The organism is Isoptericola sp. NPDC057559, assembly GCF_042801555.1.
GTDB lineage: Bacteria > Actinomycetota > Actinomycetes > Actinomycetales > Cellulomonadaceae > Isoptericola.
The window spans coordinates 1-111,307 of the sequence record NZ_JBHVFQ010000013.1 but is presented as its reverse complement, the minus strand read 5'-3'; the positions used below and the strand labels follow the sequence as shown (position 1 = coordinate 111,307).

Annotated in this window: 107 protein-coding genes, 1 tRNA gene and 1 pseudogene (1 of these 109 cut by a window edge); 69 read left to right on the top strand and 40 right to left on the bottom strand. The window is 72.2% G+C overall.

The window, feature by feature from the left end; genetic code table 11:
• Window positions 1–104 carry the 3' portion of a DUF5063 domain-containing protein gene (locus ACFU5J_RS13840; protein WP_430576776.1) on the top strand. It extends 466 nt beyond the left edge of the window, so 104 of the gene's 570 nt are visible here — the last part of the coding sequence; the start codon falls outside the window, past its left edge; it ends in the stop codon at window positions 102–104.
• 10 nt (window positions 105–114) lie between these two features.
• Here ACFU5J_RS13840 and ACFU5J_RS13835 read toward each other — a convergent pair whose 3' ends face one another.
• Entirely contained in the window at window positions 115–639 is a 525-nt protein-coding gene (locus ACFU5J_RS13835; RefSeq protein ID WP_430576775.1) for an SRPBCC family protein, read from the bottom strand.
• Between the two features lie 74 nt (window positions 640–713).
• On the opposite strand from ACFU5J_RS13835, the gene ACFU5J_RS13830 reads away from it, so the two are divergent.
• A complete protein-coding gene (locus ACFU5J_RS13830; protein WP_430576774.1) occupies window positions 714–1,505 on the top strand; it encodes a sulfite exporter TauE/SafE family protein in 792 nt (263 codons plus the stop codon).
• A gap of 36 nt (window positions 1,506–1,541) precedes the next feature.
• On the opposite strand, the gene ACFU5J_RS13825 is transcribed toward ACFU5J_RS13830, so the two are convergent.
• Complete coding sequence (locus tag ACFU5J_RS13825) at window positions 1,542–1,997, bottom strand: MarR family winged helix-turn-helix transcriptional regulator (RefSeq protein ID WP_430576773.1); 456 nt, start codon at window positions 1,995–1,997, stop codon at window positions 1,542–1,544.
• A gap of 77 nt (window positions 1,998–2,074) precedes the next feature.
• On the opposite strand from ACFU5J_RS13825, the gene ACFU5J_RS13820 reads away from it, so the two are divergent.
• Window positions 2,075–2,455: a VOC family protein gene (locus ACFU5J_RS13820; protein WP_430579084.1), complete on the top strand. Its 381-nt coding sequence runs from the start codon at window positions 2,075–2,077 to the stop codon at window positions 2,453–2,455.
• Window positions 2,456–2,498: 43 nt separating this feature from the next.
• Here the strand turns inward: ACFU5J_RS13820 and ACFU5J_RS13815 are convergent, their stop codons facing one another.
• On the bottom strand, window positions 2,499–3,392 hold the full coding sequence (locus ACFU5J_RS13815) for an alpha/beta fold hydrolase (protein WP_430576771.1): 894 nt from the start codon (window positions 3,390–3,392) through the stop codon (window positions 2,499–2,501).
• A 71-nt stretch (window positions 3,393–3,463) separates the two neighbouring features.
• Here ACFU5J_RS13815 and ACFU5J_RS13810 point away from each other — a divergent pair, with 71 nt between their 5' ends.
• The 3 genes from ACFU5J_RS13810 to ACFU5J_RS13800 all read left to right on the top strand — a co-directional run bounded on the left by ACFU5J_RS13810 (window position 3,464) and on the right by ACFU5J_RS13800 (window position 8,005).
• Window positions 3,464–5,464, top strand: coding sequence for a BTAD domain-containing putative transcriptional regulator (locus ACFU5J_RS13810; RefSeq protein ID WP_430579083.1), 2,001 nt, complete (start codon window positions 3,464–3,466; stop codon window positions 5,462–5,464).
• Window positions 5,465–5,571: 107 nt separating this feature from the next.
• Window positions 5,572–6,876: an aspartate kinase gene (locus ACFU5J_RS13805; RefSeq protein ID WP_430576769.1), complete on the top strand. Its 1,305-nt coding sequence runs from the start codon at window positions 5,572–5,574 to the stop codon at window positions 6,874–6,876.
• Window positions 6,877–6,883: 7 nt separating this feature from the next.
• Window positions 6,884–8,005: an aspartate-semialdehyde dehydrogenase gene (locus ACFU5J_RS13800; protein ID WP_430576768.1), complete on the top strand. Its 1,122-nt coding sequence runs from the start codon at window positions 6,884–6,886 to the stop codon at window positions 8,003–8,005.
• A 78-nt stretch (window positions 8,006–8,083) separates the two neighbouring features.
• On the opposite strand, the gene ACFU5J_RS13795 is transcribed toward ACFU5J_RS13800, so the two are convergent.
• Window positions 8,084–8,890: an alpha/beta fold hydrolase gene (locus ACFU5J_RS13795; RefSeq protein ID WP_430579082.1), complete on the bottom strand. Its 807-nt coding sequence runs from the start codon at window positions 8,888–8,890 to the stop codon at window positions 8,084–8,086.
• Window positions 8,891–9,042: 152 nt separating this feature from the next.
• Between ACFU5J_RS13795 and ACFU5J_RS13790 the strand changes: the two genes are divergently transcribed.
• From ACFU5J_RS13790 to ACFU5J_RS13755, 8 genes are all read left to right on the top strand, one after another.
• Window positions 9,043–9,432: a GntR family transcriptional regulator gene (locus ACFU5J_RS13790; RefSeq protein ID WP_430576766.1), complete on the top strand. Its 390-nt coding sequence runs from the start codon at window positions 9,043–9,045 to the stop codon at window positions 9,430–9,432.
• Window positions 9,429–10,433, top strand: a complete 1,005-nt coding sequence (locus ACFU5J_RS13785; protein WP_430579081.1) for an ATP-binding cassette domain-containing protein — start codon at window positions 9,429–9,431, stop codon at window positions 10,431–10,433. The genes ACFU5J_RS13790 and ACFU5J_RS13785 overlap by 4 nt, the downstream gene beginning before the upstream one ends.
• On the top strand, window positions 10,430–11,206 hold the full coding sequence (locus ACFU5J_RS13780; RefSeq protein WP_430579080.1) for a hypothetical protein: 777 nt from the start codon (window positions 10,430–10,432) through the stop codon (window positions 11,204–11,206). Before ACFU5J_RS13785 ends, ACFU5J_RS13780 begins: the two co-directional genes overlap by 4 nt.
• Window positions 11,207–11,211: 5 nt before the next feature.
• Window positions 11,212–11,976 (top strand): hypothetical protein, encoded by a 765-nt coding sequence (locus tag ACFU5J_RS13775; protein WP_430579079.1) that lies wholly within the window; start codon window positions 11,212–11,214, stop codon window positions 11,974–11,976.
• A 37-nt stretch (window positions 11,977–12,013) separates the two neighbouring features.
• Complete coding sequence (locus ACFU5J_RS13770; protein ID WP_430576762.1) at window positions 12,014–12,997, top strand: ABC transporter ATP-binding protein; 984 nt, start codon at window positions 12,014–12,016, stop codon at window positions 12,995–12,997.
• Window positions 12,994–13,803 carry an ABC transporter permease gene (locus ACFU5J_RS13765; RefSeq protein WP_430579078.1) on the top strand — a complete coding sequence of 270 codons (810 nt, stop codon included), beginning with the start codon at window positions 12,994–12,996 and terminating at the stop codon, window positions 13,801–13,803. Before ACFU5J_RS13770 ends, ACFU5J_RS13765 begins: the two co-directional genes overlap by 4 nt.
• A gap of 117 nt (window positions 13,804–13,920) precedes the next feature.
• On the top strand, window positions 13,921–14,889 hold the full coding sequence (locus tag ACFU5J_RS13760; protein ID WP_430576760.1) for a bile acid:sodium symporter family protein: 969 nt from the start codon (window positions 13,921–13,923) through the stop codon (window positions 14,887–14,889).
• Window positions 14,886–15,617 carry a glutamine amidotransferase gene (locus tag ACFU5J_RS13755; protein ID WP_430579077.1) on the top strand — a complete coding sequence of 244 codons (732 nt, stop codon included), beginning with the start codon at window positions 14,886–14,888 and terminating at the stop codon, window positions 15,615–15,617. Before ACFU5J_RS13760 ends, ACFU5J_RS13755 begins: the two co-directional genes overlap by 4 nt.
• 66 nt (window positions 15,618–15,683) lie before the next feature.
• Here the strand turns inward: ACFU5J_RS13755 and ACFU5J_RS13750 are convergent, their stop codons facing one another.
• Window positions 15,684–17,993 (bottom strand): immune inhibitor A domain-containing protein, encoded by a 2,310-nt coding sequence (locus tag ACFU5J_RS13750; protein WP_430576758.1) that lies wholly within the window; start codon window positions 17,991–17,993, stop codon window positions 15,684–15,686.
• A gap of 552 nt (window positions 17,994–18,545) precedes the next feature.
• On the opposite strand from ACFU5J_RS13750, the gene ACFU5J_RS13745 reads away from it, so the two are divergent.
• The 4 genes from ACFU5J_RS13745 (at window position 18,546) to ACFU5J_RS13730 (ending at window position 22,012) form a co-directional block, all read left to right on the top strand.
• Window positions 18,546–19,613: a 3-deoxy-7-phosphoheptulonate synthase gene (locus ACFU5J_RS13745; protein WP_430579076.1), complete on the top strand. Its 1,068-nt coding sequence runs from the start codon at window positions 18,546–18,548 to the stop codon at window positions 19,611–19,613.
• A gap of 138 nt (window positions 19,614–19,751) precedes the next feature.
• Entirely contained in the window at window positions 19,752–20,327 is a 576-nt protein-coding gene (locus ACFU5J_RS13740; RefSeq protein ID WP_430579075.1) for a hypothetical protein, read from the top strand.
• 34 nt (window positions 20,328–20,361) lie between these two features.
• Window positions 20,362–21,270, top strand: coding sequence for a sigma-70 family RNA polymerase sigma factor (locus tag ACFU5J_RS13735; protein WP_430579074.1), 909 nt, complete (start codon window positions 20,362–20,364; stop codon window positions 21,268–21,270).
• Window positions 21,263–22,012 carry an anti-sigma factor domain-containing protein gene (locus tag ACFU5J_RS13730; protein WP_430579073.1) on the top strand — a complete coding sequence of 250 codons (750 nt, stop codon included), beginning with the start codon at window positions 21,263–21,265 and terminating at the stop codon, window positions 22,010–22,012. The genes ACFU5J_RS13735 and ACFU5J_RS13730 overlap by 8 nt, the downstream gene beginning before the upstream one ends.
• A 166-nt stretch (window positions 22,013–22,178) precedes the next feature.
• On the opposite strand, the gene ACFU5J_RS13725 is transcribed toward ACFU5J_RS13730, so the two are convergent.
• Window positions 22,179–22,853 carry a fasciclin domain-containing protein gene (locus ACFU5J_RS13725; protein ID WP_430579072.1) on the bottom strand — a complete coding sequence of 225 codons (675 nt, stop codon included), beginning with the start codon at window positions 22,851–22,853 and terminating at the stop codon, window positions 22,179–22,181.
• 128 nt (window positions 22,854–22,981) lie between these two features.
• On the opposite strand from ACFU5J_RS13725, the gene ACFU5J_RS13720 reads away from it, so the two are divergent.
• A complete protein-coding gene (locus ACFU5J_RS13720) occupies window positions 22,982–24,979 on the top strand; it encodes a cytochrome c biogenesis protein DipZ (RefSeq protein WP_430579071.1) in 1,998 nt (665 codons plus the stop codon).
• A 37-nt stretch (window positions 24,980–25,016) separates the two neighbouring features.
• Here the strand turns inward: ACFU5J_RS13720 and ACFU5J_RS13715 are convergent, their stop codons facing one another.
• From ACFU5J_RS13715 to ACFU5J_RS13680, 8 genes are all read right to left on the bottom strand, one after another.
• Window positions 25,017–26,453 (bottom strand): sulfatase-like hydrolase/transferase, encoded by a 1,437-nt coding sequence (locus ACFU5J_RS13715; RefSeq protein WP_430576752.1) that lies wholly within the window; start codon window positions 26,451–26,453, stop codon window positions 25,017–25,019.
• A gap of 69 nt (window positions 26,454–26,522) precedes the next feature.
• On the bottom strand, window positions 26,523–27,431 hold the full coding sequence (locus ACFU5J_RS13710; protein ID WP_430576751.1) for a carbohydrate ABC transporter permease: 909 nt from the start codon (window positions 27,429–27,431) through the stop codon (window positions 26,523–26,525).
• Window positions 27,428–28,387, bottom strand: coding sequence for a carbohydrate ABC transporter permease (locus tag ACFU5J_RS13705; protein WP_430579070.1), 960 nt, complete (start codon window positions 28,385–28,387; stop codon window positions 27,428–27,430). The genes ACFU5J_RS13710 and ACFU5J_RS13705 overlap by 4 nt, the downstream gene beginning before the upstream one ends.
• Window positions 28,384–29,841 (bottom strand): ABC transporter substrate-binding protein, encoded by a 1,458-nt coding sequence (locus ACFU5J_RS13700; protein WP_430579069.1) that lies wholly within the window; start codon window positions 29,839–29,841, stop codon window positions 28,384–28,386. Before ACFU5J_RS13700 ends, ACFU5J_RS13705 begins: the two co-directional genes overlap by 4 nt.
• 132 nt (window positions 29,842–29,973) lie before the next feature.
• Window positions 29,974–31,041: a LacI family DNA-binding transcriptional regulator gene (locus ACFU5J_RS13695; protein ID WP_430579068.1), complete on the bottom strand. Its 1,068-nt coding sequence runs from the start codon at window positions 31,039–31,041 to the stop codon at window positions 29,974–29,976.
• Between the two features lie 18 nt (window positions 31,042–31,059).
• Window positions 31,060–32,439, bottom strand: coding sequence for a DUF4232 domain-containing protein (locus ACFU5J_RS13690; protein ID WP_430579067.1), 1,380 nt, complete (start codon window positions 32,437–32,439; stop codon window positions 31,060–31,062).
• A 76-nt stretch (window positions 32,440–32,515) separates the two neighbouring features.
• Window positions 32,516–33,763, bottom strand: a complete 1,248-nt coding sequence (locus ACFU5J_RS13685) for an NAD(P)/FAD-dependent oxidoreductase (protein ID WP_430579066.1) — start codon at window positions 33,761–33,763, stop codon at window positions 32,516–32,518.
• An 87-nt stretch (window positions 33,764–33,850) separates the two neighbouring features.
• Entirely contained in the window at window positions 33,851–34,981 is a 1,131-nt protein-coding gene (locus ACFU5J_RS13680) for an FAD-dependent monooxygenase (protein WP_430579065.1), read from the bottom strand.
• Window positions 34,982–35,151: 170 nt separating this feature from the next.
• On the opposite strand from ACFU5J_RS13680, the gene ACFU5J_RS13675 reads away from it, so the two are divergent.
• The gene (locus tag ACFU5J_RS13675) at window positions 35,152–36,636 is read left to right on the top strand and encodes a mannitol dehydrogenase family protein (protein ID WP_430579064.1); all 1,485 of its coding nucleotides are present in this window, start codon (window positions 35,152–35,154) and stop codon (window positions 36,634–36,636) included.
• A 73-nt stretch (window positions 36,637–36,709) separates the two neighbouring features.
• On the opposite strand, the gene ACFU5J_RS13670 is transcribed toward ACFU5J_RS13675, so the two are convergent.
• The 4 genes from ACFU5J_RS13670 to ACFU5J_RS13655 form a co-directional block, all read right to left on the bottom strand.
• Window positions 36,710–37,657 (bottom strand): sugar-binding transcriptional regulator, encoded by a 948-nt coding sequence (locus ACFU5J_RS13670; protein ID WP_430576743.1) that lies wholly within the window; start codon window positions 37,655–37,657, stop codon window positions 36,710–36,712.
• A 174-nt stretch (window positions 37,658–37,831) separates the two neighbouring features.
• Complete coding sequence (locus ACFU5J_RS13665) at window positions 37,832–38,836, bottom strand: NAD(P)-dependent alcohol dehydrogenase (RefSeq protein ID WP_430579063.1); 1,005 nt, start codon at window positions 38,834–38,836, stop codon at window positions 37,832–37,834.
• A gap of 49 nt (window positions 38,837–38,885) precedes the next feature.
• Complete coding sequence (locus tag ACFU5J_RS13660) at window positions 38,886–39,752, bottom strand: sugar phosphate isomerase/epimerase family protein (protein ID WP_430579062.1); 867 nt, start codon at window positions 39,750–39,752, stop codon at window positions 38,886–38,888.
• Between the two features lie 40 nt (window positions 39,753–39,792).
• Complete coding sequence (locus tag ACFU5J_RS13655) at window positions 39,793–40,500, bottom strand: HAD-IA family hydrolase (protein ID WP_430579061.1); 708 nt, start codon at window positions 40,498–40,500, stop codon at window positions 39,793–39,795.
• Window positions 40,501–40,620: 120 nt separating this feature from the next.
• On the opposite strand from ACFU5J_RS13655, the gene ACFU5J_RS13650 reads away from it, so the two are divergent.
• Window positions 40,621–41,556 carry a sugar-binding transcriptional regulator gene (locus ACFU5J_RS13650; RefSeq protein ID WP_430576739.1) on the top strand — a complete coding sequence of 312 codons (936 nt, stop codon included), beginning with the start codon at window positions 40,621–40,623 and terminating at the stop codon, window positions 41,554–41,556.
• 52 nt (window positions 41,557–41,608) lie between these two features.
• Here the strand turns inward: ACFU5J_RS13650 and ACFU5J_RS13645 are convergent, their stop codons facing one another.
• From ACFU5J_RS13645 to ACFU5J_RS13630, 4 genes are all read right to left on the bottom strand, one after another.
• The gene (locus ACFU5J_RS13645) at window positions 41,609–42,319 is read right to left on the bottom strand and encodes a glycerophosphodiester phosphodiesterase (RefSeq protein ID WP_430579060.1); all 711 of its coding nucleotides are present in this window, start codon (window positions 42,317–42,319) and stop codon (window positions 41,609–41,611) included.
• A 34-nt stretch (window positions 42,320–42,353) separates the two neighbouring features.
• Window positions 42,354–43,655, bottom strand: coding sequence for an ABC transporter substrate-binding protein (locus tag ACFU5J_RS13640; RefSeq protein ID WP_430576737.1), 1,302 nt, complete (start codon window positions 43,653–43,655; stop codon window positions 42,354–42,356).
• A gap of 127 nt (window positions 43,656–43,782) precedes the next feature.
• Window positions 43,783–44,703 (bottom strand): carbohydrate ABC transporter permease, encoded by a 921-nt coding sequence (locus tag ACFU5J_RS13635; RefSeq protein WP_430579059.1) that lies wholly within the window; start codon window positions 44,701–44,703, stop codon window positions 43,783–43,785.
• Window positions 44,703–45,659, bottom strand: a complete 957-nt coding sequence (locus ACFU5J_RS13630; protein ID WP_430579058.1) for a carbohydrate ABC transporter permease — start codon at window positions 45,657–45,659, stop codon at window positions 44,703–44,705. The genes ACFU5J_RS13635 and ACFU5J_RS13630 overlap by 1 nt, the downstream gene beginning before the upstream one ends.
• Before the next feature lie 188 nt (window positions 45,660–45,847).
• Between ACFU5J_RS13630 and ACFU5J_RS13625 the strand changes: the two genes are divergently transcribed.
• Window positions 45,848–46,579 carry an MgtC/SapB family protein gene (locus ACFU5J_RS13625; RefSeq protein ID WP_430579057.1) on the top strand — a complete coding sequence of 244 codons (732 nt, stop codon included), beginning with the start codon at window positions 45,848–45,850 and terminating at the stop codon, window positions 46,577–46,579.
• 48 nt (window positions 46,580–46,627) lie between these two features.
• Here ACFU5J_RS13625 and ACFU5J_RS13620 read toward each other — a convergent pair whose 3' ends face one another.
• On the bottom strand, window positions 46,628–47,263 hold the full coding sequence (locus ACFU5J_RS13620; RefSeq protein WP_430579056.1) for a TetR family transcriptional regulator: 636 nt from the start codon (window positions 47,261–47,263) through the stop codon (window positions 46,628–46,630).
• 113 nt (window positions 47,264–47,376) lie between these two features.
• Between ACFU5J_RS13620 and ACFU5J_RS13615 the strand changes: the two genes are divergently transcribed.
• Together ACFU5J_RS13615 and ACFU5J_RS13610 are read left to right on the top strand one after the other, a co-directional pair.
• Window positions 47,377–48,498 (top strand): hypothetical protein, encoded by a 1,122-nt coding sequence (locus ACFU5J_RS13615; RefSeq protein ID WP_430579055.1) that lies wholly within the window; start codon window positions 47,377–47,379, stop codon window positions 48,496–48,498.
• 200 nt (window positions 48,499–48,698) lie between these two features.
• Window positions 48,699–48,959, top strand: coding sequence for a hypothetical protein (locus ACFU5J_RS13610; protein ID WP_430579054.1), 261 nt, complete (start codon window positions 48,699–48,701; stop codon window positions 48,957–48,959).
• A gap of 121 nt (window positions 48,960–49,080) precedes the next feature.
• On the opposite strand, the gene ACFU5J_RS13605 is transcribed toward ACFU5J_RS13610, so the two are convergent.
• The 4 genes from ACFU5J_RS13605 to ACFU5J_RS13590 all read right to left on the bottom strand — a co-directional run bounded on the left by ACFU5J_RS13605 (window position 49,081) and on the right by ACFU5J_RS13590 (window position 53,420).
• Complete coding sequence (locus tag ACFU5J_RS13605; RefSeq protein WP_430576730.1) at window positions 49,081–49,347, bottom strand: GlsB/YeaQ/YmgE family stress response membrane protein; 267 nt, start codon at window positions 49,345–49,347, stop codon at window positions 49,081–49,083.
• Between the two features lie 238 nt (window positions 49,348–49,585).
• Window positions 49,586–50,077, bottom strand: a complete 492-nt coding sequence (locus tag ACFU5J_RS13600) for a DUF3054 domain-containing protein (RefSeq protein ID WP_430579053.1) — start codon at window positions 50,075–50,077, stop codon at window positions 49,586–49,588.
• 1,331 nt (window positions 50,078–51,408) lie between these two features.
• Window positions 51,409–52,725, bottom strand: a complete 1,317-nt coding sequence (locus ACFU5J_RS13595) for an ABC transporter permease (protein WP_430579052.1) — start codon at window positions 52,723–52,725, stop codon at window positions 51,409–51,411.
• Entirely contained in the window at window positions 52,722–53,420 is a 699-nt protein-coding gene (locus ACFU5J_RS13590) for an ABC transporter ATP-binding protein (RefSeq protein ID WP_430579051.1), read from the bottom strand. Before ACFU5J_RS13590 ends, ACFU5J_RS13595 begins: the two co-directional genes overlap by 4 nt.
• A 262-nt stretch (window positions 53,421–53,682) precedes the next feature.
• Here ACFU5J_RS13590 and ACFU5J_RS13585 point away from each other — a divergent pair, with 262 nt between their 5' ends.
• From ACFU5J_RS13585 to ACFU5J_RS13495, 19 genes are all read left to right on the top strand, one after another.
• Complete coding sequence (locus tag ACFU5J_RS13585; RefSeq protein WP_430579050.1) at window positions 53,683–54,804, top strand: sensor histidine kinase; 1,122 nt, start codon at window positions 53,683–53,685, stop codon at window positions 54,802–54,804.
• Window positions 54,801–55,466, top strand: a complete 666-nt coding sequence (locus tag ACFU5J_RS13580) for a response regulator (RefSeq protein ID WP_430579049.1) — start codon at window positions 54,801–54,803, stop codon at window positions 55,464–55,466. The genes ACFU5J_RS13585 and ACFU5J_RS13580 overlap by 4 nt, the downstream gene beginning before the upstream one ends.
• A 267-nt stretch (window positions 55,467–55,733) precedes the next feature.
• Entirely contained in the window at window positions 55,734–57,395 is a 1,662-nt protein-coding gene (locus ACFU5J_RS13575) for an MDR family MFS transporter (RefSeq protein ID WP_430579048.1), read from the top strand.
• Window positions 57,396–57,500: 105 nt separating this feature from the next.
• Window positions 57,501–58,175 (top strand): TetR/AcrR family transcriptional regulator, encoded by a 675-nt coding sequence (locus ACFU5J_RS13570; protein WP_430579047.1) that lies wholly within the window; start codon window positions 57,501–57,503, stop codon window positions 58,173–58,175.
• 762 nt (window positions 58,176–58,937) lie between these two features.
• On the top strand, window positions 58,938–59,945 hold the full coding sequence (locus ACFU5J_RS13565; protein ID WP_430579046.1) for a polyphosphate polymerase domain-containing protein: 1,008 nt from the start codon (window positions 58,938–58,940) through the stop codon (window positions 59,943–59,945).
• Window positions 59,942–60,613, top strand: coding sequence for a DUF4956 domain-containing protein (locus ACFU5J_RS13560; protein ID WP_430579045.1), 672 nt, complete (start codon window positions 59,942–59,944; stop codon window positions 60,611–60,613). Before ACFU5J_RS13565 ends, ACFU5J_RS13560 begins: the two co-directional genes overlap by 4 nt.
• An 11-nt stretch (window positions 60,614–60,624) precedes the next feature.
• On the top strand, window positions 60,625–62,277 hold the full coding sequence (locus ACFU5J_RS13555) for a CotH kinase family protein (RefSeq protein WP_430579044.1): 1,653 nt from the start codon (window positions 60,625–60,627) through the stop codon (window positions 62,275–62,277).
• A gap of 598 nt (window positions 62,278–62,875) precedes the next feature.
• On the top strand, window positions 62,876–64,363 hold the full coding sequence (locus ACFU5J_RS13550; RefSeq protein ID WP_430579043.1) for an alpha-amylase family protein: 1,488 nt from the start codon (window positions 62,876–62,878) through the stop codon (window positions 64,361–64,363).
• 370 nt (window positions 64,364–64,733) lie between these two features.
• Window positions 64,734–65,759, top strand: a complete 1,026-nt coding sequence (locus tag ACFU5J_RS13545; RefSeq protein WP_430579042.1) for a hypothetical protein — start codon at window positions 64,734–64,736, stop codon at window positions 65,757–65,759.
• A gap of 234 nt (window positions 65,760–65,993) precedes the next feature.
• Complete coding sequence (locus tag ACFU5J_RS13540; protein ID WP_430579041.1) at window positions 65,994–66,272, top strand: hypothetical protein; 279 nt, start codon at window positions 65,994–65,996, stop codon at window positions 66,270–66,272.
• A 295-nt stretch (window positions 66,273–66,567) separates the two neighbouring features.
• Window positions 66,568–66,795: a hypothetical protein gene (locus ACFU5J_RS13535; RefSeq protein WP_430579040.1), complete on the top strand. Its 228-nt coding sequence runs from the start codon at window positions 66,568–66,570 to the stop codon at window positions 66,793–66,795.
• A gap of 2 nt (window positions 66,796–66,797) precedes the next feature.
• Window positions 66,798–67,247 (top strand): hypothetical protein, encoded by a 450-nt coding sequence (locus ACFU5J_RS13530; RefSeq protein WP_430579039.1) that lies wholly within the window; start codon window positions 66,798–66,800, stop codon window positions 67,245–67,247.
• Complete coding sequence (locus ACFU5J_RS13525) at window positions 67,247–69,952, top strand: ATP-binding protein (protein ID WP_430579038.1); 2,706 nt, start codon at window positions 67,247–67,249, stop codon at window positions 69,950–69,952. The genes ACFU5J_RS13530 and ACFU5J_RS13525 overlap by 1 nt, the downstream gene beginning before the upstream one ends.
• Window positions 69,949–72,117: a hypothetical protein gene (locus ACFU5J_RS13520; RefSeq protein WP_430579037.1), complete on the top strand. Its 2,169-nt coding sequence runs from the start codon at window positions 69,949–69,951 to the stop codon at window positions 72,115–72,117. Before ACFU5J_RS13525 ends, ACFU5J_RS13520 begins: the two co-directional genes overlap by 4 nt.
• 8 nt (window positions 72,118–72,125) lie before the next feature.
• Window positions 72,126–72,716, top strand: coding sequence for a hypothetical protein (locus tag ACFU5J_RS13515; protein WP_430579036.1), 591 nt, complete (start codon window positions 72,126–72,128; stop codon window positions 72,714–72,716).
• A gap of 16 nt (window positions 72,717–72,732) precedes the next feature.
• A complete protein-coding gene (locus ACFU5J_RS13510; protein ID WP_430579035.1) occupies window positions 72,733–74,055 on the top strand; it encodes a M23 family metallopeptidase in 1,323 nt (440 codons plus the stop codon).
• The gene (locus tag ACFU5J_RS13505; protein WP_430579034.1) at window positions 74,055–74,723 is read left to right on the top strand and encodes a hypothetical protein; all 669 of its coding nucleotides are present in this window, start codon (window positions 74,055–74,057) and stop codon (window positions 74,721–74,723) included. The genes ACFU5J_RS13510 and ACFU5J_RS13505 overlap by 1 nt, the downstream gene beginning before the upstream one ends.
• 9 nt (window positions 74,724–74,732) lie before the next feature.
• The gene (locus tag ACFU5J_RS13500; protein WP_430579033.1) at window positions 74,733–75,068 is read left to right on the top strand and encodes a hypothetical protein; all 336 of its coding nucleotides are present in this window, start codon (window positions 74,733–74,735) and stop codon (window positions 75,066–75,068) included.
• A 67-nt stretch (window positions 75,069–75,135) separates the two neighbouring features.
• The gene (locus ACFU5J_RS13495) at window positions 75,136–75,714 is read left to right on the top strand and encodes an HD domain-containing protein (RefSeq protein WP_430579032.1); all 579 of its coding nucleotides are present in this window, start codon (window positions 75,136–75,138) and stop codon (window positions 75,712–75,714) included.
• Here ACFU5J_RS13495 and ACFU5J_RS13490 read toward each other — a convergent pair.
• Window positions 75,664–76,134, bottom strand: a complete 471-nt coding sequence (locus ACFU5J_RS13490; RefSeq protein WP_430579031.1) for an NUDIX hydrolase — start codon at window positions 76,132–76,134, stop codon at window positions 75,664–75,666. The two genes, ACFU5J_RS13495 and ACFU5J_RS13490, sit on opposite strands and share 51 nt — an antisense overlap.
• A 607-nt stretch (window positions 76,135–76,741) precedes the next feature.
• Here ACFU5J_RS13490 and ACFU5J_RS13485 point away from each other — a divergent pair.
• Window positions 76,742–77,629, top strand: a complete 888-nt coding sequence (locus ACFU5J_RS13485; protein WP_430579030.1) for a hypothetical protein — start codon at window positions 76,742–76,744, stop codon at window positions 77,627–77,629.
• Here the strand turns inward: ACFU5J_RS13485 and ACFU5J_RS13480 are convergent.
• The gene (locus ACFU5J_RS13480) at window positions 77,626–78,411 is read right to left on the bottom strand and encodes an XRE family transcriptional regulator (protein ID WP_430579029.1); all 786 of its coding nucleotides are present in this window, start codon (window positions 78,409–78,411) and stop codon (window positions 77,626–77,628) included. The genes ACFU5J_RS13485 and ACFU5J_RS13480 overlap by 4 nt on opposite strands.
• 182 nt (window positions 78,412–78,593) lie before the next feature.
• Here ACFU5J_RS13480 and ACFU5J_RS13475 point away from each other — a divergent pair, with 182 nt between their 5' ends.
• Genes ACFU5J_RS13475 through xerC form a run of 6 tightly spaced genes read left to right on the top strand, consistent with a single transcriptional unit; the run spans window position 78,594 to window position 83,872 of the window.
• Window positions 78,594–79,022: a plasmid replication, integration and excision activator gene (locus ACFU5J_RS13475; RefSeq protein WP_430579028.1), complete on the top strand. Its 429-nt coding sequence runs from the start codon at window positions 78,594–78,596 to the stop codon at window positions 79,020–79,022.
• On the top strand, window positions 79,022–79,411 hold the full coding sequence (locus tag ACFU5J_RS13470) for a hypothetical protein (RefSeq protein WP_430579027.1): 390 nt from the start codon (window positions 79,022–79,024) through the stop codon (window positions 79,409–79,411). Before ACFU5J_RS13475 ends, ACFU5J_RS13470 begins: the two co-directional genes overlap by 1 nt.
• Window positions 79,411–80,889 carry an FtsK/SpoIIIE domain-containing protein gene (locus ACFU5J_RS13465; RefSeq protein ID WP_430579094.1) on the top strand — a complete coding sequence of 493 codons (1,479 nt, stop codon included), beginning with the start codon at window positions 79,411–79,413 and terminating at the stop codon, window positions 80,887–80,889. The genes ACFU5J_RS13470 and ACFU5J_RS13465 overlap by 1 nt, the downstream gene beginning before the upstream one ends.
• Window positions 80,889–82,409, top strand: coding sequence for a replication initiator (locus tag ACFU5J_RS13460; RefSeq protein WP_430579093.1), 1,521 nt, complete (start codon window positions 80,889–80,891; stop codon window positions 82,407–82,409). Before ACFU5J_RS13465 ends, ACFU5J_RS13460 begins: the two co-directional genes overlap by 1 nt.
• Before the next feature lie 30 nt (window positions 82,410–82,439).
• Window positions 82,440–82,661 carry a helix-turn-helix domain-containing protein gene (locus ACFU5J_RS13455; RefSeq protein ID WP_430579026.1) on the top strand — a complete coding sequence of 74 codons (222 nt, stop codon included), beginning with the start codon at window positions 82,440–82,442 and terminating at the stop codon, window positions 82,659–82,661.
• Entirely contained in the window at window positions 82,658–83,872 is a 1,215-nt protein-coding gene (gene xerC, locus ACFU5J_RS13450) for a tyrosine recombinase XerC (protein WP_430579025.1), read from the top strand. The genes ACFU5J_RS13455 and xerC overlap by 4 nt, the downstream gene beginning before the upstream one ends.
• A gap of 97 nt (window positions 83,873–83,969) precedes the next feature.
• On the opposite strand, the gene ACFU5J_RS13445 is transcribed toward xerC, so the two are convergent.
• From ACFU5J_RS13445 to ACFU5J_RS13435, 3 genes are all read right to left on the bottom strand, one after another.
• Window positions 83,970–84,046, bottom strand: a tRNA-Pro gene (locus tag ACFU5J_RS13445).
• Window positions 84,047–84,138: 92 nt separating this feature from the next.
• Window positions 84,139–85,053: a metallophosphoesterase gene (locus ACFU5J_RS13440; RefSeq protein WP_430579024.1), complete on the bottom strand. Its 915-nt coding sequence runs from the start codon at window positions 85,051–85,053 to the stop codon at window positions 84,139–84,141.
• A 5-nt stretch (window positions 85,054–85,058) separates the two neighbouring features.
• Window positions 85,059–87,437 (bottom strand): transglycosylase domain-containing protein, encoded by a 2,379-nt coding sequence (locus tag ACFU5J_RS13435; RefSeq protein ID WP_430579023.1) that lies wholly within the window; start codon window positions 87,435–87,437, stop codon window positions 85,059–85,061.
• A 131-nt stretch (window positions 87,438–87,568) separates the two neighbouring features.
• Here ACFU5J_RS13435 and ACFU5J_RS13430 point away from each other — a divergent pair, with 131 nt between their 5' ends.
• Both ACFU5J_RS13430 and ACFU5J_RS13425 read left to right on the top strand, forming a co-directional pair.
• Window positions 87,569–87,733 (top strand): DUF4177 domain-containing protein, encoded by a 165-nt coding sequence (locus ACFU5J_RS13430; RefSeq protein ID WP_139820690.1) that lies wholly within the window; start codon window positions 87,569–87,571, stop codon window positions 87,731–87,733.
• Entirely contained in the window at window positions 87,733–88,200 is a 468-nt protein-coding gene (locus ACFU5J_RS13425; protein ID WP_430579022.1) for a RidA family protein, read from the top strand. The genes ACFU5J_RS13430 and ACFU5J_RS13425 overlap by 1 nt, the downstream gene beginning before the upstream one ends.
• Window positions 88,201–88,350: 150 nt before the next feature.
• Here the strand turns inward: ACFU5J_RS13425 and ACFU5J_RS13420 are convergent, their stop codons facing one another.
• Window positions 88,351–89,028, bottom strand: a complete 678-nt coding sequence (locus tag ACFU5J_RS13420; protein ID WP_430576722.1) for a Crp/Fnr family transcriptional regulator — start codon at window positions 89,026–89,028, stop codon at window positions 88,351–88,353.
• Between the two features lie 164 nt (window positions 89,029–89,192).
• Here ACFU5J_RS13420 and nth point away from each other — a divergent pair, with 164 nt between their 5' ends.
• Window positions 89,193–89,927 carry an endonuclease III gene (nth, locus tag ACFU5J_RS13415; protein ID WP_430576721.1) on the top strand — a complete coding sequence of 245 codons (735 nt, stop codon included), beginning with the start codon at window positions 89,193–89,195 and terminating at the stop codon, window positions 89,925–89,927.
• 15 nt (window positions 89,928–89,942) lie between these two features.
• On the opposite strand, the gene ACFU5J_RS13410 is transcribed toward nth, so the two are convergent.
• Both ACFU5J_RS13410 and ACFU5J_RS13405 read right to left on the bottom strand, forming a co-directional pair.
• Complete coding sequence (locus tag ACFU5J_RS13410) at window positions 89,943–90,878, bottom strand: alpha/beta fold hydrolase (protein ID WP_430576977.1); 936 nt, start codon at window positions 90,876–90,878, stop codon at window positions 89,943–89,945.
• A 74-nt stretch (window positions 90,879–90,952) separates the two neighbouring features.
• Complete coding sequence (locus ACFU5J_RS13405; protein ID WP_430576720.1) at window positions 90,953–91,708, bottom strand: winged-helix domain-containing protein; 756 nt, start codon at window positions 91,706–91,708, stop codon at window positions 90,953–90,955.
• A 241-nt stretch (window positions 91,709–91,949) separates the two neighbouring features.
• Here ACFU5J_RS13405 and ACFU5J_RS13400 point away from each other — a divergent pair, with 241 nt between their 5' ends.
• Window positions 91,950–92,702, top strand: a complete 753-nt coding sequence (locus ACFU5J_RS13400; protein WP_430576719.1) for a hypothetical protein — start codon at window positions 91,950–91,952, stop codon at window positions 92,700–92,702.
• 34 nt (window positions 92,703–92,736) lie between these two features.
• Here the strand turns inward: ACFU5J_RS13400 and ACFU5J_RS13395 are convergent, their stop codons facing one another.
• Both ACFU5J_RS13395 and ACFU5J_RS13390 read right to left on the bottom strand, forming a co-directional pair.
• Window positions 92,737–93,411: a YceI family protein gene (locus ACFU5J_RS13395; RefSeq protein ID WP_430576718.1), complete on the bottom strand. Its 675-nt coding sequence runs from the start codon at window positions 93,409–93,411 to the stop codon at window positions 92,737–92,739.
• Window positions 93,412–93,626: 215 nt separating this feature from the next.
• The gene (locus ACFU5J_RS13390; protein ID WP_430576717.1) at window positions 93,627–94,013 is read right to left on the bottom strand and encodes a DsrE family protein; all 387 of its coding nucleotides are present in this window, start codon (window positions 94,011–94,013) and stop codon (window positions 93,627–93,629) included.
• Window positions 94,014–94,227: 214 nt separating this feature from the next.
• Here ACFU5J_RS13390 and ACFU5J_RS13385 point away from each other — a divergent pair, with 214 nt between their 5' ends.
• The 3 genes from ACFU5J_RS13385 to ACFU5J_RS13375 are packed head-to-tail and all read left to right on the top strand — an operon-like array spanning window position 94,228 to window position 97,236.
• Window positions 94,228–94,791 carry an FABP family protein gene (locus ACFU5J_RS13385; RefSeq protein ID WP_430576716.1) on the top strand — a complete coding sequence of 188 codons (564 nt, stop codon included), beginning with the start codon at window positions 94,228–94,230 and terminating at the stop codon, window positions 94,789–94,791.
• A gap of 11 nt (window positions 94,792–94,802) precedes the next feature.
• On the top strand, window positions 94,803–95,954 hold the full coding sequence (locus ACFU5J_RS13380) for a YgfZ/GcvT domain-containing protein (RefSeq protein ID WP_430579021.1): 1,152 nt from the start codon (window positions 94,803–94,805) through the stop codon (window positions 95,952–95,954).
• A 49-nt stretch (window positions 95,955–96,003) separates the two neighbouring features.
• On the top strand, window positions 96,004–97,236 hold the full coding sequence (locus ACFU5J_RS13375) for an aromatic acid exporter family protein (protein ID WP_430576714.1): 1,233 nt from the start codon (window positions 96,004–96,006) through the stop codon (window positions 97,234–97,236).
• An 18-nt stretch (window positions 97,237–97,254) separates the two neighbouring features.
• On the opposite strand, the gene ACFU5J_RS13370 is transcribed toward ACFU5J_RS13375, so the two are convergent.
• Window positions 97,255–99,273 carry a DHA2 family efflux MFS transporter permease subunit gene (locus ACFU5J_RS13370; protein WP_430576713.1) on the bottom strand — a complete coding sequence of 673 codons (2,019 nt, stop codon included), beginning with the start codon at window positions 99,271–99,273 and terminating at the stop codon, window positions 97,255–97,257.
• 174 nt (window positions 99,274–99,447) lie between these two features.
• Between ACFU5J_RS13370 and ACFU5J_RS13365 the strand changes: the two genes are divergently transcribed.
• From ACFU5J_RS13365 to ACFU5J_RS13320, 10 genes are all read left to right on the top strand, one after another.
• Entirely contained in the window at window positions 99,448–99,831 is a 384-nt protein-coding gene (locus tag ACFU5J_RS13365) for a PadR family transcriptional regulator (RefSeq protein WP_430576976.1), read from the top strand.
• On the top strand, window positions 99,828–100,760 hold the full coding sequence (locus tag ACFU5J_RS13360) for a permease prefix domain 1-containing protein (RefSeq protein WP_430579020.1): 933 nt from the start codon (window positions 99,828–99,830) through the stop codon (window positions 100,758–100,760). Before ACFU5J_RS13365 ends, ACFU5J_RS13360 begins: the two co-directional genes overlap by 4 nt.
• Before the next feature lie 140 nt (window positions 100,761–100,900).
• Window positions 100,901–101,959 carry an ABC transporter ATP-binding protein gene (locus ACFU5J_RS13355; protein WP_430579019.1) on the top strand — a complete coding sequence of 353 codons (1,059 nt, stop codon included), beginning with the start codon at window positions 100,901–100,903 and terminating at the stop codon, window positions 101,957–101,959.
• Window positions 101,956–102,798, top strand: coding sequence for an ABC transporter permease (locus ACFU5J_RS13350; RefSeq protein ID WP_430579018.1), 843 nt, complete (start codon window positions 101,956–101,958; stop codon window positions 102,796–102,798). Before ACFU5J_RS13355 ends, ACFU5J_RS13350 begins: the two co-directional genes overlap by 4 nt.
• 219 nt (window positions 102,799–103,017) lie before the next feature.
• On the top strand, window positions 103,018–103,341 hold the full coding sequence (locus tag ACFU5J_RS13345; protein ID WP_430579017.1) for a type II toxin-antitoxin system Phd/YefM family antitoxin: 324 nt from the start codon (window positions 103,018–103,020) through the stop codon (window positions 103,339–103,341).
• 66 nt (window positions 103,342–103,407) lie between these two features.
• On the top strand, window positions 103,408–103,833 hold the full coding sequence (locus ACFU5J_RS13340) for a type II toxin-antitoxin system VapC family toxin (protein WP_430576708.1): 426 nt from the start codon (window positions 103,408–103,410) through the stop codon (window positions 103,831–103,833).
• Between the two features lie 9 nt (window positions 103,834–103,842).
• Window positions 103,843–104,187, top strand: a complete 345-nt coding sequence (locus ACFU5J_RS13335; RefSeq protein ID WP_430576707.1) for a DUF2516 family protein — start codon at window positions 103,843–103,845, stop codon at window positions 104,185–104,187.
• Between the two features lies 1 nt (window position 104,188).
• Window positions 104,189–105,226 (top strand): asparaginase, encoded by a 1,038-nt coding sequence (locus ACFU5J_RS13330; protein ID WP_430579016.1) that lies wholly within the window; start codon window positions 104,189–104,191, stop codon window positions 105,224–105,226.
• Window positions 105,223–105,648, top strand: coding sequence for a D-aminoacyl-tRNA deacylase (gene dtd / locus ACFU5J_RS13325; RefSeq protein ID WP_430576705.1), 426 nt, complete (start codon window positions 105,223–105,225; stop codon window positions 105,646–105,648). The genes ACFU5J_RS13330 and dtd overlap by 4 nt, the downstream gene beginning before the upstream one ends.
• 94 nt (window positions 105,649–105,742) lie before the next feature.
• Window positions 105,743–107,341 carry a LuxR C-terminal-related transcriptional regulator gene (locus ACFU5J_RS13320; RefSeq protein WP_430579015.1) on the top strand — a complete coding sequence of 533 codons (1,599 nt, stop codon included), beginning with the start codon at window positions 105,743–105,745 and terminating at the stop codon, window positions 107,339–107,341.
• Between the two features lie 114 nt (window positions 107,342–107,455).
• Here ACFU5J_RS13320 and ACFU5J_RS13315 read toward each other — a convergent pair whose 3' ends face one another.
• Entirely contained in the window at window positions 107,456–108,172 is a 717-nt protein-coding gene (locus tag ACFU5J_RS13315) for an LPXTG cell wall anchor domain-containing protein (RefSeq protein WP_430579014.1), read from the bottom strand.
• Between the two features lie 128 nt (window positions 108,173–108,300).
• Window positions 108,301–110,208 carry a DUF4012 domain-containing protein gene (locus ACFU5J_RS13310; RefSeq protein WP_430579013.1) on the bottom strand — a complete coding sequence of 636 codons (1,908 nt, stop codon included), beginning with the start codon at window positions 110,206–110,208 and terminating at the stop codon, window positions 108,301–108,303.
• A 149-nt stretch (window positions 110,209–110,357) separates the two neighbouring features.
• Here ACFU5J_RS13310 and ACFU5J_RS13305 point away from each other — a divergent pair, with 149 nt between their 5' ends.
• Together ACFU5J_RS13305 and ACFU5J_RS13300 are read left to right on the top strand one after the other, a co-directional pair.
• A complete protein-coding gene (locus tag ACFU5J_RS13305) occupies window positions 110,358–110,927 on the top strand; it encodes an RNA polymerase sigma factor (protein WP_430579012.1) in 570 nt (189 codons plus the stop codon).
• Between the two features lie 61 nt (window positions 110,928–110,988).
• Window positions 110,989–111,307 (top strand): annotated as a pseudogene (locus ACFU5J_RS13300) (hypothetical protein); the annotation flags it as partial.

Here is a 111,307-nt window from a genome sequence, read left to right as displayed (position 1 = left end):
CGTCGTCGGCGCTGCGCGTCCTCCAGGGGGTGCTCGCGCACCTGCGGCTGGACGTCGCGGACGACGTCGCCGCCGAGGCGGAGTACGACGCCCTGCACTCCTGAGCGTGCGGCGTCAGGCCCTCTCCGCCGCCCGCGCGTAGTGCTCGCGCTGGGCGGGGTAGTACGACTCCCAGGCCACGTCGCCCGCGGGGCGTCCTGACCGCACCGCGACGAGCCGGTCGAGGTAGTACTCCCACCCGGGGCCGATCGACGCGGCGTCGTCGTCCGCACCGAGGCGCTGGCGGAACGTCAGCGTCGTCACCCCGCCGGACTCCGCGAGCTCGAGCGCCAGGTGCCAGACCCCGCCCGGCGCCGCCGTGTCGACGGCGTACCGGTGCGGCGGCTCGCACCGGGTGATGACGCACTCCGCGGCCTCGGCGTCCGGGCTCTCGGAGGTCATGAAGAACCGGACCCGGCCGCTCGTCGGGTCGCCCTCCCAGCGGCCGACCCACCGGTCGAGCAGGTGCGGCTCGGTCACGCTCGCCCAGACGTCGGGCGCGGTGGCGTCGAAGCTCCGGGTGAGGACGAGCTCCGGCCCGGCGGCCCCGTGCTCGACGGTGCCGGTCGCCGCGACGGTGGGGCGGTCTCCGTCGGTCATGCTCCCAGGGTGGCACGGCGCCGCCGGCGGCGGGAGGCGGGACGGTCCGTGACGGCGCCCGGCCACGTGACATCATGCGGCGGGTGCCCGACCTCGATGTCCTCACGATCGTCCTGCTCGTCCTCGCCGGGCTCACCGCCGGCTGGGTCGACGCCGTCGTGGGCGGCGGCGGGCTGATCCAGCTCCCCGCGCTGCTGCTGGTGCCGGGCATCTCGCCGGTGCAGGCGCTGGCCACCAACAAGCTCGGCTCGATCATGGGCACGTCCACCAGCGCGATCACGTACTACCGCCGGGTGGGCCCGGACCTCACGACGGCGGGTCCGATGGCGGTCGCCGCGCTGGTCGGGGCGTTCGGCGGCGCCGCGCTGGCGAGCCGCATCCCGGCCGAGCTGTTCAAGCCGATCATCCTCGTCGTGCTGATCGGCGTCGCCACCTACACGGTGCTGAAGCCGAAGCTCGGCGCGCACGACAACCTGCGCTGGGAGGGCAACCGGCACCGCTGGACGGCGGCCGGCATCGGGCTCGTCATCGGCGCGTACGACGGGCTGCTCGGCCCGGGCACGGGCACGTTCCTCGTCATCGCGCTGGTGAGCGTGCTGGGCTACGCGTTCCTGCCCGCGTCGGCGCTGGCGAAGATCACCAACTTCGCCACCAACCTGGGTGCGCTGCTGTTCTTCGTGCCGCACGGCGCGGTGCTGTGGGGCCTGGGCCTGATGATCGGCGCCGCCAACCTCGTGGGCGCCTACATCGGGGCGCGGATGGCGGTGGCGAAGGGCAGCGCGTTCGTGCGCGTCATCTTCGTCGTGGTCGTGGGCGCCCTCATCCTCAAGCTCGGCTACGACGTCTGGCAGGACTGGCGGTCCTGAGGCCCCGCGCCGCGGCACGCGGGCGCCCGATCGGCGTCACGCGTCGAGGGCGCGGACGATCCGGTCGAGGTCGTCCAGCAGCGCGGCCAGGCGCGTCCCGGGGATGCCGGCCACCATGCGGGCCTCGACGGCGTACACGGCGTCCTGGGCGGACCTCAGGCGGCGCTCGCCGGCGGCGGTGAGGCGCACCGGGCGGGCCCGGCCGTGGTCGACCACGTCGGGGCGCGTCGTCAGGCCCGCCTCCTGGAGCCCCCGGAGCACGAGGTTCATCGACTGCCGGGTGACGAAGGTGGCGCGGGCGAGCTCGGCGTTCGACTGCCCCGGGTGCAGCGCGAGGACCTCGAGGCACGAGTACTGGGGCACGGTCAGGTCGTGCTCGCGCAGCGCGGCGTCGAGGGCGCCCCGCAGGGCGGAGTGCGCGCGCTTCAGGCGGTAGCCGACGTGCTCGGTGACGTCGGCGGCGGGGTGCGGCGGGACCGGCGGCGTGGTCATGTCAACATGTTGACACATCGTCGCCCGCGAGCCTAGCCTCGAAGATGTCAATGTCCTGACATCAAACGAGGAGCACCATGTCCGCCACCGAGCCCGCCACCGTGACCGGCCCCGACTTCCTGGCCCTGCAGGTCCGCGACGGCGCCGCGGCCGCCGCGTTCTTCGAGGAGCGCCTCGGCCTGCGCCGCAGCCCCGCGTCCCCGCCCGGCGCCGTCGTCTTCGCGACCGAGCCCGTCCCCTTCGCCGTCCGCGGCCCGCTGCCCGGCACCGACCTCGACGCCGGCCGCCCCGGCCTCGGCGTCGCGCTCTGGTTCGCCACCACCGACGCCGTCGCGCTGCACGACAGCCTCGGTGCCGTGGGCGTCGAGGTGCTCGGCCCGGTCGTCGGCTCGCCCTTCGGCCCCACGTTCTCCTTCGTCGGGCCGGAGGGCTACGTCCTCACCGTCCACGGGGCGTGAGGGCGTCGGCCGGGCCGGGCGCGCCCGCCCGGCCGACGAGGCGTCAGCGGACCAGCAGGTCGCGCAGCGCGGTCACGACCTCCTGGGGCGCGCTCTCGGCCATGAAGTGGCCGGCGGCGGTGGAGCGGTGGTCGAGGTCGGGCGCCCACGCGCGCCACAGGCCGGCGGCGTCGTAGCCGAGCATCGAGCCCCAGTCCTGCTGCACCACCGTCACCGGCATGGCCAGCCGGCGCCCGGCGTCCCGGTCGGCGCGGTCGTGCTCGACGTCGACGCCGGCCGACGCGCGGTAGTCGGCGACGATCGACGGCACGGCCTCCCGGGACCGGCGGAGGTACTCGGCGCGCACGTCCGCGTCGAAGGGGGCGGCCGTACCCGGCGGGGTCCACGCGTCGAGGAAGTGGCCGAAGAACGCGTCGGCGGTCGCCTCGATCATGGCCTCCGGCAGCCCCGCGGGCTGGGCCATGAGGTACAGGTGGAACGCGACGGCGGCGTCCGCGCCGTGCAGCACGTCCCACATGTCGAGGGTGGGCAGCACGTCGAGCGACGCGAGGTGCGTCACTGCCTCGGGGTGGTCGAGCCCGGCCCGGACGGCGACCAGCGCACCACGGTCGTGGCCCGCCAGCGCGAACCGGTCGAACCCGAGCTCCGCCGCGAGGCGCACCACGTCGCGGGCCATGGTGCGCTTGGAGTACGTGTCGGGCGAGGTCTCGGCGGGCTTGTCGCTCGCGCCGTAGCCGCGCAGGTCGGGCACGATCACGGTGTGGTCGGCGGCGAGCGCGGGGGCGACGTGGCGCCAGCACAGGTGCGTCTGGGGGAAGCCGTGCAGCAGCACCACGGCGCGGTCGCCGCTGCCGCCCACGGCGGCGTGCAGCGCGACGCCGTCGTCCACCGTGACGCGCACGTCGCGGAAGCCGGGGATGGTGGGGGAGTCGGTCATCGGTGTTCTCCTGGTCGTGGTCGGATGGGTCGTCGGGACGACACGCTCAGCCTCGGCGGCACCGATGAGCGATGGATGAGCAGGAGGGGCGGCGGATGGTGACGGTCGGCGTCCTCGGGCCGGTCGTGGCCTGGGGCGAGGACGGCGCCGAGCTGGCCCTGCGCGGGCCGCGGCACCGGGAGCTGCTCGCGCGCCTCGTCGCCGCGCGCGGGCGGGTCGTGGGGGTGACCGACCTGGTCGACGACCTCTGGGAGGACCCGCCGGACGGCGCCGTGGCCGCGGTGCGCACCTTCGTCGCGGCGCTGCGGCGGGCCCTGGAGCCGGACCGGCCGCCGCGCGCGGCGCCGCGGGTGCTGGTGACCCAGGGGCCGGGCTACGCGCTGCGCCTCCCGGACGACGCGGTGGACGCGCGGGCGGCCGAGCGGCTGGTGTCGGCCGCGGCCGCGGCCCCGGCGGCGACGGCCCTGCGGGGGCTGGACGCCGCGCTCGCGCTGTGGCGCGGCGAGCCGTACGCGGGCATCGACGCGGCGTGGGCGGCGGCCGAGCGCGCCCGGCTGGAGGACCTGCGGCTCGGAGCCGTCGAGCGACGCGCGGAGGCCTTGCTCGTGCTGGACAGCCCCGCCGACGCCGTCGCCGGCCTGGAGCGGCACGTGGCGACGCAGCCGTGGCGCGAGGAGGGCTGGCGCCTGCTGGCCCTCGCCCTGCGCGCCGCGGGCCGGCAGGCCGACGCGCTGGCCGTGGTCCGCCGCGCGCGGCGCACGCTCGTGGACGAGCTCGGCCTCGACCCGGGGCCCCGCCTGGCGGAGGCCGAGGCCCGGATCCTGCGCCAGGAGGACGGCGCGGGAGCGGACCTCTGGGCGCGGGCCGCCGACACCTTCGCCCGGACGGCGTCCCAGGGACCGGCCCGGCTCGAGCAGTCGGCCACGCTGCTCGGCTCGGCGGCGGTGACGGGCGGGCTCGCGGAGGCCCGCGACCAGCGGTCCGCGGTGGTGCGGGCGGCGGACCGCCGTGGCGACCCGCGCCTGACGGCCCGCGTGCTGGACGCGGTCCACGTGCCGAGCGTGTGGCCCGTGCCCGACGACCCGGCCGAGGCGGCGGTGCTCGCGCAGGTGGCGGAGCGGACCCTGCGGGAGCTCGGGCCCGACGCCCCCGACCGCACCCGGGCGCGCCTGCTGGCGGGGCTGGCCACGGAGCTGCGCGGGGCGCGCGGGGGCCGCGGCCCGGAGGCGGCCCGCGAGGCGGTCGCCCTCGCGCGCCGTACGGGCGACCCGGCGACCCTCGCGCGCGCCCTCGGGGCCCAGGTGCTGCACACCGTGGGGCGGGCCGGGCTGGCCCCCGCCCGGGACGCGCTGGGCGCCGAGCTCGTGGACGTGGCCGCCCGCGCCGGCCTGGCGACGGACGAGATCGTCGGCCGGCTGGTGCGTGTGCAGGCCCGGACCGCCCTCGGCGACGTCGCGGGCGCGGCCGGCCACGCGGAGGCGGCCCGCCTCCTCGCCGCCGACCACGAGCGGCCCCTCGTCGAGGTGCTCGTCACGTGGGCCGCCGTCGTGCGCGAGGCGGTCGAGGGCGCGCCGGACGCCGGCGTCGTCCGTGCCGTGCACGAGGCGGCCGCCCGGCTGCCGGGCGCGGGGATGGAGGGGCTGGAGGCCGGGCTGGAACCGCTCGCCGTCCTGAGCCTGCGCGTCGGGCGGGGGTGCACGGACGCCGGCGCCCTCGCGAGGGCCACGGGCGACCCGGCCGACCCCGACGCGGTCGCCGCCTGGGGCCCGTACCGCCCGTGGGTCCGGCCGTGGGCGCTGCGCGCCGCCGGGAGGGGCGCGGACGCGGCCCGCGCGCTCGCGGGCGTCCCCGACCCGCCGCCCGGCCTGCTGGCGGAGGTGCTGTGGGTGCTGGCGGGGCAGGCGGCGGTGCTGGTCGGCGACCGGACGGTCGCCGGGCGTGCGCGGGCGGCGCTGGCGCCCGCCGCGGACGAGCTGGCGGCGGGCAGCGCGCTGGTCTCGGCGGGGAGCGTCGCCGTCCACCTCGGGGCGCTGGACGCCTTCCTCGCGGGCGACCCGCCGGTCACCACCTGAGACGGTCCTCGTCCGAGGGGCGGTCCCCGTCTACCATCGACGGGCAAGCACTCGCACCCGGCGGACCGTTGAGAGAGACGGAGGCCGGTAGAGCAGAAGGTTGTGACATGGCACTAGTCGTGCAGAAATACGGCGGATCGTCCGTCTCCGACGCCCACAGCATCAAGCGCGTGGCGAAGCGGATCGCGGCGACCAAGCGGGCGGGGAACGACGTCGTCGTCGTGGTGAGCGCCATGGGCGACACCACGGACGAGCTCCTCGACCTCGCCGGGCAGATCACCCCGCTGCCCCCGCAGCGCGAGCTCGACATCCTCCTCACCTCCGGTGAGCGCATCTCGATGTCCCTGCTCGCGATGGCGATCACGAACCTCGGGGTGAAGGCGAAGTCCTTCACCGGCCAGCAGGCCGGCCTCATCACCGACGCCGTGCACGGGCGCGCCCGGCTCGTCGACGTCGTGCCGCACCGCGTCCGCGAGACGGTGGAGCGCGGGCAGGTCGCGATCGTCGCGGGCTTCCAGGGCGTGAGCTCGTCGAACGACGTGACGACGCTCGGCCGCGGCGGCTCGGACACGACCGCCGTCGCGCTCGCCGCCGGCCTCGACGCCGACGTCTGCGAGATCTACACCGACGTGGACGGCGTGTTCACGGCCGACCCGCGCATCGTCCCCGCCGCGCGGAAGATCGACCGCGTCACCTACGAGGAGATGCTCGAGCTCGCCGCGTCGGGGGCCAAGGTCCTGGCCCTGCGCGCGGTGGAGTACGCGCGCCGCTACGACGTGCCCGTGCACGTGCGCAGCTCGTTCTCCAACACCACCGGCACCCTCGTCACCGGCACGTACGGCGACGCGATCGACCCGAACGCCCCCACGGGCGACCAGCAGGAGGCAGTGATGGAAGCCCCGATCATCTCCGGCGTCGCGCACGACCGCAGCGAAGCCAAGATCACCGTCGTCGGCGTGCCGGACAAGCCCGGCACCGCGGCCCGCATCTTCGAGGTCGTGGCCGGCGCGGGCGCGAACATCGACATGATCGTGCAGAACGTCTCGGCGGCCCACACCGGCCTCACGGACATCTCGTTCACGCTGCCGCACGCGGACAGCCCGTCCACGCTGGCCGCGCTGAACGCGCTCCAGGAGGAGATCGGGTTCGCGTCGCTGCAGTACGACGACCAGATCGGCAAGCTGTCGCTGGTCGGGGCGGGCATGAAGTCCCACCCGGGCGTCTCGGCGCGGCTGTTCGGCGCGCTGCGCGACGCCGGGATCAACATCGAGATGATCTCCACCTCGGAGATCCGCATCTCGGTCGTGACCCGCGAGGACGCCCTGGACGACGCCGTGCGCGCCATCCACTCGGCGTTCGACCTGGACTCCGCCGACGGCGAGGCCGTCGTCTACGCCGGCTCGGGGCGGTGACGCGCTGATGGCACAGATCACCACCACCGGCGTGAACGTCGCCGTCGTCGGCGCCACCGGCCAGGTCGGCGGCGTGCTGCGCCGCCTCCTCGCGGAGCGCGCCTTCCCGGTCAAGGAGCTGCGGTTCTTCGCGTCCGCGCGCTCGGCGGGCAGCACCCTCCCGTTCGAGGGCGTGGACGTCGTCGTCGAGGACGTCGCGGCCACCGCCACCGACGACCTCGCGGACGTCGACGTCGCGATCTTCTCGGCCGGCGGCGGCACGTCGCGCGAGCACGCGCCCCGGTTCGCCGAGGCGGGCGCCGTCGTCATCGACAACTCCTCCGCCTGGCGCCTCGACCCCGAGGTGCCGCTGGTGGTCTCCGAGGTGAACCCGGAGGCGATCGGCGACGCCGTGAAGGGCATCGTCGCGAACCCGAACTGCACCACGATGGCCGCGATGCCGGTGCTCAAGCCGCTGGCCGACGAGGCCGGGCTGGAGCGCCTGCGGGTCGCGACCTACCAGGCGGTGTCGGGCTCGGGCGTCGGCGGGGTCAAGGAGCTGGCCGACCAGGCGCGCGCCGCCGTGGCCGGCGACCTCGAGGGCCTCGCGCACTCGGGCGGGGCCGTGACGTTCCCGGAGCCGGACAAGTACGTGGCGCCGATCGCGTTCGACGTGCTGCCGCTGGCGGGCAACCTCGTGGACGACGGCTCGGGCGAGACCGACGAGGAGCAGAAGCTCCGCAACGAGTCGCGCAAGATCCTCGGCCTGCCCGACCTCGCGGTGGCCGGCACCTGCGTGCGGGTCCCGGTCTTCACCGGTCACTCGCTGGCGATCCACGCCGAGTTCGGCTCGGCGATCACCCCCGAGCGGGCGCGCGAGCTGCTGGCCGCCGCGCCGGGCGTGGAGCTCGCGGACGTCCCGACGCCGCTGGCCGCGGCGGGCGCCGACCCGTCGTTCGTCGGGCGCATCCGCACCGACCAGTCCGTGCCCGGCGGGCGCGGCCTCGTGCTGTTCGTGTCCAACGACAACCTGCGCAAGGGCGCGGCGCTCAACGCCGTGCAGATCGCGGAGATCGTCGCGGCGGACCTGGCCGAGCTGGCCGCGTTCGACGACGTCGACGCCGCCGAGGCGGAGTCCGCCACGGCCTGACCGGCCCGGCCCGCGGTTCACGGGGCCCGGCGACGAGCGATCGTCGCCGGGCCCCGTCGCGTCTCCGGCGGTGGAACGTCAGGCCGCGCCGGCGAGGAGCAGCCGGGTGAGGCCCTCGGGGTCCTCGAGCATGGCGACGTGCCCGACGCCGGGCAGGTACTCCAGCCGGGCGCCCGGGACGGCGGCGTACCGCCGGGCCGACGCGGGGTCCCACCGCGGGTCCGCGTCGCCGAAGACCACGAGCAGCCGGACGCCGAGCGCGGCGACCCGCTCCGGCACCGGCCGGTCGGCGAGGTAGGCGGCGTAGCCCGCCATGACCCGGCGGAAGTCCGCGTACCGCGTGCGGCGCACGTCGGCGAGGAAGCCGTCGGGCACGTCGACCGGCCGCGCGGTCACCGACCGGATCCCTCGTCGCAGCATCCCGGTGGTGCGCAGCGGCCACACGAGAGGCCCGAACGGGCGCCCCATGAGGACGCGCACCGCCGCCGCCTCCGGGAGCATCGCGTCCGGCGCCGGGCCGGTGCTGACCAGCACCAGCCCGCCCACCAGGTCCGGCCTCCGTTCGGCGAGCGCCGTCGCGACGTAGCCGCCGCTGGAGTGCCCCACGACGGTCGGCCGCGCGACGCCCAGCTCGTCCAGCAGCGCCGCGACGCGGTCGGCCTGCGCGGGGACGTCGTAGGCCGGGGCCCGCGGGGAGCGGCCGCAGCCGGGCAGGTCCACCGCGACGACCCGGTGCGCGGCGGCGAGCCCGGGCAGCACCGGGGACCAGGACGCCGCGGTGGCCCCCGAGCCGTGGACCAGCAGCATCGGCGGGGCGTCGGGCGGGCCGTCGACGACGACGTGGATGCCGGCGACGACTGCGTCGCGGCGGCGGGTTCCGGTCATGGTCCGAGCGTCCCCCGGTTCGGCCGGGCATGCCGGTCCTCCGCCCCGCGCGGGGGAACTCGTCCTGGAGGGGTTGCGCGCACCGGAGGACCTATGGTTCATTAGTCGAGTAATGAACCCCTGAACCACTGAACCTGTGTGAGGAGGTCCGCGTGTTCGACGGACCCGAACCCATCTACGTGCAGATCGCCCAGATGATCCGCGCGCAGGTGCTCGCCGGTGAGCTCGCGGAGGAGGAGCAGGTCATGTCGACCACCCAGTTCGCCACGACGTTCCGCATCAACCCCGCCACCGCCGCCAAGGCCTTCGCCGGCCTGGTCGACGAGGGCGTCCTGTACAAGCGCCGCGGCCTGGGCATGTTCGTCGCCCCCGGGGCGCGCGAGCGGCTGCTGGAGCACCACCGCACCGCCTACTTCGACGAGGTGCTCGCCCCCGCGCTCGCGCAGGCCGACATCCTCGGCATCTCGACCGACGAGCTCGTCGCCTACGTGCTCGGCACCAACGGCCACCGCAAGCCCACGACCACCACGGAGGAGTCATGACCCCCGCACCCTTCGGCGCCCGTCTCGACGACGTCGTCGTCCGGTTCGGAGCCCAGCGCCGCATGACCGCGGAGGGCACGACCGTCAAGAACGACGCCGGCACCGCGCTGGACGGCGTCACCCTGGACCTGCGACCCGGCGTCATCACCGGGATCCTCGGCCGCAACGGCGCGGGCAAGTCCACGCTGCTGTCGCTGCTCGCGGCGTTCAACCGGCCCACCTCGGGCACGGTCCGCGTGGGCCCCGGCGAGCTCATGGAGGACCCGTGGGAGAACCCGTGGGCCACCGCCAACGTCCAGCTGGTGCGCGAGAGCGGCGACCTCATGGAGGAGGAGCGCGTCGCGACCACGCTGACGTACTACGCCGACCTGCGCCCCTACTGGGACGCCGACCTGGCCGGCCGGCTGCTCGACCTGTTCGAGGTGGACCCCCGCAAGAAGCCGACCGCCCTGTCGCGCGGCAAGCGGTCCGCCGTCGGCGCCACCATCGGCCTCGCGGCCCGCGCGCCGCTGACCATCCTCGACGAGGTCTACCTCGGCATGGACGCCCCCACGCGGTACGCGTTCTATGACGAGATCCTCGCCGACTACGCCGAGCACCCCCGCACCATCCTGCTGTCGAGCCACCTGGTCGAGGAGGTCGAGCGTCTCTTCGAGGACGTCGTCGTGCTGCACCGCGGCCGCGTGCTCCTCGCCGAGCCGGCGGAGGACATGCAGGCGCGCGGGTTCAGCCTCACCGGCCCCGTCGCGGCGGTCGAGGAGCTGGCCGCGGGCCGCCGCGAGCTGCACCGCCAGCGCCTCGGCGCCACCGTGCAGGTGACGATCGAGGGCGCGCCCGACGAGGGGGCCGCCGCCGCGGCCCGCGCCGTGGGCGTCGAGATCGGGTCGCTGCCGCTGCAGGACCTGTTCGTGCGCCTCACCCAGCCGCGGGACGACGACGGCCACGCCGCGCCCGCCGCCACGACCCGAACCACCCAGAGCCGGACGGGGGAGCCCCGATGAGCGCCGCCACCGTCACGCGCGCCGAGCGCGACGCCTTCGTGGCGCGAGCGCAGTCCCGCGGCACGCGCCGCGTCGCCCGGTCCGTCGGGTCGGCGTCGCTCCTGCTGGGCTCCGGCTTCTGGGGCCTCTTCCTCGTCGTCTCCGTGGCCGTGCCCCTGGTGGTCCGCCAGGCCGGCGGGGTCATGGGCGGGGGAGTGATGACGGGCGCGGAGTACGCGGCGTCGTGGTTCGCCCTCTCCCTGGGCATGATCGCCCTCTCGGGGCTCACCGTGCCGCACCTGGCCGCGGGTGGCACCCGCCGCTCGATGTACGGCGGGGCGCTGGCCGCCGCGCTCGTCGCGGGGGTCGCCTTCGGCCTGGCGTACGCGGTGCTGCTGCTCGTCGAGCGCGGCCTCTTCGGCGCGCTCGGCTGGTCGTGGGACCAGCTCGGCAGCGGGCTGGACGCCGGCGGCGCGTGGGTGGTCGTGACCGGCGTGGCCGAGGCGATCGGCGTCGTCGTGTACATGCTCGTCGGGATGGCGGCCCAGGCCGCCTACCGCACGCACGGCGTCTGGACGGGCACCGCGCTCCTCGTGCCCGGCTTCGTCCTCGTCGTCCTGGTCGACCACGCCACCCGCCTGGGGACCTTCTCCGACGCGTTCGGCACCCTCGGGCTCGGCGGCGACCAGGCCCCGGTCGCCCTCGGCCTCGTCCAGGCGCTCGTCGTGCTGGCCCTGGCCGTCGGCTGGTTCTGGTGGCAGGTGCGCGCCGTGCGCCTGCGGCCGGCGGGGTGAGCGCCATGACCACCACCACGACCCCCGCCGCCGAGGCGCCCGCCAGCGCCCTGCACCGCCACGCCGTGCGAGCGACCCGTCGCCGGTACCTGCGCACGCTCGCCTTCGCCGGCGTGGGGTTCTGGGCCGGCTGGGCCGCCCTGGTGCTCACCCTGCCGGTGATCGTCGAGCGCTGGGGCGGCGAGGCGGACGGCCTCGTCCACGACGCCGCCGGCGGACCCGTGCGGTGGGTGGCGCTCGGCGTCGGCGTCCTCACGACGGCGACCACGCTCACCCTGCACGTCGCGGCCGGCGGCACCCGCCGGTCGGTCGTCGAGGGCGGCCTCCGCGCAGCGCTGATCGCAGGCCCCGTGCTCGGCGTCCTCGCGGCGGCCCTCGCCCTGGCCGAGAGGGCCGTCTACGCCGACCTCGGCCGGTACTGGCAGGGCACCGCCGCGCCGCTGGGCGTCGACACGGTCACGGGCGTCGTCGTCCTGGTGGTCGGCGAGTCGCTGGTCGTCGTCACCTACCTCCTCGTCGGGACGGCCGTCATCGCCGGCTTCCGCCGGGCGGGCGTGTGGCGCGGTGCCCTGCTCGTCCTGCCGCTCCTCGTCCCGGCCGCCCTGGCGGACCTCGCCACCCGCACCGGCCTGTTCGGCCTCCCGCTGCGCGGCGGCTACGACTCCGTCGCCGTCGGCGTCGTCGCCACCGTCGGCGGCACCCTGCTCGCCGCGGCCCTCGCCGCCGTCGTCGCGGCACGGATGCTCCACGCCGTCCCGCTCCGCCCCTGACCAGCCCACCGACCGATCACAACGAAGGAGGCCCGACATGGCCGCTCCCGTGGTGGAGGTGCAGCACCTCCGCAAGACGTACGGACCGAAGGTCGCCGTCGACGACGTGTCGTTCAGCGTCGCGGAAGGCGAGATCTTCGGGATCCTCGGCCCCAACGGGGCCGGGAAGACCACCACCGTCGAGACGCTCGCCGGCCTGCGTGACGCCGACGGCGGCACCGTGCGCGTGCACGGCATCGACACGCAGCGCGACCCCGCCGGCGTGCGGGACATCCTGGGCGTGCAGCTCCAGGAGGCCACGCTGCACGACAAGATCACCGTGGGCGAGGCGCTCGAGCTGTTCGCCGGGTTCTACGAGGACCCCGCCGACCCGGCCGAGCTCCTGCGCCTGCTCGACCTCACCGAGCACGCCGGCAAGCAGTTCGCCCGGCTCTCCGGCGGGCAGAAGCAGCGGCTGTCGATCGCGCTCGCCCTCGTGGGCAACCCGCGCATCGCCATCCTGGACGAGCTCACCACCGGCCTCGACCCGCAGGCGCGGCGCGCCACCTGGGACCTCGTGGAACGCGTGCGGGCCACCGGCGTCACCATCCTGCTCGTCACGCACTTCATGGAGGAGGCCGAGCGGCTCTGCGACCGCCTCGTCGTCATCGACGCCGGTCGCGTCGTCGCCGAGGGCACGCCCACCGAGCTCATCGACGGGCTCGAGGGCGGCCGCACCGTCGTCGTGCGCTTCGCTACCCACGACGTCGACCGCGGTCGCGCCGCCCTCGAGTCCCTCGCCGAGCGCGACCCCGACGTGCACCGCGTCGAGGGCGTGGACGGCGCGCCCGCCGAGGTGGCCGTCTCCGGCAGCCGCCGCGTGCTGTTCTCCCTCGTCCCCGCCCTCGCCGCGGCCGACCTCGTCCCCGACGACGTCCGCACCGTCACGCGCTCGCTGGAGGACGTCTTCCTCGCCGTCACCGGGCGCACCTACGACCCCGAGGCCGCGCCCGCCCTCGCCACCGAAGGAGCCCCGTCATGACCACCGCCGTCCCCACCGCACCCGCCCGGCCCGCCGGCCGCGCCTGGCGCGGGTTCGGTCGCCTGCTCACCACCGAGACCCGGGTGTGGCTCCGCGACTTCGCCGCGCCGTTCTTCGGGATCCTCTTCCCGACCCTCATCCTCGTCGGCGTCGGCTTCGCCATCCCCGGCATGCGCGACCCCATCACCGACGCCCCGCCGTCGTCCGTCTGGTACGGGCTCACCCCGATCGCCACGTACCTGCCCACCGTCATCGCCATGGCCGTCGGCACCGCGTCCCTCACCGTCATGCCGGTGACCATCGCGACCTACCGCGAGAAGGGCGTGCTGCGCCGGCTCTCGACGACGCCGATGCGGCCGCAGGGGATCGTCGCGAGCCACCTGCTCATCAACGTCGGCACCACGGTCGTGGGTGTCGCGCTCGCGCTCGTCGTCGCGCAGCTCGCGTTCGGCGTCGCCGTCCCGCAGCACCTCGGCGTCGTGCTCCTCGCGTTCGTCCTCGGGCTGTGCGCCATGTTCTCGCTCGGGATGCTCGTCGCCGCGCTCGCGCCCCGCGCGTCCGCCGCGAACGCCGTCGCCATGTCGCTCTACTTCCCGATGCTCCTGCTCGCCGGCCTGTGGACCCCCGGGCCGATCATGCCCGAGGTGCTGCGCCAGATCGGGCAGTTCACGCCGCTGGGCGCCGCCGCGCAGGCCATGACCACCGGGTGGTTCGAGTCCGGATTCCCCCTGCTGCAGTGCCTCGTCATGGTGGTGTGGACGGCGGTGCTGCTGCCCGTCGCGGTGCGGGTGTTCCGCTGGACGTGAGTTCTCGTCGGGTTCTCGTCGGGCTCGTGGCCGGGGTCGGGCGGGAGGGTGGTTCGTGCCGCCGTCGACGACGGAGGAGCGGGCAGGGCGGTGCCGCGGGCGGGTAACGTGCGGCGGATGCGCAGAGTGGCAGAGCTGGCCGGCAGATGGTTCGCGGTGCTCGTGGTGCTGGGCGGGGTCGCGGGGCTGCTCGCCCCGACGGCGCTCGCGCCCATCGCCGCACAGACGCCGCTGTTCCTCGGGATCATCATGTTCGGCATGGGGCTCACGCTGCGGGGCTCCGACTTCGGCCTCGTCGCCCGGCGGCCGTGGGCGGTGCTGCTGGGCGTGGTCGCGCAGTTCACGATCATGCCGTCGCTGGCGTGGGCGATCGGGCACCTGTTCGGCCTCGAGGGCGACGCAATGATCGGCATGATCCTCGTCGGCGCCGCGCCCGGCGGGACGGCGTCCAACGTCATCGTCTACCTGGCGAAGGGCGACACCGCCCTGTCCGTCGCGCTGACGTCCGTGTCGACGCTGCTCGCCCCCGTGCTCACGCCGGCGCTGGTGCTGTGGCTCGCCGGCTCCGCGCTCGACGTCACCTACGGCTCGCTGGTCACGTCGATCCTGCAGATCGTGCTCTTCCCGGTGCTCGCCGGGCTGCTGGTGCGGACGTTCGCCGGCGGGCTGGTGGAGCGCTACATGCTGCCGTACCTGCCGCTCGTGTCCGTCGCGGGGATCGTCGTCGTGGTGGCCGGCATCGTCGCCGCCAACGCCGACGCCGTCCTCGGGACCGGCGTCCTCGTGGCGCTCGCCGTCATCCTGCACAACGGCCTCGGTCTGCTGCTCGGGTACGGCGCCGCCCGCCTCGCCCGCCTGGACGAGGCGTCGCGGCGGGCCGTCAGCGTCGAGGTCGGGATGCAGAACTCCGGCCTCGCGGCCAGCCTCGCCACCCAGTACTTCACGCCCGCGGCGGCGCTGCCCGCGGCCCTGTTCTCCGTGTGGCACAACGTCTCCGGGTCGGCGCTCGCGTCGTTCTGGGCGCGCCGCCCCGTGGCGGCGGACGACCGGCGCGCCGCCGCGCGACCGTCGGGCGTGCGGCCGTGAGGCCGTTCCTGTTCCTCGGCACCCGCGCCGAGGACGTGGCCGCGGACGGGGAGTTCGACGCCGTGCTCCGGTACTCCGGCCTGGACGCCAGGTCCCTGCGCCGCGTGCGCCTCGAGCGCGACCCCCTGCCGCAGGTCGACCTCGACGAGCTGTCGGGGGTGATCGTCGGCGGCGGCCCGTTCAACTCTTCCGACCCTGAGGCCGAGAAGTCGGGCACCCAGCGCCGCGTCGAGCGGGAGATGGCCGCGCTGCTCGACGAGCTCGTGGAGCACGACTTCCCGTTCCTCGGCGCCTGCTACGGCGTCGGGACCCTCGGCACGCACCAGGGCGGCGTCGTCGACGGCACCTACCCCGAGCCCGTCGGCCCGGCGGAGATCGAGCTGACCCCGGAGGGGCTCGCGGACCCCCTCCTCGCCGGCCTGCCCGCCCGGTTCACCGCCTACCTGGGCCACAAGGAGGCCGTGAGCGTCCTGCCGCCGTCGGCCACGCTGCTCGCCCGGTCCGCCGACGCGCCCGTGCAGATGTTCCGCGTGCGCCGGAACCTCTACGCCACGCAGTTCCACCCCGAGCTCGACCTCGCCGGCATCGAGCAGCGGGTCGAGGTGTACCGGTCGTACGGGTACTTCCCGCCCGACGAGGGCGACCGGATCGTGGCGCGCTCCCGGCAGCACCAGGTCACCGAGCCGATGCGCATCCTGCGGAACTTCGTGTCCCGCTACGCCCGCTGACCCCCGCCGACCCCGGACGCGTCGGAGCCACGTCGGGCCGCGGCCCGACGTGGCTCCGACAGGTTCCTACTTGTGCGAACGGGGCGTGGTGACGTTCAGGGTCATCACGCCGTTGTTCTTGTTCACGGACTTCACCGTGATCTTGGTGCCCGTGCCGCCCACGACGACCGAGCCCCAGGGGTTCGACGCGTCGTAGTAGGCGTTCGGGTCCGTGTCGTCGAAGACGTTCTCGGCCGTCTTCGACCAGGTGCGCAGCGTCGTCATGCCCGCCGGGGTCTCCCGGTGCAGGGTGAACGCGTCGGACTTGCCGAGGCCGAAGGTCGCGTCGAACGCCTGGATGCGGTTGCGGGCGACCGTGCCGTCCGACCACCGCAGCGCCTGCGCGTTCGCGTCGACCGGCAGGGCCTGCCCGCCGCCCGGGTGCTGCGACGTGTTGTTGTCGCCGTAGAAGCTGTTGACGTACCAGACGAGCATGCCGTCCTGGTACGGGAAGTGCTCCACGGTGTTCGGCTTCGTGAGGGTCCAGCCGAAGTTGTACGGGCCCTCCTTCAGGGTCGTGTCGTAGCCGACGTACTGCCGGTTCTCCGCCACGTAGTAGTGCGAGAAGTCGACGTCGTACGTGCCGTCGGCCTTGATCGCGCTGAACCCGTCGTTCGTCCAGCCGGCGAGCCCGTCGGAGAAGTCCTCCGTCAGCGCGCTCCCCACGGCCACGTCGTCGACCAGCAGGCCCAGCAGGTTGAGGCCGCCGTCGCTCTGGTAGCGGAACCGGACCTGGGCGCTCTGCCCGGCGTAGGCGCCGAGGTCGGCGGTGAGGTCCACCCACGCCTTGCCCGAGTCGCCCGAGATGCCGCCGTTGGCGTCGGCGTCGGACAGGTTCGTCTGCAGCGACTTCCACGTGCCGCCGCCGTCGGTCGAGACCTCGGCGAAGGCGTGGTCGTAGCCCTCCTCGATCTCGTACTGCACCTTGGCGGTCAGCGACGCCCCGGCGGGCACGGTGAAGGACGGCGAGGCCAGCGTGTAGTTCGCGTTGCTGCCCGTGCCGGAGTAGGCGAACTGGCCGTCGTAGGGATCGACGCCGAGGTCGACGCTCCTCGTGCCGTCCGGCAGGTTCACCACCACGGCCTGCGGCTTCGTCGTCGCGTGGTACGACGGGCCGAGCTTGACGGTGGCGCGCTCGCCCTGGTCGACGGTCGCGTAGTCCAGCCAGCCGAGGAACATCTTCTCGGTGGCGCCCATGTGGTTCGGCGTCGTGCCGATGGTGCCGTCCCCGTGGCCGAGCCAGGAGCCCGAGCTCATGAGGTTCCAGAACGCCGTGCCGTTGTCCCCGCCCTCGGTGTCGTAGTAGTCCGGCAGGCCGAGGTCGTGGCCGAACTCGTGCGCGAAGACGCCGAGCCCGCCGTTCTCCGGCTCCGTGGTGTAGTCACGGATCCAGACGTCGGAGTCGCCGATCTTGATGCCGCCGATCTTCGGGAACTCGGCCGGGCCGTTCGTGCCCAGCGGGTTGACCGCCCAGCGGTGGGACCAGATGGCCGACTCGGGTGCGCCGGCCTCCTCGCCCTCGCCGGCGTGGATCGCCTGGAAGTGGTCGATGTAGCCGTCGGGCTCGTCGAAGACGCCGTCGCCGTCGACGTCGTAGCGGTCCCAGACGTCGAACGACTGCAGATAGGCGTCGATCTGGTCCTTCGTCTTGCCCTTCGCGATCTGGTCGGCGTACCAGGCGTCCGCGGCGTCCTGCACGAACCGGGTCATGTCCTGGTTGGACTCGGTCTGCCCGTACGACGCCGAGTTGTTGGGCACGGTCACCCAGTCGGAGACGTCGCCCTTCAGGTCGAACCGGCCCGACGACATCTCGTCGTAGACGCCGGCGAACGACTCGCCGCCCTGGTCCTCCAGCCCGGTGAAGAACATCTCCTTGTAGTGCTCCTGGGAGAAGTCGTCCTCCCAATAGGTGGAGTTGTCGCTGCGGGTGGGCTCGGGGATCTCGTTGTGCTTCGGGCCGGTCGCCGGGGCGTCGGGGAAGCGGGGGTCTGCCTTGTCGCCGAAGTCGACGAGGAAGGTGAGCAGCTGAGCGGTCTGCTCGGTCTGGTACTCGACCCACTGGTTCTTGCCGACCTTGACCGACTTCGACGTGTTGGCTCCCTTGCCACGCGTCTGGACCACGGCGTCGCCCTGGGCGACGCGGTCGACGGCCTCCTGCTTGAGCGCGGTGCGCTTCTCGGCGAGCGGGTCCGGGCGGTTGTCCTCCTTGACGTGCGCCGCGGGGTCGGACGGTGGGGCGTCGGCCGCGGGTGCCGCGACGGCCAGGCCGGGCGCGAGGACGGCGGCGGTCAGCAGTGCTCCCGCGGCGCCGAACGCGCTGGTGGTGCGTGCTCTCACGGTGTTTCCTCCAGGGGTGTCGGAGCGACCCGGCCGTCGTGGCCGGGCACCGTCACGCCCGGGCGCTCCTGTGCGCCCGGGTGAACTGTGGCGAAGCACAGGTAACCAGAATCACGTTTCACCCGCTCGACGAACGTGTGGCGTGTCGAGGCGCGGGATTCCGGGCCTCCGGGCTCGCGCCCGGATGCTGGACGCGAGTGGACGACGCGGCGGGGGCCGTCGTACCGTCGTCGTCGTGAACACCCGTTGGTATTGGCGCTTTACGCCGGCTCCGGTAGGAGCTCGGCGGGCTGACGCCTGACCGACACCCACTCCGGAGCCAGCACAGGGCCTGGGACGCATCGCGCGTCCGGGGCCCTTCGTCGTCAGACGGGCCGCTCCGGTCGGGCATGGACCCACGGTTCGAGCAGATGTCGCGACGACGACGCCGAGCCCCCACCCCCGACCGCCGCGCCGCCGACACCACCCTCCAGGAGCCCCGCGATGAGCACCACCACCCCCGCCTCCGCCCGCACCGCACCGTCCGATACCGGCCGGCCGCATACTGACCTGATGGCAGAGACCTCCGACCTGCGGGTCCGCGCGCTCGACCCGCTGCCCGCGCCCGGCGTGATGCGCCGCGAGCTGCCGCTCGGCACCCCCCGCAGCGACCTCGTCACGACGTCCCGCCGCGAGGTGCGCGACGTGCTGCGCGGCGAGGACGACCGCCTCCTCGTCATCGTCGGGCCCTGCTCCGTGCACGACCCGGCGGCGGCGCTGGACTACGCCCGCCGGCTGGCCCCGGTGGCGCGCGAGCTGTCCGAGGACCTGGTCGTCGTGATGCGCGTGTACTTCGAGAAGCCGCGCACCACGGTGGGCTGGAAGGGCCTCATCAACGACCCGCACCTGGACGGGTCCCACGACGTGCACCACGGCCTGCGCCTGGCGCGCGAGGTGCTGCTGGGCGTGCTCGACGCGGGCGTGCCCGCCGCGTGCGAGTTCCTGGAGCCCACCAGCCCGCAGTACATCGCGGACGCGGTGACGTGGGGCGCGATCGGCGCGCGCAACGCGGAGTCGCAGGTGCACCGCCAGCTGGCGTCCGGCCTGTCGATGCCGGTCGGGTTCAAGAACGCGACGGACGGCGACGTGCAGATCGCCGTCGACGGCTGCATCACGGCGGCGAGCGAGCACACCTTCTTCGGGGCGGACGCCGAGGGGCGCGCGGCGGCGGTCGAGACCACGGGCAACCCGGACTGCCACGTCATCCTGCGGGGCGGGCGCGGCGGCCCGAACTACGGCGCGAAGGACGTGGCGGACGCGCTGGCGGTGGCGCGCACGTCCGGCCTCGGCGGGGCCGTGGAGGCGGGCGTCGTGGTGGACGCGTCGCACGGCAACTCCGGCAAGGACCACGTGCGGCAGGCGGAGGTCGTGCGCGAGATCGCCGCGCGCCTGGCCGAGGGGGACCGCGACGTCACGGGCCTGATGATGGAGAGCTTCCTGGTGGCGGGGGCGCAGAAGCCCGGCCCGCTCGAGGGGCTCGTCTACGGCCAGTCCGTGACGGACTCGTGCCTCGACTGGGACACCACCGCCGACCTGCTCGGCACCCTCGCCGCCGCCGTCCGCGCGCGCCGGGAGGGCTGAGGCCGGGCGTTCCCGCCGGCCGGGGCCGACGCCGGCCCGCGCCGGCGGGAACGGTGGTCGCGCGCGCACGCGCGGGCCTATGCTCCCGTCGTGCGCGACGACGGGCCACCGCGGCCGACCAGGGTCCGACGCTCGACCGTGCTGATCCTCGGGGGGCTCGCCGTCGTGGTCGCCGCCGTCGCCGTCTGGTGGGCGCTGTCGGCGACCACCGCGGTCCGGGCCGGGTCGTTCTCCTCGGTCGGCCCGGCGGGCCACGAGGACCAGTGCTCCTTCCCGGACGACGACTTCTGGGCGCTCTTCGCGCGGGACGAGCCCGTCGTGGCCGAGCAGACGGTGCGCAGCGACGCCCGCTGGCCCGTCGAGGTGACGAGCCTGCGGCCGGACGTCTTCCGGTTCGAGCCGCTGGCTCGGGGCCCGAGCGACCCCTTCATGTCCGCCAAGGACGGGGCCCCGTCCGCGGCGGAGACCTCCGACCGGGTGGTCATCCCGCCCGGACGCGAGGCCACGCTGTGGGTCGTCGGCTGGCCGTGGGACGACGGCGTCCCGATCGACGGCGAGGCCCGGATGGGTGTGGACTCGGCGCCCGTCAGGGTCCGCGCGCTGGGGATCTCCCGCGACACGGAGATCGACCTCGAGAAGAGCCTCTGGCTCAGCGGGCTCGACAGCGGCTCCGACGAGTTCCGCAACCAGGTGCAGGAGCTCTGCCCGAGCTGACGGGACGCCGCGTGACGCGCGCCACCCATCCGGGATGCGGTCCGCGCCGAACCACGGGGTGTCCCGGACGGCCCGGGCACGGACACGCGAGGACCCCATGGCGTTCGATACGGCCTGCCCGGTGAGGCAGACTGTCCGGGTGCCGCCACCCCTGACCCGCGGGCCCGTCGACGCCGCGCTCGCCGCGTGTGCCGGCGGTGATCCCGCGGCGTTCGGCCCGGTCTACGACGCTCTTGCCCCCGTGGCGTACGGGACGTCGCTCGGCGTGCTCCGCGACCCGGACCACGCGGCCGAGGTGACCCAGGAGGTGATGGTGGAGGTGTGGCAGACCGCAGCGCGGTTCGACCCTGCCCGCGCGTCCGCGCGCACCTGGGTCGCGACCCTGGCCCGGCGCCGGGCCGTCGACCGGGTGCGCTCGGAGCAGTCCCGTCGGGACCGTGACCAGCGCGACCTCGACGCCACGCTCGCGACCTCGCCGCGGGGGGGGGGGGGCGGCCCCCCCCCCCCCCCCCCCGCGGGGGGGGGGGGGGGGCGGGGGGGGGGGGGGGGGGCGGGGCCCCCCCCCCCCCCCCGGGGGGGGGCGGGGCGGGGGGCGGGGGGCGGCCCCGCCCGGCCCCCCGCCCACCCCGCCCCCCCCCGCCCCCCCCCCCCCGCCGCGCCCCGCCCCCCCCCCCCCCCCCCCCCCCCCGCCCCCCCCCCCCCCCCCCCGCCGCGGGCGGCCCCCCCCCCCCCCGCCCCACGCCGGCTGGAGGGAGCTGCGGTGCGTCGCTGTCTCGACTCGCTCACGTCGACCCAGCGCGAGGCCGTGGTCGAGGCGTACTTCGGGGGCCGCACCTACCGGGAGGTCGCGGAGCTGCTGGGTGCCGCGCTGCCCACCGTGAAGAGCCGGATCCGCGACGGCCTCGGCCGCCTGCGCGACTGCCTGGGGGTGGCCCGTGGCTGACGACGACACGACGCGCGACACCTGGGAGCTGCTCCCCGCCTACGCGCTCGACGCGGTGGACGACCTGGAGCGCCGCGCGGTCGAGCGCCTGCTCGAGTCCGACGCCGACGCGCGGCGCGCCCTCGACGAGTACCGCGACGTCGTCGCGGCCTTCGCGGTGGAGGCGGACCCGCCCGCGCACGTCCGTGACGACGTGCTCGCGCGCGTGGCCGCCACGCCACAGCTCGGGCGACCGGGAGACGCCGCTGCGCGCGGGGGGAACGGGGCCGCGCCGGCGGCGCCTGCCGCCCGGCCGCAGCGACGCCGCTGGGGCCTGGTCGCCGCCGCTGCCGCCGCGGTGGTCGCGGTCGCCGTGCCGACCACGGTCGCCGTCCAGGAGCACCGGGAGGCGGCACGGCTGGAGGCCCAGGCGGACCGGGTCGCGCAGATGCTCGCCGACCCCGACGCGCGCCTCGTCACGGCGCCCGTGGAGGGCGGCGGCGAGGCCACCGCCCTGGTCTCCGGCGACGACGTCCTGGTGTCCGCCGACGGCATGCCGGCCCCCGGCGACGGCCACGACTGGCAGCTGTGGATCGTCGCGGACGGGGCGCCCGTGTCGGCCGGCCTCATGCCGCCCGCGTCCGGCGGCGTGTCGCGGGCGCTCGTCGAGGGTGGCGCCGGGCACGTGGTCGCGGTGACGCTGGAGCCGGCGGGCGGCTCGGAGCAGCCGACCACCGACCCCGTGGTGGCCATCGAGTCCTGACCCCGGGACGACCGGCCCGACCCGCCGGCGGCTCTCCGTCCCCGGCGCGCGGGCTCCCCGTCCCGGCCCGCGGGCTCCCTGTCCCGGGCATGCCGAGGGCCGCCGCACCCCCTGCGTGCGGCGGCCCTGCGAGCCTCGTGGGCGGACGACCGGGATCCCCGGCGCGTCACATCGGCGGCATCAGCACCGAGTCGATGAGGTAGACGGTGGCGTTCTGCGTCATCACGCCACCGCAGATGACGTTGGCGTCGTTGACCTTGAGGTCGTCGCCGGAGCCGGTGACCTTGACCGTGTCGCCCTCGACGGTCTTGTGCTCGCCCGCGATGTCCTCGGGCAGAACCTGGCCGGGGACCACGTGGTAGGTGAGCACCGTGGTCAGCAGGTCGGCGTCGGTCGACAGCGTGTCGAGCGTCTTCTTGTCGACCTTGGCGAAGGCGTCGTCGACGGGGGCGAAGACCGTGAACTGGTCGCCGTTGAGGGTGTCGACCAGGTTGACGTCGGGGTTGAGCTCGCCGCTGACGGCCTTCGTCAGGGTGGTGAGGATCGGGTTGTTCGACGCGGCGACGGCCACCGGGTCGGTGGACATGCCGGTGATCGAGCCGGCGCCGTCGGGCACCTGGGCGGCGTAGTCCTCGCAGCCCGGGCCGACGAGGTTCGCCGCCGGGTCGACGGTCATGTCCTCCGACGGCTCGTCGGTCGCCATGGGCGACTCCTCGGTCGCCGTCTCCTCGGAGCCGGATCCGGTGTCGGAGCCGGAGTCGGACGAACAGGCGGCGAGCCCCAGCAGGGCCAGGGTGGCGAAGCCGGCGGCGGCGGTGCGGGTACGGGTGCGGACGTTCATCGGTCTGTCTCCTTGCGTCGTCGCCCCTCCGGTCCCGGGGCGCTCGACCTGGGTTCGGAGTGGCTGCCCGACCGGATGGGTGCCGACCTCGATCCCATCCGGCGGGCCCGCGGTTCCGAACGGCCTGCATGGAGACTCTGGTCCTGATCGGCCTGCTCGGTGGCCTCATCACCGGCATCTCGCCCTGCATCCTGCCGATGCTGCCGGTGATCTTCTTCGCCGGCGGGGTGCAGGGCGCCCGCGATCCGCGGGAGCCCGAGGCGGGCGGAGACACGCCGCCCGACGACGACTCCGCGGGCACGGTCGAGGTCGCGGTCGCCGCTCCTCCAGGAGGAGCCGCCCGGCCGGGCTCGCCCCTGCGGTTCGACGTGCCGACCGCGGTGCGCACGGCCGCGGGCGGGCGCGTCGAGACCGGCATCGCCCCGGCCGGCGCCCGCTCCGGCACAGCCATCTCCCGCTCCGCCGACGCCGTCGCCGCTGCTGACGACGCCGACGGCGGGGAGCGCCCTGCGAAGCGGCGGTCCCGGTCGTGGCGGCCGTACCTGGTGATCGCGGGCCTCGTGCTGAGCTTCAGCGTCATGACGCTGCTCGGGTCGCTGGTGCTCGGCGCGCTCGGCCTGCCGCAGGACCTGCTGCGGTGGGTCGGGATCGTGCTGCTGGCCGCGCTGGGGATCGGGATGATCGTGCCCCGCTTCGAGGAGGTGCTGGAGCGTCCGTTCCTGCGGCTCGCCTCGCTGGGTGCACGGCGGTCGTCGGGCCAGGACCGCGGCGCGTTCCTGCTGGGCCTCGGGCTCGGCGTCCTCTACGTGCCGTGCGCGGGCCCGGTGCTCGCGGCGATCACGGTCGCGGGTGCCACCGGGGAGATCGGGCCGGGGACGGTGGTGCTCACCGTGTCGTTCGCCGTCGGCGCCGCGATCCCGTTGCTCGTCTTCGCCCTGGCGGGGCGGCGGGTCGCGGAGCGGGTGTCCGCGTTCCGCCGGCACCAGCGCGGCATCCGCGTCGCGGGCGGCGTCGTCGTCCTCCTGCTCGCGGGCGCCCTCGCGCTCAACCTGCCCCAGCAGCTCCAGCGGGCCCTGCCCGACTACACCGGCGCGCTGCAGCAGAAGGTCGACGAGAACGCGTCCGTGCAGGACGCGCTGGACCTGGGCGGGATCGTCACCGACGCCAACCGCGAGCTGTCGAACTGCTCCAACGGGTCCCCCGAGCTCGCGGACTGCGGGACGGCGCCGCCGCTGACCGGCATCACCCGGTGGCTCAACACCCCGGACGGCAAGGCGCTCGACCTGGCCGACCTGCGGGGCAAGGTCGTGCTGCTCGACTTCTGGACGTACTCCTGCATCAACTGCCAGCGCGCCATCCCGCACGTCGCCGCCTGGTACGACGCGTACGAGGACGCCGGCCTGGAGGTCATCGGCGTGCACACCCCGGAGTTCGCCTTCGAGCGAGAGACGCGCAACGTCGTCGCCGGGGCCCGGGACCTCGGCGTGGACTACCCGATCGCGCAGGACAACTCCTACTCGACGTGGACCACGTACCGGAACCGTTACTGGCCGGCGGAGTACCTGATCGACGCCGAGGGCACCGTCCGCTACATCAAGCACGGCGAGGGCGACTACGGCGTCACCGAGCAGCACGTCCGCGACCTGCTGCAGGACGCCGACCCCGACGTCGAGCTGCCGGCCCCCACCGACGTCGCCGACACGACGCCCGGCGAGGAGACCACCCCGGAGACCTACCTGGCGCTCAACAAGGTGTTCAACTACTCCGGAGACCCCGCGTACGGCTCCGGCGAGGAGACGTACACCCACCCGGACGAGCAGCCGCGGGACACGTTCTCCCTCGGCGGCACCTGGGACGCCGACTTCCAGGGCGCCACGGCGGCCTCGGACGACGCGACGTTGCGGCTCGCCTACCGGTCGACCGACGTGTACGCCGTCCTGGGCGGCGAGGGCACCGTCTCCGCGCGGGTCCTCGCCCCCGACGGGAGCGTGCGCGAGGAGCGCGACGTCGACGTCGCCGGCAACCCCACGCTCTACGACCTGCTGCGCGGGGACGGGCCGACCGACGGCACCGTAGAGCTCGACGTGCCCGAGGGGGTCACCGTGTACACGTTCACCTTCGGGTGAGCGCCGGGCGGCCGCGCGGTCCGCGGCGACGTCGGGCTCAGAAGTGCGCGAGCCGCGGGTTGCTCCGGTCCTCGGTGGCGACGAGCACGTCGAGCAGGTGCTCCTGGAGGTCGAGACGGCGCTCGCGGGTGTCGTCGTGGTCCCACAGGTTGGTGCACTCCTGCGGGTCCGCGTCGAGGTCGTAGAGCTCGCCGGTGCGCTCGCGGTCGGTGCTGGGGGCGCCGTGGTGGACGACGACCTTCCACCGGTCCGTGCGGAGCATCGTCGTGTGCACGGGGGTGTCGTAGGGGATGCAGCTGTTGCGGTACTCGCTGAGCGCCCAGCCCCGCTCGTCCTCCCACGTCCCGGTCGTCGCGAGGCCGAGCAGGCTGGAGCCCTGCCCGCGGGGGAGCGGCGGCGCGCCGGCGGCCTCCAGCAGGGTGGGGGCGAGGTCGATCCACTGCACGATCTCGTCGCGCACCTCGCCGGCCGGGAGCACGCCCGGCCAGCGCGCGATCAGGGGGACGCGCACGGAGCAGTCGAACATCATCGGGCCCTTGAGCAGCATCCGGTGGTCGCCGAGCAGCTCGCCGTGGTCGCTGGTGAAGACGACGAGGGTGTCGTCGGCGAGGCCCTCCGCGTCGAGGGCACGGAGGATGCGGCCCACCTCGGCGTCGACGAGCGAGACCATCGCGTAGTACTGGGCGACGATCTCCCGGATCTGCTCCTCGGTGTGCTCCGCGAAGCCCGGCAGGGACCCGGCGTACGAGCGCTGCGAAGCCTCCCGGTAGATCGCGGGCTTGTCGTCCAGGTCGTGCGCGTCCCCGACGGGGCGGGGGAGCGCGTCGGCGTCGTACCGGTCACGGAACTCGGGCGGGGCGCCGAAACCGTGGTGCGGGTCGAAGAAGTTCACCACGAAGCAGAAGGGCTTGTCCTTGTCCCGCCCCTGCGTCAGGAACTCGATCGTCTCCTCGCCGATCCAGTGGCTGTAGTGCGCCTCGGTGGGCAGCCGGTCGACGGCGTCGCCGCCCTGCGCGAGGGTCTCGTCGAGCAGGCCGGGGAAGCGCTCCTCCAGCCACCGGTGGTAGTGGTTCTCGGGGCTGCGGACGTACGGGTCGTGGGCCCAGCGGAACACGCGGAAGCCGTCGTCGACGCGCGGCTCCACCCGGCCGGCGAACGCCGACCCGAGGTGGAGCTTGCCCACGAGGCCGCAGTCGTACCCCTCGGCGGCGAGCATCGCGGTGAACAGCTGCTCGTCGGCGGAGAGGTCGACGCCGTTGGCCCACAGCCCGTGGTTGCGGGGGTAGCGGCTGGTCATGAGGCTCGCTCGCGACGGCGCGCACACCGGCGACTGGACGAAGCACCGGTCGAAGCGCACGCCCTGGGCGGCGAGGCGGTCGAGGTGCGGGGTGGCGATGGCGGCGTTGCCGGCCGCCCCGAGCGCGTCCCAGCGCTGCTGGTCGGTGCAGAGGAGCAGGATGTTCGGTCGGGACACGCGGGGGCCTCCTGGGGTTCGGTGCACGGTGGGGACTGCGGGGTGCGGGTGGCGGGCGAGGGCGTCGCGTCAGCTCTTCACGGCGCCGGCCATGCCCTCGACGAAGTAGCGCTGGAGCAGGAAGAACACGATCAGCACGGGCAGCAGCGAGAGCGTGGCGCCGGCTGCGAGGCCGCTCCAGTCGGTGGAGTTGGTGCCCTGGAAGGCGAGCATCCCGACGGCGAGCGTGCGCTGGTCGGGGTCGCTGAACGTGAACACCAGGGGCACGAAGAAGTTGCTCCACGCGCCGATGAAGGTCACGACGGCCACCGTCGCGGTGATCGGCCCGGAGAGGGGCAGCATGACGCTGAAGAAGGTGCGCAGGAACCCGGCGCCGTCGAGCTGGGCGGCCTGCTCGAGCTCGTCGGGCAGTCGCGAGAAGTACCCCGTGTACAGGAGCACGCCTGCGACGTTGCCGCCGGCCGACAGGGCGAGGATCAGGCCGACCGTGCTGGGGTAGAGGCCGAGCTGGGTGCTGAGCTGCACGACCGGGATGATCGACAGGCCGGTGGGGATGAAGCTGGCGGCGAGCAGGGTCCCGACGACGACGCGCTTGCCGCGGAACGTGTACCGGCCGAGCACGTAGCCGGCGGTCGCGCAGCGCACCACGACGACCACCACGGACCCGACGGTGACGATCACCGAGTTGAGGGTGTACCGCGCGAACCCGGCGGTCTCCCACGCGTCCACGTAGTTCTGCCAGCGCCACTCGTGCGGGAGCAGGCTCAGCCCGCTGGTGAAGATGTCGGCGTCGTCCTTGAAGGACGCCGACAGGATCCACAGCAGGGGGTAGACCCAGGCGAGCGCGACGACGGCGAGGACGGCGAACTGCACCCAGGACAGGGCGCGTCGGCGGCCGGCCGGCCTGGGGCGCCGGGCGGGTGGCGGGGGCGCGGCGGGGCGCGCGACGCGGCGGGTGGTGCTGGTGCCGGCGCTCATCGGTCGGCCCCCTTCCGTGCGGCGAGGCGGGACACGAGCGCGGCGGTCCCCACGACGAGCAGCGTGAGGACGCCGAGCAGCACGCCGATGGCCGACGCGTACCCGTACTCGGGCCGGGCCGTCTCGAACGCCTGCTGGTAGATGTAGACCTCGGTGACGAGGGTCGCGAAGTACGGTCCGCCGCCCGTCATCGTCTGGACGAGGTCGAAGATCTGCATCGTCTCGACGATGGTCAGCAGGGAGATGACGACGAGGAACGGCGTGAGCATCGGCACGGTGACGTGCCAGAAGCGTTGGCGGGCGTTGGCGCCGTCCACGCGGGCCGCCTCGTGGACCTCGTCGGGGACGGTCTGCAGGGCGGCGAGCCAGTAGACGAGGGTGAGGCCGAGCCACTTCCAGAAGTGCACGGCCATGACGGACCACAGGGCCGCGGACGAGTCGCCGAGGAAGTCGACGGGCTGGATGCCGAGCGCCCCCAGCACCTGGTTCACGGGCCCGTCCGCGGGGTCGAGGACGAAGTTCATGACGATGCCGATGATCGCCGTGGTGGCCACGACCGGGACGAAGAACGCGGTGCGCAGCAGCCGGGCGAACGGCAGGCGGGGGTCGTTGAGGAAGACCGCGAGGACCAGCGCCAGCAGCACCCGCAGCGGCACCGTGACGACGATGATGAGCAGGGTGACGCCCACCGACCGCCAGAACAGCGGGTCGGAGAACGCTCGCTCGTAGTTGGCGAGCCCCACGAAGGGGCGGTCGGGTCCGTACCCGGACCAGCCGAGGAACGAGTACCCGACGCTGGCGATCGCGGGCCAGACCGTGTAGGCGCCGAACAGGACGATCGTCGGCACCAGGAACACCCAGATCCACAGGGTGCGGCTCGCGGCGCGGCGCGGCGGCCGGCCGGTGCGCCCCGCGACGGCGACGGCGGTGCGGGCCGCGGGTGCGGCGGCGGTCATGAGCGGCTCCCGGTCGTGGTGGGCTCGGCCACGTCGTCGCGGCGCCAGTCGTCGACGCCGACGTCGTGCCCGCGGGCGTTGACGAGGGCGACGGCCCGGTCGCGCTCGGCGCGCAGCCGGTCGGTGAACCCGCGCAGCTCCGCGCGGACGTCGTCGACGTTGCCGCCGAGGTAGCCCTGGACGATCTCCCCCAGGGTGGGGCGCACCTGCACCATCTCGGACAGGACGAGCCCGACGGCGGGCTGCCTCTCCAGCGGGCTCGGCGCGGGCGTCACGGTGTCCTGCAGGATCCCGACGGCCTGCCGGTACAGGTCGGGCACGTCTGCGCGGTCCACGGCGCCCGCGTCGGCGGGTGGCTGGTCCATCGCCGCGGCCATTCCCGCGGCGTAGTCCGCGCCGGTCATCGTGGCGAGGATGCGGGTGGCGGCCTCGGGCTCGGCGGTCGCGCTCGACAGCCAGAAGGAGCCGCCCACCGGGCCGTTGACCGCCCGCGCCGTGCCGTCGGGGGTGGGCATGTTGCCGACGCCCACGCGGGGGAGGAAGTCGGGGAACTGCCCGGTGAGCACCCCGACGTTCCAGGTGCCGTCGAGGAAGAGGCCGGCGGCTCCGCCGGCCCACCGGGCGCGGGCCGTGCGTACGTCGAGCGACGTGGAGGACGGGAACATCACGCCGTCGTGCACGAGGGAGCCGAGGAACTCGAGGACGGCGACGAACTCGTCCCCGTCGAAGGGGTAGTCGCCGGTGCGGGCGTCGGCCACGCCGGGGCTGTCGGCGGAGGCCTCGGTGAACGAGAGCTGCGCGCCCGCGCCGGCGGCGAGGTCGATGACGTGCTGGCGCATGCGGTCGGTGAGCCCGAGGCCCTCGATCCAGCCGTGCGCCTCGCCGCCCCGGGTGATCCGGCGGGCGACCTGGCGGAACTCGTCCCACGTGCGCGGCCCGGTCGACGGGTCGGCCCCGGCGCGCTCGACCAGGTCCCGGTCGAACCAGGTGAGGCTGACGTGCTGGCGGGAGGTGAACAGGGGGAACGAGTAGACGCGCCCGTCGAACGTGTGCAGCCCCTCCAGCAGCGTGCCCTCGGGGAACCGGGCCAGCGCCTCGTCGGGCAGGTCGAGGGGCCGCACCCAGCCGTTCTCGACGAGCGCCAGGGCGGGGATGCCGAAGCCGTTGGTGAACACGTCGGGCATCAGCCCGCTCTGTTGCGCGAGCTGGAGCGCGGATCCCAGGCCCGCGGGGTCGTAGACGGTGTAGTCGACGCCCACGCCGGTCGCCCCTGAGGCTGCGTCGAAGGTCGCCTGCTCCAGGGCCTCGAGCGGCTGGAACTCGTCCCACCAGGTGAGGGTGCCCGCGCGGCGCGCGGGCGGGCCCGACGGGCCGCACCCGCTCAGCCCGAGCACCCCGGCGACCGCGGCGGTGCCGCCGAGCGCGAGGAACGTGCGCCGGTCGATGGTCGTCATGGCCTTCCTCTCGTGCAACGTTGCATGAGGCTCGTGCAACGTTGCACGGCCTCGACGAACGTACGGGGGGCGAGAGCGGATGTCAACGAGTCCGGGTGCCCGTCGGATGCCCGGCCGGCCAGGCGAGGACGGCTACGCGGGCGGTGCCGTGGACTCGCGCACCACCAGGCGGTGCGGCGAGACGTGCCGGCTCGGCGGGCGTGTCGGGTCGGCCTTGCGGCCGACGACCAGCCGCAGCGCGGCCGCCGCGACGTCGTCGAGGTCGTGCGCCACCGTGGTGAGGGAGGGCGACAGGTACCGGCTCTCCGGCGCGTCGTCCCAGCCGGTCACGGCGACGTCCTCCGGCACCCGGACGCCGCGCCCGCGCAGCGCGTGCAGGATGCCGACGGCGAGCTCGTCGGTCGCGCACACGACGGCGTCGATCTCCAGCCCGCCCGCCCGCGCGTCCGCGATCCGCGCACCGACGCGCGCGCCGGTCTCGTGGTCGAAGCTCGCCGCCGGGAGGACGGCGCCCTCGGCCAGGGTCAGCCCGTGCTCGCGCAGCGCCTCGCGCAGGCCCTTCAGCCGCAGCGTCCCGGGGCCGGTGCCCGCACCGTCCGGGGAGCCGACGAACGCGAGGTGGCGGCGCCCCGTGCCGAGCAGGTGCTCGGCGACCTCCTGCGCCGCCGCCCGGCTGTCGGTGCAGACCTGGTCGAAGACGTCCCCCGCCGTGTGCTCGCCGAGCAGCACGGTCGGGGTGCGTGGGCGCAGGCCGGCCAGGTCCTCGCTCGACAGGGCGACCGGGCAGATGAGCGTGCCGCCGATCCCGCGGTTGGGGTGGCTCGAGGCGACCCGCCGCTCCTGCTCGGCGTCGCCGGTGGTCTCTTCGACGACGACCACGAGGTCGAGGGCGCGCGCCTGTCGGATCACCGTGTGGGCCAGCGCCGAGTAGTAGGGGGAACGGATGTCCGGCAGCGCGAGCTGCACGATCTCGGAGCGGCCGCCACGCAGCAGCCTGCCCGCCGCCGACGGCACGTACCCCACCTCGGAGATCGCGGCCTCCACCCGGTCGCGGATCTCCGGCGCCACGCTCGACCGCCCGTGCAGCACGTTCGACACGGTGCTGGCCGAGACCCCGGCGCGGCGGGCGACGTCCTTGACGGTCACGCTGCCGCCCACGGCCTGCTCGTGCGGGATGGACGCCGTCGCCCTGTCGGTCATCGCCCTATCGTCACACGGTCACGACCAGCCCTCGGCGCCCTGCGCCCAGGGGCCGACGCGCACCTCGGCGCCGTCGAGCACGTCCAGGGACTCGGCGGGCGTCAGCGTCACGGGCTCGGCGCCGGGCACCGCCATGACCTCGACGGTGGTGGTGACGCCCGGGTCGTTCGCGGTCGACATGGCACGCCACTGCACCGTGGCCAGCGCACGCCCGCCCGCGGGCACGACGAGGCGGGCCGGGACGACGCCCGGCGCGGACGGGACGAGCGTGACGTCCTGGCGATCGCCGTCGGCGTCCCGGAACACGAGGTCCGGAACCCCGTCGAGGGCGCACGGCCGGCCGGAGACGTTCTCGGCGCGCACGGCGAGGTACCGGCTGCCGGCGGCGGCGTCCGGAGCGCCGAGCGTGACCCGGAGGTCCTCGCCCGTGCAGTCCGGGGCGCCCGCGTCCGCGGGCCACGGGTCGACGCCCGCGGGCAGGGGCACGGCGTGCTCGGCGGGCTCGGGCGGCGCGGCGGCGGCGACCCAGCCGTCGACGCTCGTGGCGTAGCCCGGCTCGGTGAGCGTGTAGGCCAGAGGGGCGTCGCCGACGGCGTGCGACGGGTCGTCGAGCCAGCGGGCCACGTCGGCCCCCTTCGGGGACGCCGTCGGGCCGTCCAGCCCCACCTGGAGGGTCAGCGCGTCACCGTCCGCGGCGACGGAGTCGTCGGGGTAGCCCGCGTGCACGACCACCGAGGTGACGCCGGGTCGCCCGGCCACATCGACGGCGAGCCGAGCGGCGTCGGGCTCGGGGACCCGGCCGGACGCGTCGTACTGCACGCCGGCACCCGCGGTGCGCAGCGAGGCGGCGATCTCGTGCTCGGCGGCCACCTGCGCGAGCCGGACGAGGGCGTCGCCGTCGGCCGCCTCGGCGCTGGCACCGCTCACGGTCGTCGCGCCCGCGCGCCGCAGCACGAAGGCGTCGGCCACGGCGGAGGCGTCGCCGTCCTCGCCCACCCACGCCGTGAGGGGGTAGGTCTCGAGGTCACCGGAGCCCGACGGGTCGCCGGCGCGCACGGTCGTGGTGCGCGACAGCGTGCTCACCCCGGCGACCTGGACGGCCGCGAGCGCGCGGTCCGCGCGCGCGGCGGTGTCGGCCGCCTCGGCGGGGGAGAGCGCGTCGTCGAGCACGACGTCGATCTCCGCCCGCGCGGCGTCGCCGTCCTTCGCGTCGCGCTGCGTCACCTCGTAGCCGGTCACCCGTGCCGCGACGACGCCGGGCTCCGCGGCCACCGTGCGCGCGGCGTCGCGCAGCGCGTCGGGCACCGGGTCCCACGGGCGCCAGACCGCCAGGACGGCCACCGCCGCCACCACGACGACCAGCGTCGTCACCAGGGCAGCCGCCCGTCGCCCGTTCACGCCCCGATCCTGTCAGGCGGGTGTGGTGGTCCCGGGGTCGCGCGGTGAAACGACCGGGCGACGTGGACGAGGCGCGTCAGCCGACGAACGACTCCAGCTCGGCGCGCGGCACCTTCCGGCCGGAGCGGACGAGCTCCTCGACGTCGTCCATCCGGTCCCACACGTTGACGGCCATGCCGGCCTGCACCTCGCCGTCGCGCAGCCAGAACGCGACGAGCTCGCGATCGTCCGTCGACCCGCTGAGCACCACCTCGGTGTCGTCGGCGCGCGGGTCGACGAAACCCTTGTACTCCATGCCCACGTCGTACTGGTCGCTGAAGAAGTAGGGCAGGACGTCGTAGGCGGTGTCGTCGCCGAGCATGGCGCGGCCGGCGTGCGCGCCGGTGTCCTGCGCCACGGCCCAGTGCTCCACGCGCAGCGGGCGGCCGTAGTGCGGCGACGGGACGGACGCGATGTCGCCCGCGGCGAAGACGTCGGGCGCCGGGGTGCGCAGGGAGCCGTCCACCACGATGCCGCCGCCGAGCTCGCGGGCGCGCAGCTCCAGGCCGGCGGCCGAGGCGATGCCGACGTTGGGGGTGACGCCCACGCCGACCACCACGAGGTCCGCGTCGAGGTGCGTGCCGTCGGCCAGCTCCACGCCCCTGACCCGCCCGGACGCGCCCGTGAACGCGACGACGTCGCCGCGGTGCCGCTCCACGCCGCGCTCCTCGTGCAGCCGCCCGTACAGGGAGCCGAGCTCCGCGCCCAGCGGCGCCTGCAGCGGGTGCTCCAGCTGGCCGACGAGGGACACGTCCAGCCCGAGCATCCGCGCCGAGGCGGCGACCTCCGTGCCGATCCAGCCGTCGCCGACCACGACGACCTTGCCCTCGCCCTCGAGCGACGCCGGCAGCAGCACGCCCGCGAGCAGGTCCGCGTCGTCCACGGTGCGCAGCGTGTGCACCCCGATCAGGCTGCGGCCGGGCACGTTGAGGGCGCGCGGCGTCGAGCCCGTCGCCAGCAGCAGGCGGGAGTACGCCATCGTGGAGCCGTCGGCGAACGTCACCTCGTGGTCGCCGGGTGCGAGGTCGACGACGGTCGTGAGGGTGCGCAGGTCGATCCCGTGGTCGTCGTACCAGCCGGCCTTGAGCGGGTAGATGACGTCCGCCTCCGCCTGCCCCCGCAGGTAGTCCTTCGACAGCGGCGGGCGCTCGTACGGCCGGTGGCCCTCGGAGGTGACCACCACGACGTCGACCGAGGAGTCGCGCTCGCGCACGGCCTCCACGGCCCGGGCGGCCGCCAGGCCCCCTCCGACGACGAGGATGGGTGCGGTGGACGACGGGGGCATGGTGACTCCTGACCGGCGGGGGCGGGGGCTGGCAGCCCCGACATTTCCACAGTTCCGTGATGCTGGCGACCGTCCCGCGGCGCCGGGTCAGGGCAGCGCGCGGACCGTCGCCATCGTGCGCGCCATGAGCCCCGGCACGTCCGCGTCGCGGACGCCGTCGAGCAGCCACTGCCCGAGCTGGACCGAGGCGTCGACCACCGTGCGGGCACGGGGCGCCCGGCGGGCCGCGTAGGCGTCGAGGAGGGCGTCGTCCCAGGTGTCGGCGCCGGTGAGGAGCTCGGCGAGCACCGTCGCGTCCTCCAGGCCCATCGCCGCGCCCTGGGCGAGGGTCGGCGGGCAGCAGTGCGCCGCGTCTCCCACGAGGACCACCCGTCCCCGGTGCCAGGCGCCGTCCACGACGAGCCGCGAGAACTCGCTGTAGTTCACGGCCGACGGGTCGGTGAGGGTGGCCGTGATCGCCGGCCAGTGGCCGCCGTACGCGCCGGCCAGGCCGCGCACGTGCGCGAGCGCGGCCTCCGGGCTCGGCAGGGTGCCGGGGTCCGTCACCAGGTACGCGTAGATCGACGACTCCCCGGTGGGGCAGTAGCCCGCGATGTAGGCGGGACCGCCGTAGGCGAGGTCCGTGCGGTCCAGCCCGTCGGGGCGCGGTGCGACGGCGCGCCACACGGCCATGCCGGTCGGCGTGGGGGAGTCGGGGATGCCGACGGCGGCCCGCGTGCGCGAGCCGACGCCGTCGGCCGCGACCACGAGGGCGTACGTCCGCTCCTCGACGGTGCCGTCGTCCCCCTCGAGCCGTACGAGGACCCCGTCGTCGTCCTGGTCGAGGACCTGCGCGCGCACGCCCTCGCGCACCCGCACGCCGCCGGCCCGCACCGCGTCGGCGAGGACCCGCTGCAGGCGGGGGCGCTCGGTGCCGAACGTGGCGGGCAGGTCGTCGCCGCCGGCCCGGACGCTCTGCTCCTCGAACAGCACCGTGCCGTCCGGGGTCGTGATCCCCGTGGTGTCGAAGCCGCACCCCGACGCCAGCACCACGTCCCAGACGCCGACCTCGCGCAGCGCCCGCAGCGCGTTGCCCTGCAGCGTGATGCCGGACCCGGCGCCGGTCGCTCGGCGCGCCTCGACCAGCTCGACGTCGATGCCCGCGCGCCGCAGCAGCACGGCGGTGGCGCTCCCCGAGATCCCGCCCCCGACGACGAGGACGGTGGCTGACTGGCGCATGCGGGTTCCCCTGACTCGAGGCGACGGGCGACCGGAGCGGTCAGACGGAGCATAGGGGACAGAACGGTCGACCCCTGCGTGGCAGAGGCCCATGCTTGCTCATCTGTGACGGCAAAGGTGCTCGTTTGATACGTTGTGCGCTCTCGCACCCGACGGAGCAAGGACGCACCATGACCGCACTCAACGCCGTGACCGTGGCGTCGCTCGCCGGCGGCGACCTGCCGCTCGCCGTCCCGGACTACGACCGCACCCGCCTGCGCACCGGCATCGTGCACCTCGGCGTGGGCGGCTTCCACCGCGCGCACCAGGCGATGTACCTGGACCGGCTGATGCGCGAGGGCGAGGCGCTCGACTGGGCGATCTGCGGCGTCGGGGTGCTGCCCCACGACGCCCGCATGCGCGACGCCCTCGCCGCCCAGGACGGCCTGTACACCCTGGTGCTCAAGCACCCGGACGGCACGCTCGAGGGGCGCGTGATCGGCTCGATCGCGGAGTTCCTCCTCGCGCCCGACGACCCGGAGGCGGTGCTGGAGAAGATGGCGTCGCCCGAGATCCGGATCGTCTCGCTGACCGTCACCGAGGGCGGCTACAACGTCAACCCCGTGACGGGGGAGTTCGACGCCGACGACCCCGCCGTGCGGGCCGACCTCGAGCCGGGCGCGGTGCCCGCCACCACGTTCGGGCTCGTCACCGAGGCCCTGCGTCGGCGGCGGGAGCGCGGCGTCCCACCGTTCACGGTGCAGAGCTGCGACAACATCCCCGGCAACGGCGACGTGGCCCGCCGGATGTTCACCGCCTTCGCGCGACTCAAGGACCCCGGGCTCGCGGCATGGATCGAGGAGCACGTGCCGTTCCCGAGCTCGATGGTGGACCGCATCACCCCGGTCACCACCGACGGCGACCGGGCCATGGTCGCCGAGCGGTTCGGCGTCGACGACGCGTGGCCCGTGGTGGCGGAGCCGTTCGCGCAGTGGGTGGTGGAGGACCGGTTCGCCGCCGGCCGCCCGCCCTACGAGAAGGTCGGCGCGCAGCTCGTGGACGACGTCGAGCCGTACGAGCTCATGAAGCTGCGTCTGCTCAACGTCTCCCACCAGGCCCTGTGCTACCTCGGCTACCTGGCGGGCCACCGGTACGCGCACGAGGTCTGCGCCGACGAGACGTTCGTGCGCTTCCTGCGCGGGTACATGGCCCACGAAGGCGCCCCGACGCTGCTGCCGGTGCCCGGCGTGGACCTCGCGGAGTACCAGGCCACGCTGATCGAGCGCTTCGCGAACCCGCACGTGCGCGACACCCTCGCCCGCCTGTGCGCCGAGTCCTCCGACCGGATCCCGACGTGGCTGGTCCCCGTGATCCGCGCGAACCTCGCCTCGGGCGGCCAGGTGCACCGGTCGGCCGCCGTCGTGGCGGCCTGGGCCCGGTACGACGAGGCCGTGGACGAGCAGGGCGAGCCCATCGTGGTCGTCGACCGGCTCGCGGACCGGCTCATGGCCGCCGCCGCCCGCCAGCACGACGACCCGCTCGCCTTCGTGCGCGACCACGAGCTGTTCGGCGACCTGGCGTCCGAGCCGCGGTTCGTCGAGGCGTACACCGCCGCCCTCGACTCCCTGCACGCGCGGGGCGCGCGGGCGACGGTCGAGGGCCTCGTCGGGGCCTGAACCCGGCGCCGGTCGTGGCGGCCCCTCGGTCGCCGCCGGGCTCGACGGGGCGGGTCGTGCCCGCCGGCGGGCGCTACGCGGTCGTGACGTCCAGGAGCGCCTCGAGGGCGCTCGCGGCGTCGTCGTCGCACACCACGGTGGTCGCGATGGCGCCCGCGACGGCGGCGCGGAGCGCCGGCGCGGCCTCGCGGCCGTAGCCGGCGGTGACGACCTCGGGGGTGCGCACCAGCTGGTCGAAGGTCACGCCGACCACGCGAGCGTCGAGCGGCGTGACGACGCGGCGCCCGTCGGCGTCGAACAGCCGGCCGGAGCACTCGGCGACGGCGCCGGCGGCGGTGGCGGCCCGCCGCTCGTCGCCCGTGACCTGCGGCAGCACCGTCGAGCCCGTGGGGGTCCAGGCCCCGACGGCGACGACGGCGACGTCGAGGTCGTCCGCGCGGTCGAGCGCGGCGGCGATCTCGGGCTGGCGACGCATCCCGGCGGCGGTGCCGGGGTCGGCCACGAGCAACGGGGACCAGACGGGCCAGGTGCGCACGCCCGGCATCCGCCGGAAGGCCTGGATCATGTCGAGCGAGTCGCCCGAGCCGTCGACGGGCAGGGCCCCCACCAGCTGGACCACGTCGCACGGGGGCAGCGGGTCGAGGAGGCGCACGGCGAGCTCGAGGGTGCGCGACCAGGAGACGCCGATCGTCGCCCCCGCCCGCACGTGCCTGCCCACGACGGCGGCGAGGGTGCGGGCCACGGACTCGCGCGTGGCGGCCGGGGAGTCGCCGGCCCCGGCGATCACCACCTCGCGGGCGCCGAGCCGCTCCGCGAGCCGCCGGGCCCGCTCGGTGTCGAGGTGGGCGGGCGGCGAGATCTCGATCCGCACCACGCCGCTCTCGCGCGCCTCGGCGAGCAGCCGGGCCACCTGGAAGCGGGAGATGCCGCGGTGCTCGGCGATGTCCACCTTCGAGCGGTTGTCGAGGTAGTAGTCGCGGCTCACCTCGACGAGGAGGCGGGCGTGCTCGGCGTCGGTCACGGAGCCATCCTCGCTGGTCGAGACTGCCGCCGCCCTGGCGTCGTCGCGCAGTCTGAGCACTGGTTCTTGCTCCCTGAGCCTAACCAACGCCCGTCCGGACCGATGCGCCCGGCGACGTGAGGGCAGCGGGGCGCCGACGACGGACCCGGAGGCTCGCCGCCGGCGCCGCTGCGCTCAGACCTGCTGCGGATAGATGATCGCCTTCATCGAGCGAGGGTCGGTCGCCGCGACCTCCAGCGCGGCCGCGGTGTCCGTCAGGGTGAAGGAGTGCGTCTGGAGGCCGTCGAGGACGACGCGCCCCGTCGCGACCAGGGAGATCCCCAGCGGCCACGTGTTCTGGTAGCGGTTGACGAGCGCGAGGCTGACCTCGTTCTTGTTGAGGAAGGAGACCGGGAGCTCGACCGGCTGCTTCGGCAGGCCGATCATGGCTGCCCGGCCGGCCTCGCGCAGCCGGTCCATCCCCGCGGCGAGGACCCCGGGCGCCCCCGAGCACTCGAGCAGCACGTCGAAGGTCTCGGCGCCGGGCCGGTCGCTCGCCTCCACGGAGAAGCCCAGGTCGCGGGCCAGGTCGAGGCGGAAGGCGGACACGTCGGTGACCGTGACCGAGCGTGCGCCGAGCGCCCGTGCGGACTGCGCGGCGAGCACCCCCACCGGTCCCGCTCCGGTCACCAGGACGTCGTCGCCCGGACGGAGCCCGGCGCGCTGGCAGGCCCACAGGCCCACCGAGAGAGGCTCGACCATCGCGGCCTGCTCGTAGGTCATCCCCTCGGGGATCGGAAAGAGCGTGCGGGCATCGAGAGCCACGTACTGCACCAACGCGCCGTCGTACGGGGGAGTGGCTAGGAACACGAGGTCCGGGCACAGGTGGTACCGGCCGGCCGTGCACTGCGCGCAGCTGCGGCACGGGGTGCCGGGCTCGATCGCGACCCGGTCGCCGACGGTGAGGTCGGTGACGCCGTCACCGACCTCGACCACCTCGCCGGCCGCCTCGTGGCCGAGGACGATGTCCCCGTCGACCACCCAGTCGCCGATGCGGCCGTGCCGGTAGTAGGTGGTGTCGGAGCCGCACACGCCGACCGCGTGCACCTTGACCACGGCCGTTCCGGGCGCGGCCTGCGGCATCGGCCGCTCCTGGAGCTCGATGTGGCCGATCTCGGTCATCACGGCAGCAACGTTCATGTCGTTCTCCTCGTTCCTCGTGTGGGGGCCGGGTGGGGGCCGGGTGGGCTCAGTGCAGGTCGACGGTCTCGACGGCCCGCAGGACGTTCCGGATGTAGTCGTGGGCATGGCGGCCGAGGTCCGCCCCGTCGCGCCACAGGTTCCGCCAGATGCCGAGCGTCCCGGTGAGCTGCGGGTCGACGACGGCCGAGGAGAACGACTCGAAGACGATCGGGCCGTCGTAGCCCACGTGGCGCAGGGCCCGGAAGAACGACGGGAAGTCGACCGTGCCCGTGCCGAGGTAGCCGCGGTGGCTCTCCCCGACATGCACGTACTCGAGGTGCCGGGCCGCGTCCAGGACCGGCGCGAACAGGCCCGACTCCTCGATGTTCATGTGATAGGTGTCCAGGTGGACGCCGACGTTGTCCGCCCCGACCTCGTCGACGTACCGCAGGCCCTGCGCCGCGGTGTTGAGGATGTTCGTCTCGTAGCGGTTGACGATCTCCAGGCCGAGCCGGATGCCGAGGTCGTCCGCCCGCCGGGCCAGCCGTCGCAGGGCGTCCTGCCCCGCCCGGACCTCCGCCTCGGTGGCAGGGCGCGAGTGCTTCCTCATCGGGCCGTAGACGACACCGCACAGGTGCGACGCGCCGAGGTCGTGCAGGACCTCGAGCACCGCCGTCAGGTGCGCCTCGCCACGGCTCACCACCGCGGTGTCCGCGGAGCTGATGTTCACGTCGTCGGTGAGCCCCAACGAGGCGGTCACCGCGAGGCCGTACTCCTCGGCCAGCGACCTGGTGAGCCCGACGTTCCATCCCCGCGGGGCGAACATCGGCAGCTCGATGAGCTCGAACCCGGCCTCCGCGGTGCCGCGGAACGCCGTCCTCAGGCCCTCGTCGTCGAACGTGCCGGTCCAGACGGATGCGTGACAGCCGATCATGGTCGTCCTCTCGGGGTGGTGCGGTCAGGGAGGGGGCCGGTCACGCGGGCGTCGCCGTCACCCAGAGCCGGTCGCCGTCCTCGCGGACCCGCAGGGCCTCGAGCGAGGCGAGGACGAGGTGGGCGTGGGGGGCGAGGGTGCCCCGGTCGTACGTCCCCACGACGCCGACGGCCAGGCAGCCGGCGGCGCGGGCGGACCTCAGCCCGGCGACGGTGTCCTCCAGCGCGACGACGGGGCCGTCGTGGCCGCGCCGGCGCAGCTCGTCCACACCCGTCGCGAACGGCTCCGGCGCGGGCTTCCCCGAGCTGACGTCGTCCCCCGTCACCAGGAGTGCCGGGAAGGGCAGGCGGGTCGCGCCGAACCGCGCCCGGGCGACCGGCCGTGCGGCCGAGGTGACGATGCCCCACCGCGTCGCGGGCAGCGACCCGACGATCTCGCGCACCCCGGGCAGAGGGTCCAGCAGCTGTCCGTCGCGCGACTCGATCTCGGTGAGCCGGTCCTCGGCGCGGCGACGGTCGGCGGCGGGGATCCCGAAGGCCTCGACGACCGACCGCGCGGTGAGCCCGTGCGACTCGGCGGGCAGCATCGGCACGTCGAACTCGGACGCCAGGATCCGCCAGGCCTCCTCGACCGCCGGCACCGAGTCGACCAGGGTGCCGTCCATGTCGGACAGGACGCCGCCGATCTCGACCTCCCGCCCGGCGGCGAGGGCGGCGGCGAGGGCGTCCCGCGTGTCCGTGGTCTGCATGAGGTCGTTCTCCATTCCGCGAGGCGTCGACGCCCGAGTGCCAGGGCCGATCCCTCGTGTTCGTCGCGATGTCCGAGAAACGTAGAACATCTTGCTCTTCTGTTGACCTAGCATGCTCGTATGAGCAGACCGCTTCCCATCGACCAGCAGGTCCTCCACACGTACGTCGCCATGCAGAACCTCGCTCACGGCCGTGCCATCAACGACATCGCCGAGGAGATCGGCAGGTCGCGGTTCGCCACGGCCCGGATGGTGCGGCGGGCGCGGGAGCTGGACCTCATCGAGGTGCGGGCGAAGTTCCCCGACCCCGTGGACGTCGACCTCTCCGCGCGGCTGGTGCAGCGGTACGGGCTGCGTTCGGCGCTCGTCGTGGCGGCGCCCTCCACGAGCATGTCCGAGGCGCGGGAGGCGATCGCCCGGATCACCGCGCGCTACATCGCGGACGACCTCGAGGAGGACGACGTGGTCGGGATCGCCCCGGGGCGGACCCTCGTGCTCGCGTCACGCCTCGTCCCGGAGCTGCCCTCCGCCGACATCGTCCAGCTCACCGGTGTGGGCGCACCGCGCCTGGAGGACGGCGTCGAGGTCATCTCGAACATGGGTCGTGCGAGCGGTGGGGCGACCTACCCGCTGTACCTGCCGGTGCTGCTCATGAAGGACCCGAGGGCTCGGACGCTCCTCCAGCACCCGTCGATCCAGCGCACGCTGCGCCGGATGGACCACCTCGGGAAGGCCTACCTGACGATCGGCGGGTGGCCCGGGGCGTCCCTCCTGGCGCAGCAGCTGACGGACCTCGGCGAGCGTGACGCCTTCGAGACGAAGGGGGTCGTCGCGGAGATCGGGACGGCGTTGCTCGACCGCGACGGCAGGTCGGTGTCGGGGCTGGAGGAGCGGTTGGTCGGGATCTCCGAGGAGAGCCTGCGCCGGGTGCCCACCCGGGTCGGCATCGGCGGCGGCCCGGGCAAGGAGCACGCCATCATCGCCGCCCTGCGATCGGGGTTCTGCCACGTCCTGATCACGGACGTGCGCTGCGCGCAGGCGGCGCTCGAGGTGTGACGCCACGGCCTCGGCGGCCGCGGCGGTCACACCTCGAGCGGAGCCGTTCTGCTCAGGCTCGCGCCGCCGGCTCGGCGAGCGCCTGCTCGTACCACGACCGCGCGAGCTCCGGGTCGTCGGAGGTCGTGCCGTCCGCACCGAGCTCGACGGCCCGTCGCATGTCGTCGATCGTGCGCAGCGGCCAGACGTGGAGCTCGAGGCCGAGGTCGTGCACGGCGTCGACGACCCGAGGGGTGAGGCCCTCGAAGCCGCAGGCGAACCGGGTGGAGCGGGTGTGGTCGAGCAACCCCCTCCAGCCGCCCTCGAACTCGTCGGCGACGGCGATCGTCTTCACGATGATGCACCGGCCGATCGTCGGCATCAGGTCCGCGGCGTGCCGGAGGGCGTCGGGGTCGAACCCGGTGAGGATCGTGCGTCCGGCGTCGTCGGGGTGGGCCGTGAAGTATGCGGCGAGGTAGGGCACCGTCGCGGGATCCTTGATCTCCAGCTGGATGAAGGTGCGCGTCGCGGCGTACATCTCGGCCAGGGTGACGACGCCCCGGCCGGAGTCGAGCCGGACCGCCTGCAGCTGGGCGAGGGTCAGGTCGGCCGCCGGGCCGAGCCCGCGGGCGGAGTCGTCCCCCGCGGTGCGGTCGAGGGTGGCGTCGTGCAGCAGGAAGAGCTCCCCGTCCCTGCTCAGGCGTACGTCGAGCTCGATCTCGTCGACGCCGACGTGCTCGGCGAGGGCGTACGACTCGAGGCTGTTCTCGGGCTTGTGGGTCATCGCGCCGCGATGACCGACGATCGACAGTGGCATCTCAGTTCACTCGTTCCTCGTATTGGGGGCGGATCCGGTCGATCGACAGCTCCAGGTTGGACGCCATCGTCGAGAGGCTGGACCCCGGGTCCGCGCCGCCGGAGTACACGGCCTGGATGACGTCCTTCGCCTCCGGCAGGCACTCCGGCACGTAGCGGCGGACGACGTCGGGGCCCTTGGCTATCGCGAGCTGGTCGATCGCGACCTGGTAGTTCTGGTTCTCCGCGGCACGCCGGCGGATCTCGCCGGACTCCTTCGCCGCCGTGGTGGTGGGCATGTAACCGGTGCCGACCGTCCAGTCGACGGAGGCGTCGCCGGAGGTGAGGAACTTGATGACCTCCCATGCCGCCTTCTTCCGCTCGTCCGAGGCGTAGCGGAGGACGGCGAGCCCGCCGCCGCCGGTCGGCACGCCGGAGGTGGCCTGCCCGGGCAGGAACCCGCACCCGACCTCGAACTCGGCGGCGTCGGTGACGCTGGTGAGGGCCCCCGTGGACTCCAGGATCGTCGCGGTCGTCCCGGCGACGAAGTCTCCGGACGGGTCGTTCGAGAGGTAGCCGGCGCCGTCGTCGTGGATGAAGGCGCGGTCGAACTCCAGCGCCGCCACGGTGGCGTCGGAGGTGAGCCGCATGTCGAGGCCGTCCGAGTACCCCCCGCCGAACGCCCAGGTCGACCCCTGGAAGTACCAGTCGTCGCCGCCCGTGTAGGCGCGCATGCGCACCGCGTGGCCGTTGGCCGTGTAGCCCGACAGCTCCTTGCCCCACTCCCGGTACTCGTCGTACGTCTTCGGCGCGCGGTCGGGCAGGCCGACGGCGGCGAAGAGGTCGCGGTTGTAGTAGAAGAGCGGGGTCGAGCGCCCGAACGGCAGCCACCAGACGTCGTCCTTGACGGTCCCCTCGGCGAGGAACCGCTCGTCGAACGCGTCCGTGCCGAAGGTGCTGTCGAAGTAGCCGGTCAGGGGCTCGAGGGCGTCGGCGAGGTAGAAGCGGTTCCAGACCACGTCGCTCAGCACCGAGATGTCCGGCACCTGCCTGGCCTGCAGGCTCGCGGCGAGCTTCGACTCGACCTTGTCGTAGCCCTCGAAGATCTGGATCTCGCAGAAGATGTCGCTCTGGGCCTCGTGGAAGGCATCGATGTTCCGCTGCAGCACCTCGGCGTTGTGGGACGTCCAGTTGCTCCACAGCACCACGCGCTGCCGGTCCGCGAACCTGGCCGGCACGTCACCGCTGGGCTGCTCCATGACGGCGCCGGGGCCCCGCCCGGCGCCGAAGCAGCCGGCCAGGGCGGGCACGGTGGCGGCCATCATGCCCGCGGCGAGCACCTGCCGGCGGGTGAGCCCCCGAAACCTGCTTCCGTTCCCTCCTGTGTGAGGGCGTCTCTGGGCGTGCATGATCTCCTTCGATCGTCTGGGGGATGGGGGGCGTGTCCAGGTCTCAGCGGCCGCTGCCGGCGGCGGCGCCGGTGAGCCCGGTGACGATGTAGCGCTGCGCGAGGAGGAAGACGAGCAGCATCGGCAGCACGACGATGAGCGTCCCCGACATGAGCACGCCCCACGAGACCATGCCGTCGTTGGCCTTGAGGTACATGAGGCCGATGGGCAGCGTCCGCATGTTCACGGAGTTGGTGATGATCAACGGCCACACGAAGCTGTTCCACTCGTCGATCACGGCGACGAGTGCCACCGTCGCGACGGCGGGCACGGACATCGGCAGCACCATCGAGGCGAGCTTGCGGAAGTGTCCGGCTCCGTCGACCTCGGCGGCCTCGAACACCTCCGTGGGCAGCGACATGAAGTGCTGGCGCAGGAGGAAGGTGCCGAACGCCGACCCGACGCCGGGCAGGATGATGCCGGCGTAGGTGTTGATCAGGCCCATGTTGCCGATGGTGATGTAGTTGACCAGGAGGGTGACGTGCCCCGGGACCATGAGGGCGCCGAGCATCACGAGGAACAGGACGTTCTTGCCCGGGAACGGCAGGAAGGCGAAGGCGTATGCCGTGAAGACGGCGAGCACGACCTTGGCGACCGCCCCGACGACCGTGATGATCACCGAGTTCTTGATGAACGCGCCGAACGGTGCGAGCTGCCACGCGGTCGTGAGGTTGTCCCAGGTGAGGTCGGTGGGAAGGACCTTGGGCGGCCAGGAGTAGATGTCGGAGTTCGTCTTGAACGCCGTCGTCACGAGGATGAAGAGCGGGACGACGAACACGAGGGCGGCGGCGACGAGGAGGAGGATCCCCCACCAGCGGTGGCGGAGGTTCCCGAAGGGCCGGCCGCTCGTGGCCTGCCGTGCGGTGCGGGTCTGCACGATGCCCTCGTCCCGGGAGGTGGTCGGCCGCGTGGTCGTGGCGGGCATCAGTAGTGCACCTTCCTCTCGACGTACCGGAACTGCAGCATGGTGATGAACATGAGGATCACGAACATCACGGTTCCCGCGGCGGCGGAGTAGCCCACGTTGGAGCGCTGGAACGCCTGCTCGTAGATGAACCAGCTCAGCGTCGTGGTCGCGGAGGCCGGTCCGCCGCCGGTCATGATCGCGATGATGTCGAAGGCCTGGAAGGCCGCGATCGTCTGCGTGATCACCAGGAAGAACGTGGTCGGCGACAGCAGCGGCAGGACGATCCTGGTGAAGAGCCGCCACCGGTTCGCCCCGTCCAGGCGTGCGGCCTCGAGCACCTCCGAGGGCAGCCCCTGCATCCCGGCCAGGTAGACGATCGCCACGAAACCCACCCCCTTCCAGATCGAGACGATGAGCAGGGCGGGCAGGGCCCAGCTCGCGTCCGTCGTCCAGTCGGGCGAGCTCAGCCCCACGGCCTCGAACAGGGTGCGGGCGAGGCCGTAGTTCGGGTCGAAGATGAACAGCCACACCGCGCCGATCGCCGCGCCGGCGATGACGTGCGGGGCGAAGACGATCCCGGTGACGGCGGCCGTCCCGGGGAGCTTCATGGAGAAGAGCGAGGCGAGCGCGATCCCGAGGACGAGGCTCAGGCCGACGACGACGACGACCCACGTCACGGTGGTCACCATGACGTCGAGGAACGACGACGAGGTGAACAGCTGGGCGTAGTTGCTGAGCCCGATGAAGAGGGGCTCGGGCGAGATGAAGTCCCAGTTGGTGAGGCTGAGGTAGAGGTTCTCGAGCACCGGCCAGTAGGCGAAGACCGCGATGAGCGCCAGGTTGGGGAAGGCGAACAGCGCGAAGAGGGCGGCCCCCCGGCGTTGTCGGCGCTGATGAAGGGCCGAGCGTCTGCGTGGTGGGCTGGGTGGAGAGGTCCTCTGCACGCCGACGTGTTCTTCGGCCACGGTCGCCATCTCGCCGTCCTTTCTCCCCGGGAGCCGCTGTGCGTTCGGGCGCCCGACTGCTGTGTCGGAAGCCGCCAAGGTAGTGCCGTGGCTCTCGGCTCCGACGGGGGCGCTCGAATGAGCGCACTCATGACGCATCTGAGCACAGGGTGGAGGGTGGGGTCGCGAACGGCTGCAGCCGGTGGAGGTGAGCGCGTATGGAACCGATCGTCGGGATCGTCACCGGCACCAGCCTGGTCGAGGCCGAGCTGCTGCTGACGACGTTCGTGCTGTGTTCCCTCATCGGGGTCGAGCGGCAGCTCCGTCAGAAGGCGGCCGGATACCGGACCCACGTCCTGGTCGGCCTCGGGTCCTGCGGCTTCACCCTGGTCTCGGCCTACGGCTTCTCCGCCGTGCTCGGCAGCGACGTCAACCTCGATCCCTCGCGCATCGCCGCCCAGATCGTCTCCGGGATCGGCTTCCTCGGGGCCGGCGTGATCTTCAAGGGGCGCAGCGTCGTCCGGGGGCTGACCACGGCGGCCACGGTGTGGGTCGCCGCGGCGGTGGGGATGGCGTGCGGTGCCGGGATGCTCTCGCTGGCGATCGCGCTCACCGCGATCCACCTCACGACCCTGTTCGTCGTCGCGCCCCTGGTCCGCCGGCTGCCCGACCCGGACCGCAAGCGCACGCTGCGCATCACCTACGCCGACGGGGCCGGCGTGCTCCGCGACCTCCTGTCCGTCGCCACCTCGTCGGGCTTCACGAGCTCGATCGAGCGCAGCCGGCGGATCGCCACGGACGGTCGGCGCTTCGTCGTCATGGACATCCGTTTCCATGGCAGCCCACCCGTGCGCGACCTCGTCCCGCTGCTCGTCGAGGTCCCGGGCGTGGACCGGGTGTCCCTCCGGCACGAGACCACCGAGTTCGACGAGGACGCCGACCGCGGATGAGCCGTGCCCCCGGGGGTGGCCGGCGGGTCCGGATCGCTCACGCCGCCTTCATGGCCGGGGCTGCCGCTCGGCCGCGTCGAGTGCGGGCCTGAGCGGCGCCAGCGCCGCGCGGAGGTGGTCGGCCAGCGAGCCGGAAGGGACCACGAGGCCCCCCGATCCCCCCGCGGGCTGGAGCCATCCTTCGAGCGCGATACGGACCGCCGCCGCGATGCTCGCCGTCAGGACGCGGGCCGTGTGCGGTCCGCCGTCGTCCAGGCGCTCCGCGATCACGGCCGTGAGCGGTGCCTCGATGCCGGCGGGGGAGTCGAGGAACGCGTCCCGCAGCGCGGTCCTCCGCGTGGTGGTCATCAGCAACGCCTCGAGCTCGCGCTCCCGGGGGCTCGTGTAGTGCTCGACCACGGCTTCGGTGACGGCGTCGGCCAGGCGCACGTCCGCGGTGCCGGCCGCCACCGCCGCCGCGATCCGAGCCTCACGGTCTGCGGTCACGGCGGAGACGATCGCCTGCTCACGGCTGGCGAAATAGTTGTTGTACGTCCGCGGCGAGACACCGGCCGCCTCGGCGATGTCCTCGACCCGCACGCTGTCCGGCCCGTGCTCGAGGGCCAGGCGCAGGGCCGCCGCGCGCAACGCTTCGCGCGTCGCCTGCTTCTTCCGTTCCCTCAGGCCCGGCGGCGGTGTGGTCACCGGGGCAGCGTCTCACCCGTGACTGCGCGCGAGCAAACTTGCGTGCACGCAAGTTTTCTGTGACCGTCGACCTCACCGACCGACAGAGGGGCGCCACCGTGAGAGCACGGGGAATGACCTATGACACCGGATTCGTCGTGCACGGTCGGATGACGCGTGAGCGCTTCGACCCCGCGGTGGTCCGGCGCGAGCTCGCCATCATCCGTGACGACCTGCACTGCAACGCGGTCCAGGTGATCGGCGGCGACCCGCACCGGCTGGACGTGGCCGCCGCTGCCGCCGCCGAGCTCGGCATGGAGGTCTGGTTCACGCCCTATCCACTGGAGCTGGAGCCGGAGCAGGTCCTCACGCTCTTCCGCGACTGTGCCGTGCGAGCGGAACGGCTCCGGCGGCAGGGGGCCACGATCGTGCTCGTCGCGGGAGTGGAGCTGAGCGTGATGAACCGGGGGTTCCTGCCCGGGGACGGTCCCGAGGCGCGGGTCGCGCAGCTGTTGAGCTCACCCGAGCGGCGCGCCGAGGCGATGCACGGGCTCGGCCTCCGCATCAACGCGTTCCTCCGCGACGCCGTGGCCGCGATCCGCGAGCGCTTTCGGGGCAGGCTCACCTACTCGTCCATCCAGCTCGAGCAGGTCGACTGGACCCCGTTCGACATCGTGACGTTCGAGCTGATCCGCTCCGCCGAGGTCGCTGACCGGTTCCGGGACGGCGTGCGCGCCTTGGCGCAAGGGCCCAAGCCGCTCGCCGTCACCGGGTTCGGCACCGCGGCCTACCGTGGCGCGGGGGACCGCGGCGGGCGCGTGCTGGACGTGGTCGAGCACGATCCGCAGACCAGGGCCCCGCGACGACTGGACGGCGTCTACGAGCGCGACGAGGCCGGCCAGGCCGCATATCTGACCGAGCTGCTGGAGATCTTCGAGAGCGAGGGGGTGGACAGCGCCTTCGTGTACCTGTTCGCCCTGCCCGGCTTCCCCCACCGCCCGGACGGCGACCCGCAGGACGACCTGGACCGTGCCAGCCTGAGCATCGTCAAGCTCCTCGACGGGGGCCGAGGGCAGACCTACCCCGACATGGAGTGGGAGCCGAAGGCTGCCTTCGGCGCCGTGGCGCAGCAGTACCAGAGGTACGCGGCGGCACCCGTCGCGCCCTGTCCCGACGCTCGGAGGGCGTCGGGCGCACCGCGTCAGAACCGGCTGCGGGGTGCCGGCCCCTCGCCCGGTCGGGGTGACAGGAGCTGATTGCCCGCTCCGCCGGCCGGGCAGCGCGGTGACGGCGGCGTTCGCTCGTGGGTGGTGACGGGGCCGTGTCGAGGCTCGGCGTGCTCCCCAGGGCACCGACGACCGTAGACTCCTGTGCTGTAACGGCTCGGACGCGTCGAGAAGCGGCGCGAGCAGGGACGGTCGGAGGCGCGTCGCGCACCTCGGACAAGGGGAACGACATGAGCCTGACGCGACGGACACCCAGGTTCGCCGCACTGGCGGAGATCACCGAGCTCGAGCTCGCTTGGCGTGGGCTGCCGGCACCCTCCGACCTGGTCGATGCTGCACTGAACGCGCACGTTGAATCCGTGGCGAACGAGCTGCAGCTCCGGCCGGATCGCGCTCTGTCGTACGCGCCCGATGAACTGGGCACGATCATCGCCGAGACGCTCGTGGAGGTCGTGCTCGAGGACCTGCAGGGCGGCGGCGAAGAGAGCTAGGCCGTGTCCGACAGCCAGACCTCGCCGCCCGTCCTGGCTCCCGGCTCCCGATGATCGAGCAGGCGGGTCGTCCTGCGCTCCCAGGAGCACGGGACGACCCGCCTTGGCGTCTGGAGACTGCTCAGGCGTGCTTGCGGCCGGTGGCCCAGGACCAGATCGCGACGACGATGATCGACCCGACGAGCGCGAATCCCCAGGTGCCCAGGTCGAAGAACTCGTCGTTCACGCTGGTGCTGAAGACCGCCGAGGCGATGAACCCGCCGAGCAGGGCGCCGACGATCCCGAGCAGCAGGGTGACGATCCAGCCACCCTTCTGTGCGCCCGGCACGATGGCCCGGGCGAGCGCGCCCATGATCAGGCCGATGAGGATCCACCCGATGATGCTCAAGATAATCGCCTCTTTCTTCACGAAACGGTACTTCGAAGCAAACGACGCTTCTATGTCGGCCCGGACATTTCCACGACGGCGTGATGCTCGCATCCCGAACGGGGGGTGGCGAAGTTCACGTTCGCTCCTGCGGGTGGCGCTCGGACGCCCGCCGAGGGTCCGGCCCTGAAGGTCTACTGCGTGATCACGTGATGCACGGCGGCTCGACCAGGGACGGGCGCGCGCCGGGGAGGGGGCGCTACCTCGGCCGCCGAACGCCGTCGTCTTCCATCTGGACGGAGACGCGGGAGCCGGTGGGCCGCAGGATCTGTGCGAGCGCCACGATGCCGCGCCACCCGAGCATGGTGACGGCCAGGAAGCCGAAGGACACGATCTGGAACGTCGGGAACGTGCCCTGGTCGGTGAGGACGCGCAGCAGGACGCCAAGGGCCCAGGTGGCGCCCCACACCACGACGCCCGTGGGCCACAGGCGCCAGGGGTGACGCCAGGCGCGGGCACCGACCCATCCGACCACCGCGGCGACGGCGAACGGCCAGGTCACGGACACCACGTGCCCGAGGCCGCCGCCGGGGTGGGCGGCGGCGTCAGCGGTGACGAGGCCGAGCACGCACGCGGTGTCGGCGAGGGTGGCGAGGAGGACCAGCCCTGCGCGCGGCCGGCGGTGACCGAGCGGGGTGGACGACGGTCGCGACACTCGAGAGCCGCTGTCATCGGTGGACGCGGGGCGCATCGTTCGACGGTACGCCGCGCGATCGCCCGGCGGTCGTCATCGTGCCCAGGGGGCGATGAACGTCTGGGCCGGGCACGGCGCAGCCGACCGAGGGGGCGGCGCCTGCCCGCCTGTCCCTGCCGTCACGTCATCGGGGAAGAGCAAGAGGCCCCCTGGACAGCGTTTCCGCTGTTCAGAGGGCCTCTCTGGTGGTCGGGGTGACAGGATTTGAACCTGCGACCTCTTCGTCCCGAACGGCTGGCCGGGTGCTCGGACAGCTTGGTCCGCCGCGGCTCTACGCGATTCGCGGTCGGTCGGTGTCGGCCGATGTCGAGGGAGGGGCGAGCGGGTTGACACTCACATTGGCACTCAGGTGCGCGGATGCGATGGGCGAGGACACGACGAGGCGCTGAACCGATAGCGGAGCACCAGAGGCTGTCGAAGGCCCGGGTCAGGGGGTGGCCGAAGGCCATCGCGCGCGACGCCGCAGGCGCCCTTGACGCGGGGTGGAGACGGCCGGATGCTCGGCGATCGGTGCGGTGCCGTACGGTCAGGCGGCTTCGGGAGTACCTCGAGGTCGCCTTCGTCATGTGGGGAAGGCCGGACGGGTGGGGTGCGCGGAGCGAGCTTGCGAGCGGAGCGCGGGGCCTCGCCCGGGAGGCCGACCCGCGCGGCGGAGCCGCGCGCTTGAGTCAGTAAGGAAAGTTCTCACGGGGTCGTCCGCCTCGACGGCGCGGGAAGTAGCCGCCCATCGTAGAAACACCGCGGGCCGGGCGGGGGAGCGTTCGGTAGACGTCCTCCTGGTGCAGCCTGCACAGCAATTTGGTGACGGCTCGACCAGGCCGCGGCCTCGAAGCGCGCCCGCGTAGCCCGCGGCTGACCTATTCCTCACCGTCCTCGGGCGTGACCTGCCACTTGGCGATGGCGTCACGCGCGACGGTGTACTGCCGCTCGATGTACTCCTCGAGACTCGGCCCAGTGAGGCCATTCAGAGTCAGCGCTTCCGCTCCCGTCCCGCTCGGTTTCGTCGGGTCCGACGAACCGCTGGGATCCAGGTCTCTAGCAGCCTCGAGAACGCCCCCACGTCGAACATGAGCACGGTATGCCGGAGCGAAGCCGAGCGAGCCTCGGAGGCGATCATCCGGGGCGTTGCGCCGATCAAGAGCAACGATCAGCAATGCGATGATCGCGGCTGCCCGATTGACGACGGTCCTGCTTGGCCAAACTACGACGGTGGAGGCGGGGTCGTGCCAGGCGGGTATGACAGTGGCTGGGTGGTCACGTAAGGAGGTCTTTCGTGACCACCCAGCCGTGTGCTTATCTGTGTCGCGCAGAGGACGTCTTCGGTCCGATCACTCGTATCGAAGGGACGAGATCGGGTCTTGCTTGGCGGCTCGCAGGGCTGGGAGGGTGCCAGCGAGGAACGCGACGGCCATGACGCCCAGGATGACGGCGGCGACGGTGACGGGCTCGAACGCGATGAGGGTGAGTCCTGGTAGGTCGGCCAGGATCGTGCTGGAGAGGGTTGCTCCGACGATCTGTCCTACGCCGATGGCCGCGATCGCTCCGAGTGCGCTGCCGAGGAATCCGATCACGACGGCCTCGATGCTAAACAGCGAGAAGACCTTTGCGCTAGACAAACCCATTGCCTTCATGAGGCCGACCTCGCGTGTGCGTTCCTGGACGGCCATGAACAGGGTGTTAACAATGCCGATGGACGCGGCGAGGAGCGCGATGATGGCGAACCCGTTGAGGACCAGCACGACGGTATCGATGACCGATGTGATCGAACCGAGCTGGTCCTCGAGGGTCGTTGCCGTGTAGCCGTCGTCCGCGAGCCGATCCTTGAGCGCCGCCGTCGCTTCGTCGCCGGCGTCCGGGTCGAACCAGACCGAGGCGGAGGCATAGGTGTCGCCCTGGGCGGCGGGTGCGCCGGTCTGCTGGAGCTCGTAGAGGTTCGAGGTGAGCGTCGTGTTCGGGATGGCCCCGGAGCTGGACACGAGTCCGGGTTCGGCGACACCGACCACGGTTGCTTCGGAGGTGACCTGCTGACCGTCGCCGTCGGTGACGGCCAGGGTGATTTCGTGCCCGATCGCGGCCGCGGCGTTGTCGAACCCGAGCGGTTCGATGTAGCTCTCCGGGAGCACGATCTGCGGGTCGTCTGCGTCCAGGTTGATCTGCTCACCGGCGGCGAGCTCGACCTCCATGCCGGGCACGAACTGCGACAGACTCAACTGGTACTGGGTGCCGTCGCCGAGCTGGATGTAGTCGACCGACACGTTCTCCGTCGGCTCGACCCGGAGCACGCCGTCAATGTCGGTGATCTGATCGATGTCGTCTTCGGTCATGGCGACGGACCCGCCCCCGCCGCCAGCCGCACCAGGTGCGCCGGCGGCGCCGCCCGCACCGGCCTCGAGCTGGTTCGGGTCGTACTCCGCAGGGCCTTCGGAGGCCTCAGTCTGTTCGGTGCTCTTTGTGACGGTCATGACGTCGTCGACGCCAATGCTGGCCACGGTGGACTCTACGAAGCCGTTGATGCCCGTCCCGATGCCGTTGGTCAACGAAAGCGTGAAGGCGCCGATGAAGATCGCCAACACGGTGAGGGTCGTGCGGAGCTTGGAGCGGAACGCATTGCGCAGGGCGGTGCGAACGATATCGAGTGACTTCATGCTGCTGCCGCCTCGACCTTCGGTTCGACGAGGCCGTCACGGACGAAGATGCTGCGATCGCAGCGCGCGGCGAGTCCCTCGTCGTGGGTGACGACGACCAGCGTGATGCCGTGTCGGCGGTTGAGGTCGAACAGGATGTCCTCAACCTTGGCACCAGTCACAGAGTCGAGGTTTCCGGTCGGCTCGTCGGCAAAGATGACCCTGGGTTGGTTGATGAGTGCGCGGCTGATCGCGACGCGCTGCTTCTGTCCCCCGGACAGGTTGTTGGCCTTGTTGCTGGCCTTGTCCTCCATCTCGAGCTGAGACAGCGCCGCCAACCCTCGCTTGGTGCGTTCACGGGCGGGGACACCCGCGATCGTCAGGGGAAGGGTGACATTGTCCAGGACGCTCGTCGAAGCGTTGAGAAAGAACTGCTGGAACACGAACCCGAACGCACGGTTGCGGGTCTTGTTCAGCTCTGCCTGGTTGAGGCTGGAGGTCTCGACTCCGTCGAGTCGGATAGAACCGGTGGTGGGGCGGTCGAGGAGCGCGAGCAGGTGCATGAGGGTCGACTTCCCGGAGCCGCTCTTGCCCACGATCGCGAGGGACTCACCCTCGTGGATGTCGAGGTCGACCCCCTTGAGCGCTTCGAAGGCTGTACTGCCCGAGCCGTAGGTCTTGCGCAACCCCCGCACGGTGATCAGTGGTGAGTTCATGATGGTCCTTCGTTGCAGGTCTGGGGACCACTCCACAGTCGGCGATGGCGGCGTGCGAGGAATCCCTCTACGGCGGACACCTGCGTACTGCACACGCGGTACGTCGGATCCCACGGCGGTGGGACGTGCCGGTGGCGATGGATGGATGATGCTGGGGACCGAGTCTGGAGTCTGTCCGCTTGGAGGAGGCCGCGCTTTGGTGACTGCCGCAGAACCTGGTCCCCTAGGTCGCCCAGTCATGCGATGGATCGGGCATGTGATCGTGTCGGTCGTCGTCGTGCTCGCCGGGTCGTTGCCGACGCGGCCGACCGGCGAGATCGTTTGGATCCCGGGAGTTGTCGCGCTCACCCTGACCGCCGCGGCAGTGCTGTTGGCGCGCCACCGGCTGTCTGGCCTAGTGCTGACGGTGGTCGTCGGACTGGTGGTCCTCAGCGTCCCCCTCGGGCTTTTCAACACGGGGTCGGTCATGGCAGCTGCCGTCGCGACATACACCATGTCGACGCATTCCCCGCTGATCAGAGGCGCCGTCGTCGCTGGCCTTGTCAGCACCACCGTCCTGATATGCGCCTGGATCGCGGGCGAGGTGGCGTTGCAGCCCGCGCTACTGGTGCTGCTCGGTGGGGCGATCGGCAACGCCGTGCGCACTCAGCGGCAGCACATCGCAGCCATCACCGAGAGAGCAGACCGTGCCGAGCGCACTCGCGAGGCTCTCGCCCGCCAGCGCGTCGCCGAAGACCGGCTTGCCACCGCCCGCGACCTGCACGACGTCGTTGCTCACCAGATCGCGGTGATCAACCTGCACGCCGGAGTCGCGTCCTCGGCACTGCGGAATCGCCCGGACGCCGCCGAGTCGTCCCTGCGCATCATCCGTCGCGCCTCGCGCACCGTGCTGACCGAGATCGGGGGACTGCTGGCGACGCTGCGTGACCCGAACTCGCCGGATATTGGCCCCGCGGGCCTGTCTCAACTCGACGACGTCGTGCGGGGCTACGCCGGCGATGGTCTAGAGATCACCGTGCGTACTGACGGTGACCGATACGCACTTACAGACACGACGGACCTGACCGCTCTGCGCGTGATCCAGGAGGCCCTAACGAACGCACACAAACACGGGGCTGGCCGCCGGGCTCACATCCTGCTCGAGTATGAACCTCGGACGCTGCGTGTGACCGTGGCGAACCCGGTTTCGGTCGAACCCGACTCCGACCCCAAGACCGAGGCGCTGGGCACGGGGCAAGGACTCATGGGCATGCGCGAGCGCGTGGAGTCGCTTCGGGGCACTCTGACGTACGGGAGGGACGGGACCGGGACGTGGCTCGTTGTCGCAGAGCTGCCTAGGGAGCCGGACGTAGAGAACCCGAACAGCCGGGAGGCCAACCAGTGACCCGAGTGCTCGTCGTCGATGACCAGACTCTAATTCGGTCCGCGATCTCTGACCTCGTCGGTCACGGCGATGGCTTGGAGGTTGTCGGCGAGGCCGGCGACGGCGGACGAGCCGTCGAGCTCACTCGGCAGCTTCGCCCCGACGTGGTGCTCATGGACATCCGCATGCCTGGCATCGACGGGATCGCCGCGACTCGGACAATCTGTGCCGACTCCGGTCTGCGGGACGTACGCGTGCTGATCTTGACGACCTTCGAGGAGGATCAGTACATCGTTGGTGCGCTGCGTGCCGGTGCAAGCGGCTTCATTGGCAAGGGCTCCGAACCGGAGGAGATCATCAGCGCGATCCGTTCGGTTCATCGTGGAGATGCCCTCCTGTCGCCCGCGGCGACGCGCAGTCTCATCGACCGATACGTGGCTCCTACATCTCCTGCGGACCGGGTCGCGCCTGCTCTCGAGCACCTCACCGACCGTGAGGTTGAGGTCCTGACGCTCGTCGGTGCGGGGCGGTCCAACGACGAGATCGCCGCCGAGCTCGTCATCTCGCCACATACCGCCAAGACTCACGTGAACCGCATCATGACCAAGCTGCACGCGCACGACCGGGCCCAGCTCGTCATCGCCGCCTACGAGAATGGGCTGATCCGGCCACAGACGCCGTGACCTTCCAAGGCGTTTGACTGCGCGCCACCATCACCGCGGGCGAGCCGCAGGGCGTCAGATCGGGGCGATGCTCTCGCGCAGGAGATGCAGGAGGGCACCGACCAGAGGGCGAGCCCGGTCAGTTGGTCGGCGCGTTGGCGGGAGTTGCTCCTAGGCTGCTTGCCATGTGACGGCTGGTCCACGAGTAGGCGTACCGCAGCCGCGGTACGAGAAGATGCCGCCGACGCTGGATGACCCAGCACACTGCCGCGACGGAACCTTGTTGTCATGGCCAAACAGTCCACTCCCGCGATGAACACCGATACTGCAAAGCCGCGTAGCACTCGCCGGGTCGGTGCGGTGTTCGCCGGCTTGCTCGTTGCAATGCTTCTGGCGTCGCTCGATCAGACGGTATTCGCAACGGCGTTGCCCACGATCGTGGGTGAGCTCGACGGCGTCGACCACATGCTGTGGGTGACGACCGCCTACCTCCTCGCCTCCACGATCACGATGCCGGTCTACGGCAAACTGGGTGATCTGGTCGGACGCAAGTCGATCTTCATTGCGGCGCTGTCGCTCTTCCTGGTCGGGTCAGTCATCGGTGGGCTCGCACCCGACATGGCCTGGCTGATCATCGGGCGCGCCGTCCAGGGTCTCGGTGGTGGCGGGCTAATGGTCCTGTCCCAGGCGATCATCGCCGACGTCGTACCCGTGCGGGAACGCGGAAAGTACATGGGTGTCATGGGGGCCGTCTTCGGCGTCTCCAGCGTCGTCGGACCGCTGCTCGGCGGCTGGTTCACCGACAGCATCGGGTGGCGCTGGGCGTTCTGGATCAACATCCCGCTCGGAATCGCGGCCATCGCCTTCGCTGCCGCGTTCCTCAAGCTCCCCAAGCACGACGTCAAGGTGAAGCTCGATGTGTGGGGCATTTTCACCATGGCCGTGGCCGTGACCTCGATCATCCTGGTCACGTCGTGGGGTGGCACCCAGTACGACTGGGACTCGGGCCGGATCATCGGGCTCATCATCACCGCAGTCCTCGCCGCAGCGGCATTCGTCCTGGCAGAGTACAAGGCCGCGGAACCGATCATCCCGCTCGGCCTGTTCAAGAACCGCAACTTCGTACTCGCTACCGCTGCGGGCCTGTTCATCGGGGTGGCCATGTTCGGGGCCATCTCCTACATGCCGACCTACCTGCAGATGGTGACCGGCGTCGGTGCTACCGACTCGGGCCTGCTCATGGTCTCGATGGTCGCAGGCCTGATGCTCACCGCTCTCACCACGGGCGCGCTCGCGTCCCGCACTGGCCGCTACAAGTGGATGCCCATCGCCGGCATGGTCGTCATCGTTGCCGCCTTGGTGCTGATGTCGACCCTGACGCCCACCACCCCGATCGCGGTGCTGCTTGGCTACCTGTTCCTGCTTGGCGCGGGCATCGGGCTCGCCATGCAGATCCTCGTGCTCATCGTGCAGAACTCCTTCTCCGACCGGATCGTCGGCACCGCCACAGCCTCGAACAACTTCTTCCGTGAGATCGGGGCCTCCATGGGTGGTGCCGTCGTCGGGGCAATCTTCACCAGCCGGCTCACCGACCTACTCGCGGAACGGGTACCGGCGGACACGGTCGCGAGCGGTTCCATGAACTCACTCACCCCGGCGGCCGTCAATGCGTTTCCGGACGCCCTCCGCGACATCGTCGTCGGCGCCTACAACGACGCGCTCACGCCCATCTTCCTCATGCTTGTGCCCATGATCGCCGTCGGGTTCGTCCTCCTGATCTTCATCAAGGAAATCCCCCTGCGCTCAACCAGCACGGAAACGATGGACGGCCTTGCCGCCGAAGAATACGAACCCACGAGATTCACCGCGGGCGAGACCATCGCGGTGGCCTCCAACGGTCCGGCCGTGTCCGCGCCTCGATCCACGACTGATCCTGTCGATCGTGGATGACCATCGGGCAGCGCTGATCAGCGCCACACATCGAAAGACGCGGACGCCCTCGAAGAGCCCGAAAACGACACCACCGGCGTCGACCGGGGTGAGGATCCGTTGAGCATGGACAGGCCCCTCGGCCTCAGAGAACACAAGAAGGTGATGACAAGGTCGCGGATCGAGCACGTCGCGATCGACCTTTGCCTGCAAGAGGGATACGGCAACGTCACGGTCGAGCAGATCTGTGAGGCTTCGGAGGTCTCGAAAAGCACCTTCTTCAACTATTTCGGCACCAAGGCTCGGGCAGCCCTAGGGGCGCCTCCCTACCCATCCGAAATGGCGATCAAGGAGTTCCTTCGCGCAGAAGGTAATCTTCTGGAAGATCTGATCATGCTCACCATGAACGGCGCACGAGAGTCGGCGGGAAGTCTGGCGGTGTTCCGCCGCAGAACATTGCTACTCAAGATGACCCCCGAGCTTCACGCACAGGAGGTCACGCGGTTCGAAGAGGCTGAGGCGGTGCTGACAAACGTGGTCCTGGCCCGGCTGCGTAGCCGAGGCGAGAAACAATGCCTCGAACTCGTCACCAGGGCGCGGATCGCAGTCACGATGGCGACTAGCATCCTGCGCAATGCGCTGGAAGCAATGCAGGATGCCACGGCTGCCGACTGGGACACGGGCGCACGCGAGAGCATCGCGCTGGCCCGACGCGTCCTCATTGACGACGCCGGGGCCGGCCAGGGTGTTCTTGCCGATGGCACGCTAAACGCACAGGTCAGTGCACGCCGAGCGCGATAGCACCATCGGCTCATTCCAGGACCTATCGGGGCAATTGGGCGGCTGATGCCCTGCGCCTAGGCGGTGGCAAAAGCAGGTCGGCGTGCGCAAGCATGCGCGAGACGCAGGCGTCGGCAGAGACCTGCCCAGGAGCACCAACAGCTGGCGTCGCATACCTGCGAACGGATCGCGCCTGTTGTGCGCCCTGTGCGAGCTCCGTTCGTAGGCCCTCAGGCCCACCGCCGTGTCATGCGGGCGCGTCGCGACCATCTGGTCGAGCTTCACCGCCGACCAGTCCAGCGGAGACGCCCATGCTTCGTCGAGACCTAGGCACGAGGCAGACTCGCCAGCCAGGACCACATGGCCGTGGGCGCCGGCGCCTCATCCGAAGGCTCTGGGCCGGCTCGACGAACACGCGATGCGCATGCTCGAGCCCACCGCATGTGGCCGTGAGGAGTTCGCCACCCGGCATGGCCGGGTACTCGGGCACTCCTCACGCAGGCGTACATGAGGCGGGCGGGCCGTAATCGGGTTCTCGTCTTTGGTGCGGTAGCTGAAGTGTACCGACGGATCCGCGCCATTCAGCGGAAAATCCACCGGGAACGCCGCGTGGGAGCGGGCGGCGAAAGGTGGAGTCACTCCAAAAGTGGGCCCATGGAGGTACTAAGTCCAGTGTTTCAGCGCGCGCCAAGGTTCTCGGGTGAGAGTGCGTGTTTAAGAAGCATTCACCGCTAGGCCATCTCTAGTTCACCAGCGGCCGCCGACTCGAGAACAGGAGCAATCGTGCTACGCAGATTCCGGCGCGAGTCCTCGTCGCATTCGCAGGAGCCATCTGAGGCAGACTCGAGCGTCCTCCACAGCGCGGACCACACTGCCAGCACTGACCGGACCGCAACGGCGAGCCGCCTGCACGCCTTCAACCGGTTCGAGATCAAGTACCTCGTGCCGCACGACCAGGCCGAGGAGCTCCGCCAGGAGCTGCGCCGGCACATGGACGACGACGCCTACTCGGGCGACGGGGGCTACCCCATCACCAGCGTCTACTACGACACCGCCCAGCTGAAGTTCTACTGGGAGAAGATCGAGGGCCTGAAGTTCCGGCGCAAGCTGCGGGTGCGCCACTACGGCAAGGCGGACGACCTCACGCCGGAGTCGAAGGTCTTCGTCGAGATCAAGCAGCGGGTCAACCGTGTCACGCAGAAGCGGCGCGTCGCGCTGCCGTACCGCGACGCCCTGCGGCTGTGCTCGACGGAAGGCTACGAGCCCGAGGGCGAGGTCAGCAGCCGGGAACGGGCGTTTCTCGACGAGGTGGCCACCCTGGTGGGCGAGCTCGACCTGCGCCCGATGGTGACCACCGGCTACCACCGCGAGGCCTGGGTGGGACGGGAGGCCGACCTCGGACTGCGCGTCACCCTGGACCACCGCCTGCGCGGCCGGGACCGCGACTTCCACCTCTCCTCTGAGAGCCCGAACCGGCTCGTCCTGCCCGCCCGGCTGTCCGTGCTCGAGGTCAAGGCCAACGAGCGCGTGCCGGCGTGGGTCACCGACCTCACGGCCCGGATGAGCCTCGACGTCGTGCGGATCTCCAAGTACTGCCAGAGCGTGCAGGCCTTCGGCCTCGCGCCCCGGTCGACCATGCACGCGCCCGACGAGGTCGACGCGGTCCTCGGCGCCGGCCCCGCCGGCGCGGGCCAGGCTCCCGCCGACCCGGTCACCACCGGGCCCACCGACCCCACCACCACCGACGGCGTCAACGACGCCCCGAACCGAAAGAGTGTCCTCGTCCGATGAACCTGCAAGATCTGAGCGGAACCTTCTCCGTCTTCGACGTCGCGATGACGCTGGTGCTGTCCTTCGTCCTGTCCTCGGCCATCGGCTGGGTCTACAAGCGGACGCACCGGAACATCTCGTACAGCCAGTCCTACGTGCAGACCCTCGTCATCATCGGCATGGTCGTCGCGGTGATCATGCTGGTCGTGGGCTCGAACATCGCCCGCGCGTTCGCCCTCGTGGGCGCCCTGTCCGTGATCCGGTTCCGCAACGCGATCAAGGAGACCCGCGACGTCGGGTTCATCTTCCTCGTGATGGCGATCGGCATGGCCGTCGGCACGCGCTTCTACCTGCTGGCCGCCGCGGCGACCGCGATCATCCTGCTCGTCATCTTCCTCATGCAGCGCTTCGACTGGTTCAAGCTCGACATCCAGCGGCAGGTGGTCAAGGTCCAGGTGCCGCCCGAGCCGCGGTACCAGCAGGACGTCGCGGACGTGCTCGTGCGCAAGACCCAGGAGTTCGAGCTGGTCAGCGTCGAGACCGTGCGCGGGGGCGCGCTGACCGAGTTGTTCTACTCCGTCCGCCTCAAGGGCGGCGTGACGACGGCCGAGATCATCGACGCGCTGGGCGAGATCAACTCCGGGCAGAAGGTCACGGTCCTGACCGGGTACGACCAGTCCGACATGTGAGCGGGTGACACATGAGCCTCGCAGATCTTCGCAAACGCCTCCCGGTGCGGCTCCGCCAGCACTGGAAAGCCCTGACGGCCGGGGTGGTGGGGGTCGCCGTCGCCCTGACCGTCTTCGGGGACGTGACGATCAAGCCGTACGCGACGAGCTCGGCCGCCGTCACCGACGAGGAGCGCATCACCCAGGACATCGCGGGGTCGGTCGACCTCTTCGACGACTCCGTGGCCCACGAGATCTCCCTCTCGTACTCCCAGGACGCCTACGACCGGATGCTCGACACCTACTTCAAGGAGGGCGAGAAGGACTGGATGACCGCCGACATCACGATCGACGGCACCACGATCGAGGACGTCGCGGTCCGCCTCAAGGGCAACTCCACCCTGTCGTCCTTGGTGGACGACCGCGAGGGCTCGTCCACCCAGGGCAAGACGGCACCGGGCGGAGGCATCGGCGGAATGGGCGGGCCGCCTGGTGGAGAGATGCCAGACGGCATGCAGTTGCCGGAAGGCATGCAGTTGCCGGAAGGCATGCAGTTGCCGGAAGGCATGCAGTTGCCGGAAGGCATGCAGTTGCCGGAAGGCATGGGCACCGGCACAGAACTCTCTACGCAGGCGCCGGAGGACCTGCCGCTGCTGGTGAGCTTCGACGAGAACGAGTCGGGCCGGGCCTACCAGGGCAGGACCCAGCTGTCGATCCGGCCGGCGAGCGCGACATATGACTCGGCACTCAACGAGGCGGTCTCGCTCGAGCTGACCGCGCAGTCTGGCCAGCCCACGCAGGACTACTCGTTCACGACCTACAGCGTGAACGACCGCCCGACGACGACCCGGCTCGTCGTGGAGAATCCGGACCCGCAGTACGCCACCGAGCTCGACGGCGACGGGGTGCTCTACAAGCTGCTGTCCACGAGCTCGTTCACCTACCAGGGCGACGACCAGACCGAGTACACCGACGACTTCAAGCAGATCAACCTCAACGGCAGCCAGGACCTGCAGCCGATCGTGTCGTTCCTCAAGTGGCTCGACGGCGCCTCGGACGAGGAGTTCGCCGACGAGCTGGACGAGTGGATCGACGTGGAATCGTTCGCCACCTACCTGGGCACGCAGGAGGTGCTCGACAACTTCGACACTATCTCCGGGCCCGGCAAGAACGCCTACCTCTACTACGACCTCGACACCGGCCTCATCAGCGTCGTCAGCTGGGACCTCAACCTCGCACTCGGGGGTATGTCGATGCCCGACGGGTTCGAGGAGCTGTTGGGGGCTGGCACGGCGAGCCCTCCGGATGCGGGCACTGGAGCGCCCGGCGACGCACCGCCCGCTGGAGAGGGCAAGAATGACTCGACGACGCAACCCGAGGGGTCGACGTCGCCGTTGCCCGGACAGATACCAGAGGGCGTGAGCATGCCTGGCGGAGTACTTGATGGACTCATGCCGGACAACGCGCTCGTCACGCGGTTCGAAGAGAACACGGGGTTCGCCGGCCTGGTCGACAAGACCGCCGATGACCTTCGGGCGAACTGGATCGACTCCGGCCGTGCCGCCGAGCTCGTCGATCAGGTTGCAGGTCTCGTGCCTGTGACCGACGGCCTCGATCAAGCGACGCTCGACAGGGAGACCGCCGCCGTACGCAAGACTGTTCGCAGCATGTCGACGGGAAGCTGAAACCGGATGGGGCGTGACCGCGACGGTCGCGCCCCATTGCGTCTCGACGGGTCGAAAGAACCTGCGCACGAGGGTCCCTAGGTACCGCTGCCTTCCGGCACTCGCGAGCTGGCAGGTGGCGACTGGACTGGAACGGGGCTTCGACCCGTCTGACATGCGTCCCCGGCCTCGGAGGTCACGTCCTGTCCCTGTGAAGGCCGCTGTCGACCTGGGCGCAGAACGTTGTCACGGCGAGCAGCGCCGAAGTGAATCCAGGATCCGCGGTGGGCAAACGCAGCGCGCTGCGATGCCCCGACACAGCTGACAGGACCCGAGCGGACCTCGCGCACGGCCCAGCCCCTGGGACCGCTGATTTGGGTACCCCTCCTAGCCTCTTGACCTGCGATGTCACGGCCGCCAGGTGTGCGTGCAGGGGACCGCGGCGACGTACTCGACTGGACAGTTGCTGCAATTCTCTGAAATCTTGCTCGGGTCGACGATGTCGTCAGACCTGATGTCGTCGGCGTGGTTTTCCGCAGTGCACGACGCTCTGGCATCGCAGCCAGGGTGGTGCGGGGCCCTTCTGGGACCTGCTCGAACACGAAGGAGACAGCAAGCAATGAAGCACGCAGCCACGATGCGCCGTACTCGAGGCCGAAAGGTCGGGCGCGCGGTCGCCGCCACGGCGGCAGCAGGTCTTGCCGCCGCAGGCCTGGTCACCACCGCGACCTCCGCCAACTCGGAACCGTCATCGACGGGGTCGGCCGCAGCACAGCCCGCCGCGGTGGTGGACGGTGTTGCCCACGGCGACGTCATCCTCAACATGTTCCAGTGGACCTGGACCTCCGTCGCCGAGGAGTGCACCAGCACGATCGGCCCCGCCGGGATCGATGCCGTTCAGGTGTCTCCGCCGCAGGAACACATCCAGGGCACCGAGTGGTGGACCTCGTACCAACCGGTGAGCTACAAGATCGAGTCCAAGCTCGGCACTCGCGAGGAGTTCAAGGCGATGGTGGACGCCTGCGGCGAGGCCGGCGTCGGTATCGTCGCGGACGCGGTCATCAATCACACCACCGGCGCCGACCAAGGGGCGGGCGCAGGCGTCGCAGGCACGTCGTTCGCCGTGGACGACTTCCCAGGCGTCCCCTACACCGCGGCCGACTTCAACGACTGCCGTGAGAACATCGCCAATTACGGCGACCGGGACGAGGTGCAAAACTGCCGCCTCGTCTCACTGCAGGACCTGCGCACCGGCTCGCCCGACGTGCAGGACAAGATCGCCGGCTACCTGAACGACTTGCTCGACCTCGGCGTGCAGGGCTTCCGGATCGACGCCGCGAAGCACATGCCTGCCGAGGACCTGGCGGCCATCAAGGCGAAGCTGAGCGACCCGGACGTGTACTGGGTGCAGGAGGTCATCGGCGCAGGCGGCGAACCCATCCAGCCGTCCGAGTACGTGGGCAACGGCGATGTGCACGAGTTCAACTACGCCCGCCAGCTCAAGAACGCGTTCGGCGGCCAGCTCTCTAGTCTGCAGGGCATCGCCGACGGCAAGCTGCCGTCCGACCAGGCCGGCGTCTTCGTCACCAACCACGACACCGAGCGCAACGGCGAGACATTGACGTACAAGGATGCCGACGCCTACACCCTCGCCAACGTGTTCATGCTCGCGTTCCCGTACGGCTCTCCGTCGCTCTACACCGGCTACACGTTCGACGACAACGACGCTGGCGCCCCCGGCGCCACCACTACCGGTGTGGACGACGCCGACTGCGATAGCGACGCCTGGAGCTGCATCCAGCGCGACCCCGCCATCGCCGGAATGGTTGCGTTCCACGACGCCGTCGAGGGCACGGAGCTCACCGACTGGTGGGACGACGGCGGTAACCAGATCGCCTTCGGTCGCGGCAACACCGGCTTCGTCGCCCTCAACAACGGCGACGGCGAAGCCGAGCACACCTTCGAGACCTCGCTTCCGGCCGGCGAATACACCGACGTCGCTGCCGGCGACGATTCCGCGACATACACCGTTGCCGAGGATGGCACCTTTACTGCGACCGTCCCCGCCCACAGCGCGATCGCGCTCCTGTCCGCCGGCTCGCACTAACCTGATCGGCAAGTTCGAAACTCGGCGATGAGTGGGGGCCGCCAGTCATAGGCGGCCCCCACTCCTGCGTTCTCCGGTGACCCACGACGCCTCGGGCTCCGTGACCCACGCCGAGGCCGTTTCTGCCTGCTAACCAGAATGACCCGATCGGCGGCGCGGCCGCGATGGGCATGGCAGATTGCGCGCGGGTCTCGACGTGCCCACGCTGTACCGGGTCGTGAGCTTGGTTCTAGCCGGATGGCCGGTGGGAGTCGGCCGAGAGCTTGATGGCGGCGTCTGGGGTTGGAGAACTTGACCCATGACGGCCGTGTGGCTGCCGCTGATGGCCGACGCGAGAGATGCGCGTGGATCGTGGTGTTCTATGGGATCCATGACCAAGTTGCGCGCAAAGGTTCGGTACGCGGCTCACGGTGTGTGGATTTCGCCTGAACTGGTCGGGTGGAGAGGGGTTGTCACGCGTGACGGCGGCACAATCGAGATCAGCCTTCCTGCCGACGTGGCTGAGTTCACGGCTCGCGACTACGAAGTTGAGGCAGGCCTCGAACCGGTTCCTTCGCTGTTTCCCGTCTACGCCGCGCGAGATCCGCATGGTGCGGACGGAGCGGTTGGCGTTGGGCTCTTTGCGGTGACGGCCGATTTTGAGGGGGCGGTTCCAAGCGTCAAGCCGGCCAATCCGTTCGAGGGAGAGTACGGAATTCTGGCGGAGGCGGCGGCCGAGCGTGGACAACGATTGTGTGACGAGGTGGCGGGGCAATTTCTCCGATGGCTTCGAGCAAAGTCTCGTCAGGGCTGGCTCGGTCCCGTCGGCGCGGAGCCAGCCCAGTACGGGCGAGCAGGGCTGCTCTACGCCGACTCCGGTGAGGTCATCTACGGCTTTGGCCCGACCATGACAGCGACGTTTCGTTCGGCCAATCTTCGCGTCGGCGGCGACGCGCTGCAGGAGGTGCTCGCCGGCGTGCGCGACCAGGCCGATGTGCCCGTCTCGCAGGCCTTGCTTGCCGACGCCTGGCATGTCTCGGACGGCGCCTCCCGTCCCGATGTTGCGCAGGCAGTGCTGCTCTCGGCTATTGCCTGCGAAGTGAGGATCACAGAATTCATCCAGGCGCACTCCCTCGAGGGTGTCGCGGTGACAGCGATGGTCCTCAAGCGGACGTCGACGTTGTCAGTGTTGCTGCACGACGTCCTCGCTGCGACCGTTGGAAGGTCGCTCAAGCTGTCTGAGGGGCAGCTCTACAAAGACGTCGCGGTATTGACGAGGCTGCGTAATCAGGTGGTACACGAGGGCGCCCTCACCTCGCCAGTCCCGGTTGCTTTCTCTCCTGCGCGAACCGCCCAAGCCGTCTTCGATTGGCTTGAAGTCATTTGCGACGAGCTCCAACCCCACGATCCGCACTAGCACCGCGGCATGGGTCGCGGTACCCGATTATTCGATCGGCGATTTCAGTACGAAACGGTAGACAGCGGCAGGTTGCATTTCGAAGCAGAGTCACGTGACGGGGCGGACGGCCTCTGAGGGCCTCTCACGGCCTTGCCGTCCTCCCGGTGAGGGCTCAATGGCGTGGGTTCGGTTTCGACGACGCGGTAGTACGTCCGTGCAATCTGTTGTGCTTCCCGGCGGTAATGTCGAGGCATGGCAGACACCGGCCGCTCGGCATACGACCTCCATCGCGACCGCGCTCGCAAGGCGATCGCGCGTCAGAAGGAGGCCGCTGAGCGCGAGCGCGAGGCTCGGGCTGTCCGCGACGCCGAGGTGCTGGCCATGCTCGCGACGCCAGGCGCCTCGCTCGGGGCCGTTGCTACCGACATCGGGCTTTCGAAGAGCATGGTCGCTTACATCGACCGCACGGCCCGTGCGAACTTCGACAACGCGGAGCGGGCTCGCGCGTACCTCGAGCAGCACGACGCGTAACCAAGAGTTCACCGTCGGGCCGTTCGTGCCCGGCGCGTCGCGCACCTGTTTCGTCGCCCGCGGCTAACACTGGGAGTGCCGGGGAGCGCATCGCAGCGCGTGCGAAGCGTGGTCGACAGCCCCGCGGGACAACCTCAGACCGGCTCTGCGCCGAACCGCTTGTGGGTATCAACCACGAGCTGGCTCCCTGACAACACCCTCGCGACGAAACCTCCGAACCGCTTCCTAGCAACTGTCGGATCTTGCGTGTAGCGTGTAACGCGTTGCACGATCCAGCATCGAAGGGGACTCCATCATGTTTGGTACCGGCGGCATCGCTCAGTGGATCCAGGACAACGTGGTTCCGCTCATCCTGATCGTCATCGCGATCGGCGTCCTGTGGGCCGGCAACGCCGGCAACATCTCGAAGGCCGTGACCAAGGTCGGCGTGACCCTCGTCGGGGTGGCGTTCCTGGCGATGGTCGTGACCGGCTCGTTCGGCGAGGTCGGGCAGTGGCTCCTCGGGCTCTTCCAGACGGCCTGATCATGCGACTCCCGGACGACGATGAGATCTACGACGTAGACCAGACCTACCTCGGCCCGCCGGGGTACTACATCGGCCGGCTTCGCTACCGGATGATCGCTGTCACTCCGGTGATGGTGCTGTTCGGGCTGGCCTTCCTGCTGAAGACCGGCATCGGGTTCACGCTGCTGTCGGTCGCGCTGACCGTTCTCGTCGCGCTGCGGCTGTCGCAGTGGATCGTCGACAGGACGACGCACGAGCGGCCTATCGGGGTTCTGGTCGCCACGTTCTGGCACGAGCTCACCGCCCCACGCCTACCGATGCGGGGGCAGCAGGCTCGCCAGCCCGCAGCATTCCGCCGTCGAGCAACGTCCGTCGGTGCTGACCACCCGCTGACGACGGGACGACGGCGGTGGCGGTCGTACGCCAACCGGCAGGCCACCGCACGCGGTGCTGAACGCGAGGGGGAATGATGCAGCTCAACCTCAGGTCGCTCTTCGGCCGCAGGCCTGACGACGACGAGGACGACGACGTCGTGATCACCTACGACCCGGGCGAAGAGCACGTCGAGACCGCTCGCCCGACCAAGCCCGCGAAGGGACGTGGCCGGTACCCGGACGCGCCGAAGATGACCAGCGCCATGAAATGGGCCCTGTCGCGGGTGGCCAACAACGTCACGTTCTCGGACAAGCGCATGGTCGCCTGGTACCTGCTCGAACCACAGCGGTGGAGCTTCCGTACGGTGGCCGACGGTGAGGCTCTGATCGAGGCACACGCGTCACAGATCGCTGAGCTGGTCGGGCGCACGGTCTACTGCCGCATCACCACCCGTCCCTACCCGGTCCAGACGTGGGCACAGGCCGCGTGGCAGAACTCTCCGAGCCCGAGCGAGGGTTTCGAAGCCATCCTCGTGCGCGACCAGCAGCAGCTCGCGTCCCGGATGCAGTCGGACAAGCTCGTGTATTTCGGGGTCGACCTCGGTTCGCGGTCGTCGGCCGTCGACCTGACTGCGCGAGTCCTGCCCGACGTCGGCCGCCGCGAGCTTGTGGCGGTGCAGCATCGTCTGGACGAGGTCGACGAGATCATGGCGGGCGCCGGCGTCGACGCGATTCCCGCGGTCGGGAACGACATCGCGTGGCTGCTGGCTCGGTCGTTCGCGCTCGGCTGCCCGGCTCCGAACCAGGACACCATCGAGGAGACGCACTGGTCGAAGGAGGACCTCCACGAGTTCACGGGTTCGACGTTCTGGAGCGCTGAGCCCTTGGCGCAGTCGGTGCGGATCGACTCCACGATGGGGGAGCAGCCGATCACGCGGTACGTCGTCGTCCTGACTGTCGGACGCATGGGAGAGCTGCACATCCCCGAAGTGGACGAGCCGTGGATCGCCAAGACCGACAAGCTGCCCTTCCCGGTGGAGTGGTCCTTCCGCGTCGACGTGCGTTCGCCAGACGAGACGTCGAAGGAGATGAACAAGCTCTCCGACCGTGTCCTCGCCCAGCGCGACCACTACCTCGAGGACCACGGCAAGCAGCCTCCGCGCCAACTCGCCCGGCAGTCCGAGCGCGCTTCCGCCGTCGAGGACGAACAGCGCTCCGGCTTCGACGGCCTGGCGACCCGCACCCGAGGCTGGTACCGGATCGCCGTCGCCGCGCCGACCCAGGAAGAGGCGCTGGCGCGGGCCAAGGTGGTGCAGAAGGTCTACAAGCCGGCGATCAAGATCGAGCGCGAGCTCGACCAGTTCCGCCTCGCCCGCGAGTTCGTGCCGATGGAGCCGCTCGCCAACAGCGGACACACCAGGCACCTGCCGATCCTCAAGCTCGCTGCGGGCGTCCCCGCCGCCACGGCGGAGGTCGGCGACAAGCGTGGCGTCCTCATCGGCTACACCAGCGGCTTTGCGGAGCGCCCGGTCACCTGGGATCCCTGGTACGGGCCGGAGGTCGTCGAGGGCTCCGGCTTGGTGCCGATCGTCGGCGGGCTGGGCGCGGGCAAGAGCTTCTTCGCCGGGGGCATCGTCTACAAGACCGGGGCTCAAGGCGTGCCCTGGACCGTTCTCGACCCCTCGGGCCGGCTCGGGTCCCTGGCGGATCTTCCCGAGTTCCGGGTCGTCGCGACGGCCATCAACCTGCTGGAGTCCGAGCCCGGGGCACTCAACCCCTACGCGCTCGTTCCGGAGCCGCAGGAGGCGTGGTTCCGCGACGAGCCGGACCCGAAACAGGCCCTCACCCTGGCGAAGTCTGCCGCCAAGGCGCAGCGGCGCGACCTGGTCACCGACACCCTGCGTTGGTGCCTTCCCGCCGAGGACCAGGACGACAAGGCCGCGATGTCGATCCTCCGCGACGCCGTCGCGCGCGCTGAGGCGCTGCCGTACTCGACGGCGCACGGCGTCCTCATGGCGCTCCAGCACCACGACGAAGGTGAGCTTGCGGCGCGTATCCAGCGTCGGCTTCGGGAGGCGTCGGAGCGGGAGATCTCGCGACTCTTCTTCGCCTCGCCGTCAGGCGGGAACCATGGCGACGCGCTGAGCAGCCGACGTATGACGTTCTTCAGCCTCAAGGGCCTCGCGCAGATCGACGAGAACAAGCCGAAGGGCGAGTGGTCGTACGACGAGCTGATGAGCCGACCAGTGATGTCGCTGGCCGCCTGGTCCGCGCTGCGGTCGGTCTACCGAGCCGACTTCCACGAGCGCAAAGGCATGTTCCTCGACGAGGTCCACGAGATCACCGCGGTCTCGACGGGCCGGACCCTCGTGCAGAAGGTCGCGACCGACACCCGCAAGCACGACATCGCAGCCCTGGTGTCGACCCAGAACGCGGCGAACGTCATCGGCCAGAACATCAACAACTTCGTGGGCGCCGCGTTCGTGGGCAAGACGACGGACGAGGAGGCGCAGGAGCACAATTGCCGGCTGCTCGGCCTGCCCACCGGAGTGGGCTACGAGGCGGAGTTCTCGAAGCTCTCGCGCCGGTCACGGCGTTCGGAGACGACGGGCGCTCCACGCGAGTTCATCTTCCGTGACGGCATGGGTGGGGAAGACGGCAAGGGCGGCGTCGAGAAGATCCGTGTCGACTACTCCAACCACGAACGGCTCACCGCGGCGCTGAACACCACGGCCGACCCGACGAAGCGCCGAGCTCTCGAGCTCGTCGACCATGGGAGCGCCGAGGAAGGCGCAGCATGATCCGCCGGGCCGTCGTCGTCGCCCTGCTCGCCCTCGGCATCCTGGGCGCTGGGCCAGCGTTGGGTGCTGCCGCCGCACCCGGGGCGACGACGGCGGTCTCGGCCACAGGCGCGGTCGCGGCGAAGGCATGCGCGTCGGCTCCCGAGCCGGCGTCGCCGCTGGCCGGGCTACCGGGCAAGCTCTACGGCAAGCCGGTCACGGCGAGCGACGCGGACCCGTTCACCAATCAGGACGTCAAGCTGGCGGACGTCTACGGCTACTCGTACCGCTGGGCGAACTACGACAACGGCTGCGTCCCCGGCTCGGACGTGCTCCCGAACGCGCAGACGGGCGTGGCGAATTTCCTTCTGTCCAGCAGCGCGTCTGTCTCGGCGTTCACGCACAACCTGTTCAGCCTCGTGGTGACTCCCGACTTCTTGGCCCCGCTCGATGACGTCCTGACGAGCGCCACAGCTGCGGTCAAGGGCGGGTTCTGGGACCCGTGGGTCACGGCGATCCTCATCCTCGTCACGGTGGGGGTCCTCGTCACGGCGATGCGCGCCGACGTGTCCTCGACGGTGACGACCGTCGGTTGGGCTCTGCTGGTCCTCGTCGGGGCGACGTTCGTCATGAGCTATCCGGTGTCGTCGGCACGCGCGGTCGATGAACTGGTGCAGCAGACGATCACGACGTCGGCCCGCGGAGTGGGCGTGGCGAACGAGACCTACGGCCCGCCGGTCCCGGGGAACGAGGGCAAGGAGAGCCCGAACGAAGCCCAGGCCGCGTTGGACGACATGTTCGACACGATCAACCGCGACCTGTTCTACGACGCCTGGCTCGAAGGCACGCTCGGATCCAACGACAGCGCCGTCGCTCGCGAACACGGGGCGAATCTGTTCCGGGCCTCGCACCTGACCTGGAGCGAGGCCGAGACGGTGAAGAACAAACCCGTCGCCGGCCAGGCGATCGTCGATGCCAAGAAGGACCTGTGGGTCAAGACCGCGGCCGCCGTCGAGCGCGAGGACTCCGGCGCTTACCAGCAGCTCACGGGGAACAACGGCCGGTGGGACGCCGCCGGAACTGTCGTACTCAGGGTCGCCGTGATGATGCCGTTCCTGGCGGTCGCCGCGGTGTTCATCGTCGTCGCCTACGTTGCCACGCGCGTGTTCGTCCCACTCGCGCCCGCGTTCGGCGTGCTCGGACTGCTGTACGTCACCCAGGACTGGGTGATCGGGGTGCTCAAGCAGGTGGGTCGCTTCATCATCCTCGGACCTGCGTTCTTCGTCGCCGCGCTAGCGAACCTCCTGCTCGCTACGGCTGTGCTCGACTCCGATCTCGCGTTTGGGCTCAAGCTCGTCATCGTGGCGGCAGTGCCGTTCATCCTGTTCAAGCTGCTGCGTCCTGGGCGCGCAGTTCCGGGCTCGCGTGCCGCGCGGCGCATGGCTCGGTCGGGGATGGGGACGTTGCTCAACGCGTTAGTCACCCGGCAGGCGGTCCGGGGCGGTGTCGAGGACTCGAAGAAGGGCGACGGCGAGCAGTCCGACGAGAAGAACCATGGGCGCGAGCCCAGCGCTTACCGCCATGCCTACGCCAAGAGCGCTCCGGTGGCAGCGGGGAGCACCAGGGCGCTGCCCGCCGGGAACGGACCACCGCGGGAGCTCGCCCCCGGTCGGCAGTCCGCCTCGGGGCGGGAGCTGCCAGAGGCGCCGGGCGCTACGAGCCGAGGTCGGCACCGGGATCGGATGAACGAGATCCCTGCGGCACGGCCTGCCGAGCGCCGAACGCTGTCCCGCCGCACCCGCGGGGAACTGGCAGTGGGCGCCAGCGCTGGGGCTGCGGCGAGCGCATCCGCGGCGCGATCACGTGATGTGTCCGCGCCTGAGTCCCGTGCCGTCGAAACTCCGACCATGGCGGCGGGAACGACAGTCATCGGTTCCGTCCGCGAGAACCCGGTCACCGAGGGGCGCAAGCCTCCGGCCACCAGTCCAGTCGATCCGGACGTCGACCTGTCCGGTCCCGTCGACAAGAACGCCCCGCGTGGCGAGGTGATCGGCAGCTCGACCACTTTGCCGGCCGGTGTCGTCGAGGCGGGCACGACCTACGACTCGGACGGCAACGCTGTCTTCGAGATCTGGCGCCCACCGACCACGGCGGACGCGAACGACGAGGGGGAGGAATACCGCTGATGTGGGACATGCTTGCTCCGATCGTCCGCTGGCCGCTCTACTCGCCCTTGCGGTTCGTCGGCGTCGTGGTGATCGCTCTGGTGGCCGTGTTCTTCGCCGGGGAGATCAACGACGAGGAAAGCACGTCGCCCGCGGCCGTCGTTCGTTCGGCCTCGCCCGAGGTCGTCGACAGCTCGCCCTCCTCGGCCCCTACCCCTGACGAGACTTCGAGCTCGAGCACGACGACGGGTGATGCGGCGCCTGTCGGCGCGACGGACGACCTGAGTGCCGACCCGGCCGCCGACGACCCCGCCGCAGCCGCTGCCGATGCTGCCGCCGCTTTCGTGGCCGCCTGGGCTCGGCCCGACCTCGACCCCGACACATGGGCAAGCAACGTCCGCCCGCTCGCGACGTCAGACCTGTGGTCCTCCGGTCTGAGCATGACCGACCCGGCGAGCACGCCCGAGGTCACCGTGCGCGGCGAACCTCGCCAGGTCGCGATCAACGCCGAGGAGGCAGTCTTCGACGTCCCGACGACGGGCGACTGGGTCCGCGTTCACGCTGTCCCGGACCCGGACGACGCGACATGGCTCGTCTCCCGTGTAGAGCCCGTGAGCTGAGGATGGTGCGGACCCGATGGAAGCCGTCACCGCCGCGCTCGTCCTATGGGCCAAGACTCGGGCGATCGGCTGGCTGGCCCGCAACTGGGGCAAGCTGGTCGCGGCCGGTCTCGCCATTGTCGGCGTCGCGACCTTTCTGACGGTGACCGCTGTGAGCCTGGTATCGAGCAACGGACAGGTCTCTGAAGCGGCGAACGCCTGCACCGAGCTGGGGTACGCCGTAGACCAGGCGGCCTATCAGCCACCGGCTCTCGACCAGACCCCGAGCATCCCTACGGGTGGTTCCGTCCCGGGCTTCGGCCCCGACGACGATGCCAAGATCACCAACGCCCAGGCGATCATCGCGGCCGGTGCTGTGGCCGGTGTCGGACGGCGAGGGCTGATTGTCGCGATCGCCACCGCGCTGCAAGAGTCCGGGCTGGAGAACGTCGACTATGGCGACCGCGACTCCCTCGGCTTGTTCCAGCAGCGACCGTCGCAGGGTTGGGGCAGCGAGAAGCAGGTCCGCGATCCGAAGTTCGCCGCCCTCGCCTTCTTCGGTGGCCGGACGTCGCCGCACTTCAACGCTAAGACCGGGAGAGCCTCGCCCGGTGGGCTCCTCGAGGTGTCGGGCTGGGCCGACCTGCCCATCACCGTCGCCGCGCAGAGCGTCCAGCGTTCTGCCTTCCCGGGCGCGTACGCCAAGCACGAAGATCGCGCCATCCTGATCGTCGACGCCCTCGCGGGTGACGCGTCCTCGACGACACCGATCGCCGCGGCATCCTCGGAGGGGAGCGACGAGTCGAGCAACGCTAAGCAGGTCGTGGTGACGGCGGCCGACTACCGCGCGAGCGGCGTCGACATCGACAGCTTCTGCTCGAGCGAGTTCGAGCTCGCGTCGGCCAAGAGCCCGGTCGCAGCGACGTCGGGCCAGGTCATCCCGACAGGGGAGTGGACCGCGCCGATCCAGTCGAAGGTCACCTCGCCGTTCGGGACGAGATTCCACCCGATCTATCACGAGGCGCGGCTGCATGCTGGCACGGACTTCCACGCGGTCGTCGGAACGCCAATCGCCTCGCCCACGACGGGGGTGGTCGAGTCCGTGGGATGGAGCTCGGGCGGCGGCCTGAACGTGGCCATCGCGCACGCCGACGGTGTGAAGACGCGCCACCTGCACCTGTCCGAGGCTCTGGTGAAGCCGGGCGAGGAGGTCCAGGGAGGGCAGACCATCGCCCTGTCCGGCGACAGTGGTGTCGGCACGGGCGCGCACTACCACTTCGAGGTGCATGTCGACGGAGAGCCCGTCGATCCGGAGCCGTTCATGCGCCAGCACGGAGTCAACCTGCGAGCCTGGTCATGATGGACGCCGAGTTCTTCGCATTTGAAGACCTCTCGTGGCAGACGGTGCCTCCACCCGCCCGCCGTCCGATCCCGGCTGCGTTCGTCCGCGACCTCGACGTGGGAGCCGAACTGACGATCGGCATTCCTGGCCGCTACTTCATCGACGGCCAGGTCCTCCTGCGAACGGAACGGTCGAGCGTCGAGTTCCCCGACGACGGCGAGCTGCACGAGGCGCTGGCCGTGTGCGCGCCGATGCATTACTGGACCTGGAGAGTAGCGCCGAGCCGGAACCCGGTGATGCAGTGGTGGCCGCTCGAATACACATGGGCCTACAAGGACGCGATCTCTGTGGGAGTGCCCGCCCAAACGACGGACCTTGATGGTGGGGCCGAGGTGTCTGCGACGTGGCTGGACCGCGTCCGCCCCGACGTCCAGCAGCCGCCCGTGCTGAGCCCGATCGGTGCCAGGGAGGCCGGGGCCCTCACGGGCCGGACGCTGCGCTCCCGCAACGCGGAGGGGGAGTGGTTCTGGTTCGTCGGCGTCTCCGAGCCGCTCGATGTCGACGGCGACTTCTGCGTCCGCGCCGTCCCGCGGTCCCACTGGTGGCTCCACCAGGTCGGCTACTACCCAGAGCTGCAGGACAAGGTTCGGACGATCCCGCTGCACCGACTGTTCGCCTACGTATGAGGGGGCATCATGAGCAACGACCGTGAGGGCGAAGGCGAGATCAAGCAGGTCTTCTACTGGGTCCTGGCCCTCGTGGGCCTTGTCGCGATCAAGCAGCTGTGGACCGCGAAGCTACGTCCCTGGATCGAGCAGGTCTGGGGTGAGATCCAGTCAGGTGAGATCGCTGATCTGCCGGTGGTCGGCCGCCTCGACCAGGCGGACGTGGTCGGTGTTGGCGTCCTCGTGGTGCTGCTTCTCGCCATCTTCGCGTTGGTTGCTTCCGCTCTCAGGAGGCGACGTCGGTTGGCCCGCAGCCTGACCACCAACCGGCGATCCGCGGCGCGCTCCGGCACTCACCAGCGCTGATCGGTCGCCAGATCTGACTGTGGGGGACGAACTAGGCGATGTGGCCGGCCAGGGGCACGATGGGACCATGTGGAGCGCAGAGGTGGCGCCGAAGCTGGCGTCCGAGTACCTGTCGGGTCTCGGCCGCCGCTGGGACCATGTCCAGGCTGTAGGGCGGCTCGCCGAGGAACTCGCGGCAGTTGAAATGGTCTCGTCCGACGTCGTCGCGGCGGCTTGGCTGCATGACCTGGGCTACGCCGAGGAGCTCTCGACGACGGGTTTTCACCCGCTCGATGGAGCGACGTTCCTCATGAACGAGCGCGTTCCAGCGGAGATCGTGGCGCTCGTTGCGCACCACACGGGCGCCGACTTTGAAGCGGACGAGCGCGGGTTGAGCGAACATCTGGCCGAGTTGCCGGCACCCGAACCGGACGAGCTCGACGTGCTCACCCTCCTGGACCTCGTGACGGCGCCGGACGGGACGACGACCGACCCAGAGACCAGGGTTGCGGAGATCCTGAGCAGGTATCCCACGTTCAGCCCTGTCCATCGGGCCGTCACCTGCTCGCAAGACGTGCTCATTGCATCCGCGCGACGCGCGCGCGAACGACTCGGGCTACCCGATGAATGGCCCGCCGGAGCTGCTGAGGGCGTGCTCGAGCCGTAACCGCATCGACGGGTGCAGGTCCAGGCTCTCGATCTGTTCGGGCGTGAGCCACTCGACTTCGTCGCTCTCGGAGCTGGTCTGCTTCACGCCGCCGATTAGCCGTGCCCGGAAGGCGATCGAGAACTGTTGGCGTACCTCACCGTCGTCGTACTGCATGACGTGGTTCGGGTTCGTGTACGTGCCGGTGATCGTGTCGACCTCGACCTCATAGCCTGTCTCTTCCTTGACCTCGCGGACCACCGTGTCCGCGATCCTCTCGCCAGGCTCGTGCCCTCCGCCGGGCAGAGCCCACTTGTCGTTGTCGGTCTTGTGGATCATGAGGATGCGTGCCTGATCGTCTTGGACGATCGCAACGACGGATGGCACCACGGAGTTGATCGCCGGTGCGTTGGGGTCGTCAACGAAATCGATCCGGGTCATGTTCCGACATTACGGCGGCTCGCCGATCTGGTCGCGTCCGCTCGTCGGCTTCCGGATCGTCGCGACGCTGGGCGGCCCTCTCGGCGAGGCGGTGGCGCCAAACTCCATCAGGACGTCGACGTGCGAAATTGCGATCCGGATGGTGCCGCTCGGTGCAGTCATCGAGCTAAGGGGCACATCGGCGGGACGTATGTGCGGCGAGGCTGCCCAGTCTGGACACGACGCCTTCAGAGTGGGATCCGACCGCGAGCGGGCGGGGCGAAGACCCGGCCAAACAGCGATCTGCGGCGTTGGCCGGCAGCGGCGGGGGCCAACGGTCGTCGACGGTGGAACTTGAGCATCGCCGGGCAAGCGGCGGCCGGCGCCTCCGATGGGCCTCAGTGGGCCGACCGGTCATGTTGGCGAGCACAGCGGGGGTAACGCGCTGAAGTTCACCCGCTGGGGAGAACGGTCAAACTTCCCGGGTGAGGGTGAACTTTCCGAAGGGCATCGAACAAATGAGACTGCGCTAGTACGCTCCGGGCAACTAGAAGTGCTCCTCGGAGGGCTCCGGGGTCGAGAGGGGGCGTAGATGCGTGTTACTGAGAGGTTCGGCATCACCGGACCGGTGGACTTCCTCGATGTCCACGTGGATAAGGACAACAGGTTGTACGTCGACCCGTCGGCGATTCGCTACGCAGCGAAGGCTGGCGAACCGTGGGCGACCTCTGCCTACCGGGCGCTGACGGACTTTTTCGACGAGATTCTGAGACGCCTCAAGAATGCATCACGTCATCGAGATGGCGAGTCGATGCTCACAGAGTTCCACGAACCGCGTGAGACTCGTCTCGGCATGTCGAAGTTTGGGTATGACGGCTCGGGTGCTTCGCGCGAGATCGGTGAGCGGATCTGGGCGGCAATTAAGGACAATCCGCTCTGTCTCATTGAGGTGCCGATCCTGAAGCGTGTCGAGCATCTGCCAATGTTCGTCGACGATCTCAGTAACGATCGAGTCTCGGACCTGACGTCTCGGATCATCTTCGATAAGTTGGTCGCGTTTACCCTGGATCAAGCGACAAAGCACCCTTCGATCACCCTTGGGGAGCCGATGGAGTTTCAGGTCTGGGACACTGCGGCTGGCGTCTGGTCCACCAAGACCTACGCGCTTCCGGACGCAGGAACGGCGAAGCAGGAGCCCCTGCTGCTGGTTCCGAAGCACGTTGTTTTCCACTCCCTGCGCATGTCCAACCGAGGCTACTGGTCAGTGCCGGTTCTCGGCGCGGTCCAGGACAGCCAGACCACCATTGGTGGGAACGGCAAGCCCATCGCTCCTTCGAAAGAATCTCTGAAGGATCGTGACGATCTGAAGGACAACATTCGCGAGACGAATCAGCAGTGGACCGAACGGGAGTGGATCCAGCGACGCACGAACTTGCTCGAACGCTACGAGGAGTTCGTGGATGGAAAGTTCACGCCGCTGGACGACGACGAGATTCTGAATCGCCTCGGTCTCTAGTCGCCGGACGGTGAGGGCTCAGATTGTGCGTGGCCTGTGATCGATGCTCGTTGCGATGCGTGCCAAGTGCGTTCAAATGACTCGATGTAGTGGTCAAAGAGTTTCCCGCCGGCGATGCGGTTGAGGTGCAGAATCGGGGAGTGGCCAGCAGGCGCGCCTAGGGCATGCGGGTTTACCAGCAACGTGTTGTCGAAGCGGAAGAGCGAGGCATAGACAGTGCTGCCGTGCCTGCGCGCCTGGACGCCGGCGACGCCGTCGAGCAGCGGCGCGAGGTAGTTCCATGTCAGCCGACACCGGGCGGCCATGAGGTCGCCGATGCCTTCCTCCTCGCCGCGAAGCTCGACGGCGCGACTTTGCGGATCACCGAAGAGCAGTCGGATCCGCACGCCGGCCGCCGCCCGCGCCTTGATGCGCTCGCCAAACTCGGGGATCCCGTCATGGAGGAAGGATCCGGCGAACGCGAGGATGTCGATCGCCTCGGTGGAGCTGTCGATGAGCTCCTCCCACATGGAGATCGGGAGCGCGCCGCGGCTTGGGTAGAGGTCGACGAGCTCCGCGCGGGTTGCTGACTTCGTGCGTGGGTCGGCCTCGGTCGACGGCCAGAGGTAGCCAGGTGTCCTGCCCAAGACGCCAGCGGCGTTCATGCGGTGGGACAGGTACGGCATCCGGTCCTTGGTGATCCAGCGCTCGACCGTCTTGGCGTCGACACCGAGCTGTTCGCTGAACTCTTGGAGCGAGAAGCCGGCGTCGGTGATGGCTGCGCGCAGTCGTTCGTTCGTCATGACGCCTCCAGGGGCGAGGTCTAGCCATGCTGGGAGGGGCGTTACGGGACGTCTTGCCCATCATAGGACGTCCCAAGACGTCCCGCCAGGTGGTGACGACGTCCCGTCCTCTGACGGTCTCGTGGTGAGTGGGCATCCAGCCCGAACTGGAATGAACACGAGATCGACGAGGAGACGACATCATGGCCATCGCCAAGCGGTTCGAGATCGCCCACGAGGCAGTGTTTCCCCAGGGCGCCTACCTGCGCGGGATCGTGGAGCCCGTCGCTGACTTCCAGGCCGAGAAGCGCCCGGACGGTTCGCGGCCCCAGCAGCGCGACAAGGAGACCGGCCTGCCGATGTGGCAGTGCACGGTCATCGACGGAGACGATGACGCCAACCGCCGCGAGCTCGGTGTCTCGGTGAAGTTCGCCGCCGAGGTTCAGCCGGTGCCACCGAAGAACACGTCGCCGATGCCGTGGACCCCCGTGAAGTTCGTCGGGCTGGCGGCGCTGCCCTACGTCGACGACTCCGGCAACCGTCCGCGGATCGCGTGGTCGTTCCGCGCCCAGGGCTTCGCGCCGGCGAGCCAGGAGCAGGCAAAGCCGGGGGACCAGAAGGCGGCGGCCTGATGTCCACGGGAGGCGTCGGGCAGACCCTCGAGACGACGGGGGAGATCGGGCCGACCGTTCCGGAGCTGCTGGCCATGGCGACGGACATCGTCGACATGGTTGACGGCCGGGTCATCGCCGTCGAGGTATGCGGCGGTGCGGTGTCCGTGCACGTCGCCTCCCAGACCGCCGCGGAGTACCTCGCATGGCGGCTCGGACTGGACCAGGTGCTCGGCCTCGCAACCGCGCACTCTGACCACGTGTTCGCGGTGTGGAAGGGCGGTCGGTGGCCTGAGGCGCAGTTCCGCGTGTTCTGCGACGCCGAGCCGGTGAGACCCCTGCGAGTCTTTCCTCGACGTGAACTGCTGCCTTACGCGGCGGCCACTGCCATCGGGAACGGGGCGACGTGATGTCCAGCCTGGGTAACGCCGGCCTCGTACTCGGACGGCTGGGCCACGCGCTCTGGAGCTCGGTGACCTGGACCGCTCAGTCCTGGCGGGTGATCCTCGTCTGCCTCGTGATCGGTGACCTCCTGCTGATCGCCGATCGCGAGGCAGTCGGGCTCGCGGTCCTGCTACTCGTCCCGGTGTGGAGCACCCTCCGGGCGATCTGGGACGCCATCAGCCCGTTCAGTTACGAAGCGGTACTCGGCGGGCCACTGCGTCGTCGAGCCTGGCGCCGTCGGGTCCGCAGGGAGTGGACTCGGGTCGCCGAGCGGTGCGGGCTTGCTTGGCCGTGGGGGACCGACGAGTCGCAACGTGTTCCTCGCCTGCTTGACGTCCGCACGAGCGGGAACACACTGACACTCCGGGTCCGTGCCGCCGTCGGGCAGACCGTCGACGACATCGACGGAGCGATCGAGGCAATCGCCACCGCGTTCGAGGCGGAGTCGGCTGAATCGCGCCGGATCGCTCCGGGTGTCGTCGAGATCGTGCTGACGATGCGGGAGCTGCTGCACGAGCCGTCTACACCTTCCCTTCCCGAGAGCACCGAGACCGGTGTTGTCACACTGGGCCGACGTTCGGACGGCTCGCCGTGGCGGCTTGAGCTCGCAGGGCGGCACACCCTCGTCGTCGGACGATCGGGGGCCGGCAAGGGCTCGATCTTCTGGGGCATCGCGGGGAACTTGGCTCCAGCGGCGAACGCTGGCCTCGTGCGGCTCTGGGGGATCGATCTCAAGGGCGGCGTCGAGGTCGCGGTGGGCGCGGGGATGTTCTCGTCCGTCGCGATGGACGAGCGGGCGGCGCTTGAGCTCCTCAACTCGCTGCACGGGGTCATCGGCGAGCGGCAGGCGACCATGCGCGGGCGAACTCGGCAGTTCGAGCCGTCATCGGGCGACCCGGCGCATGTGCTGCTGATCGACGAGCTCGCCGTGCTGACGGGTTACGCCTCGCGCGACGTCGTCAACGAGGCGACCACGCTGCTCAAACGGATCCTGACCCAGGGCCGCGCGCTCGGCGTGATGGTCGTGGCCTTCGTGCAGGACCCGCGCAAGGAGACCGTGGGCATGCGCGAGCTCTTCACCCAAACGATCGCTCTTCGGCTCGCCTCGACGTCGGAGACCCGCATGGTCCTCGGCGACGGATACGGCGAACTGGCACCGGCGCACCGCATCGACCGGACCATGCCCGGGGTCGGTTACGTCGTGCGCAACGACGGTGAGGTCGAGCGGGTGCGGGCCGACTTTTGGCCCGACGACGTCATCCGGTTGGTCGCGGACGCGTTCCCGGCGTTGGTCGAGCGTGAGTCGGAGGATCGGGAGCGAGAGGATTCTGAGACTGACGACGCCCAGGAGATGGGGGAGCTCGTCTCGATCGTCGACCCGGCGTCTGACCGCCAGCGCTCACCTCGCACTCCGCGCGGACCCAGGGATCCTGAGGCGGCGTGATGACGGGGGCGGCAGGTTTCCCCGGCTTCGGGGCGGATGCTCCACTCGACCTGGGCGATCTTGCTCCGGCCGATGCGGAGGCCATCGTGGGCCGCCTCGCAGACGGCACCATGCCGGCCCTCGCCGCGACGCTCGCCAAGGTGGGCAACTGCGTCCATCCCGTCCGTCTCATCGGCAGCTCGGACACGGTCGACACACGAACGGGCGAGATCAGCACCTTTCGGTCGGCCGATGAACCGATGGGGATGCTGTTCAAGCCGTGCGGCAACCGGCGCGAGGGGGTGTGCCCCTCGTGTTCCCGCATCTACGCGCGTGACACCTTCGAGCTCATCTCGACCGGGCTGCACGGCGGCAAGGGCGTCCCGACGGACGTGAGGGCTAACCCGCTGCTGTTCGTGACTCTGACCGCGCCGTCGTTCGGGGCCGTGCACGGCGCCCGGGAGGGCAGGCAGCCCTGCCGGCCTCGTGCACGCCGCGGCATCTGCCCGCACGGTCTCCCGCTGACCTGCTGGGCCCACCACGAGGTTGGTGAGCCCGCTGTGGGCGAACCGTTGTGCCAGGACTGCTATGACGTCGAGACGGCCGTGGTCTGGCAGTGGCACGCGCCCGAGCTGTGGCGCCGGTTCACCATCGCGTTGCGGCGGCAGCTCGCCACGGAGCTCGGCGTGAAGGAACGCGACCTCAAGGACCATGCGCGGCTCGAGTACGCCAAGGTCGCCGAGTTCCAGGCCCGCGGGCTGGTTCACTTCCACGCGCTCGTGCGTATCGACGGACCTGATGGCCCAGGATCGCCGGCCCCGGTTGCTGCCTTGGCGCTCCAGGACGCGATCCGTGAGGCTGCGGCCGGCGTCTCTTGCACTGCTCCGCCGGTCGACTACGGCGACGTTGAGCGTCTCCTGTGCTTCGGCACCCAGACCGACGTCCGGGTCGTCCGGGACGGCGCCACGGCCGGGGAGCAGATCACAGCCGAGCAGGTTGCCGCGTACCTCGCGAAGTACTCCACCAAGTCGACCGGCGTCGATCCCCGACGCCCGGCCTCGCACCTCGAGCGGATCATCGACACCTGCAGAGCCCTCGCGACCCGAGCCCTCGCGGGTTGCGCCTTCGAGTGCGGCGAGCGGGTCAACGATCGTCACGGAGGCATTTGCGGCACCTGCTGCCAGAACCCCTACGCCCTGCTCGGCCGCTGGGCGCTCATGCTCGGGTTCCGTGGTCACTTCTCGACCAAGTCACGCCGCTACTCCGTCACCCTCGGAGCACTGCGTCGTGCTCGCCGCCGCTTCCAGCGCATGACGGCGGAGCAGCGCCACACAGGAGAACTGCTCGACGTCCGCGAGCTCGAAGAGCGGCTCATGGCCGACGACGAGGAGACCACCCTCGTGATCGGCAGTTGGGCCTACGAGGGGTCGGGCTGGCCTCGCGCGGGGGACAAAGCCCTCGCCGACGCTGCGGCGGCCCGTGCCCGTGAATATGCGACATGGCGAGCCGACCGGCGCCAAGCGCGCATCCATCGAGTGTGACGGGACAGAGACGACGAGAGGACATCCACCATGACTGGCAGGGACAGCCACGACGAATCCGTGGCTACCGGCGAGCAGCCACTCATCTACAGCGTCGAGGAGGCAGCCCAGGTGCTGCGGATCTCGCGTGACACCACGTACGAACTGCTTCGATCGGGACAGTTGCGGTCTATCAAGGTCGGCCGCCGTCGTTTGATCCCGGCCGTAGCGATCCATGAGTACATCCGAGCGCGCCTGGCGGTGACGGCATGACTGAGCGACAGCGCAGGCCGCATGGTGAGGGCAGCGTCTACTGGGACGAGCGTCGCCAGCGCTATCTGGCGGCAAAGGTGGTCGGATACGACGCGCGGGGGAAGCGCATCGTACGTCGCGGTTCCGGCAAGACCGAGTCAGCGGCTCTGCGAGCCCTGCGCGACCGGGTCAAGGAGTACGAGGCAGGCATCCGGGTGGGCGCCGATCGGTACACCGTGAAGCAGGCCGTGGACGACTGGCTCGAGCTCGGTCAGGGCAAGGCCGGCGAGCGGACGACCGAAAAGCACGAATACCTCGCACGGCACGTTGTCGAGCACCTCGGCGCGCGAAAGCTCAAGGACCTGCGCGCCGACGAGGTCGAGCGGTGGCTCCTCGCCTTGGCGCAGTCGCAGTCGACGCGGACGTTGCGAGAGACACGATCGGTGCTCAACCGTGCGGTGCGCCGGGCGATGGTCCAGGGGATGGTGGTCCGCAACGTCGTCGAGCTCGCGCAGATCCCGCGAGGACAAGCGGGCCGCGACTCCCGCTCTCTAACGCTGCGACAGGCCGACGACGTCCTCGGGCGCACGGTGGGTCATCCCATGCACGCCTACATCGTGCTGTCGCTGACGACTGGACTACGGACGGAAGAGGTCCGCGCCCTCGAGTGGCGGCACGTCGACCTCGAGGGGCGGCCCGATGCTGACGTGGCTGTGCCGGCGTCGGTCAACGTGTGGCGATCGGTCCGCGTGGGCGGTGACACCAAGACCCGGACGTCGCGACGAACCCTCGAGCTTCCGACGATCGCAGTGCGCGCACTGCGGATGCATCAGAGCACCCAGGCAGAGGTAAGGGCGTCGGCGGGGGATCGGTGGGAGGAGCACGGGCTGGTGTTCGCGTCCCAGGTGGGCACGCCGCTCGACGCCTCGAACGTCCGTCGCCAGTTTCGGGATGCGCTACGGCGGGTGCCGGGGCTCAACCCGTCCGAGTGGACTCCGCGCGACCTGCGGCACTCTTTCGTCTCCTTGATGAGCGAGCACGGCGTCCCGCTCGAGGAGATCTCGCGGCTCGTCGGGCACTCGGGAACTGCGGTGACGGAAGCGGTGTACCGGCACGAGCTGCGGCCCGTGCTGCAGACCGGCGCCCGGGCGATGGATGACCTGTTCTCGGCGATGGGGGTCGAAGAACCGGCGGTTAGCGGTGACGAAGAGGGCGGACGTGGCGTCGCGTAGGCACTCACTTTGGCACTCGGGGCCGGTGCGAAGGTGTTCTCGGGAAAAGCGAAAGGCCCTCTGGCCAGCGTTTCCGCTGTTCAGAGGGCCTCTCGGCTGGTCGGGGTGACAGGATTTGAACCTGCGACCTCTTCGTCCCGAACGAAGCGCGCTACCAAGCTGCGCCACACCCCGAAGGACTTGCTCGCGCACGGAGAACCGAAGCCCTCCTGCGGAAGCCTGCTCAGAATAGCCGACGATCGGGCCTGGACGAAAACGAGATCCGCCTACCGGGCGGTGAACGTGAGCAACGTCGCCTCCGGGCGGCACGCGAAGCGCACGGGGGCGTACGGCGAGGTGCCCGCGCCGGCCGACACGTGCAGCCACGTGGAGCCCGCGCCGCCCGTCTCGTCGGGCCGCGGACCGGGCCAGCCGTGCAGGCCGCTGGCCCGCCGACGGTCGATGTCGCAGTTGGTGACGAGGGCGCCGAAGCCCGGCAGCCGCAGCTGGCCGCCGTGCGTGTGCCCGGCCAGGACGACGTCCGCGCCGTCCGCGTGCATGCGGTCCAGCACGCGGCGGTACGGGGCGTGCGCGACGCCCAGGTGCAGCACGGCGTCGTCCGGCTCGCCCGCCGGCGCGGGGAACTCGTCGCGGTCGAGGTGCGGGTCGTCGACCCCCACGAGGGACAGGAGGCGGCCGTCGGCCTCGACGACGTCGCGCCGGTTGGTGAGGTCCCTCCAGCCCGCGGCGCCCATCGCGTCGGCGAGCTCCTCGAAGGGGAGCTCGGCCGGGCGCGTGTGCGCCACCCGGGTGTCGCGCTTCAGGTAGCGCGCGGGGTTCTTCGGCACGGGGGCGTAGTAGTCGTTCGACCCCATGACGAATGCTCCGGGCGCCGTGGTCAGCAGCGGCGAGAGAGCGTCGAGGAGCGGCCCCAGGGAGTCCCGGTGCGCCATGTTGTCGCCCGTGTTCACCACAAGGTGCGGCTCGAGCGCGGCCAGGGAACGCACCCACGCCACCTTGCGGTTCTGCGACGGCGTGAGGTGCAGGTCCGACACGTGCAGCACCCGCAGGTCCGGCTGGCCGGCGGGCAGCACCGGGACGGTGCGGCGGCGCACCGTGAAGAGCTTCGTCTCCACGTGCGCGTACGCGAGGCCTGCGATCCCGGCCGCGGCGACGCCGCCCGCCACCTGCCAGCCGCTCACCGCGGTCAGTTGCTGCCCCACTCGTCGGCGAGGGAGTCGGTGATGGCGTCCCACGCGGCGCTCGCGTCGGAACGGCCGCTGTTGCCCTTGCCGTTGCCGCCGCGGTCGTTGCCGCCCTTGTCGCCGCCGTTGTCCCCGTTGTCGCCGCCGGAGTCGCCGTTGTCGCCGCCGTTGTCGCCACCCTTGTCGCCGTCGTCCGACGAGGTCGAGGGCGGGGGAGCGGTCACGCCGACCAGCTTCGGGTCGGGGGCGCCGAAGTCTTCGGTCGGCAGGTCCGCGACCGCCTGGTCCATGTATTCCTTCCATGCCGGCAGGGCCAGCGTGGAGCCGTACAGGATCTTGTAGTACTGGCCGTTGACCACGTTGCCCCGGGTGTGGTTCTCCATGGGCTTGTCGGCGTTACCAACCCAGACGGACGTGGCCAGGTTCGGGGTGAAGCCGGTGAACCACGTCTGCGCCGAGTACTGGGAGGTACCCGTCTTGCCGGCCACCGGTCGCCCGTCGAACAGGCCGCCGGAGCTCTTCGCGGTGCCGTCGGTGAAGACCTTCTCCATCGCGTACACCACGGTGTTCGCGATGTTCGACGCGAGCGCGTCCTTCTTGCACTTCGCGCTCGGCACCTTGTAGTCCTTGCCGCCCGGGCCGGTGATGCTCGTGATCGCGATCGGCGAGCAGTACGTGCCGCCGCTGGCCAGGGTCGCGTATGCCGCTGCCTGGTAGAGCGGCGTCGACTCCTGGGTGCCGATGATCATCGGGGCCTGGATGTCGATGTTCGACTTCTCGGGAGTGTTGATGACTGCGCCGTTGTTCTCGTGCGACCGCGTCGGCCGGAAGCCCATGTCCCACGCGGTGCTGCGCAGGTCGCACAGGTTGAGCTGGTACCCCATGGACGCATATGCCGTGTTCACGGACTTGTAGGTGGCCTCGAGCGCGCTGATATAGCCGAATGCGGCGCCCTCGGAGTTGCCCGGATCCCAGATGTCGTTGCCGAGGCCGTAGTCGAGGCACGGCGTCTGGAAATCTCCGACGCGACGGGCCGTGCCAGCTGCGTTGACGCGCTCCGACAGCGTGTGGCCCTCTCGGAGCCACTCGGCGAGCACGAACGGCTTGAAGTTCGACCCGACCTGGAAGCCGCCGGACGCACCGTGCGTGGGGTCGGCGGAGTAGTTGACGCGCGTGGTCCCCTTGCCGCCCGCGGATGGCGTGTAAGGGATGTTCTGCGCCATCGCGATGATCTTGCCGGTGCCGGGCTCCACCGAGGCGATGGCGGACTGCAGGCCGCTCGAGTCGCCGGCGGGGACCGCGTTGGTCACGGCCTTCGCGGCGGCCTTCTGCTTCTTCGGGTCCAGCGTGGTGTGGATCTCGAGGCCACCGCGGTACAGCAGCTGCTGCCGCTCGGCCTTCGTCTCGCCGAACACCTTGTTGGTGACGATCTCCTTGGTGACGTAGTCGCAGAAGAACGCGGCGTCGCCCGCGGCGCTGCACCCGATCTCCGTCGGGTTCACGTCCAGGGTGTCCTTGACCTTCGTCGCCAGCGCCTCGTCGCGCTCCTGCGTCGAGATGTACCCGAGGCTCCACATCTTCTGCAGCACCAGGTCGCGACGCTCCTTCGCGTCCTTCCGGTTCACCGTCGGGTCGAAGCGGCTCGGCGACTTCGTGATGCCCGCGATCGTGGCCGCCTCGACGACGTTGAGCTCGGAGGCGTGCTTGTCGAAGTAGTAGCGGGCCGCCGCCTCGACGCCGTAGATGCTGCGCGAGCCGAACTGGGCGGCGTTGAGGTAGCCCTGGAGGATCTCGTCCTTGCTCATCGTCTTCTCGAGGGAGATGGCCATCTTCGCCTCGGTGAGCTTGCGGGAGATCGAGTCCTCGCTCGCCTCGATCACGCCGAACTTGTCGCCGTCCTGCAGCGCCTGGTCGATGAGCATGTTCTTCACGTACTGCTGCGTCAGCGTCGACGCGCCCTGCGTGGCGTGGCCGGCGACGTTGTTCGCCATCGCGCGGGTCATGCCCTGCACGTCGATGCCGCCGTGCTCATAGAAGCGCTCGTCCTCGATGGCGATCACCGCGTGCTGCATCGGGTCGGAGATCTCGTCCAGCGGCACCACGATGCGGTTCTGCGCGTAGAACGTGGCGAGCAGCTTCCCGTCTGCCGCGTAGATGCGCGACTGCTGCGACATCGGCCGCGGCTCCAGCTCCGCGGGCACCTCGTCGTAGATCGCGACGGTGCTGTCCGCGGCCACGTTGGCCCCGGCGACGAGCGGGATGACCAGCCCGGCGGCGAGCACGCCGCCGACACCGGCCGCGAGGACGAACGCGAGCAGGAGGGCGACGAGCTGGGTCGCCGGCATCGTGCGCGTGATGCGACGGGGGTCGGATTTGGCCATGCCCACCAGGGTACGGGGTGGGGCCGAGGCGGCACGGCCGCGACGGGCGTCCCGCTGTGCAGGTTGTGTGGACCCGCCGTGGGAGCGGCGGGACGGCGGCGTTCGGACCGGTCGCTGGTTACGATCGCGCCATGGCTACCACGTGGGAGTACGCGACCATCCCCCTGCTGATCCACAACACCAAGGCGATCCTCGACCAATGGGGTGCCGACGGCTGGGAGCTCGTCCAGGTCGTCCCCGGCCCCGACAGCACCAACCTCGTCGCGTACCTCAAGCGACCCTCCGGCGGCCAGTGATGAGCGCCACCTCGCCCGAGGCGCGGCTCGCCGAGCTCGGCATCTCGCTGCCCGACGTCGCCGCGCCCGTCGCGAGCTACGTCCCCGCCGTCCGCTCCGGCAGGTACGTCTACACGGCGGGCCAGCTGCCCTTCGTCGACGGCGCGCTCCCGCAGACCGGGAAGGTCGGAGCGGGCGTCTCCCCGGAGGAGGCGGCCGACCTCGCGCGCACCTGCGCGCTCAACGGCCTCGCGGCCGTGCGGTCCCTCACCGGCACGCTCGACGGCGCGCGGATCGTCAAGGTGACGGGCTTCGTCGCCTCGGACCCGTCGTTCACCGGCCAGCCCGGCGTCATCAACGGCGCGTCGAACGTCCTGGGCGAGATCTTCGGCGACGCGGGCATCCACGCGCGCTCCGCCGTCGGGGTCGCGGTCCTGCCGCTCGACTCTCCCGTCGAGGTGGAGCTCGTCGTCGAGCTCCCTGAGTAGACCCTCTGCCGTGTTCCCGGCCGTCACCTGGGAGCGGAGCAGACGGAAGGGGCGTTCTTCGCCCGGTCGTCGATGTTCCCGAAGTGGAGCGCCCCCTGGGGCGCGTGAACGCGACCGGGCGAAGAACGCCCCTTCCGTCTGCGGTTGAACCTAGCGCGCGCGGCGCTCCAGGCGGTCGATGTCGAGCAGGACGACCGCGCGACCCTCGCGGCGCACCCAGCCGCGGGTGGCGAAGTCCGCCAGGGCCTTGTTGACGGTCTCGCGGGAGGCGCCGACGAGCTGCGCCAGCTCCTCCTGCGTGAGGTCGTGCGCCACGCGGATGCCGTCGTCGTTGGGCTCGCCGAAGCGGGCCGAGAGGTCGAGCAGCGCCTTGGCGACGCGGCCGGGCACGTCGGAGAAGACGAGGTCGGCCAGGGTCTCGTTGGTGCGGCGCAGGCGGCGGGCCAGCGCGCCGAGCAGCGTCGTGGCGACGCTGGGGTGCGCGGCGATCCACTGCACGAGGGCCTGGTGACGCAGCTCGTAGACGAGCGCGTCGGAGACGGACGACGCCGTGGCGGTGCGGGGACCCGGGTCGAACAGCGACAGCTCGCCGAACATCTCGCCGGGGCCGAGGATCGACAGCAGGTTCTCCCGGCCGTCGCTCGACCGGCGGCCGAGCTTGATCTTGCCCTGCGCGATGACGTAGAGCCGGTCGCCGGGCTCGCCCTCGCGGAAGAGGACGTCCCCACGGGTCAGCTCGACGGGGATCATGGACTCGAAGAGCGCCTTCGTCTCTTCGGTGTCCATGTCCGCGAAGAGGGGGGCGGAGAGCACGACGGTGTCGTCCACAGGATTCCTCACGTGGTTCAGGGGCGGCCTTCCCGGTGCGGGGCCGGTCGTCCACGGGTCGTCAGCGGTGGTGTTCCAGGTCTCAGTCTGCCTCACGGCACCAAATCGCGTCGGAGTTCGACGCCCGGGAGGCGGTGTCGGACGGCGTGGCTAGGCTCGCTCTCGTGCCGCCGACGTCGCCCACCGCCACCGACACCCCGACCGGGGAGTCCCGCGTCGCCCTCGTGCGGCGCGCGCGCCGCATCGACCGCGAGCTCGCCGTCACGTACCCCGACGCACGCGCGGAGCTGGACTTCACGACGCCGCTCGAGCTGCTGGTCGCGACGGTCCTGTCGGCGCAGACGACCGACGTGCGCGTCAACGCGACCACGCCCGCGATCTTCGCCCGCTACCCGGACGCCGCCGCGTACGCGGGCGCCGACCCGGCGGAGATGGAGGAGCTGTTCAAGCCGCTGGGCTTCTTCCGCGCCAAGACGCGCTCCGTCATCGGGCTGGGGCAGGCGCTGGTCGAGCGGTTCGACGGCGAGGTCCCCGGGAGGCTCGACGACCTGGTGACGCTGCCCGGCGTGGGTCGCAAGACGGCGAACGTGGTGCTCGGCAACGCGTTCGGCGTCCCCGGGATCACCGTGGACACGCACTTCGGCCGCCTCGCCCGCCGGTTCGGGTGGACCGACCAGGAGGACCCGGTCAAGGTCGAGCACGAGGTGGGGGCGCTGTTCCCCAAGAAGGACTGGACGATGCTCAGCCACCACCTCGTGTGGCACGGGCGCCGGCGCTGCCACGCGCGGCGCCCGGCGTGCGGGGCCTGCCCGGTGGCGCGGTGGTGCCCGTCGTTCGGCATCGGCGAGACCGACCCCGTCGCCGCGCAGAAGCTGGTCAGGCCCGGGCCGCGCGGCTGACCTGCCGCAGCTGAATCAGCGGGCCTGCGCGAGCGCGTGCTGCAGCCAGTCGGCGAGCAGCTTCCCGAGCTCGTCGGGCGCCTCCTCGGGGAGGAAGTGCCCGGCGCCCTCCACGACCTCGTAGCGGTAGTCGCGGGCGAGCGCGGCCCCGTCGACGCCGGCGTACCGGGGGTCGAGGAAGCCGTCGAGCGCACCCTGCACCTGGAGCACCGGGACGTCGACGGGCTGCCGCAGCTCCGCCAGGTACCGCCGGCCGTCGGGGCGCGGCGTGGAGCGGACCATCCAGCGCAGCGACTCCATCACGGTGTGCGCGGCGAACGGGATCCGCATGACCGTGCGGTACAGCTCGAAGGCCTCCGTCCCGAGCGGGCGCGCGGCGCCGTCACGTAGCACGCGCGCCACCTGGTCGCCGTCGGTGAGGCGCTTCTCGGGCAGGGTGGGCAGCTGGTAGGCGGCGAGCTGACGGCGCGCCAGGGGGGTCAGCAGCTGACGGCCCGAGACGTGCAGGCGGCCGGGGTGCGGGGACGAGACCGCGGCCACGCCCGCGGTGACCGCCGGCTGCAGCCGCGCCATCGCCCACGCGGTCACGCCGCCGGTGCCGTGGCCGACGACGACGGCCCGGTCGTGGCCGAGGGAGCGCACCACGCCGGCCACGTCCTGGGTGCCGGTGGGGACGTCGTAGCCCGACGGCGGCTTGTCGGACGCGCCGACGCCGCGCAGGTCCATGGCCGCCACACGGAACCCGGCGTCCGCCAGCTGCTCCACCTGGTGGCGCCACGCCCACCAGAACTGCGGGAACCCGTGCAGCAGGAGGACGAGCGGGGCGCGGCTGCCGTTCGACCGGTCGGGCCCGGCCAGCGCCACGTGGAAGCGCGCGCCGTTGGCGGGCACGAGCTCGTGCCGCCAGGGCCCGTCCACGAGGGCGCTGGAGAAATCGCTGGAGTCCGACATCGCGGTCACCGGTCGAACCTACCCGTTGCGCCGCGCCCCGGCCCGGGGCGGCGCGCACGGTTCACGCACGAGGGTCAGCGGGCCGGGGCCCGGCCCACGGCCCCCTCGCCGTCGACGGCCGCGGCGCCGCCGTCGGTGCCCTCCACGGGGCGGGGCTCCTTGGGCGGGTCGAACCGGTAGCCGACGTTGCGGACGGTGCCGATGAGCTGCTCGTGCTCCGGGCCGAGCTTGGCGCGCAGCCGGCGCACGTGCACGTCCACGGTGCGGGTGCCGCCGTAGTAGTCGTAGCCCCAGACCTCCTGCAGCAGCTGGGCGCGGGTGAACACGCGGCCCGGGTGCTGCACCAGGTACTTGATGAGCTCGAACTCCTTGTAGGTGAGGTCGATGGGCCGCCCCCGCAGGCGCGCGGTGTAGCCGCCGGCGTCGATGGCGAGGTCGCCGGCCGCGATCTCCTGCGGGCCGTCGTCGACGGGTCCGCGGGCCGAGCGCTCGACGACGAGCCGCAGCCGGGCCTCGACCTCGGCAGGGGACGCCGTCTCGAGCAGCAGGTCGTCGGCGCCCCACTCGTGCGTCACGACGGTCAGCCCGCCCTCGGTGAGCACCAGGACCAGCGGCACGGTGAGACCGGTGGCGTGCAGCAGCCGGCACGTGGTGCGGGCGGCGACGAGGTCGCGGCGGGCGTCGAGCAGCACCACGTCGGAGTCGGGTGCGTCCACCAGCGCGGACGGCTCCATGGGCAGCACCCGGACGCGGTGGTTCAGCAGGCCCAGCGCGGGCAGCACCTCGACGGAGCCGCCCGACGCGGGCGTGAGGATCAGCAGCTCGGCCACCGGCACCTCCTCCCGGTCGTGTGACGGTCCGTTCGACAGCGTCCGACAGGTGCGTCCGCCAACGTACCGCGGCGCGGTATCCGTCACACCGCAGCCGTCCGGCACTGTGACCGGTCCCCGCAGTGTGCCCCGAACCATGTTTCCGGCGCGTGAAGAACCGTTGACCGGACTGTGTCGTGGTCCGTCGCGCCGACGTCGGTCGGGGCCTGCCGGGGCCGCGCCGTCTGCGACACTCGTCGTCGTGACCGTGACCACCCGCGCCGTCTGGACGGCCGTCCTCTCCGCCGTCGTCGCGGCCGCCGCCTCCCTCGACGCCTTCGGGATCCTGCCCCTGACCGCCGTCGCGGCGGCCCTCGTGGTGCTCCTCGCCGCGGGGTGGGCGCCTCTGCTGCGGCTCCCCGCACAGGGCGGCACGACCGTGGTCGTCGCGGTGGCGGGCCTCGGCGCCGTCGCCGTCGCGTGGGCCACGAAGGGCGAGCCGGTGCTGCGGAACGTGCCGCTGGTGCTGGCGATGGCCCTGGTGCTCGCGTTCGTCGCGGAGATGCTGCGTCGCGGCGGCCGGCCGCGCCTGGTGGAGTCGGTGAGCGGCACCGTGACCGGGGCGGTCGTCGCCGTGTGCTGCTCGGGCTGGGTGGCCGCCGGGCGCTCGGAGGCGGGCGCGTCGCTCGTCGTGGTGAGCGCGGTCGGCCTGGCGGTGGCCTCCGCGGTGTCGGCGACGCCCGTGGCGCGCGGGTGGGCCGGGTCCCTGGTCGGCGTGGCGCTCGGCGGCGTCGCGGCCGGCGCGGTCGCGACCGTGCTCCCGGCGATCGACCCGGTGAGCGGCGTGATCTCCGGTGTCGTGACCGGCCTGGTGGTCGCCGTCCTGCGGCTGCTGTTCGAACGGCAGCCCGCGCTGACCGGCCGCCGCGCGGTGCTGGCCGCCGTCACGACGCCCGTCGCGGTGAGCGGGATCCTCGTGTTCGTCGTCGGGCGCCTCGTCGTCGCCGTCGCCTGACCGGGTCGGGGCGACCGGACCGACGGCGGGCGGGTCAGGCCTCCGGCGCGGCCGGGGCCTGGCGGATGGCCTCGCCCGCCAGCTCGATGCGCACGGTCTTCGCGACGAGCACGCCGCCGGCCTCGAGCGCGACGTTCCACGTGAGGCCGTACTTCTCGCGCTCGAAGTCCGCGGAGGCGTTGAAGCCGAAGATGTCGTTGCCGAACGGGTCGCGGCGCGCGCCGCCGAACTCGGCGTTCAGCGCGATCGGGTGCGTGATGCCGCGGATCGTGAGGTCGCCGTGCAGCAGGAACTTCGCGGAGGTGCGCGCCTGGTTCGCCTGGGGGAGCGTGGCGCGGCCGGGGGTGCGGCCCTTGAGCCGCGCCCAGGAGAACATCGGGTCCTCCTCGGTGCGCCACTCGAGGTGGGTGCTGCGGAACTCGATGGTCGGGTAGTTCTCGACGTCGAGGAAGTCGGCGCTGCGCAGGTGGGTGTCGCGGTCCGGGTTGTGCGTCGTGATGGTCGCCGTCTCGAGCGTCGCGGACACGGACGACCGCTGCGGGTCGTCGGCGACGTGGATCGTGGCGGTGCCCACCGGGAACTCGCCGCGCACCGGGCTGACCATCATGTGCATCGCGAGGAAGCCGAGCCGCTTGTGCGCCTCGTCGAGCAGGTAGGTGCCCGCCGCCGGGATGACGAGGTCGTTCCAGGTCCGGGTGGGCGAGGTCATGGACGGTTCTCCGGGATCGCGACGTCGGGCGGCCGGCGCCCGTCGTGGCGGCGGGGGAGGCCTCGGGATGGGCGCGCCGGCGCCGGGCTGGGCCCGGGCGGGGCGTCGGGGATGCTTCAACGTTCAATCTACGGCACGGGAACCGCCCGGCGGGAGCCCGTCTCCGACCGCGTGGCAGGCCTCACACCGGGGCCGCGGGAGGGGCCGCCGCCCGGTCAGTAGACGAGCGCCTGGGCTCCGGGCCGCAGGATCTCCTCGGCGAAGACCGCCGCGCCCGCGATCCGCACGCCGGGCAGGACGTCGTCGGGCCCGAGGTCGCGCCGCGCGGCGCACTGGGTGCAGAGGGTGACCGAGCCGGCCGCGAGGACGGCGGCGAGCAGGTCGGCGGCGGGCGCCGCGTGCTCCAGCTCCAGCTCCGCGACCCGGCCCGGCACCGCGAACCAGGCCGACTCCCCGGTGAGCCACAGGCTCACGTCCGCGCCCGCCGCGACGGCGGCCGCCGCGACGGTCAGGGCCTGGTTCGCCGCCTCGGGGCGGTCCAGGCCGGACGTGGTCTTGATCACGAGCGAGCGCGCGGGCGCGGGGGCGTGGGAGGTGCTCATGGGCGGCGACCTTACTCACGGCCCGTCGCGCCGCCTCCGGTCCGCGCCGCGCGCCGCCGCGGCGGTGGGTGCCGGTGGGAGCGGCTGGGTAGGATCGCGGCATGTCGATCAACGCTCTCGAGGCAGTGTTCACCGGTCTTCTGGTGGTCGTGACCGTCACGATCATGTGGTTCGCCGGCTACGTCGTCTACAAGCTGTTCCAGGGCCAGCGCTGATGCCCTTCGCCTTCCCCGAGGGCCTCGCGCCCGAGGTGTACCCGCTCGCGTGGCTCGTGGGCCGCTGGCGGGGCGAGGGCGTGATCGAGTACACCGGCATCGACGAGACGCCGTTCGTGCACGACCTCGTCTTCGACCACGACGGCGGCCCGTACCTGCGCTTCGAGTCCACGCTGCGCGTGCGCTCCGGCGCGGCCGCCGACGGCGAGGGCACGGACGAGGCGGGCGACGAGCCCGACACCATCTGGTCGACGGAGACCGGCTACTGGCGCGTGTCCAGCGACCGGCCCGAGGGGCTCGAGGACGACCGGCACGCGCTCGAGGTGCTCGTCACCGACGCGTCCGGCCGGCTGTCGCTGTTCCTCGGGGTGGCCGGCAACGGCCGCATCGACCTCGCCACCGACTTCGTGGCCCGCACGTCCACCGCCGCCGAGGTCACCGCGGCCAAGCGGCTGTACGGGCTGGTCGAGGGCCGGCTCATGTGGGTCGAGGAGCTCGCCGCGTTCGGGCACCCGCTCGGCTCGTACGCCTCCGCCCAGCTCGACCGCGTCGAGACCGACTGAGGAGCCACCCGATGGACTCACCCCTGCTCGACCGCCACGGAGCGGTGCCCGCCACGGGCGCCGACGAGGGCGTGGCCTGGCACTACGGCGACCCGGTGGCCGAGCAGCGCGCCCTCGCGCGCGGCGGCGCCGTCGTCGACCAGTCGCACCTGGGCGTCGTGCGGGTGGCGGGCCCCGACCGGCTGTCCTGGCTGCACTCGATCACGTCGCAGGACGTGCAGGCGATGCCGCCCCGCACGTCCACCGAGCTGCTGGTGCTGTCGCCGCAGGGGCACGTCGAGCACGCCGCGGGCGTCGTCGACGACGGCGAGGCCACCTGGCTGGTCACCGAGGGCGACCACGCCGCGCCGCTGGCCGCCTGGCTCGAGCGCATGAAGTTCATGATGCGGGTCGAGATCGCCGACCTCTCCGCCGAGTACGCCGCGGTGGGGGAGCCCGTCGCCGCCGAGGGCGCCGAGGGCGAGCCCGTGACCTGGTGGGACACCTGGCCCCGCGTCTCCGCCGGCGGCACCCGGTACGGGCCGCCGGAGGCCGACCACCCCGGCATGGACCGCCCGTGGCGGCTCGTCCTCGTGCCGCGCGCCGACCTGCCGGCCGCCGTCGCCGAGCGCGAGGCCGCCGGCTGGAAGCTCGCCGGCACCTGGGCCACCGAGGCGCTCCGCGTCGAGGCCTGGCGCCCGCGGCTCGACCACGAGGTCGACCACCGCAGCGTCCCGCACGAGCTGGACTGGCTGCGCACCTCCGTCCATCTCCACAAGGGCTGCTACCGCGGGCAGGAGACCGTCGCGCGCGTGCACAACCTCGGCCGCCCGCCGCGGCGCCTCGTGCTGCTGCACCTCGACGGCTCCCAGCACGTCGTCCCCGAGGCGGGGGCGCAGGTGTTCGTCGGCGGCGCCGAGGGGCGCGCCGTGGGTACCGTCACGACGGTCGCCCGGCACCACGAGCTGGGCCCGGTCGCCCTCGCGGTGGTCAAGCGGTCCGTGCCCGAGGACGCCGAGCTCACCGTGGTGGGCGACGTCGGCGGACAGGAGCTGCAGGTCGCGGCGGCGCAGGAGGTCGTGGTGCCGGGCGACGGCGTCTCGGCCGACCGGCCCGACGCCCACGGCCCGCTGACGCGCGGGCTGACCCCGCGCGGGTCGGACGCCCCGCAGAGCCTGCTGTGACGCCCGCCGCCGGGCCGTCCCGGCCGACGCCCGGGGTGCCGGGGACGGCGTGAGCGGGGCCGCGGGGGGCGAGGGCGGCACGCCGGTGTCCCGGCGCGCCGGCGCCGCGGCGCGGGCCGCCCTGCGCACCCTGCCCCGGCGGATCCGCATCCGGCAGGGCGTCTCCCGGGTGCGGGTCTCGTTCTGGCCGATCGTCCAGGCCGCGCTCGCGGCCGGCGTGGCCTACGGGCTCGCCACCGTGGTGCTGGGGCACACCCAGCCGTTCTTCGCGGCCGTCGCCGCGTGGGTCTGCCTGGGGTTCAGCTTCGACCGCGACCTGCGCAAGGTCGCCGAGGTGGCCGCGGGGGTGGCGCTCGGGGTGGGCCTGGGCGACGTCATGGTCCACCTCATCGGGTCCGGCTGGTGGCAGATCGCGCTGGTCATGGCGGTCTCGGCCATGATCGCCCGGTTCATCGACCGCGGACCCCTCGTGACGATCCAGGCCGGCGTGCAGGCGGGCGTCGTCGTCGGCCTGCCCCTGTCGGTCGCGGCCAACGGCGCGTTCGGGCGCTGGACCGACGCCCTCGTGGGCGGCGGGGTCGCGCTCCTCGTCGCCCTGCTCACCCCGGGCGACCCGCGGCGCCGCATCCGCGCGCTGGCGCAGGAGGCGACCCGCGAGCTGGCCCTGACGCTGGAGTCCGTCGCGCGCGGGCTGCGCGACGGCGACCCCGACGAGCTCGCCGCCGCGCTGGTGCGCGGCCGCGCCGCCGAGAAGGTGCTCGAGGACTGGCAGGACGTGGCGCGCACCTCCGACGACATCGCGCGGGTGAGCGTCAACCGGCTGCTGCGCGCCGAGATCACGCGGCTGCACGCGCAGGCGGTACTGGTGGACAGGGCCATGCGCAGCGTGCGCGTGCTCGCCCGCCGCACCCCCGCCGCGCTGCGGTCGCTGGGCGTGCTGCTGGAGGACGACGGCGACCACCGGGTGGCCGCGGCGTCGCTGTCGGGCCACCTCCCGCCGCCGCCGCAGGTGGACCCGGTGGCCGACCCCGTGGCGGACCTGGTCGTGCGGTTCGCCCACGGCGTGCGGCTGCTGGCGAGCGCGCTGGGTGCCGGCGACGACCCCGTCGACGCCCGCCGGGTGCTGGCCGAGGTCGCCGCCGACGCCGACCCGCGCACCCTGGGGGAGGGGTACTGGCAGGTGCAGTCCCTCGTGCTGCTGCTGCGCTCGCCGCTCGTCGACACGCTCGAGGCGGCGGGCATGACGCCCGACCTCGCCCGCGCCGCCCTGCCGGAGATGTGACCGCGAGGCGGTCCCGGCTCAGCGCGTCTCGACGACGTCCGTGTCGTCGGCCAGGAGCTCGTGCGTCAGCTGCTCCACGAGCTCGTCGACCTCGGGCTCGTCGCCGTCGGGCCACTCGGCCACGTAGCGCCGCAGCCGGCGCCGCTCGGCGTCGCGGATGGACTCCGCCTCGGCGTCGCCCGCGGCCGTGGCGCGCACGGTGTCGCCGTCGACCTCGACCAGGCCGCGCGCGGCGAGCGAGTCCGCGACGCCGCGCACGGTGTCGGGGGACACCTCCGTGCGCTCGGCCATCAGCCGCACCGAGCGGGTGCCCTTGAGCGAGACCCGCGTGACCATCCACGCCTCCTCGGGCGAGAGGTCGGAGTCGCGCTCGATCAGCTCGTAGACGCGCAGCGGGTCCTGCTTGCCGACCCGCCGCCACAGGATGAGGCGCAGCTCGTCGAGGGAGGTGCGGGCCGCGCCCACCGCGAACGTGTCGCCGGCCGCCTGGCCGGCGCTGCCCGGCCCGGCGCCGCGGGTCGCGCTGCGGAGCTCGACCTCGGGCAGCAGCCAGGTGAGGAGGAACGCGAGTGCGGCCACGGGCACGGCCCACAGGAAGACGACGTGCAGCGAGGCCGCGTACCCGTCGAGGAACCAGCTCTGCACCTCGGGGGGACACTGCGCGACGGTCTGCGTCGAGGCGGTCAGGGCGCCTGGCGCGCACGGGCCCTGCGCGGCGGCGGGGACGGCGGTGGTGAGCTCGACCGCGAGCCGGTTCGCGAAGACGGTGCCGAACACCGCGACGCCCACGGACGACCCGATGGTGCGGAAGTAGGTGGCGCCCGACGTCGCCGTGCCGAGGTCCTTGTAGTCGACGGCGTTCTGGACGGCGATGACCAGCACCTGCGTGACCATGCCGAGGCCCGCGCCGAGCACGAACATGCTCAGGCCCGCCTGGAGCGTCGACGTGTCGCGCCCCATGAGCGAGAGCAGGTAGAGCCCGGCGGTCGTGATGGCGGTCCCGAGGATCGGGTACACCTTGTACCGCCCCGTGCGCGAGATGAGCTGGCCGGACCCGATCGAGGTGATCAGCATCCCGAGCATCATCGGCGTCATCTCGAGGCCGGACTCGGTGGGGGTGGAGCCCTTGACGGTCTGCAGGTACAGCGGCAGGTAGGTGATCGCGCCGAACATCGCGAACCCGACGACGAACCCGACGACCGCGGAGACGGTGAACACCTTGCTGCGGAACAGGTGCAGCGGCAGCACCGGCTCGGGGGCGCGGCGCTCGACGACGACGAACGCGACGACGCCGAGCACGGCCACCGCGGCCATGGCCCACACGGCGACGGAGTCCCACGCCCAGGTGGTGCCGCCGAGGCTCGTGACCAGCACGATCGCGGTCGAGACCGTGGCGAGCAGGATGATGCCCGCGTAGTCGATGCGGGGCTTGCGGCCCGCCTCGATGTGGGGCAGGACGGACGCGACGACGAGCAGCGCGACGATCCCGATGGGGACGTTGATGTAGAAGACCCAGCGCCAGTCGAGGTTGTCGACGAAGAACCCGCCGAGGAGCGGCCCCGCGACCGACGAGACGCCGAAGACCGCGCCGAAGAAGCCCTGGTACTTGCCGCGCTCCCGGGGCGGGACGACGTCGCCGATGATCGCCTGGGACAGCACCATGAGCCCGCCGCCACCGACGCCCTGCACGGCCCGCCACACGATGAGCTGGCCCATCGTCTGCGACGTGCCGGAGAGGATCGAGCCCACCAGGAAGATGACGATGCAGGCGATGAACAGCGCCTTGCGCCCGTACAGGTCGCCGAGCTTGCCCCACAGCACCGTGGTGGCGGTGCTGGCGAGCATGTAGGCCGTCACGACCCACGACAGGTGCTCCGCCCCGCCGAGGTCGGACACGATCGTCGGGAGCGCCGTCGCGACGATGGTCTGGTCGAGGGCGGCGAGCAGCATCGCGAGCATCAGCCCGCCGAAGATCGCCAGGACCCGGCGCTGGGGCAGAGCTTCGGGCTCGGACGTCGGTGCGCTCGGTGCGGCCATCGGTTGCCCTCTCGGCTCGGGCGGACGACGGCGTCCGCGCGGTGGAGCTTGCGTCCTGCTTCGCAGGCTCGCACGGTCTTCCGCCGACGGCACGGCGAACCACCGCGGCGAGATGCGGTGCACGTGCAGCACCTGTTGTCGTCGAGTAGTTGATGAGATACAGTACTTGTCGTGATGCAGCGAGACGAGACCTCGACGGCGGACGACGCGTTCTCCGCCGACCTGCTGCGTGGTCACACCGACACGATCGTGCTCGCGACGCTCCGTCGCGGGGACCGCTACGGCTTCGAGATCTACAAGACGATCCGCGACGCCACCGGCGGTGCGCACGAGATCAAGGAGGCCACGCTCTACGCGACGTACCGCCGCCTGACCAAGGACGGGCTGGTCGAGGCCTACTGGGGCGACGAGTCCCAGGGCGGGCGCCGCAAGTACTACCGGATCACCGACGCCGGCCGCGCCGTGTACCGGCGCAACGTCGCCGCGTGGGTCGCCACCCGCGACGTCATCGACTCCCTCCTCCGCACGGACCGCACAGACAAGGACACCCCGCGATGACCACCGTCCACCGCCTCCTCGACGACGCGTTCGCCGGCGTCGAGCCGTCCCCCGAGGTCCAGGACCTCAAGGAGGAGATCCGGGCGAACCTCGAGGCCCGCGCCGCCGAGCTGCAGGCCGGCGGCGCCACCCCGGACGACGCCGCCCGCCGCGCCTTCGACGAGCTGGGCGACGTCCGCGCGATCGTCGCCGAGGCGCAGGCGGACGTCGTCGCCGCGACCGGGGGCGAGCCGCGCACGGTGCTGCAGGAGGCCTTCGCGGCCGCCCAGCAGCAGCGCGTGCGGCCCCGGCCGGGCTTCGTCGTCGGCGTCGTGGTCGCGGCCACGGTGCTCGTCGCGGCGCTCGCGTTCGCGGGCCTGGCGGCGGCCGGCGCCTTCGCGTTCGACCTCCCGGGCATCGTGTACGCGGCGCTGCTGCTCACGGCCGCCAGCGCGGCCGGGTTCGTCGTGGGGCTCTCGCTGTCGCAGGAGACGACCACGAACCACCCGGTGCCGTCCCGCCGCGCCGGCGGCTACTACCTCGCCACGGGGCTCACGGTCCTCGCGCTGCTCCTGGCGCTGTTCACCGCGCTCGGCGCGTTCGACGCGTGGATGTACGTCGTCGCCGGCGCCGCGTTCGTCGTCGGCGGCACCCTGTTCACCCTGCTCGGCGTCACCCAGACCAACCGCAAGAAGGCCTGGGTGCGGGACGTCGCGCGGGCGCAGGCCACCGGCCACGACTTCGACCGGTTCGACCAGGACCCGGCCGCCGCCGCGCGGTTCGGCGTCTACACGGTCGTCATCTGGCTGACGGCGTTCGTCGTGTTCGTCGTCCTCGGCCTCACCGTCGGCTGGGCCTGGTCCTGGCTGACCTTCGTCGTCGCCCTCGCGGTGATGATGCTCGTCCTCGCGCGGATGCTCTTCACCCCGAAGGACGCGCGCGACAAGTGACACAAGAACGGTCCCGGGCGACTGCCATCGCCCGGGACCGGTGGCTCGGGTCCGGTGCACGACCGCACCACGAGACGCACTCCCACCCTAGGGCGTGCGCCGGACCCTCCGACCGCGGGAAGACCCCGCCAGGAGGAAGCATGTCCTCGACCCTGCAGGGGTCGGCCCCGGCGATCGACGTCGCCGGGCTGACCAAGACCTACGGCTCCGGCCCTGCCGCACGACGAGGTGCCCGCCCCGTGCGCGCGCTCGACGGGCTGGACCTCACCGCCGCGCACGGCAGCGTGCTCGGCCTCCTCGGCCCCAACGGGGCCGGGAAGTCCACGACCGTGAAGATCCTCGCCACGCTGTCGCGGCCCGACGCCGGCACCGCCCGCGTGGCCGGGCACGACGTCGTGCGCGACCCCGGCGCCGTCCGCCGCGCCATCGGCTACGTGGCCCAGCGCCCCGTCACCGACCCCATGGGCACCGGGCGCGAGAACCTCGTGCTGGCCGGCCGCCTCCAGGGGCTGCGGGCCGGCGAGGCCAGGTCGCGCGCCGACGAGCTGCTCGAGCGCTTCGGCGTCGCGCACGCCGCCGACCGCCTCGTGAAGACCTGGTCCGGCGGGATGGCGCGCAAGCTCGACGTCGCCGTCGGCCTCGTGCACCGGCCGCAGGTGCTGTTCCTCGACGAGCCCACCACCGGCCTCGACCCCGAGGCGCGCTCCGCGATGTGGTCGGAGATCGAGCGCATGGCGCTCGGCGACGGGATGACGATCCTGCTCACCACGCACTACCTGGACGAGGCCGACCGGCTCGCCGACCAGGTCGTCATCGTGGACGCGGGCCGCGTCGTCACCGCCGGCACCCCCGACGCCCTCAAGGACGGGCTGCGGGGCGACGGCGTCACCGTCGAGCTCGACGACGGCGCCGCCGCGAAGGCCGCCGCACCCGTGGCCGCCGGCGTGCCCGGCGTCGTCGACGTCGCGGCCGACGGCCGCACCCTGCGAGCCCGGGCCGACGCGGGCGCCACCGCCCTCCCGGCGCTGCTCGCGGCCCTCGACGCCGCGGGCCTGGGCGTCCGTGCCGCGGGGCTGTCGCGGCCCACCCTCGACGACGTCTACCTGCGGCACACGGGCCGCAGCCTGGAGGCCGCCAACCGGGCGGCCGGGACCGCCGGCGAGCGTGCCGGCGCCGAGGCCACGGAGGTGGCGGCATGAGCACCGCGACGATCGACCCCGCTGCGACGCGCCCCCCGCGCCCCGAGCCCCGCCGCACGAGCGCGCTGACCCAGGCGCGGCTCCTCACCGCCCGGCAGGCCCGGCAGGGCATGCGCATCCCCGTCTTCATGGTGATGAACCTGCTGCAGCCGATGATCTGGCTGCTGCTGTTCGGGCAGCTCTTCCGCTCCGTCATCGAGATCCCCGGCTTCGCCGGCGGCGCCGACGTCAGCTATCTCGAGTACCTCACGCCCGGCGTCGTCATGATGACCGCGATGGGCGGCGCCGCCTGGGCCGGCACCACCTTCGTGCAGGACATGGACCGCGGCGTCATGGACCGCTTCCTCGCCTCGCCGACCAGCCGCGGCGCCCTGCTGTCCGCCACGATGGCCTGGTACGCGCTGCTCGCGTGCGGCCAGGCGCTGGTGGTCGTCGGCGTGGCGTGGCTCGGTGGCGCGCGGTTCGCGGGCGGCGTGCCGGGCGTGCTGGTGATGCTGGTCGCCGTGGCGCTGCTGAGCTGCCTGTTCGCCGCGCTCTCCGGCGCGGTCGCGCTGCTCACCCGCCAGCAGGAGGCGCTCATCGGCGTCTCCCAGCTGCTCACCATCCCGCTGATGTTCCTGTCCTCGGCCGTCATGGACCCGTCCCTCGCGCCGGACTGGATCGCCACCGCCGCCAAGGTCAACCCGTTCGACTGGGCGGTCGTCGTGGCCCGCGACGCCCTGCAGGGTTTCGCCGACCCCGGCACCGTGTGGCTGCACCTCGGCCTCCTCGCCGCGGCCGTCGCCGTCATGGGCGGGCTGGCGTCGCTGGCGTTCCGCGCGTACCGCCGGGCCGTCTGACGGGTCCTGTGGTCGGGACCGCGTGGGGCGGGGACATTCGTGTCGCGAGGCGCGCCATCCGCCGCTCGTCCCTCGCGGCTCCCGCCAGGCCCGACCAGCCTCGCGACACGAATGTCCCCGCCCCACGCTCTGCCCGTCCCGCGACGTCGCGCGCCCGCGGCACGCGCCCCCAGGTCGGCACTGTCGGGCGAGTGGGTCTGGACGGTACGGTCGTCGGTCATGGAGGTCTCCGTCAGCGCGCTGCGCGCCGAGCTCAAGTCGTGGATCGAAAAGGCTCGTGCGGGCGAGGAGGTCGTCATCACCGAACGCGGGGTGCCGGTCGCCCGGCTGTCGGGGGTGCAGACCGCGGACCTGGTCGCCGACCTGGTGCGCGACGGCCTGCTCACGCCCGCCGCGACGGAGCGGCCCGTGCACGCGGGGCCCGACGACGACGCCGCGGCCGCGGCCCGGCCGGCCCCGCGCCCGGCGGCCCGGCCCGCGTCGCGCCCGGCGGCCCGGCCCGCGTCGCGCATGTCCGACCTGGTGCGCCGCATCCGGCGCTGAGCCCCACCGCACGACCACCGCACCACCACGCACGACCCCGCACCACCGACGACCGGACGGAGCAGGATGGCCCTCGTCTACTTCGACGCCAGCGCGCTGGTGAAGCTGTGCGTCCGCGAGCCCGGCTCCGGGCTGGCGAGCGCGCTGTGGAACCGCGCCGACGTCGTCGTCAGCTCACGCATCGCCGACGCGGAGGTGCGGGCGACGCTCGCGGCAGGGGAGCGGGCCGGCGTCCTCGACCCGCTCGCGCGCCGCCGCGGCGCCGCGATCTGGGACGAGCTGAGCGCCGGGCTGCACACCCTCGAGGTGACGCCCGAGATCTCCGAGCGGGCCGCCGAGCTGCTCGCGTCGTGCCCCGTGCCGCTGCGCGCCGCGGACGCCTTGCACGTGGCGAGCGCGCTCGCCGTCGCCCACGAGGACACCGTCGTCGCGGCCTGGGACGAGCACGTCGCGGGGGCCGCGCGCTCCCGCCGGATGCGCGTGCTCCCTTAGGCTCGGCAGGTGATCTCCGCCGCCATCGGGTCCCTCCAGTACTTCCTGCTCATCGCGCTCGCGGTCGTGGTGTTCGTGGTGCAGCTCGTCGCCTTCGTCGACGCCGCCCGCCGCCCGGCCCGCGCGTACGTGTCCGAGGGGAAGCTGACCAAGAACATCTGGCTGCTCATCCTCGGCGTCGCGGCGCTGATCGGGCTGTTCGGGCTGCCGCCGATGCTCATGACGGCCGGCTCGTTCTTCAACGTCATCGCCACGACCCCCGCGATCATCTACTGGGTGGACGTGCGGCCCAGGATCAAGCCGTACGGCGCCGGCGGGGGCCGCCGCCCGCAGGGCCCGACGGGCGGCTGGTGACGTGGCGGGCGAGGCGACGGCCGGCGTGACGCTCCTGCCCGGCGCGCCCGTGGCCCTCGGCGCGGTGCCCCTGGCCGAGGTGGTGCGCGGCGACCTCGTCGAGTCGGTGCACCTGGGCCACCTGGTCGTGCTGGGGCCGGACGGCGACGTCCGCCTGGAGCTCGGCGACCCGGCCACGACGATCTGGCCGCGGTCGTCGGTGAAGCCGCTGCAGGCGCTCGCCATGCTGCGCTCCGGCCTCGACCTGCCGGACCGGCTCCTCGCGCTGGCGGCCGCCAGCCACAGCGGCGCGCCCGAGCACCTGGCCGGGGCGCGCGAGATCCTCGCGGGCGCCGGGCTCGACGAGTCGGCGCTGCGCAACACGCCGGACCTGCCGCTCGGCCGCGCCGAGTCCCTGGCCTGGCAGGAGGCGGGCCGCGGCCCGGAGCAGATCGCGCAGAACTGCTCGGGGAAGCACGCCGCCATGCTCGCGACCTGCGTCGCGGCCGGCTGGGACACGCAGACCTACCTCGACCCGGGGCACCCGCTGCAGCGGGCGGTGCGGGCCGCCGTCGTCGAGCTCACGGGTGACGACGACCAGCACGTCACCACCGACGGGTGCGGCGCGCCCCTGTTCTCCACGAGCGTGCGGGGGCTGGCGCGGTCGTTCGGCCGGCTCGCGGCGGCCGGCCGCTCCGGGGACGGCGGCGACGCCGGGCGGATCGCGCGCGCGATGGCCGGGCACCCGGAGATGGTGGCGGGCCGCGGGCGCGAGGACACCCTGGTCATGACCGCCGTGCCGGGCACGATCGCGAAGATCGGGGCGGACGGCGTGTGCGCGGCGGGCCTGCCCGACGGGTCCGCCGTCGCGTTCAAGATCCTCGACGGCGGCGACCGGCCGCGCCCGGCGATCCTCGCGGCCGCCGTGCACGCCGCGGGTGCGGCGGGCGTCTCGGGCGCCGACCTGGCGGCGCTGGACGCCGTCGGCGCGACGCCCGTGCTCGGCGGCGGCGCGCCGGTCGGGGCCGTGCGCCCGGCGTTCGTGGTGGCCGGCGCGTGAGGGCGGTCGTGCAGCGCGTGACGCGCGCGAGCGTCACGGTGGCCGGCGAGGTCGTGGGCGCGATCGACCGGCCGGGACTGCTCGCCCTGGTCGGCGTGACGCACGACGACGGCGCCGCCGAGGTGGCCACCGTCGCCCGCAAGATCGCCGAGCTGCGCATCCTGCGCGACGAGCGCTCGGCGGCCGACGCGGGGGCGCCCGTGCTCGTGGTCAGCCAGTTCACCCTCTACGGCGACGCCCGCAAGGGCCGCCGGCCCACCTGGAACGCGGCGGCGCCGGGCCCGGTCGCGGAGCCGCTGGTGGACGCCGTGGTCGCGGACCTGCGCGCCCGGGGGCTCGAGGTCGCGACGGGGCTGTTCGGCGCGGATATGGCCGTCGAGCTGGTGAACGACGGCCCGGTGACTATATTGGTGGAGACCTGACAAATCGCTGACCTGCGTAGATGCAGGTCAGGGGGGAGATCGCCAGGTCGCCGCCGCCGAGCACCGACGCTCGGCACGAGACGGGAGGCCGACGATGACCTCGATCCGGGACGGCGCTACCTCCTGGCGCTCCTCACCCGCCCTCCGCGCGCGGCCCGTCGCACCGCAGGTCGTGCGGCGCGTGGCGACGCTGGTCGGCGGGGAGTCCGACGCGCTCGCCCAGACGCTCGCGCTGCTCACGCCGCGGCAGCTCGCCGGGACGGAGGCGCTGCCCGACCCGCTCCCCGTGACCGCCGCCGTCCGCGCGGCGACGCCCGCCGGGTCCGGCGCCCTCGACGCCGAGGACCGAGCCGTCCTGCTCGCCGCGGGCGTGCTCGTCGTGGACCGGGTGGACGTGCTCCTCGGCGCCACCGGCACCGACGTCGACCGGCTCCTCGCCCCGCCGCTCGCCGAGCACCTGCGCCTCGCCGACGGCCGCTTCCGCGTGGCCGACCCCCGCGTGCGCGCCGTCGTGCACGAGGACGCCGACCTCACCGAGCGCACCGCGGTGCATGCGGCCCTGGCCGCCGAGCTCGAGCGTGCGGGGGAGGCGGGCGCCGCCCGCTGGCACGCCGCCCTCGCCACCCTGGCCGGCGACCCGGCGCTCGCCGAAGGGCTCGTGCGGCTCGCCGAGCAGCGGCTCGCCCAGGGCAACGCCGTCCTGGCCCACGCGGTCGCGCGGGAGGCCGCGAGCCACGGCACGGGCGAGGTGCGGGCGCGGGCGTTCCTCGTCGCAGGCCGGGCGGCTCTGCTCGCCGGGCACCTGCACGACGCCGCCGGCTGGCTCGACCGGGTCGCGAGCACCGGCGTCGCGGCCGTGCAGGAGGACGCCGAGCTCGCCAGCACCGCCGTGCGGGCGCTCGCCGGCACAGGGACCGGCACCGGCGCCGGGTCCGACGCCGGCGACCCGCCCGGCGTCCGCCTGGCCCGCGCCGTCGTCCCGGTCGCCCGCGCCGTCGGGTCGTCCGCCGACCGGGCCGCGGTGGTGGCCGTCGTCGAGGCGCTCGCCCGGCTGGACCGGGACCCGCGGGGCGCGGACCAGGTGCTCGCGCGGGCCGTCGTGACGGCGGTGCCCGCGGGCGACCCGGCCGCCTGGGCGCAGGCCGACGCCCTCACGCCGCTCGCGGAGGCGCACCTGCGGGCCGTGCAGGCGCTGCTCCTGGTGCGCGGCGGCGACACCCAGCAGGCGGCGCGCGTCCTCGACGACGCGGCCGGCCGCCTGCCGCTCGGGCACGTCGTCGGCGGGCTGGCCGCCGAGGTGGCCCGCTGCGCCGGCTCGGACACGGTCGCTGCCGGTCTGCGCGCGGCCGGCCCCGAGCCCGCCGCGGCCACCGTCGCCGCGGCGAGGGCCGTCGGGTGCGTCCGCCCGGCCGCGGCGCCGTCGCTGGTGGGCAGCGCCGTCCGGACCTGCCGGAGCGCGGGCGGGCGGGGCGCCGGCGCCCTGGGGGTCTGGGACGACTGGGCCGGTGTGCTCACCGCGCGCGAGCTCGACGTCGCCCGGCTGGTCGCCGACGGGCTCGCCAACAAGCAGGTGGCCGACCGGCTCTGCGTCTCCGTGCGCACCGTCGAGGTCCACCTCGGGCGCGTCTTCCGCAAGGTGGGCGTGAGCTCGCGGGGCGAGCTGACCGTCGTCGCGCACCGGCGGGCGTCCTGACCTGCGGCTCCGCCGCGGGCGTGCCCGGGGCCCGCGACGCCGTCGTCGCAGGTCGGCGGCGCCGGGACCTCGTCGAGGAGGCGGGGGAGCGCGAGGATCGACGGGAGCGGAGGATCAGTGCTCGGTGCGGCGGCGCCGGGCGGCGACGACGGCGACGGTGCCGGCGGCGACCAGGGCGGCGGCCGCGGCGACCAGGCCCGCGACGCCCGCGCCGGTCTGCGGCAGGAAGCTGGACGACGGCCCCGCCGGCGGGGCGGCCTCCGGCGGCACGGCGCCGGGGACGGTCGAGCCGGGCGTCGGGGTCGGGGTCGGGGTGGCGCCGGGCGGGTCGACGGCGCAGCTCGGCGACGACGGCGGGTAGCTGGCCGTCATCGTCAGCTCGGGGTTGACCTGCATCTTCACGTCGACGGACGGGCGCACCCAGTCGAACTCGTCGCCCTGCACCCAGACACCGTCCTCAAGGCGCCAGCCGGGCCAGTCGAGGGGCTTGCCGGCGGAGTCCACGACGGCGCCCGGCCAGAGCACGCGGCCGCTCAGCGGCAGGTCCGCCTGGACGACGTCGTCGCCGCCCGGGTTGAGCCACGTGATCGTCACGGTGGTGTTCGGCGTGCCCGTCGCGGTGACCGCGTAGCGCAGGTACGGCACGTCGCCGTCGCACTCGGGCTGGAAGATCTGGGCGGTGAGCGTCGGGACCTCGGGCGGCGCGTACTCCGTGGTGGCCGGGCTGGGGCTCGGGTCGGTGACCGCCGCGGCGGGCGTCGCTGCGAGCGTGGCGCCGCCGCCCAGGAGCAGGGCGACGGCGACACCGGCGGCGTTGCGTGCGTGGGCCATCTCGACTCCCTCGGGCGGTGCTCATGTGGGCTTCCTCGGTCGCTCACGCTAGCGGCGCCGTCGCCCGGCGCACCCCGCCTCACCCGGGTGAAACCCCTGGCAGGAGACGTCTTCACCCGGGTGAGGCCTCAGTCGCAGACCGGCGCCTCGACGTCGAGGAGGCCGCCGCTCGTCAGGGTCGGGGTGGACCACACCTCGAGCCGACCGGCCGGGGTGCCGCCGTCCGCGCCCTCCCGGCCGCCGCCCGCCGCCGGCACCGTCAGGCGCAGCGTGGTGCTCTCGCCGGGGGCGAGCGCGACGGTCACCGACTGGGTCGCGCGGCCGTGCGTCGTGCGCGCGTCGCCGCCGACGGCCGCGCCGTCCCGCTCCACGCGCGGGGTCCCGCCGTCGCGGGGCCCGGCCACCGTCACCCCGAGGCTGAGGGTCCCCGGCGGGTGCGCGCCGCCGGGCAGCCCCGCGACGTACGAGGGGAGCGCCGTCGCGGCGTCCTCCGGCGCGGTCGACGCGAGGGTGAGCTCCAGCGTGTCCACCCGCCCGGACGCGGTGCACTCGGAGCCGACGACGCTCAGCGCGGAGTCCAGGTAGGCCGACATCTTCCCGGACACGTGGTCGGTGAGGAACACCCCCACGGCGTCCGCGGCGCGCGGCGCGGACGAGTACGAGCCGGCCACGAGCGTGCCCTCGAGCCGCGACTCCTCGGCGTCGTGGGCCGACCAGATGCGCAGGCGGTGCTCGCCGGCCGCGCGCTGCAGAGCGGTCAGCAGCGTCTCGGGGCCGACGTCCGCGGCGGTGGCACGCCCGAGGACCACCGCGGCGGTCTCGGCGTAGAACTGGTCCGCCGTCGCGGGGTCCAGGACGTCGTACACGCGGCGCAGGAGCACGTCGACGACGTTCTCCGCCGTCAGCTCGACGCCGTCCCGGCCGAGCGCCTCGGCGACCGGCCCGGACAGCGGCACCCGCACCGGCCCGGTCCCGGCGAGCAGGAACGACAGCGCCACGGGGTCGGTCGCGAGGACGCCGTCGACCCGCTCGCCCTGGTTGCGGGCCCACATCTCGGCGGCCAGCGCGGCCGTGGTCGGGAAGTCGGGCGTGGCGGTGACGTCCTGCACGAACATGCCGAGCCGGCCCGTCGCGGCGGCCTCGTCGTCGGCGGACAGCGGGAGCACGGGCTCGCGGAACGACGGGAAGTCGGCGGCGGCGACCTGCCGCACCACGGTGAAGCGCCCCTGGTCGACGCGCAGCAGGATCAGCGCCCCGGGGATGCCGCCGCCCTCGCGGAGCTCCGCCGTGCTCATGCTGAGCACGAGGTAGGTCCGCGGGCCGTCCGCGCCGAGCATCGCGGGGGCGAGCGCGGCGGCACGGTCGCCGGTGGCCACGACGGCGGCGAGCTCGTCCACCTGGTCGCGCAGGGTGGCGACCGGGCCGGCCAGCTGGGGCAGCAGGTCTGCGGGATCGACGGCGTCGAGGCGCGCGAGCGAGGCGTCCACCGACCGCTGCGCCGCCGCCATGCCCGGCGCCGCCGCGGCCAGCGGCGCGAGGTCGAGGCCGCCGTCGGGCGTGCGGGCCGTGGCGGGGACGGCGTCGGCCAGGCCGGCGAGGGCGGGCAGGACGTCGTCGGTGACGTCGTCGAGGACGACGGCGACGTCCGCGGCGGCCCCGGCCGACGGCCCGATCAGGGGCGTGCGGGCGGCGAGCCACCACAGCGGCCCGTCGGTGGCCTCGCGGGCGACCGTCGTCTGGTGGCGCAGCTCCGCCAGCGCGGGCGAGGAGGCGAGCGTCGCCGACGTGCCGGCGTCGCCCTCGGCGCGCGCGCCCGCGCGCAGCTCCTCCGAGACGACCGGGACCTGCGCGGCCGCGCGGGTCAGCGCCGTGCGCGCCGCCAGGGCGTCGCGCACCAGCAGCAGCCCGCACACGGCGACCGCGAGCAGGGCGAGGCACACGCCCAGCAGCACCCACCGGCCGACCCGCCGCCGCCGGCGTGGCGCCGGGGTGACGGGGTCCGCCGCGGGAGGCGCCTGGCCGGTGTCGACGGTCATGTCGGCACGGTAGGTCCGTCCGGACCGGGCGGAGGGATGAATCTGCGGGTGATGTCCGTGCGCGCGGGTGCAAGGCTCGTGGTCACGACGACACATTCGCGGCGAGGGGAGGCGCGTACCGGTGCGCGCCCAGGACCGCAGGAGGCCCGGTGGACCCGGACGAGACCGTGCGCGGCGACGCGCCGGCGGGAGACGACGCGACGTGGTTCGACGCGCTGTTCGCCGCGCACGCGGGGGCGGTGCACCGCTACCTGGTGCGGCGCCTGCCGGCCGGCGGGGCGGACGCGGAGGACCTGGCGGCCGACGTGCTCGCCACCGCGTGGCGCCGCCGGGACGACGTGCCCCGCGGCGCCGAGCTGCCCTGGCTCTACCGGACGGCGGGCTACGTCCTGGCCAACCACCGGCGCAAGTCGCGGCCCACGCCGGTCGCGCTGGTGCCGGAGGTGCCCGAGGACGTCGACCCCGCCGCGCTCGCGCTCGACGACGACCACGTGCGCGCCGTCCTCGCCCGGCTGTCGCCGCGCGACCGGCGCATCCTCCTGCTGGTGGCGTGGGAGGGCCTGGACGGCGAGGGGCTCGCGCAGGTGCTCGGGGTGTCGCGCGGCGGGGCGGACGCCGCGCTGTCCCGCGCGCGGGCGCGGCTGCGCACGGCGTGGGACGCGGAGTCCGCCGCCGCGCCGCCGGACGACGGCGAGGCCGCGCAAGCGGGCACGCGATGACGACACAGACGGGGTGCACGACGCCCGCCGCGACGGCGGGCCGCGACGCCGGGAGGACAGCATGAGCCGCGACGAGGGTCGGCACGAGACGCAGGGACCGACGCCGGGCGAGCCCCAGGAGCCGGGGGACGCGGCGTTCGACCGCCTCCGGGCGGCGGACCCGGCGGCGGGCGTCGGGACGCCCGCCGGGCTCCGCGCGAACGTCGACGGGCGGCTGGCGGAGGACGGTCCCGCCGCGGTGCCGGGGGCCGGGACCCCCGGCGCGGCCGTCGCCCGCGACGAGGCCGTCGTCGACGAGCTCGCCGCGCGCCGCCGCCGGAGGCCGTGGCTGGCCGCCGCGGCCGTGGCGGCGTTCGCCGTCGTGGGCGGGGGCGGCTACC

Bases quoted from the DNA above. Each gene is read 5' to 3' on its own strand.
- ACFU5J_RS13835 (WP_430576775.1), bottom strand. From the start codon at position 639: ATGACCGACGGAGACCGCCCCACCGTCGCGGCGACCGGCACCGTCGAG.
- ACFU5J_RS13830 (WP_430576774.1), top strand. From the start codon at position 714: ATGCGGCGGGTGCCCGACCTCGATGTCCTCACGATCGTCCTGCTCGTC.
- ACFU5J_RS13825 (WP_430576773.1), bottom strand. From the start codon at position 1,997: ATGACCACGCCGCCGGTCCCGCCGCACCCCGCCGCCGACGTCACCGAG.
- ACFU5J_RS13820 (WP_430579084.1), top strand. From the start codon at position 2,075: ATGTCCGCCACCGAGCCCGCCACCGTGACCGGCCCCGACTTCCTGGCC.
- ACFU5J_RS13815 (WP_430576771.1), bottom strand. From the start codon at position 3,392: ATGACCGACTCCCCCACCATCCCCGGCTTCCGCGACGTGCGCGTCACG.
- ACFU5J_RS13810 (WP_430579083.1), top strand. From the start codon at position 3,464: ATGGATGAGCAGGAGGGGCGGCGGATGGTGACGGTCGGCGTCCTCGGG.
- ACFU5J_RS13805 (WP_430576769.1), top strand. From the start codon at position 5,572: ATGGCACTAGTCGTGCAGAAATACGGCGGATCGTCCGTCTCCGACGCC.
- ACFU5J_RS13800 (WP_430576768.1), top strand. From the start codon at position 6,884: ATGGCACAGATCACCACCACCGGCGTGAACGTCGCCGTCGTCGGCGCC.
- ACFU5J_RS13795 (WP_430579082.1), bottom strand. From the start codon at position 8,890: ATGACCGGAACCCGCCGCCGCGACGCAGTCGTCGCCGGCATCCACGTC.
- ACFU5J_RS13785 (WP_430579081.1), top strand. From the start codon at position 9,429: ATGACCCCCGCACCCTTCGGCGCCCGTCTCGACGACGTCGTCGTCCGG.
- ACFU5J_RS13780 (WP_430579080.1), top strand. From the start codon at position 10,430: ATGAGCGCCGCCACCGTCACGCGCGCCGAGCGCGACGCCTTCGTGGCG.
- ACFU5J_RS13775 (WP_430579079.1), top strand. From the start codon at position 11,212: ATGACCACCACCACGACCCCCGCCGCCGAGGCGCCCGCCAGCGCCCTG.
- ACFU5J_RS13770 (WP_430576762.1), top strand. From the start codon at position 12,014: ATGGCCGCTCCCGTGGTGGAGGTGCAGCACCTCCGCAAGACGTACGGA.
- ACFU5J_RS13765 (WP_430579078.1), top strand. From the start codon at position 12,994: ATGACCACCGCCGTCCCCACCGCACCCGCCCGGCCCGCCGGCCGCGCC.
- ACFU5J_RS13760 (WP_430576760.1), top strand. From the start codon at position 13,921: ATGCGCAGAGTGGCAGAGCTGGCCGGCAGATGGTTCGCGGTGCTCGTG.
- ACFU5J_RS13745 (WP_430579076.1), top strand. From the start codon at position 18,546: ATGGCAGAGACCTCCGACCTGCGGGTCCGCGCGCTCGACCCGCTGCCC.
- ACFU5J_RS13735 (WP_430579074.1), top strand. From the start codon at position 20,362: ATGCGGTCCGCGCCGAACCACGGGGTGTCCCGGACGGCCCGGGCACGG.
- ACFU5J_RS13725 (WP_430579072.1), bottom strand. From the start codon at position 22,853: ATGAACGTCCGCACCCGTACCCGCACCGCCGCCGCCGGCTTCGCCACC.
- ACFU5J_RS13720 (WP_430579071.1), top strand. From the start codon at position 22,982: ATGGAGACTCTGGTCCTGATCGGCCTGCTCGGTGGCCTCATCACCGGC.
- ACFU5J_RS13710 (WP_430576751.1), bottom strand. From the start codon at position 27,431: ATGAGCGCCGGCACCAGCACCACCCGCCGCGTCGCGCGCCCCGCCGCG.
- ACFU5J_RS13705 (WP_430579070.1), bottom strand. From the start codon at position 28,387: ATGACCGCCGCCGCACCCGCGGCCCGCACCGCCGTCGCCGTCGCGGGG.
- ACFU5J_RS13700 (WP_430579069.1), bottom strand. From the start codon at position 29,841: ATGACGACCATCGACCGGCGCACGTTCCTCGCGCTCGGCGGCACCGCC.
- ACFU5J_RS13695 (WP_430579068.1), bottom strand. From the start codon at position 31,041: ATGACCGACAGGGCGACGGCGTCCATCCCGCACGAGCAGGCCGTGGGC.
- ACFU5J_RS13685 (WP_430579066.1), bottom strand. From the start codon at position 33,763: ATGCCCCCGTCGTCCACCGCACCCATCCTCGTCGTCGGAGGGGGCCTG.
- ACFU5J_RS13680 (WP_430579065.1), bottom strand. From the start codon at position 34,981: ATGCGCCAGTCAGCCACCGTCCTCGTCGTCGGGGGCGGGATCTCGGGG.
- ACFU5J_RS13675 (WP_430579064.1), top strand. From the start codon at position 35,152: ATGACCGCACTCAACGCCGTGACCGTGGCGTCGCTCGCCGGCGGCGAC.
- ACFU5J_RS13665 (WP_430579063.1), bottom strand. From the start codon at position 38,836: ATGAACGTTGCTGCCGTGATGACCGAGATCGGCCACATCGAGCTCCAG.
- ACFU5J_RS13660 (WP_430579062.1), bottom strand. From the start codon at position 39,752: ATGATCGGCTGTCACGCATCCGTCTGGACCGGCACGTTCGACGACGAG.
- ACFU5J_RS13655 (WP_430579061.1), bottom strand. From the start codon at position 40,500: ATGCAGACCACGGACACGCGGGACGCCCTCGCCGCCGCCCTCGCCGCC.
- ACFU5J_RS13650 (WP_430576739.1), top strand. From the start codon at position 40,621: ATGAGCAGACCGCTTCCCATCGACCAGCAGGTCCTCCACACGTACGTC.
- ACFU5J_RS13645 (WP_430579060.1), bottom strand. From the start codon at position 42,319: ATGACCCACAAGCCCGAGAACAGCCTCGAGTCGTACGCCCTCGCCGAG.
- ACFU5J_RS13640 (WP_430576737.1), bottom strand. From the start codon at position 43,655: ATGATGGCCGCCACCGTGCCCGCCCTGGCCGGCTGCTTCGGCGCCGGG.
- ACFU5J_RS13635 (WP_430579059.1), bottom strand. From the start codon at position 44,703: ATGCCCGCCACGACCACGCGGCCGACCACCTCCCGGGACGAGGGCATC.
- ACFU5J_RS13630 (WP_430579058.1), bottom strand. From the start codon at position 45,659: ATGGCGACCGTGGCCGAAGAACACGTCGGCGTGCAGAGGACCTCTCCA.
- ACFU5J_RS13625 (WP_430579057.1), top strand. From the start codon at position 45,848: ATGGAACCGATCGTCGGGATCGTCACCGGCACCAGCCTGGTCGAGGCC.
- ACFU5J_RS13615 (WP_430579055.1), top strand. From the start codon at position 47,377: ATGACCTATGACACCGGATTCGTCGTGCACGGTCGGATGACGCGTGAG.
- ACFU5J_RS13610 (WP_430579054.1), top strand. From the start codon at position 48,699: ATGAGCCTGACGCGACGGACACCCAGGTTCGCCGCACTGGCGGAGATC.
- ACFU5J_RS13600 (WP_430579053.1), bottom strand. From the start codon at position 50,077: ATGCGCCCCGCGTCCACCGATGACAGCGGCTCTCGAGTGTCGCGACCG.
- ACFU5J_RS13595 (WP_430579052.1), bottom strand. From the start codon at position 52,725: ATGAAGTCACTCGATATCGTTCGCACCGCCCTGCGCAATGCGTTCCGC.
- ACFU5J_RS13590 (WP_430579051.1), bottom strand. From the start codon at position 53,420: ATGAACTCACCACTGATCACCGTGCGGGGGTTGCGCAAGACCTACGGC.
- ACFU5J_RS13575 (WP_430579048.1), top strand. From the start codon at position 55,734: ATGGCCAAACAGTCCACTCCCGCGATGAACACCGATACTGCAAAGCCG.
- ACFU5J_RS13570 (WP_430579047.1), top strand. From the start codon at position 57,501: ATGGACAGGCCCCTCGGCCTCAGAGAACACAAGAAGGTGATGACAAGG.
- ACFU5J_RS13560 (WP_430579045.1), top strand. From the start codon at position 59,942: ATGAACCTGCAAGATCTGAGCGGAACCTTCTCCGTCTTCGACGTCGCG.
- ACFU5J_RS13555 (WP_430579044.1), top strand. From the start codon at position 60,625: ATGAGCCTCGCAGATCTTCGCAAACGCCTCCCGGTGCGGCTCCGCCAG.
- ACFU5J_RS13550 (WP_430579043.1), top strand. From the start codon at position 62,876: ATGAAGCACGCAGCCACGATGCGCCGTACTCGAGGCCGAAAGGTCGGG.
- ACFU5J_RS13545 (WP_430579042.1), top strand. From the start codon at position 64,734: ATGACCAAGTTGCGCGCAAAGGTTCGGTACGCGGCTCACGGTGTGTGG.
- ACFU5J_RS13540 (WP_430579041.1), top strand. From the start codon at position 65,994: ATGGCAGACACCGGCCGCTCGGCATACGACCTCCATCGCGACCGCGCT.
- ACFU5J_RS13535 (WP_430579040.1), top strand. From the start codon at position 66,568: ATGTTTGGTACCGGCGGCATCGCTCAGTGGATCCAGGACAACGTGGTT.
- ACFU5J_RS13530 (WP_430579039.1), top strand. From the start codon at position 66,798: ATGCGACTCCCGGACGACGATGAGATCTACGACGTAGACCAGACCTAC.
- ACFU5J_RS13525 (WP_430579038.1), top strand. From the start codon at position 67,247: ATGCAGCTCAACCTCAGGTCGCTCTTCGGCCGCAGGCCTGACGACGAC.
- ACFU5J_RS13520 (WP_430579037.1), top strand. From the start codon at position 69,949: ATGATCCGCCGGGCCGTCGTCGTCGCCCTGCTCGCCCTCGGCATCCTG.
- ACFU5J_RS13515 (WP_430579036.1), top strand. From the start codon at position 72,126: ATGCTTGCTCCGATCGTCCGCTGGCCGCTCTACTCGCCCTTGCGGTTC.
- ACFU5J_RS13510 (WP_430579035.1), top strand. From the start codon at position 72,733: ATGGAAGCCGTCACCGCCGCGCTCGTCCTATGGGCCAAGACTCGGGCG.
- ACFU5J_RS13505 (WP_430579034.1), top strand. From the start codon at position 74,055: ATGGACGCCGAGTTCTTCGCATTTGAAGACCTCTCGTGGCAGACGGTG.
- ACFU5J_RS13500 (WP_430579033.1), top strand. From the start codon at position 74,733: ATGAGCAACGACCGTGAGGGCGAAGGCGAGATCAAGCAGGTCTTCTAC.
- ACFU5J_RS13495 (WP_430579032.1), top strand. From the start codon at position 75,136: ATGTGGAGCGCAGAGGTGGCGCCGAAGCTGGCGTCCGAGTACCTGTCG.
- ACFU5J_RS13490 (WP_430579031.1), bottom strand. From the start codon at position 76,134: ATGACCCGGATCGATTTCGTTGACGACCCCAACGCACCGGCGATCAAC.
- ACFU5J_RS13480 (WP_430579029.1), bottom strand. From the start codon at position 78,411: ATGACGAACGAACGACTGCGCGCAGCCATCACCGACGCCGGCTTCTCG.
- ACFU5J_RS13475 (WP_430579028.1), top strand. From the start codon at position 78,594: ATGGCCATCGCCAAGCGGTTCGAGATCGCCCACGAGGCAGTGTTTCCC.
- ACFU5J_RS13470 (WP_430579027.1), top strand. From the start codon at position 79,022: ATGTCCACGGGAGGCGTCGGGCAGACCCTCGAGACGACGGGGGAGATC.
- ACFU5J_RS13465 (WP_430579094.1), top strand. From the start codon at position 79,411: ATGTCCAGCCTGGGTAACGCCGGCCTCGTACTCGGACGGCTGGGCCAC.
- ACFU5J_RS13460 (WP_430579093.1), top strand. From the start codon at position 80,889: ATGACGGGGGCGGCAGGTTTCCCCGGCTTCGGGGCGGATGCTCCACTC.
- ACFU5J_RS13455 (WP_430579026.1), top strand. From the start codon at position 82,440: ATGACTGGCAGGGACAGCCACGACGAATCCGTGGCTACCGGCGAGCAG.
- xerC (WP_430579025.1), top strand. From the start codon at position 82,658: ATGACTGAGCGACAGCGCAGGCCGCATGGTGAGGGCAGCGTCTACTGG.
- ACFU5J_RS13435 (WP_430579023.1), bottom strand. From the start codon at position 87,437: ATGGCCAAATCCGACCCCCGTCGCATCACGCGCACGATGCCGGCGACC.
- ACFU5J_RS13430 (WP_139820690.1), top strand. From the start codon at position 87,569: ATGGCTACCACGTGGGAGTACGCGACCATCCCCCTGCTGATCCACAAC.
- ACFU5J_RS13425 (WP_430579022.1), top strand. From the start codon at position 87,733: ATGAGCGCCACCTCGCCCGAGGCGCGGCTCGCCGAGCTCGGCATCTCG.
- ACFU5J_RS13410 (WP_430576977.1), bottom strand. From the start codon at position 90,878: ATGTCGGACTCCAGCGATTTCTCCAGCGCCCTCGTGGACGGGCCCTGG.
- ACFU5J_RS13395 (WP_430576718.1), bottom strand. From the start codon at position 93,411: ATGACCTCGCCCACCCGGACCTGGAACGACCTCGTCATCCCGGCGGCG.
- ACFU5J_RS13390 (WP_430576717.1), bottom strand. From the start codon at position 94,013: ATGAGCACCTCCCACGCCCCCGCGCCCGCGCGCTCGCTCGTGATCAAG.
- ACFU5J_RS13385 (WP_430576716.1), top strand. From the start codon at position 94,228: ATGCCCTTCGCCTTCCCCGAGGGCCTCGCGCCCGAGGTGTACCCGCTC.
- ACFU5J_RS13380 (WP_430579021.1), top strand. From the start codon at position 94,803: ATGGACTCACCCCTGCTCGACCGCCACGGAGCGGTGCCCGCCACGGGC.
- ACFU5J_RS13370 (WP_430576713.1), bottom strand. From the start codon at position 99,273: ATGGCCGCACCGAGCGCACCGACGTCCGAGCCCGAAGCTCTGCCCCAG.
- ACFU5J_RS13365 (WP_430576976.1), top strand. From the start codon at position 99,448: ATGCAGCGAGACGAGACCTCGACGGCGGACGACGCGTTCTCCGCCGAC.
- ACFU5J_RS13360 (WP_430579020.1), top strand. From the start codon at position 99,828: ATGACCACCGTCCACCGCCTCCTCGACGACGCGTTCGCCGGCGTCGAG.
- ACFU5J_RS13355 (WP_430579019.1), top strand. From the start codon at position 100,901: ATGTCCTCGACCCTGCAGGGGTCGGCCCCGGCGATCGACGTCGCCGGG.
- ACFU5J_RS13350 (WP_430579018.1), top strand. From the start codon at position 101,956: ATGAGCACCGCGACGATCGACCCCGCTGCGACGCGCCCCCCGCGCCCC.
- ACFU5J_RS13345 (WP_430579017.1), top strand. From the start codon at position 103,018: ATGGAGGTCTCCGTCAGCGCGCTGCGCGCCGAGCTCAAGTCGTGGATC.
- ACFU5J_RS13340 (WP_430576708.1), top strand. From the start codon at position 103,408: ATGGCCCTCGTCTACTTCGACGCCAGCGCGCTGGTGAAGCTGTGCGTC.
- ACFU5J_RS13320 (WP_430579015.1), top strand. From the start codon at position 105,743: ATGACCTCGATCCGGGACGGCGCTACCTCCTGGCGCTCCTCACCCGCC.
- ACFU5J_RS13315 (WP_430579014.1), bottom strand. From the start codon at position 108,172: ATGGCCCACGCACGCAACGCCGCCGGTGTCGCCGTCGCCCTGCTCCTG.
- ACFU5J_RS13310 (WP_430579013.1), bottom strand. From the start codon at position 110,208: ATGACCGTCGACACCGGCCAGGCGCCTCCCGCGGCGGACCCCGTCACC.